Genomic DNA, 115,343 nt, shown 5'->3' on the forward strand with positions numbered 1-115,343 from the left:
CCGACAAAAACTTATGACACCATGTTAAAAGGGTTCGAAATTCAGGGCAGATTTCCCGTTTATTTTATTAAACCCCATATTATATCAACAAAAAAGAAGCAGTCTAATTCAGTTGCGAATAGGACTGCTAATTGGTGTGCTAATTTCGTTTTTGTATTTGGAATCCGAAGCCTTTATTCATTGAACCGGGCGTTTCTGCTTATTTCTTTGTAATAATGATTTCTCCATTGTGCAGTTTAGCAACTAATTCATTAGTTGCTGGTTCATCGAGGATGTAGTCCGCTAGTTGATCCTCTAGTTGTTCCTGAATAACACGTCTAAGTGGACGGGCACCAAACGCGGGATGGTAACCTAGTTCGGTTAGTTTTTCTTTTACCTCGCCCGCTATTTCAAGTGTTAGGGACTGCTCTGTCAGTAAATCTGTTAATTCGGCTAGCATAATGTCCACAATTTTAAGAAGGTGGTCTTTCTCAAGGGATTTGAATTCGATGATACTATCAAAACGATTTAGGAATTCTGGCTTGAAGAAGTTCCCGAGTGAATCAAGAATGCTAGCTTCGTTGATAGCGTTATTTTGTCCGAAACCAACTTTTATCGTTCTGTGACCGACGCCCGCGTTACTTGTCATAATGATTACAGTATCTTTAAAGCTTACTGTACGACCCTGACTATCTGTTAGGCGGCCATCTTCTAATATTTGCAGGAACATATGCTGAACGTCTGGATGTGCCTTTTCTATCTCATCCAGTAAGATAATGCTGTAAGGATTACGGCGTACTTTTTCCGTTAGTTGTCCAGCTTCATCATGACCCACATACCCTGGGGGTGAGCCAATAATTTTGGAAACACTATGTTTTTCCATATATTCACTCATATCAAGGCGAATCATTGAGTCTTTAGAGCCGAAGAGCTCCTCAGCAAGTGTTTTGGTTAATTCAGTCTTACCAACCCCTGTAGGACCGACAAATAGGAATGAACCAATTGGACGTTGCTTCGACTTAAGTCCAGCGCGGCTACGACGAATAGCCTTTGAAACCTTCTTAACGGCTTCTTCTTGACCAATTACTTTGTTTGCAAGGTTATCTGCTAAGTGCTTCATCTTCCCCTGCTCTTCTGAGTGGAGTTTTCCTACAGGAATACCTGTTTTCTTTTCAATAAGCTGTTGTATTTGTTCGATAGTGACAAGTGGGCGTGAAGTATTTACATCCGATTTTAAATCCTTTTCAAGTGCAGTCTCCTCATCGCGAAGTGTAGCTGCCTTTTCATAATCTTCTTTTGCTAATGCCGATTCTTTTTCTTTAGAAATGGCTGCCAAACGTTCTTCTAATTGTTCTTTATCTGTATACCCAGCCTCAAGGTTGAGCTTAGACCCTGCTTCATCCAGTAAATCAATTGCCTTATCTGGAAGAAAGCGATCTTGAATATAACGATGGGATAGTTGGACACAGGCAATAATGGCTTCATCCGTAAACGTAACTTTATGATAGTTTTCGTATTTGGATTGGATGCCTTTTAAGATTTCTATTGACTTCTCCAACGAAGGCTCATGAACATGGACTGGCTGAAAGCGTCTTTCTAATGCAGGGTCCTTTTCAATTTTGCGATATTCCGCTAATGTAGTGGCACCGATTACCTGAAGTTCACCACGTGCTAATGCCGGTTTTAGAATATTCCCAGCATCCATAGAACCCTCGGCAGAACCAGCTCCAACTAGCAAGTGAATTTCATCAATGAATAAAATAATATTTTTTCTCTGTTGTAGTTCTGAAATTAATTGTTTAATACGTTCCTCGAACTGTCCACGAATTCCAGTATTCGCTACAAGGGAAGCAACGTCGAGAAGGTAGACTTCTTTGTTCTTTAGCTTGTTTGGTACCTGCCTTTCGGCAATTTTTAGGGCAAAACCTTCGGCAACTGCCGTTTTTCCGACGCCTGGTTCGCCAATTAAAACAGGATTATTTTTATTCCGGCGGTTAAGGATTTCTATCACACGGTTGACCTCTTCATCCCGCCCAATGACAGGATCAATTAAACCTGCCTTTGCTGCTTGGGTAAGATTTCGGCCAAATTGATCAATGAAACCATTCCCACTACCTGATGTTTTGGTTTGCTGGGAAGAAGCCGAAAACATTGGGTTCTCAGACTTGGATTGTCCCGATAATGACTTGAAGAGTTCTGGAAGTTCCTGATTAGGGAAACCTGAGAAACCAGGAAAGCTAGAAAAGGATGGCCCGAAAGAGGCTCCAAGCTTTTTCCGTTCTTTTGTATAGCAGTCCTCGCAGAGCATCAAATGCTTCTGGCTGCCATTAAGATTCACTTTCAACTGGATTTTTGCTTGATTCTCTTGACATTTTTGACAAAGCATTTAAATTCCTCCTTAGGATTAATTTGTTTAATACTCCTCTGACTTTGACTATATTTGACCATTTCTGATTTTATTATAATCTGACCTTCTTTGACTTTCAAGATTCTTGTTTTATAAAAATTTTTCCAACGGCGATTATGCAGTCTATGAAAAAAGCTTGTCATGGTTTGTCTCTATCCTCATATATTTGAAACAAGGAGGGAGTTGTGTGAGGACAAACTGGGGAGCCGCGTTTCAGATTGCAGCCGTTTATGTAGGTACGGTGGTCGGAGCCGGTTTTGCAACAGGCAGAGAAATTGTAGAGTTCTTTTCCCGCTTCGGCTTCGTCGGATTAATTGGAATCTTAATGAGCGGATATTTACTTATATTTATGGGGTCAAAGCTTATGAGAATTGCGGCTCAGATTGGCGCAAGCTCATATGAACAATTCAATGAGTATTTATTTGGAGAAAAAATTGGTCGGATTATAAATTTCATTATGCTCTTTATGCTGCTAGGTGTTTGTGCTGTCATGCTCTCTGGGGCAGGGGCGGTTTTTCAGGAACAACTAGGAATATCAAAGAATATTGGAATCTTGATTACAATTGGTTTATCGATTTTGGTCATGATCCTAGGAATAAAAGGGTTGTTTGCGGTTAATTCATTTGTTGTACCCATGATGATTGTTTTTAGCTTTATTCTATTTTACCTTTCAGTTAAGTTGCCGGGGTTTATTGACCAAGCCCTTTTTATTCCGGCTTCCGAGGAAGGCTGGAAATCGGTAGTCGCCCCATTTACATACACGGCCTTTAATCTTTCACTCGCGCAGGCTGTTCTTGTTCCTGTCGCTGCAGAGGTAAAAGATGATCAAACGGTTAAATGGGGAGGGATTCTCGGGGGAATAGCGCTAACGCTCATTCTATTAATGGGGCATTTCACTCTAATCATGCTTCCAGGACTTGAGTCATATGAAATACCGATGGCTACCATCATGAAGAGTCTAGCTTCGGGACTTTATTGGATTTTTATTTTAGTAATTTATGGGGAAATTTTCACATCAGTAATTGGAAATATATTTGGACTTGAACGACAGATAAAAAAATATGTAAATATGCCTAGTATCATGATTGTCATCGGAATTTTTATTATTTGTTATCTCGTCAGTCAATTCGATTACAGCACACTACTCTCTTACTTATATCCTTTATTTGGTAATATCAGCTTAATATTCATCGTTCTTTTATGGATGAAGCCATTTAAACCAAATCGAGGATATAATAGTAAAAAATAAACCAAAAGGGCCGGCTACTGCCGTGCCCTTTTCTTAGAAGCTGACCAGGGCTCTATTGCTTCTTCTCTCATCGCAAAGGAAAAAGCCCAAATAATAACAAATCAAATATAATATGGGAGATGATTACAAGCCGGATACTTCGTTTCCAAGCATACAAAATGCTCCAGACGAAACCGCCGGTTAAAGCCGCTATAATGAGTACTAATTCACCAGAATGAATTTGAACGGATGCGTAAAGAATTGTAGATAATAGGATGCTTGTCCATGGATTTGTATAAGTTAATAATCTTTTTTGGACAAAGCCTCTCCAGAATATTTCCTCCCCGGGTCCGATGATTATAAAAAGAACCAAATAATGCCACGTTAACTCAGGAGAAAATAATTTGTATAACGCTGTAATCTGATTGCTCAAAGGGAGATTTAGCAGATCTATAAGTGTATTTCCAATCCAAAAAAGCCCATAAATGAATGCACCTGAGCCAATACCCCAAACCAAATGGAATCGTTTTGATGTTCGTGGTTCTGTCTCATCGAGGATAGAATAACTGATTAAAACTAGCATAGTTGCTGTGAATATATACCAAAATACCTTTTCTTGCTCAAATGTGAAAAAAATGAATAGATGCGCTAATATATAACCAAAAAGTAAGCGACGGTCAGCAATCAGTTTTCTCAAACAAGCCACTCCTTTCTACAAACAACCATTATTGTATCAGATAATGGGATTGTGAAAAAGAACAACGGTGTAGCATTAACTCAATAAAATAAGTCGATGATAAATATGTACATGGTTGATTTTGACACTGTTGATGGAGAGGAAATCAACAGCCTTGTTTAACACAACCAAAATAAAAAAGAAAAAAGAGCACAATTTTATGGCTCTCCTTGTCTTTATTGATGTAAAAATAATTTAAATATTTTGAATTATCCGAGTTCGGCAAGGGCATGAATCTCTCGCTTAATGTCCCTGTGTATTCCTCGATGCCATTCTTGGTTATTGAAGGGCGGTTTCTTTAATTACCGTATAGTTTTTATGGTTAATAACAGTTCTTTGATCTAATTCAAGATCCCTGTAGTTATCCATATAAGTTAAATCAACAATGACAGAGTTTTCGTTAACTTTCTCAACGATGCCCTGCAGTCCCTGCCTGAATTCAATCACATTCCCCACTTGTGCTTTTTTCAAAGAACCTCTCTCCTTATCTATCCATTTTTCCGCAATTCTAATAGAAATAATTGGTTTTATATCTAATTTTTTCAGTCCCAATTAATTGCGGTTTAATAATTATTACTACCATATCTAAAAATTGCCAATTATTCAATGGTTTTTTTGAAAACGCTTTATAAATTTGACAATTATATGGACAATAGTAATTTCTGTAGTATGATGATGAAATATATTTGTTTAGAGGTGATCTGATGACTAATGAAGAAGTGCATGAAATATTGAATCAGTTAAAAAGAGGGGAAGTCTCTGAATACCATGTTTCAAAGGAAGAATTCCTAACTTTCCGTCAAGTGCTTGTAAATAGAGAAGATTTTAAGCATTTTCGTGGAATTGCCCAACGTGGGGGGGAAGTGGTTTATCATTATATCGAGAACGCTCGAAGTTAACAGAAAATTTGACTAAATTTGAAAGAGATTGAAAGTTCTTGGTTGAAAACGCTTTATTATTATTTGTAGAGTTATCCTTTATAAATTAGGCTTTTTTTGTTGTTTTACTAATCATAACCGTGATATTCTGTACATGGTGATAGTGGTCGTTTTGACTGGTATTGATTGTAATTTATATAAATCTTTCAGGAAACGATTGGAAATATATATGGTGTGATTTGATTGTCGATTTGGGTAAACTACAACTAATCTTTAAAGATAGCCTGAGTTTGACTACGGGAATATGAGCATCATGTATTTCACCTATATATTTTGTAAAAGGAGTTTGATTTCTTATGGAAAAAAGCTTTAAAGTTATTGCAGAAACAGGTATTCATGCTCGCCCAGCAACACTTTTGGTACAAGCAGCAAGCAAATTTGATTGTGAAATTCATCTTCAATACAAGGAAAAGAAAGTTAATTTAAAATCCATTATGGGTGTTATGTCACTAGGGATTGGCCAAGGAGCAGAAATTACAATCATTACTGAGGGTAGTGATGAAAGTGACGCTTTAAACACAATCGAAGAAACACTAAAAAGAGAAGGGTTAGCTGAATAATGAGCTTTCTTCGTGGTATAGCTGCTTCAAACGGTATTGCTATTGCGAAGGCGTACCGCCTGGTTGAACCGGACTTTTCTTTTGAAAAAAAATCAGTCGACTCTCCAGAGACGGAAGTAGTTCGCTTTCAAGATGCCCTTAACACTGCAAAAGGTGAACTAGAGCAAATACGTGACCGTGCTGAAAAAGATTTAGGTGCAGATAAAGCAGCAATTTTTGAAGCACATTTACTTGTATTAAGTGATCCAGAACTCATTTCACCAATAGAGGATAAAATAAAGACCGAACAGGTAAATGCTGAACATGCTCTTAAGGAAACCGCGGACATGTTTATTTCGATGTTTGAATCAATGGATAATGAGTATATGAAAGAGCGGGCTGCTGACATCCGTGATGTTACCAAGCGTGTTCTAGCTCATCTACTGGCTATACAAATTCCTAACCCAAGTATGATACAGGAAGAAGTTATTATTGTTGCAGAGGATTTAACACCGTCTGATACTGCACAGTTAAACCGAAATTTCGTTTTAGGCTTCACGACTGATATCGGTGGTAGAACCTCACATTCTGCCATCATGGCACGTTCAATGGAAATTCCAGCTGTAGTTGGAACGAAGACAGCCACTGAAGAAATTACGAATGGCGACCTTGTGGTGATAGATGGATTAAAAGGCGAGGTTCATATTAATCCGACACCTGAAAGGCTCGAGGAATATAAGAAGCAACAAGAGGATTTCGCTAAACAAAAAGAAGAGTGGGCTAAGCTCGTTCATGAAAAAACAATCACAGCGGATAATCACCATGTAGAACTTGCAGCTAATATAGGGACTCCCAAGGACCTTAAAGGTGTAGTTGAAAATGGTGGAGAAGCTGTTGGCCTTTATCGTACAGAATTTCTTTATATGGACCGTGACCAGCTTCCAACTGAAGAAGAACAGTTTACGGCTTATAAAGCGGTTCTTGAAGGAATGGAAGGCAAGCCTGTTGTCGTCCGAACTCTTGATATTGGAGGAGATAAGGAACTACCTTATCTGAATCTCCCTAAAGAGATGAACCCTTTCTTAGGATTTAGAGCTATTCGTTTATGTCTCGAAGAGCAGGAAATTTTCCGCACGCAACTTCGGGCATTACTCCGAGCTAGTGTATATGGAAATTTAAAAGTCATGTTTCCGATGATTGCCACTTTGAGTGAGTTTAGAGAGGCAAAAGCCATCCTTGAAGAAGAAAAACAAAAGCTAGACAGTGAAGGCATTAAGGTTGCAGAGAAAATAGAATTAGGAATTATGGTTGAAATACCATCAACTGCAATCATTGCTGATCAATTCGCTAAAGAGGTAGATTTCTTTAGCATCGGTACCAATGACTTAATTCAATATACAATGGCTGCAGATCGAATGAATCAACAGGTTTCTTACCTATATCAGCCTTATAATCCATCGATTCTTCGCCTCGTTAAAATGGTCATAGACGCTGCTCATAGAGAAGGAAAATGGGCAGGTATGTGTGGAGAAATGGCTGGAGACGAAATTGCCATCCCGATACTTTTAGGATTGGGATTAGACGAATTCTCAATGAGCGCTTCTTCGATCCTAAAAGCACGCTCCCAAATTAGGGGCCTTACAAAAGCGGATATGGAAGACTTAGCTATGAAGGTTATTGAAATGGGTACAACTGAAGAAGTTATCGAGGCTGTTAAGTCTGTAACATCACTGTAATTAAAATGTAACATTATATTTGTTTTATTTTTATGTTTGCGGGTATAAATAAGTAAGCACTTTGGTAAAACTAAAGGTAAGCTAATCATTCTCATTTTCCCCCAGACTTGGCCGGTTGTCTCTGACAACCGGTCTTTTTTTGTTTAATATAAATTCTCTAAATTAAATGTTTTCTGATTAAGGGTGCTTTATAATTATACTAATGATGTTTAGGAGGGGGATTGCATGGATTTACAACTTACAGGGAAGACGGCGGTGGTTGCTGCATCTAGTCAGGGGTTGGGGCGAGCTATTGCCGAAGTGCTCCTACAAGAAGGGGCGAATGTAGTAATATCTGGTAGAGACGAAAGTAAACTTAAAAAAGTTGCAACCGAGCTACAAGCGTATGGCGAAGTTGCCTATAAACAAACCGATATTACGAAACCTGAAGACATTAAAGGTTTGATGAGCAGGGCTGTTGAGAAATTTGGAAGGATAGATATTTTAATCAATAATGCAGGAGGACCTCCAGCAGGTTCATTTGAAGTACTCTCTGACCAGGATTGGTTAGATTCCTTCGAATTAAACCTCTTATCCTATATCAGGTTAATTCGCGAGGCACTTCCTTTCTTAAAAGTGAATGGAGGTAAAATTATTAATATAGCTTCCTCCTCCATAAAGGAACCTATCCCGGGATTAATCTTATCAAATACGTTTAGAACAGGGATGGTTGGATTAACAAAGACTCTTTCTCAGGAGCTTGCCCCTTATAATGTGATGATTAATACGGTTGCTCCTGGCAATATAGCAACCGATAGATTGAAACATCTTAATCAGTATAATGCCGAAAAACTCGGGGTCAGCCAAGAAGAACTAGAACAAAATGCAATAAACAAAATTCCGTTAAAAAGATATGGACAACCAGAAGAGTTTGCCAAAGTAGTGGCTTTTCTGGCATCTGACGCCAACTCTTATATGACAGGGAGTTCCTTTCTTGTAGATGGTGGATTGGTAAAATCAATTTAAATTAGTAATCGCGTGGGAGGGTATGAAATGCTGACAAAAGAAAATACAATCATTGGTTTTATTGGAACTGGCGTGATGGGGAAAAGTATGGCGGGTCATTTATTGAAGGCTGGCTATCCGCTATACGTCTATACTAGGACCAAGGAGAAAGCTAAGGAATTGCTAGACCTGGGGGCGGGGTGGGCTTCCACTCCGAAAGAAATTGCTGAGAAAGCAAATGTTATTATAACTATTGTGGGGTATCCCACAGATGTCGAAGAAGTCTATCTCGGAAAGGATGGACTTGTCACGAACGGCCGTGAAAATACATATGTCATTGATATGACAACCTCGACGCCTAGCCTGGCAGAAAAAATTCACCAAGAGGCGAGTAAAAAAGGCATATCTGCTTTAGACGCTCCAGTATCAGGCGGAGATATCGGAGCACGGGAAGCCAGATTAGCCATCATGGTTGGAGGAGATGAAGCAGCTTTTAAGCAGGTTGAACCTATTTTACAGGTGATGGGATCAAATATCATCTTGCAAGGAAAAGCCGGTGCTGGACAGCATACAAAAATGTGCAATCAAATCGCAATTGCCTCTAATATGCTCGGTGTAATGGAATCAATCGTTTATGCGGAAAAGGCTGGGTTGAATCCAGAAAATGTATTAAAAACCATTACAACCGGTGCCGCTGGGAGCTGGTCTTTGTCTAATCTTGCACCAAGAGTGATTGGCGGCGATTTCGAACCAGGATTCATGATTAAACATTTTATTAAAGACATGGGGATTGCGCTTGAGGAAGCAGAGAAAATGGGATTGGACCTTCCAGGCCTGTCGTTGGCGCAATCACTGTATAAAAAATTGGCTGATGAAGGTTTAAGCGATTTGGGAACACAAGCTTTGTATAAATTATGGCAACAAGGGTAATAAAAAAATCGTTCCTTTCGGGGAACGATTTTTTTGTCGTCTAGGTAATTATAAAAGGTTATGGGGTGTGGATAATTGTACTCGTTTTTGGTATCCAGCTCCAGCGCTCCAGGCCATACGCCGCTGACCAGGGCGCTTGCGCTTTAGTTCATAGGGAAAAGATAATTATCGAAGACCCCCATATTGACTCAGATAAGCCTCTAAGCGGTTTAATCCTTCAGTGAGCATCTCCAATGAATAGGCGTATGAAAGGCGGAAATAGCCTTCTCCGAAGTCAGAAAAAGCACTACCTGGTACGACTGCAACCTTTGCTTTCTCAACTAGGTCTAGAGCAAAGTCAAAAGAAGAGGTCTCGTGGTCAGGAATTTTTACAAAAAAGTAAAAAGCACCATCTGGTTTAATCACCTCAAGCCCCATATTGGTCAACCGAGTATAAACATAATCCCTGCGCTTCACATATTCAGCTTTCATCACATCTGCATCGTTTTTTCCTGTAGTCAATGCAGCAATAGCTGCAGCCTGCGAAATAGATGTAGCACAGGTAACGTTGTATTGGTGAACTTTTAATAGATGCTTTGATATGGCCTCTGGCGCAAATAATAAACCAATTCGCCAACCTGTCATGGAATGGGACTTAGATAACCCATTAATCACTATTGTCTGTTCAGGAAGAAAACTTGCAATCGAAATATGAGGATTTTCATATGAAAGCTCACTATAAATCTCATCTGCGAGAATAAAGATATCCTTACCTCTAACAAGGTCAGCAATTTCCTCTAGTTCTTTTTGCCCGAGGCTTACCCCAGTTGGGTTTGAAGGATAGGGAAGGACAATACATCTTGTTTTTTCTGTAATGTGCTGTTCAATAAGGTCGGCTGTAAAGCGGAAATCGTTCTCTCTAATATCCACATATACTGGTTTAGCGCCACATAGTTTAATAATTGGTTCATATCCCGGGTAAACAGGCCCTGGTAAAATGACTTCCACTTCTTGTTCAAGGATGGACCTGAATACGATGTCAATGGCTTCACTTGCTCCAGTGGTAACAATAATTTCAGATTCTGGTGAATAAGATAAATGATATTTTTCTTTGTAGAAATTTGCTGCTGCTTCTCTTAACTCAATATATCCAGCGTTATGAGTATAGGTTGTCTGATTTTGGTCAATGGCAAGTTTCCCCGCTTCTTTAACGTGTTTAGGAGTGGGAAAATCAGGTTGGCCAATCGTTAGGGAAATCATCCCTTCAACACCAGCGACCAAATTGAAAAATTTTCGAATGCCTGATATTTCAATATCTTTTACTTTTTTATTGATTAAATGCTCCAAGTTCTCTAACTCCTTTATCAGTAATCGCAAAACAATGAGTCCAATTTGGATTGATTATAAACTTTTGTGCTCATTTTACCATGTGTTCCACTTGCAATGGTAAATAAAAAAACCAGGCGTGTACTAAGCCTAGTTTACTATCGTTATCATTGTTGCCCACGTTTAAAAATAGCTTTCCCCAAGTTTCTTAAAGACAGGTTTTTGGTAAGTCTTTTTCTTGTTTGCCGGCTGTGGGTGATCATCCTTTAGTCCTGTGTATGTAAGGAGGAGTTTTTTCGCCTGTGTTAGGGAAAGAGTTGACTTAGGGTTTCGAACCGAACTATTCAATTTTCCTAGGTGGGGAAGGGCCTCGAAGTCACTCTTGGTAGGCGGGATATGGAATGAATATTTCCCACAAGCCACAAGTACATCTGATTGTTGCTGACTCAATCTAGGATTTTGGGAAAAATGCAGGCCAACTTTATTCGCTTTCCCTTCTCTTAATAGTTTCATAAGCGCTTCATGCTTAAGGTGATATAAGAATTTTGGGTTTGGAGCAGTCTTTGCATGACGGTTGACAATGTAGATTGCCTGAGAGAGGTTTTCTATAGTTGGACTTAACGGGGAATACTGTTGCCTGTCGCTTTTCAATTTAAAGGCTCCTTTCTCTAAAAACAACGTTATATATATATTATACCCTTAATTATAGTAGAAAAAAACAGAAAGCTAGGAAACCAACTTGAATGTAGTGTTAAAAGTGATTGGTGAATACATTCAAGTTGGGAATTAACGCCTATCATCCCTTGTTTCTACCCCTTCGCTAGTAAGAGTAAACAAGGTTAGCTCCGGTTTCGATAAAAATCTAAAAGGCAATCTCGTGGTACCTAAGCCACGGTTCACATAAAGTGTTAACCCCTGATTATGGCCCAGTTGATAAAAACCTTCTGGATATTTTTCACCATGAGGTGGGGTAACAACTGGACCCCAAAAAGGAATCTGAATTTGCCCCCCATGGCTATGACCACTTAGTTGTAATTGGATATTGTAGTTTGAGGCCACACTGGCAAAATCTGGGGCGTGAGAAAGCAGGATAGTATAAGAATTTTCAGGAAGCCCACTAAGGGCGGATTCAATATTAGGATGACCGAGCATGGAATCATCGACACCAGCAATGTGAATGGAACTACCATTCAGTAAAGTAACCGTCCTTGCTTCATTAACAAGAAGTGTAATTCCAGCCTCTTGGATAATCCTTCGATAAATATCCGATCCGTACCCTCCATGATCATGATTCCCATAGACAGCGAACTTGCCAAATGGAGCTCGTAACTTGGTTAAAGCTTGAATAATTTGCTGGGTTTCTTTAAATTCATTGGGGTTATCCATTAAGTCCCCCGTAAAAACAATCATGTCTGGTTCTAATCCATTTATTTTTTTTATTAACTTTTGAAACTGTTCGAGATTGTATTGGAATCCAAGATGAGTGTCGCTAAATTGTACAATTTTAAAACCATTAAATTCTTGGGGGAGTAAAGGGCTCGGGAAATCATGAAGTGTGATATCAAGCATATGGGGTTCAATCTCATGTGCATAATAGTATCCCCCTGTACTGATGCCACCTAATACAAGTACTCCTCCAAACATACGCTTAATAAACGATCGCCTAGTTAGATTTTTTGGCATATCATATTACCAACCTATTTAAAATATCCCTTAATACTATCAGAAATTTCACCAAAAAAGAAGTAGTTAACTAGGTTTTATTGAATCGTTGAATGGAGAGAAGAGGAGGAAAGTGTTAAAATAATGAAAAAAGAGAGTGAAGCCTTTATTGACAGGGGTCTGTCTTAAATGGAAAATCTAGGGAGATGTATTTATGGATGCATTAGACATTCTGACCGATTTAGAGAATGTAATTCCGTTCTTTCAGCCGATTTTTAGCGCGGATGAACACCGAATTGTTGCTTATGAAATTCTCGGTAGATATCAAACAGAGGATGGTCCAATAAGTCTAGGACCTTTTTTTCAAGATAAGGAAATACCGGAGGAATATCGTCTTGAAGTTGATTTGACGGTCCTAGATAAAGCGTTTAAAAAGGCTGTCCATCTAGAAAAGGACATTCTATATTTTATTAATCGTGATGCTGAGTTACTAATCCATGATGAAGACGAAAAGCTTTTACAACTTATATTATCGTTTGGTGAACAGGGATTAACCCCAAAGCAAATAGTTCTTGAGGTTAGTGAACGGAATGCGGATGGAGAACTTGAGGATTTGGGTCATTTACTTAGTTATTATCGGACCTATGGGATGAAAATTGCGATTGATAAGATGGGAAATGACAGTAGTCACTTGGACCGGATTAGTCAGTTGGAACCTGATATCCTCAAGGTAGATCTTCAGGTTATGAAATCAACTGCTGCTGGACCAGCTTACCAAAATATTTTGTTCTCACTTTCAATGTTGGCTCGGAAGATTGGGGCGGCCCTTTTGTTTGAAAATATCGAAACGGTTTTTCAGCTTCAATTTGCATGGAGAAATGGTGGCAGGTATTACCAAGGGTTCTATCTTAAAGAGCCACAGCCGGAATTTCTAGACAGACGGATATTGAAGGAAAGACTAAAGCAAGAGTGCCATGAATTTATCTTATCGGAAAAGAAAAGGATTGAAAACTTATTTTCATTGCGTGAGGAATTTGAAATAAAAGTTCAGGAAACGCTTAGCCGTAATCGAAAGATTGAAGACTATACGCAGCTGTTAGAAATCCTTGCTAAAGAACTAGATGAGATGGCTTTTAGAATGTATATCTGTGATGAGGACGGATTCCAAAAGTCCCCTAATCTATTTAAAGCCAGAGATGAATGGATCATTCAACCAGAATATGTTGAAAAAAATTGGAGTTGGCGACCTTATTTTCTCGAGAATATTATTAAGATGAGAAATGAGAAAAAAGGGATTTTATCTGATCGGTACAATGATATTGAAACAGCGGTAGCCATTAGAACTTTCTGTCTTCCAATTAATTCTCAGGAATTTCTGTTTATTGACCTTTCATCTTCCTACTTGTTTGCGAGGGAAGGCTTATTTTAAATAAGGGTCGCCAAGCCCCTTATCGTAAGGGGCTTAACTTGAAAGAATATCACAATGTAAAGTTTTACTGTTTTTTAGTCATAAAGTGTCAAAACATGAAGGTATTTTACGAACGATTTTAGTTAAAACTACCTCGTCCTATTGATAGAATTGTAATTATTCATGGGGATCAGGGGGGACAAGAATGGACAAGCGATTAAAAATTTTTGTTTTTTGTATAATAAGCTTAATCATCGTATTGCCTCTACAAGTGAACTCAGAAAAAGGGTTGCAGATTGAAGGTACAAATGAAAACAAAATACAGGATGAAGACACAAAAGAAAAAGAAGTGCAGGATGTAGGAACGGATGAAACTGCAACTAAAAATACCGCTGCAGAAAAAAAACAACCTGAAGGTTCCATTCAAGACGAACGAGAAATGTTTGATTTCTTAAAGTCCGCCTTTACGGCTCAAGTATCTTTAAGTGAGAAAGGAAGAAGTCTAAAAGAAGTTGAGCGAATCCTTGAACCATATTTTAGTGAGTCCTTTATTCACCTTTTTATAAAAGAAAATATTTCGGTAGAAAGTGGACAGTATTTAACATACGGTTCAGACTTTGCTCCTCATTATATACCGTTTTATACTTATTCAAATAAAACTAAAATTGTAAATCATAATGGCTCGATTTTTGTGGTCGAATTTTTCCCTACCGTTACGGAAGGCCCAGTCACTTACGAGGGACATTATCAAGCAGTAGAAATGGAAAGGACGGAGAAGGGATTACAGGTAATAAAAATTTGGTATGAAAATATTCCTGAAGCGGTTTTGAATTTGAAGGATGATAGAACAAGTACATATTTTTAATTGAATAACTAGCGAAAGTAAAATAAGGGGAGATTTTCCGGTTAATTGCAGAGTGGAGCTCGTTTAGGGGGATATAAGGGGAGATTTTCCAGTTATTCAAATAAAAATCCCCCTTTTTCACGTTTTTCGAGTTAATAGCGGGAATTTCTCCCCTTATTTAAGCTAATTTCAATGATATTTGCTAAATAAGCGGAATTATTCCCTCTATTCTTGTTAAGTGGCACAGAATGCAATAGGAATAACGAAAAAAGCAGGGCAAACCAATTTGGATGTCCTGCTTTTTTGCCTTTTGCAGCTCAAAAGAGAACCCATTATTGTTCATACAGGGACTCCTCTTTGAATTTAATCTCCAATCTTAAGTGCTTTTGATAATCCCTCTAAATCAAACCCGATGATGACTTCATCATTAACAACGACAGTGGGGGTGGAGAATGCTCCATAGACTTTGGTTAGCTCATCTCTAGCCTTCTGATCTTGCGTAATGTTTTTTTCTACGTATTCTATTTGCTTATCGTTAAGAAACATTTTAACGATTTTACAGGGAGGGCAGTCGTTCTGAGTATAGATTGTTGGTTTAGACATAAGGTGGTACCTCCGTTATGAACTTTTCTTTGTTAAATAATCTATTAGTCCCATTGAGCTTACTTCAAGGTCAAGGGCCAGAATCTCAAGGATGGGGTCATCTTCTTTGATTCCTCTTTCCAGTAGGTTCGTTTTTAGCCTTTGAAATAAACGCTTTGAAGTCAGCCTCGTACGGGACTCAAAATCATCGGTTTCGTTAAATGCACTTTGCGCTTCGGTGATGAAAACAGGAAGCCAGCCTTCCACCTGTTTAAAAGTCTCAGATGGGTTTTCCGTCATCCCAAAGTGACCAAAAAAGAGTCGTTCAGCCTTTAATTCTTTATATATGTTTATAGATTGCAACATTTTATCAGGGTCAAATTGGTTTGGTGAAGTGGAAGGGATGTAAAACTCGATTCCTTTCCGTTTCAGTTGCGGATAATATATACCTGCTGTATCTCCGATGAATACCCCGGCTACACCAGGATGGTAAATACTAAAATGGTGATTGGCGTGGCCTGGCGAATCGTAAAATGTAAGTAAACAATTCTCACCAATCTCTAAAGTTTCTTGAGCACTTTTAATTATGATACGGCCTTCGTCAATAGGTAGAATCGGGTCGAATAATGAGTTGAATTTCTCACGATAAACAGCTTTTGCGCTAGCGATTAGTTTTGAAGGATCTGCAAGGTGACGTGCGCCCTTTGGATGAACGACGACCTTAGCATTTGGGCAATACTCAAGAAGTAGTCCTGCTCCTCCTGAATGATCTAAGTGAATGTGGGTGACAATTACATATTTTACTTCTTCGGGTGCGATTCCTAGATTCTTTAGTCCTTCGAGGATATATGGAATCGATGGGCTAGCGGAGGTCTCAATAAGGGTAACATCACGTTCTTTTAGGACATAAGCGCCTGTGCGCTCTTCCACACCTAAGTCATGACCATCAATTAGGTAAATGTTTTCGGTTAATCGTAATGGTTTTTTCAACAAATTTCGCCCCTTCCGTACCTTTTGCTTGTACAATGCATGTCATTATTTTATTCTGTTAATATTGGCATGTAAAGGAATAGGACTGGAATTTTCAGAATTTATTTCAGATGGATAGAATCATGTCTATGGTGAAACCTAGTTATAAATGAATTGTTTTTGCTGAAAGGAGAGGAAATGAATGTCACAGCTTCAAGGTATTATTACAAGGTTAAAAAACTTACAAGAACAAGCGGCTAATGGTGAGCCTGCCCAACGTTTTTTTGAGGTGAACGGCGAGCGCAAATGCCAGGTTACATATCATCCAAAAACGGAAACGTATGAGCTAGAGGTTTACAATGAAAAAGAGAAACCAAAGAAATATCAGTTTGATAATATTGATATGATTACAATTGAAATATTTGATCTAATTCAATAACAAAAAGGACCTCTAAGGGGTCCTTTTTTTGTGTCATTTTGTCTAAAACTCTACCTTCGATTTATAAATATCGTTAGGTTTCTCTGCATGATAAAATAATTGTATAAAAGCATGATAAGAAAAATTATGTTAAAATGTAGAGGATAGAAATCGAAGGCAGGGAGTTTTCGAGAATGTTTAGTTTGCGAAGCGGAGGACTTTTCCAAGTGTACATAAAAGATCTAATAATTCCTTCTGAAAGGGTAGCACATGTACAGGTTGGGAACAGCCTCGAACATGCATTGCTTGTTTTAACGAGGAGTGGATACACGGCCATTCCTGTACTAGACCCTCAATATCGTCTACACGGGTTGATTAGTACGCCAATTATTATGGATTCAATTTTAGGGCTAGAAAGAATAGAATTTGAATTACTCGAACAAAAAAAAGTTGAGGAGATTATGAACAAAAGGATTCCTAGAGTCAATATTGATGAGACTCTTCAAACGACCTTGAGTTACCTCGTTGACTATCCTTTTCTTTGTGTTGAAGATAAAAATGGATACTTTGAAGGGATTTTAACCAGAAGAGCTGTTCTGAAACAACTAGATGAAGCCCAATAGATCAATATGAAAACCCCCGACTATGATACGGGGGTTTCCGTTTTCAAAGGGGGATTTTTGTATGGGGAACGCTTCAAAGTCTCTCCAGCCTAAGGACCGTCGGGAGACGAAAAAAACATTAGTGTTAATTTCTGTTATGTTGGCGACCTTTATGGGAGCGATTGAGGCGACAATTGTTTCTACAGCAATGCCGGAAATTGTAGGGGACCTCGGTGGCTTCTCCATGTATAGTTGGGTATTTTCTGCCTACCTCTTGATGAATGCAGTTACAGTCCTGATTTACGGTAAGTTAGCGGACCTATTTGGAAGAAAGCCAATCCTTATCTTCGGTATTAGCATCTTCCTCATAGGCTCTATCTTATGCGGGTTGGCCACTTCGATGGAGCTGTTAATTGCCTATCGATTGATTCAGGGGTTTGGTGCAGGAGCTGTTACACCTGTTGCTACAACGATTATAGGGGATATCTACACGAAGGAAGAAAGAGCAAAAATTCAAGGCTATTTATCAAGTGTGTGGGGAATATCCGCTGTTTCGGGGCCAGCAATTGGCGGTTTACTTGTTGAGTATGTTAGCTGGAGGTATGTTTTCTGGATTAACCTTCCGCTCGGGATTCTAGCCATAATGGGCATAATGACCTTTTTACATGAAAAAATTGAAAAGAAAAAACATGAGATTGACTATAAAGGTGCCATATTATTAACGATTGCGGTTAGTTCGCTAATGATTCTTTTGGTAGAGGGCGGAGTGAACATTGCCTGGACATCTTCTTTAGCTATTGGCCTTGTACTCACTAGCCTACTTTCTTTCGGCATGTTTATTTATGTCGAGAACAAAGCGGTTGAACCAATGATGCCCTTTTCGGTTTGGAGAGAGAAGTCCATCCTTATTGCGAATCTCACATCGCTTACTACCGGGATCATCTTAATTGGAATCTCTAGTTTCTTGCCTGCTTTTGTTCAAGGTGTGATGGAAAGACCACCAATTGTTGCCGGATTTACGCTAACAGCAATGTCGATAGGGTGGCCAATTGCAAGTACGTTATCTGGAAAGCTACTCTTAACAATCGGGTTTCGCACGACTTCATTAATCGGTGGTGGGGCTTTGATTCTCGGAAGTATCCTATTTGCGACGCTTTCTCCAGAAGCCGGCCCCTTATGGGCTGCGATAGGGTCTTTTGTGATTGGAATAGGGATGGGCCTAACAACTACAGCGTTTATCGTTTCAATTCAGAGTACTGTCTCTTGGGCGCAAAGAGGCGTTGCAACTGCGAGTAATTCGTTTATGAGAAATCTTGGTAATACGATTGGAGCTGCCTTATTAGGAGGAGTGTTAAATAGCACAATAAAGGCAAATTTAACAGGGCATAGCGAGCTTGGAAATAACCTATCACTTGACTCGCTCAATATTCTTTTAAGCGAGACGGAACGTAGCCAATTGTCTCATAATATGAAGTTGCTTCTTCAAGGGACATTGACTGAATCGTTGCATACTGTGTATCTAGTTGTCCTTTTTTTTGCTGTTATAAGTATGGCGCTCGTTGCTATGTTGCCAAAAAAAGGCTAGGTTTATTTTATAGAATTAATTTATCAATAAAGTTATAAGTAAAGAAAGGGAGAGGCGTTCATGTCTTCTTTGTCAGAAGTCCATCTACTTTCAATCCTTGCTCAGGAGATGAATATGAGAAAGGCTGCCGAGCGCCTATTCGTTTCACAACCGGCCTTATCACAGCGATTGCAAACGATAGAAAAAGAGTGGGGAACAAAATTATTTATTCGATCACAAAAAGGTCTTTCCTTAACACCAGCGGGTGAGTTGGTCATTCAGTTTGCTAATGAGATGTTGGTAAAGGAAGAAAAGGTTCGCGAGACTATTTCAGCCCTAGATTCAGAGGTTTATGGGACGCTTAAAATTGCGGTAGCCTCCATTGTAGGGCAAAATTGGCTTCCGCAGGTTCTGAAAAAATTTGTTCAAAAGCATCCACAAGCCAAAATTTCCTTGGTGACAGGGTGGAGTAGTGAAATATCTAAATCGCTTTATGAAGACCAAGCACATATCGGTATTGTTAGAGGTACACCCGATTGGAAGGGTGTGAAAATGCATTTGTTTGAGGATGGTTTATATCTTGTAGATACCGTCATTTCTCGATCAGAACAAGTGCTAGAAACCGATCGGCCTTTCATACAATTTAAAAGTGATTCTAATTACTATCAAGAAATACAGGACTGGTGGATGCGTAACTATCAAACAGCTCCTAAACGGACAATTATCGTTGACCAGATTGAAACCTGTAAGCAGATGACCATTAATGGAATTGGGTACGCCATACTGCCAGAGATCACCCTAAATGGCGTTGGTGAAACCATTTTTAAAATCCCTCTACTTGATGAGTCAGGGACACCACTTAAAAGGGATACGTGGTTAATAGGATATGAATCTGCTTTTCAGCTCAAACAGGTTAAAGCCTTTATTGAAGTCATAAAGGAGAATATTGATAATTTTAAATTATAATGGTCTATTTCTTGTTTTAACTACCTTTGTTTGGTAAAGTAATTTACAGTGAAAAATACATATTGTTGGAGGGGATAACATGAAAATGATGGATGCAAATGAAATTATTTCTTTTATTCAAAATAGTAAAAAATCTACACCTGTTAAGGTTTATCTGAAAGGTGACCTAGAGGGATTAGACTTTGGGACAAGCTCTAAAACATTTATAACTGGAAATACAGGGGTAGTTTTTGGAGAATGGTCTGAAATACAAGCAGTAATTGAAGCAAATGAAGGAAAAGTTGAAGATTATGTGGTTGAAAATGATCGCAGAAATTCAGCTATTCCATTATTAGATATGAAGAATATTAAGGCACGCATCGAGCCAGGTGCAATCATCCGCGACCAAGTAGAAATTGGTGACAACGCAGTTATCATGATGGGGGCATCCATTAATATTGGGGCTGTTATCGGAGAAGGCACGATGATTGATATGAATGTAGTCCTTGGTGGTCGTGCAACTGTAGGAAAGAACTGTCATATTGGTGCAGGAACAGTTTTGGCTGGGGTAATCGAGCCACCGTCTGCGAAGCCAGTTATCGTAGAGGACGAGGTTGTTATCGGTGCAAACGCCGTTGTTCTTGAGGGAGTAACGGTCGGAAAAGGAGCGGTTGTAGCTGCAGGTGCAATCGTAATTGACGATGTTCCGCCATATACTGTTGTGGCAGGAACGCCAGCACGTGTAATCAAAGAAATTGATGAAAAGACAAAATCTAAGACTGAAATCAAGCAAGAGCTTAGACAATTATAGTACCTTTAGCAAAGCGTGGATAACCTCCGCGCTTTCTTGCTATTTTATAAGGGGGATTATAACCATGGAAACATTTATACAAGTCAGAAGGGATCTCCATAAAATCCCGGAGCTTGGCTTCCAAGAATTCAAAACACAAAAGTTTTTGCTAGATTATCTAAAGAATTTGCCTCAAAATAATCTTGAAATTAGAACCTGGAAGACAGGAATTTTTGTAAAAATCAAGGGACAAGCCCCACGTAAAACAATTGGCTATCGTGCGGATATGGACGGATTACCCATAACGGAAGAGACGGGTTATGAATTTAAATCAGAGCATGTGGGCCAAATGCATGCCTGTGGGCATGATTTTCATATGAGCATTGCTCTAGGTTTAATTACGCATTTTACCCAACACCCTGTAATAGATGACCTTGTTTTTATGTTTCAGCCTGCTGAAGAAGGTCCAGGTGGTGCGGAACCAATGCTACGTACCGATATAATGGATGAATGGAAACCTGATCTCGTTTTAGCTTTACATATTGCTCCTGAGTACCCAGTAGGTTCCGTCGCAACGAAAGAAGGTTTATTGTTTGCGAATACCTCTGAACTATATATAGACTTAAAGGGGAAAGGTGGCCATGCCGCTTATCCTCATCTAACAAATGATATGATTGTAGCTGCTTGCAGCCTCGTTACACAGCTACAAACGATTGTTGCAAGGAATGTTGACCCTCTTGATAGTGCCGTTGTAACCGTAGGGAAGATTACAGGAGGAACTGTGCAGAATATTATCGCGGAGAATGCGAGGATAGAGGGCACAATCCGGACACTTTCCCCAGAGTCTATGGCGAAAGTAAAAAAACGGCTTGAATCAATCGTTAATGGAATTGAAGTTGGCTATGAATGTAAAGCCAAAATTGATTATGGGGCGATGTACCATCAAGTGTTCAATGAACCCAATCTAACAAAGGAATTTATGCAGTTTGTTGCCAATCTAGACGGAATCAATTTAGTCGAATGTAAAGAGGCAATGACCGGTGAAGACTTTGGCTACATGTTAAAAGAAATCCCTGGGTTAATGTTTTGGCTGGGAGTCGGTTCGGAATATGGTCTACATCATTCGAAGCTGACCCCTGATGAGCGTGCAATTGAAACAGCTATATCTCTACTGACAAGATATATTGAATATAAGGGGAAGGAATAACTTTAAAATTTCTTCTTAGGATTATTTTGATGAGGTGTACAAAATGAAATTGCGTGAGCCAATTCCAGAACTATCACAAGCCAAAGAGTGGCTTAATGGTGAAGTATCGAGAGAGGACCTTGTTGGGGAAATTCCGACTCTAATTCATTTTTGGTCTATTAGCTGTCACCTATGTAAAAAAGCATTTCCACAGGTAAATGAATTCCGGGATAAGTATAAAGGTAGGCTAAATGTCATTGGAGTTCATATGCCAAGATCTGAAGAGGACCTTAACCTTGAAGAAATTAAAAGTGTAGCAGCTGATTATGATATGACTCAGCCAATTTATGTTGATGATCATGACCATCCCCTTGCGAATCGCTTTGAAAATCAATATGTACCTTCTTATTATTTATTTGATAGAGAAGGTAACCTTCGTCATTTTCAAATCGGTGGCAGTGGAATGAACATGCTTGAGAAGCGGGTAATTCGGTTATTAAATGAATTGGAGAAAACAGTGTAACCAAAAGTAGCCTGACATATAGGAAGACACGACCTACTCAATTAAGGTCGTGTTTTTTTATATATAGACGACCACCGGTAGCTATCATAAGTAACTTTTCCATGTATTTCCCCGTCCAATTAATTAAATAGAAAAGGGGTGTCTGTTAATGAGAACAAAGGGAATGTTATTTCTGATATTTACTATCTCGTGTCTGGTGCTATTTAGCTGTAGTGGGCAAGAGGAGTCAAAAGATAGCTCAGCAGGAGATGCTAACTCTGAGATGGCTTTAGATCAGGCTGTTGAAAATACAGAAGCCTCATTTGGTTTTACAGAAAATAAAACTTCTATGGATGGGGTAGGAGAAGAACTAAATCAAGATCGTACTAAACAGGGTATGGATTCTGAAACCTCTCTTCCCACCTCTGAGCGAATGGTTATTTATAATGCTGACATTCAGTTAAAGGTTAAAAACTATGAAAAAACACAGAAAGAACTTGAGCGTAAAGCAACTGCATATGGAGGGTATCTTGTTGAGTCAACTACAAATAGGTACGGTGATGAACAATTAAGTGGAATGATGGTTTTTAGGATTCCACAAGAACATTTCTCTTCCTTTATACAGAATGCGGAGAACGCAGCTGCAGAAGTAACCAACCGGCATGTAACAGGGCAGGATATTACAGAGGAATTTGTTGATTTAGAATCGAGACTTAGGTCAAAAAAAGCTGTTGAAACAAGACTTCTTAGCTTCTTAGAATCAGCAGAGAAAACAGAGGATTTATTAAAAATTTCTTCAGACTTATCCAAAGTTCAAGAGGAGATTGAGCAGTTAACTGGAAGAATGAACTATTTGCAAAACCAAACTTCCCTCTCAACAGTCACCATTACTTTAGAAGAAACGAATGTGCTTGTTCCTGATATAGATAATAAAGAATTAAATACATGGCAGAAGGTTAAAAAGCAACTAGTGGTAAATATAAATTGGCTCTTATCCGTTCTTTCAGGCACAATCGTGCTGATTGCTGGTAATTTACCTATTATTATTGTCATGGCTTTGGTGGTCGGACCAACTGTTTATGTTTTGAAAAAACGGAAAAACAGACACAGTGAGGAAAAAAAGTAATCAAGTAATGGAATTTTAATATGGAAAATCCAGTTCGTGCTTAGGGATTATGCTAAAATAGGATTGAAAAATGGCAAAGTTTTAGGGGGAGCATAATGAAAAAAGAATTCGCTGTTATCGGTCTTGGGCGGTTTGGTGGTAGCATTTGTGAAGAACTTGCGGAGATAGGGATGCCAGTGCTAGCCATTGACCATAAGGAGGACCGCGTGAATAAATTTGCTGCCATCGCTTCTCATGCTGTATGTGCAGATACAACAGAAGAAAGGGTACTAAAAGAACTAGGAATCCGGAACTTTGATCATGTCATTGTGGCGATAGGCGATGACATTCAAGCAAGCATATTGACTACCCTTATCTTAAAAGAGCTTGGTGTAAACAAAATTACTGTGAAAGCTCAAAATGATTATCACGAAAAGGTTTTGATGAAAATAGGGGCAGACGTGATCGTTCACCCCGAACGAGATATGGGCAGAAGGATTGCTCATAATATGGTCTCCAATAATGTTCTAGACTATCTAGAGCTATCAGATGAACATAGTATTGCTGAGATTGTTGCAAGTAATAAGCTCGGAGGTCATTCGATCATAGATTTGAATATAAGAGCTAAATACGGCATTAACATTGTTGCGATTAAAAGAGGCAACGACATCTTGGTATCTCCACAAGCCAATGAAATCATACAAAATGGTGATATCCTCATTATTATTGGAGCAGATGCTGATATTAATCGCTTTGAGAAAAAAGCCTTATAGAGGTAGTGGATATTAGCCAAATGAGTTCCGACATAAATATGGATCATCTATCTTGCGATTAAATAAAGGCTGTTTTCGTAAAGATTGTTGTTAAAATTGTAAAAATCTTAAAGCCAATTTTTACTACCTAAAGCCGATTTTAACGCAAGATAAGCTATTTGGTACGTGATAAGAAGTTTGCGCGCTCTTTTCTCATTATATTTAAAGGGTACTTTGTAGTGAAACAAAATTCAATCTAACCGAATTTGTATCCGAGAGCAACAAAGTTTGAGAAAAGAGCCTAATAAAAGAACCTGCTGAGTTTTCAGCAGGTTCTTTTTAAGTAGCTCGTAAATTTAAACTTCCATAATGATAGGTAAAATCATTGGACGACGCTTTGTTTTTTCGTATAGGAATGGAGCAAGGGTATCAGTAATTTCATTTTTGATTTCAGACCACTGGGTTGTCTTGCGATCCATTACCTTGTTTAAATGTTTAGAAATAAGGTTTTGAGCATCGTTAATCAAGTCTCCAGATTCCCTCATATAAACGAATCCACGAGATATTAAATCTGGACCAGCAGAGATTTTGAATTCCTTCATATTAATGCTGACAACAACCACTACGAGACCTTCCTCAGAAAGGATTCGTCTATCTCGAAGAACGATATTCCCAATATCACCAATTCCACTACCATCAATATAGACTGACCCTGATGGGATTTTCCCTGCAACCTGTGCTTCGCTATCACTTAAAGCAAGAACATCTCCGTTATCCATGATGAAGCAATTTTCCTCTGGAACGCCACAATCAACAGCGAGTTTCGCATGGACCTTTTGCATTCTGTATTCACCGTGAATTGGCATGAAAAACTTTGGCTTAATGAGCCTTAGCATGAGCTTTTGTTCTTCTTGTCCTCCGTGACCGGAAGTATGAATGTCGCTTAGTTTTCCGTGGATAACTTCTGCCCCAGCACGAGAAAGCATGTTTATCGTTCTGTTGACGCTAAGTGTATTTCCAGGAATTGGCGAAGAAGAGAATACTACTGTATCGCCAGGGATAATTTGAATTTGTCGATGAGTACCGTTTGCAATTCTTGACAAAGCAGCCATTGGCTCACCTTGACTACCAGTACAAAGAATCGTTACCTGGTTAGCTGGCAGTCGGTTAATCTGCTGCGGCTCAATAAAGGTATCCTTAGGGGCGCGAATATAGCCTAGGTCCTGTCCAATAGAAATTGCTGATTCCATGCTTCGTCCAAAAACTGCGATTTTCCGTCCATTTGCTACGGCAGCTTCTGTTACCTGTTGTAGACGGTGAATGTTTGAAGCGAAGGTAGCGAAGATAACTCGTCCTTCAACTTTCCGGAAAATATCATGGATGCTATCGCCAACCCGTCTTTCTGACATGGTGAAATCGGGAACTTCTGCGTTTGTACTATCAGAAAGAAGACATAAAACCCCTTCTTTACCAATCTCGGCCATTTTTGTTAAATTTGCTGGTTCTCCGACAGGGGTAAAGTCAAACTTAAAATCTCCAGTATGTACCACTTGTCCTGGAGGGGTCTTGACAACGATACCATAAGAATCAGGAATACTATGAGTCGTTCTAAAGAAGGTTACAGATGTCTTACGGAATTTAATAATGTCATCTTCTTTAATCTCGTGAAGCTTCGTTTGGCGTAATAACCCATGCTCTTCTAACTTATTCCGTAACAGACCGAGAGCAAGCTTACCACCATAAATAGGAACATTTATTTGTTTTAATAGATAGGGGATTCCGCCAATATGGTCTTCGTGTCCGTGAGTTACAAAGAGCCCTTTAATTTTATCCTCATTTTTCACGAGATAGGCATAGTCAGGGATAACATAATCTATACCAAGTAGTTCATCTTCAGGGAATTTTATACCGGCATCAATTAGGATAATTTCGTCTTGAAACTGGACGGCATACGTGTTCTTCCCTATTTCGCCCAGTCCTCCCAGGGCGAAAACAGCTGTTTGATCATTTTTAACAAATTTCATAAATTACTCAATCTCCAATACTTCAAAATATTCTTTCTGGCGCTCATATTCAAGATACTGCCCCTCGACCATATGGATACGTTCAATATTAAAAGGGCGATCAGAAAGTTTGGTACGCACGTCTCTCTCGGAATTTGCCTCTAAATATAATGTTTGAGTATTTTCTCTAACAGGCACTTCCGTAGTTTTCTCTTGGTAATATACTTTAAAAATCATTAAACTCTCTCTCCTTAATCAACATAACTTTTTTTATTATATAAAAAATTTGCATTTTTTTCATTGTTTTCATGAACGAATAAAGGTGTAAGTATATAAAATACCGTTTTTTTCCGCTTTTACCAATGTACAATAAGCAAGGAGCCCTTCGCAAGTTTGAAGGGCCCAAAATTTAAGCGATTGTTTTTTTTCGAAGCATATCTTTCCACTGTCTTAAAAGCTTACGTCTTAGCTTCTTTAACATTGTGGATCATCTCCTTACCTCTATTTTACTCTATACTTGTCCAAAGGGAAAGCAGGCAGGAAAACTTTATCGCAGATTATCGGGCAATAATACCCCCACTGATGGAAGTTTCGATTTATCCCAGATTCCTGATAACCCCTTTTATATATTAGTATTATGTGTAAAGTTTCCAGATTTCTTCGTGGATAAATATGGGATTTCTTTAATTAGTAAATTGACATGAATATAGGAAAACGCTTAGTGTTAAGTCGTAGAAACATCTCTGCGTTTTAGAGGTGAAGATTAATGTATACGAGGGGTTAATTATGAGTAAAATTATTTTTTTTGATATTGATGGTACCTTATTAGATCATGATAAGAAACTGCCTGAATCCACAAAGTTAGCCATTAAAAATCTTCAAGACAAGGGAACGTATGTAGCGATTGCAACTGGACGCGCACCATTTATGTTCAAAAGCCTAAGAGAAGAATTAGGGATTAATACATTTGTTAGTTTTAATGGACAGTATGTTGTGTTTGAGGATGAAGTTATCTATCAAAATCCATTAGCTACGAATGAACTTGAAAGGCTTCTTGATTTTAGTGAGAAAAATGGGCACCCACTTGTCTTCATGAATAACCAAACCATGAAAGCGTCTGTACGACATCATGAACATATTGAAACAAGTTTGGGAAGCCTGTCATTTCCTCATCCTGAAGAAGATAAAGAGTTTTTTAAAAAACACCCTGTTTTTCAGACGCTTATATTTTGTGATGAAAATCAGGAGAAACACTACGTAGGGAATTATCCAGGATTTAAATTTGTTAGATGGCATCCTGTTTCAGCAGACATATTACCTGCAAACGGTTCTAAAGCCGTAGGGATACAGAAATTAATTAATATACTAGGATTTAATCTAGCGGATGTTTACGCATTTGGTGATGGTCTAAACGACATGGAGATGATTAAAACGGTGGGTACTGGTGTAGTGATGGGAAATGCCCCAGATGTTTTAAAACAGAATGCTGACTACATTACTGCCGATGTTGGAGAAGAGGGTATTTGGAAGGGGTTAAAGCATTTAGCACTTATTTAAACAAAACAACTTTGAGCCCCAACGAGTTTTAGTTAAGGCTCAAGAGTCGTTTTTCCTTTTTAATTAGAAATTGGACTCGCATCCTGAATTTCTGCAAATGGATCTTCTTTATTAATGTGGTCATAGAACATGATTCCGTTCAAATGGTCAATTTCATGTTGGAAGACAATGGCAGGTAGCCCTTTTAGGCGGAGCTTTACCTCATCGCCATCCACACTAGTGGCTTTAACCGTAATTCTTGCATATCTTGGGACAAACCCGGGAATTTGTTCGTCGACAGACAAACAGCCCTCTCCGGAAGGAAGGTAGGAGCGCTCGATGGAATGGCTAATAATTTTAGGATTAAAGAGCGCATAGCTATAAAGTTTTCCTTTGTCATCATGAACGTGAACCGCAATCATTCTTTTAGAGACATTGATTTGAGGGGCAGCAAGACCTATACCAGGTCGAAGCCCGAATTTTTCAGCGATTTCGGGGTTTTGGCTGTTTTTAACGAATTCTAACATTTTATTAAGAATTGCTTTATCTTCATCCGAAGCGGGCAGGGGAACCTCATCAGCTGGCTTGCGCAGTGAAGGGTGTCCGTCACGAACGATGTCATCCATTGTTAACATCTTCAGGGTCACCTCTAATTTCATTTTTAATTCTTTCTAAACATAGTCTATCAAAAGTATGTAGAAAAGTTAATTACAAACATGCTTTCATCGTCTTCAAAGATATCATTCAGAAAAGGAAGATGCCATTGCATCTTCCTTTCCTAAACAAAACTTTCGCATTTCTATTGTCTAACTGCGGCTCCTAGGGACTCGAGACATAAGCCACGCCCTGTAAGAAGGTAAAGAACACCTTCTTTCAGTGCGCGCCTTATGCTTGTCGTCCCTGTGCAGTCGCCTCCGCTTTTCTATTGTCCAGCTGCGGCGCCCTAGCGGCTAGTGTCCTTCACTCTCCGCCCTACGATAAGTCAACATCGAATCGCTAACGCTCTTCGTGTTTCCTTTTATCTCAGTTGGAGAGCTCCAGGCCATACGCCGCTGAACAGGGCGCCTCCGCTCTTCTTATTTCCAACAAGCGCAGCCTACGATGATTAGTAGGATAAACAGCACTACGATAAGTGCAAATCCACCACCATACCCATAGCCACCTTGAACAGGGTATCCGCATCCATATCCAAACATACAGGAAACCTCCTTTTAATCCCCTTTTGCCTAGGGAAGGTTACTATAATCTATGAAGGAAAGCAGTTTTTGTATAGGCGCAGGCCCATTTAAAAAAATGAAAACGAACTACTTTTGAATGTTATGAATAAATAGACCTAGGAGACATTGTAAAACATAGGAGAAATCGCTATAGTGAAATAGAAAGAAGTAAGGAGGTTATATTTTGTTAAGCTTACGAAATTCCCCCCTGGTTTTCATATTTTTCTTTGGGACTTTGGTGCTTTCAGGTTGTATGAATAGGCAAACACCTGCTGAAGATATGTTCGGTATATTAGAAGAGGTGGTACAAATCGAAAAAACCTTTGAAGCCCAACAGGAACCATTGGTTGAATTAGAGAAAAAAGAAAAGGAAATATATCAATCGATTATTGAATTGAACATGCAGGAATATGATGAAGTGGTTCGATTAGCGGATGAAGCTATTACAATTACTGAGAAGAGAAAAGAGCATATCGACAAAGAACGTGAGAGTATGCAAGAATCTAGTGCAGCATTTGAGGCAGTTCCAGACATTATTAATGAAATAGATGAATTAGAATTAAAAGAGCAGGCGACGGAGTTATATAATCTAATGCAAAATCGGTATAAAATACACGAAGAACTATACAACGCTTATTCTGATGGACTTGTAAATGACATCGAATTATATAATTTATTTAAAGACGAAGAACTTACTATTGATCAGTTAGGCGAACAAATTAAAATAGTGAATGCTGCCTATGAAAAGGTGATTGATTCAAACAACAAGTTCAATGAGGTAACAGAACAATATAATCAAAAAAAGTTAATGTTTTATGAAGCAGCAGGGTTGGAAATCCAAAATTAAGGAACGAATAAGTGATTGCCAAGCTATAGATTTGGTCATAATTAGAAACCGATTCCTTATGAGGAGTCGGTTTTTTATTTTTTCGGAAAAGTATCTAGAGCCGAACCTTCATGAACTAAAGGAATGTTATGGTACAGCATTTTTGTTTTTATAGTACAGATGGTGAAAAGTTTATTAACACCTTGATAGTAAAAAAAGTTTAGATAATGCTAAACATAGTATTTGACGTATTCTTTTTATCTGTTGTAAACTGGCTATTGTAAGAGTTGATTGTATCAATCGAGGGAAGTAAATTATTAATACAGTTTTGTGGTATAGTTTATAAAAAAAATTGTTTTTAGAACTGATGCTATGGGGAAACTACATAAAGGTGGTAATGATTGTTAAGTTGCGCAGCAGGGTTCTGTTCGCCCCAATCAACAGCCGTTTATTTATTGAACTCGAATAAAATGTATTTTTCAACTCCAAAAGGGAAGTTTCACCTGCTTTTGGGTACTCTATTATGGATAATAATTAAATTGTGTATAAGAAAGGAAGAGGTGACGATAGATGGCATCGAAAACAAAAACTACTTCACTTGATTCTGTTGCGAATCTAGAGAAAATTGAAGACCAGTTTGAGACACTGCAAGTTCTGAATGAAGAAGGAGAAGTAGTAAACGAAGCGGCTATGCCGGATATTTCGGATGAACAACTTCAAGAATTAATGAAGAGAATGGTGTATACAAGAATTTTAGATCAACGTTCCATTTCCTTGAACCGTCAAGGGCGTTTAGGTTTCTATGCTCCTACTGCTGGACAAGAGGCTTCGCAATTGGCTACTCAGTTTGCCTTGGAGAAAGAAGATTTCATTCTGCCAGGATACCGTGATGTTCCACAAATCATTTGGCATGGTCTACCATTATCCCAAGCTTTCCTATGGTCTAGAGGTCACTTTGAAGGAATGAATATTCCTGAAGGTGTAAATGTGCTTCACCCGCAAATCATTATTGGTGCTCAGTACGTACAAACTGCTGGGGTTGCGCTGGGAATGAAGAAGCGTGGTGCGAAATCAGTTGCGATTACTTATACAGGTGATGGCGGTACATCTCAAGGTGATTTCTATGAGGGAATCAATTTTGCAGGTGCCTATAAAGCTCCAGCCATTTTTGTTGTGCAAAACAATCAGTTTGCAATTTCTACACCTGTAGAAAAACAAACTGCTGCCAAAACTTTGGCTCAAAAGGCTGTTGCGGCAGGTATCCCAGGGATTCAAGTTGATGGTATGGATCCATTAGCGGTTTATGCTGCAACTCGTCAAGCTCGTGAACGCGCTATCAATGGCGAAGGACCGACACTTATTGAGACATTAACGTACCGTTATGGCCCACATACAATGGCTGGCGACGACCCAACTCGTTATCGTACTGCAGACCTTGATAATGAATGGGAAAAGAAAGATCCACTTGTTCGTTTCCGCAAGTTCCTTGAGAAGAAAGGAATTTGGAGCGAGGAACAAGAAACTGAGGTAATCGAAAAGGCTAAAGAAGATATTAAGGAAGCAATTAAAAAGGCTGATGCAGCACCTAAGCAAAAGGTTACTGATTTAATGTCTATTATGTATGAAGAAGAGATGCCACAAAACTTAAAAGAACAATATGAAATGTATAAAGCAAAGGAGTCGAAGTAAGCCATGGCGCAAATGACAATGATTCAAGCAATTACTGATGCACTGCGCACAGAATTGGGAAATGATCCGAATGTATTAATATTCGGTGAAGATGTGGGCGTAAATGGCGGCGTATTCCGTGCAACTGAAGGCCTTCAAAAAGAATTCGGTGAAGATCGCGTCTTTGATACACCGCTTGCAGAATCTGGTATTGGTGGGTTGGCTGTCGGACTAGCTTTACAAGGGTTCCGTCCAGTTCCTGAAATCCAATTTTTCGGTTTTGTGTTTGAAGTGTTTGATTCCATTGCCGGGCAATTAGCACGTATGCGTTATCGTTCTGGTGGCAGATATACTTCTCCTGTAACCATTCGTTCACCATTCGGTGGAGGGGTACATACTCCTGATATGCACGCGGATAGTTTAGAAGGTCTTATGGCTCAAACACCTGGAGTTAAGGTTGTCATTCCATCGACTCCATATGATGCAAAAGGACTTCTCATTTCATCCATTCGTGATAATGATACAGTTGTTTTCCTTGAGCATATGAAACTATATCGTTCATTCCGTCAAGAAGTTCCTGAAGGGGAATATACGATTCCACTTGGAAAAGCGGACGTTAAGCGTGAAGGAACGGATTTAACAATTGTCACTTATGGTGCAATGGTACACGAATCATTAAAAGCTGCAGAAGAGCTTGAAAAAGAAGGTTATTCTGCTGAGGTAATTGACTTACGTACTGTAAGTCCACTTGATATGGAAACAATTATTGCTTCTGTTGAAAAAACGGGACGTGCAATTGTAGTACAAGAAGCCCAAAAACAAGCTGGAGTTGCAGCAAACGTTGTTGCTGAAATTCATGATCGTGCAATTTTAACATTGGAAGCACCTGTATTGCGTGTGGCTGCACCTGATACTGTCTTTCCATTCCCACAAGCTGAAACAGTTTGGCTCCCAAATTACAAAGATGTTATTGAGACAGCAAAAAAGGTTCTTACTTTTTAATTAATAAGAGCGAGCAAAGTATAAATTACAACTTAGAACGATCTAGTGTCTGTGCCATGAAATAAGGTTGGCGGACCGAAATATGAAATAGATTTTGGTCCGCCAACACCTAGACTATATGGTAACTTACGCTTTAACTAATAGGAGGGTGATATCAGTGTCATTCCAATTTAAAATGCCAGATATTGGTGAAGGTATTCATGAAGGAGAAATCGTCAAGTGGTTTGTAAAAGCCGGTGACAAAGTTCAGGAAGATGACGTACTTTGTGAAGTTCAAAATGATAAAGCAGTTGTAGAAATTCCTTCCCCTGTTGCAGGAACTGTTGAAGAAATTCTTGTTGAAGAGGGTACAGTTGCTACAGTAGGACAAACCTTGATTTCCTTTGATGCACCAGGATATGAGGACTTGAAATTCAAGGGAGATGACGAAGACGCTCCTGCTGAAGAAGCAAAAGCAGAAGCTCCAACTCAGGCAAATACTGAACAGCCAAAAGTACCAACAGGCGGAGCAACAACAGGTGCAAAAGCTGATGTAGAGGTAGATCCAAACCGTCGAGTAATCGCGATGCCATCTGTACGTAAATATGCTCGTGATAATGGGGTGGATATTCGTCAAGTGGCAGGATCAGGTAAAAACGGCCGCGTACTAAAAGAAGATATTGATCAATTCAAAAATGGTGGTGCACCAGCAGCTACAGAATCACCAGCTGCTGCACAAGAAACAAATGCACCGGCTGCAGAAGAAAAGGCGGCTACACCACAACCAATTCCACAAGGGCAGTACCCAGAGACTCGTGAAAAAATGAGTGGAATCCGTAAGGCAATTGCCAAAGCAATGGTTAATTCTAAACATACAGCGCCACACGTAACCTTAATGGATGAAATTGATGTGACAAAACTAGTGGCACATCGCAAAAAATTCAAAGAAGTGGCTGCACAAAAAGGAATTAAGCTTACATTCCTTCCGTATGTGGTAAAAGCTTTAACAAGTGCATTACGTGAGTACCCTGCATTGAACACTTCTCTAGATGATGCAACAAGTGAAATTGTTCATAAGCACTATTATAATATTGGAATTGCAGCGGATACTGAAAAAGGTTTGCTTGTACCAGTGGTAAAAGATGCGGATAGAAAATCTGTCTTTACAATTTCTGATGAAATCAATCAGTTGGCAGTGAAAGCTCGTGATGGTAAACTAGCTCCAGACGAAATGAAAGGTGCATCATGCACAATTAGTAACATTGGTTCTGCAGGTGGACAATGGTTCACTCCAGTCATTAACCACCCAGAAGTAGCTATTCTTGGTATTGGTCGTATTGCTGAAAAGCCAATTGTTCGCGATGGTGAAATTGTTGCAGCTCCTGTCCTAGCGCTATCACTAAGTTTTGATCACCGCATGATTGATGGGGCAACAGCACAGAACGCAATGAATCATATTAAACGCTTGTTGAACGATCCAGAATTATTGCTAATGGAGGCGTAAAAAATGGTAGTTGGAGATTTTCCGATTGAAACAGATACTATAGTTATTGGTGCAGGACCTGGTGGATACGTGGCAGCTATTCGTGCTGCTCAGTTGGGTCAAAAAGTAACAATCGTTGAAAGAGGTACAGTTGGTGGAGTTTGTCTAAATGTCGGCTGTATACCTTCTAAAGCACTCATTTCAGCGGGGCATCGTTTTGAGAATGCTAAGCATTCTGAGGAAATGGGTGTCATTGCTGAAAATGTTACTCTTGACTTTTCAAAAGTTCAAAAGTTCAAAGAGAGTGTTGTTAATAAGTTAACAGGCGGAGTTGAAGGCTTGTTAAAAGGAAATAAGGTAGATATCGTTAAGGGAGAAGCATTTTTCGTGGATGCTAACACCCTACGCGTAATGGATGATAACTCGTCTCAATCTTATACGTTTAAGAATGCAATCATTGCAACGGGTTCTACTCCATTAGAAATTCCTGCATTTAAATATTCTAAGCGAATCCTTGATTCTACCGGAGCTCTAAACCTAACTGAGCTTCCAAAGAGTATTGTGGTAATTGGCGGTGGATATATCGGTACTGAACTTGGGGGCGCATATGCTAGCTTTGGTACTAAGGTAACCATTCTTGAAGGAACAGACGAGATTCTTAATGGCTTTGAGAAGCAAATGTCATCCCTTGTTAAGCGGAAGCTTAAGAAGAAAGGTGCGGAAGTCATCACAAATGCACTTGCGAAGAATGTCGATGAAAGAGAAGATGGCGTAACCGTTAATTATGAGGTTAAAGGCGAAGCGAAGAGCATTGATGCCGATTATGTATTTGTCATGATTGGACGTAAGCCTAATACTGAAGAAATGGGTCTTGAGCAAGTAGGTATCGAGATTGGTGAGCGCGGAGTTATCAAAGTAGATAAGCAATGCAGAACCAATATCAGCAATATCTATGCTATTGGTGATATCGTTCCTGGACCTCCACTTGCACATAAGGCTTCTTATGAAGGCAAAATTGCTGCAGAAGCAATTGCTGGACATGCTTCAGAAATCGATTATCTTGGAATTCCTGCTGTTGTATTCTCTGATCCAGAATTGGCTTCAGTTGGATATACAGAGGCATTGGCTAAAGAAGAAGGCATTGATATCGTTGCTGCTAAGTTCCCATTTGCTGCTAATGGACGTGCTCTTTCCTTGAATGAATCTGATGGATTTATGAAACTTATTACAAGGAAAGAAGATGGCCTTATCATTGGTGCTCAAATTGCTGGTTCTGGAGCATCTGATATGATTGCTGAATTAGGTTTAGCGATTGAAACAGGGATGACAGCTGAAGATTTAGCAATGACCATTCACGCACATCCAACATTGGGTGAAATCACTATGGAAACTGCCGAAGTTGCCTTGGGGAACCCAATTCATATTATTAAGTAACTTCTTCAATAAGAAACCCTTCCCCTTAATGGGGAAGGGCTTTTTTTTTTTTTTTTTTTTTTTTAGTGCGCCCAGCATGGGTCCAGTCTATAGGATGCAAGTCCCGAACTGTGAAGGCAGAAGTAGCAGTAGCTTAACGCAAGGGTGTCCGTGGTGACGCGGAATCTGAAGGAAGCGAGCGGCAAACCTCCGGTCTGAGGAACACGAACTTCATATAAGGCTAGGTATCATTGGATGAGTTTGCTAAACAAAACAAAGTCCTTTCTGCCGAAGGTGATACAGAGTAAATGGAGCAGATAGATGGAGGGAAAGACTGTACTCTTACCTGGGGAGGTCTGGCTGGAAAGCCGAGCACACTCGGTAAACTACTCTGAGAAGAGTAGCTGAGCAGTCAGAAGTCAGCAGAGGTCATAGTACTTGACTAGCTATAGATAGTTAAGGAAGGACTGAACATTTAGGAAGAATATACACTAGGCGTTCACTGGTTATGATGATACAGACAATCCATTAATGGACTTACTTGAAGGAGGACGTGGTGAATTCCACTGGGGACTTTAAGAGGGTGGAATAAGCAGTGGCACAATCAGAACGTATATTCACGAGAAAGGATTGTATCGGAATGATGGAACGACTACTGTCGCGGGAAAATCTACTTTCGGCATTAAAACGAGTCGAAAAGAATAAGGGTAGCCACGGTGTAGATGAAATGCCTGTAAAATCCCTACGAGCGCATCTTCTACAAAACTGGCAAGAAATCCGAAATTCAATAGAGACTGGAACTTATGAGCCTATGCCAGTCAGACGTGTCGAAATCCCGAAACCGAATGGCGGCATACGTTTATTAGGAATTCCTACCGTGACAGATCGTTTGATTCAACAAGCGATAGCCCAAATATTAACCCCAATCTATGACCCATCCTTTTCCGAAAATAGCTACGGGTTCAGACCTAGAAGAAGAGCACATGACGCTGTTAGGAAAGCAAGGACATATATAGAAGAGGGCTATAGATGGGTAATAGATATGGATTTAGAAAAGTTCTTCGACAAAGTAAATCACGATATGCTTATGGGACTCTTGGCGAAAAGAGTTAAAGATAAGACGCTTCTAAAGTTAATTAGAAAATACTTAGAATCGGGAATTATGATAAACGGAGTGGAGATTATCAGTGAAGAAGGAGTTCCTCAAGGTGGACCACTTAGTCCACTATTGTCCAATATTATGCTAGATGAACTCGACAAGGAACTAGAGAGAAGGGGACATAAATTTGTCCGTTACGCAGATGACTGTAATATCTACGTTAAAACCAAGAAAGCAGGTTTACGTGTTAAAAGCTCTATAACTGCCTTCATTGAGAAGAAACTCAAGCTAAAAGTGAATGAGGGGAAAAGTGCAGTAGAACGACCGTGGAAACGAAAGTTTCTTGGATTTAGCTTCACATCACACCGGAATCCTAAAATCCGTATCGCAAAAGAGAGTATAAAGAGAGCTAAAAATAAAATAAAAGAACTGACATCAAGGTCGAAATCCATCTCAATAGAATTACGCATTGAGAAATTAAATGAATACCTTGTAGGTTGGTGCGGATATTTTGCGTTGGCCGATACGCCAACTCCCTTTAAACAACTAGATGAAACAATTCGAAGAAGACTTCGGATGTGCCTGTGGAAACAATGGAAACTACCTAAAACCAAAGTAAAAAGGCTCATTTCTTTAGGAGTTCCAAAAGAAAAAGCCTTTGAATGGGGAAATTCACGTAAGAAATACTGGCGCATTTCTAATAGTCCTATTTTTAAACACAACGCTTAATTTAGAATTTTGGCGAAAACATAAGCTGAAAAGTCTAGTAAATAGATACAATTACTTACGTCATACCTAAGTGAACCGCCGTATACCGAACGGTACGTACGGTGGTGTGAGAGGTCGGGGGTTAGTCACCCCCTCCTACTCGATTATTACGGTTTAATCGGAAGTAGCAGCGATATCCCTTGAAAGAAATTTGGTGATTGGTGCGATAATCTCGTCTTTTGAAACTCTGCCATGAATCTTCACGACTACTTTATCTTGATAAAAAACAACTAAAGCTGGATGCTTTTCTACTTCTAAGAGCTTGTCATATTTACTGGCTTTATTCCCTGACAAAACCATCATATTGTCAAACTCCTCTGGAAATTCCCGCTTCAATTCAATGATTGCATCATAGTAGGCCGCTTCATTATTGTAGTTAGCATCATCAGAAAAGAAAATAATTTGTTTTGCATCATACTCCAGTCCTAGTTCCTCGTATTTGCTCATACTGCTGCAGGAAGATGTAAATAATAGGAAGGTAGCTGTTAAAATCATTGACAGGCCTTTCATCTTCTTCCCTCACTTTACGAGATTTCTGTATCATTATTGTTCGCTGAATTTGAATACCGTTCCACGCTAATAACGTCATTTTATCACAGGGTTTTCCGAAAATTCGCTCTGTCATTTAAATGTTACATAAATGAAAAATATCCTGAATTTCCTAACATATACTGTTAACTAAAGAGTATAAACTATGGTAGCTGCTGGAATGGTGGTGCAGACAATATGAAAGTTTACTTAGTCTTATTACTGCAATGGGTAATTTGGAGTGCTTATTCTTTTACGGAATGGTTATCTAAGCATGATCACCCTTTATATAATGGAATGATGTTTATGATATTTCTATATCTCGCAGTCAAGAGTGGGAACTATTTTATAAAATCAACCTCAAAAACCTTATTTACAACCTTAGTGAGTTTGAGTATATATGTATCTTTTTATCTCATGATGGCTCTATTTTAATTTTAATGTTAAAAGAGAATAAAAAATGACCTCACTATGAGGCCATTTGTTTTCATTTTCTTGGGTAGTAATACATGATTCGCCCATTGAATAGGTGAAGTTCTCCTTTGAGTTTTTTACCAAGAAATTTACAGAACTCATTTGCTTTTCCTTTGTCTCCGTGTGTTGCGCTATCTGGCAGTGTTACTTGTATGTACATTTGTTCACGTTGACTTCCATCATCGTCAACCAATGTCTCGCGATCAATCCCTAAAGCAATTGCATTGTATCGATCATGATCCGACTTTAAGTAAAACCAGATGCCCTCACCATCTGCTGATTCCTTTATTTCATAAGGGAAAGCGGAGTATTCATAGTCCCAATCTAATTGGGTGCCTGTTTTCGCTGTTATTTCTTTATAGTAGGAAAACAAAGATTTAATCTCGTCAGTAGTGATTGTTTGTTGAATTGATGACGGGACTAGTTTAATATATGCGTTTTCAGCCATGGTCCAACCCCCTAATATTCTTACCTATCATTATAATGATAGCATCTGGGAAAATAAGCGACAACAGATTGTAACAATTTAAAAGGGGAGTGACCTTGAATAATTGATTTTTTTAGTTTATAATTTTCTTAAGATTCAAATAAAGGAGGAGATGATTTATGGGATTGTTCGAAAAATTATATGACGAACATGAAAAAGTACAAGTGAGATTTACAGGATTCACTACAGAAGATACGCGTTATGATTTTGGAGTCATCTATACGAATATGTTCTTCGGCAAACCGCTAATTGTCTGTATGCAAACAGGACGATCAGCCCTCCTCGACCCAGCTGACCTTGATAATATTGAGTATCTGCAGAACGCATTCCACATTAAGGAAACCAAACAAGCAGCAGATTTGGCTGAGTTTTTTCAGTCAGAACTTCCCATTATGCCGTTCCAAACACAATATGAGTAATGAGAAAACCAGGTCCCTATTGGAGGCCTGGTTTTTTATGAGTCATAAAGATGTAAACTCTCATGATTTTTGTCCAATTTTGAAGAAAAAAACATCAATGTGTTATACAAATTAGGCTTGAAATTTTAATAGTGTTATATTATTATTGATTTAGATACTTTATAAGCGCTTTCAACTAATAATATTAATGTGGGAAAAGGGGTTTGAAATGATGGGAACAATCGTATGTCAAACTTGCAACTCAACAATCGAACATTTTGAGGATGAAAAAGTTACGGTTCTTTATTCGAACAATTGTAACTGCCACCAAAAAGATTATAACCAAGAAAAGTAATCATATAAAATGGGTATGCGGAGTCGTCCGCATACCCTCTTTTTTTGGCTCCGATTGAGTCTATAAGAGTTCTAAGAATCAACCAATTACCTAATAGCTTTATGTTCCTTTATAACACGTATCATTTTTAGACTATCATCCTCTGGTCCTTGAACTGGGAGTCCAGCCTCTACATTCATTTGAATATAACGAAGGTTTTCTGCAGTAATAATTTCACCTGGGATAAAAATTGGAATCCCTGGAGGATAGACCATAACAAATTCTGCAATAATTCTACCCTCTGATTCAGAAAATGGAATTACTTCCGTTTCAGAGTAAAAGGCATCCCTAGGCGTTAAAGCAAGCAAGGGAATATCTGGTAGCATGACCTGTGCATGTATTCTCTCTGCACGTTCATGAAACTCGTCTGAGAGCTCTTGTAGAGCTTTAACAAGCAAATCGCCTTCTGCCTGTGTATCCCCAGGTGTAATAAGGCATAGAAGGTTATATAAATCTGAAAGTTCAACTTCAATATTATATTTTTCACGAAGCCATTTTTCTACATCATAACCTGTTATTCCGAGGTCCTTAATGGAAATAATGAGCTTTGTTGGATCATAGTTGTAAGTTGCCTTTGTCCCCAAAATCTCTTCTCCAACACAGTAAAGATGGTCAATCTTATTGATGCGTTCCCTTAGAGAATTAGCAAGACTAATGGTTCTGTCGATTAAATCCCTTCCCTCCGTTACTAGTCTTCTTCTTGCTACATCGAGAGACGCAAGAAGGAGATAGGAGGTAGAAGTTGTTGTAAGCATCGAAATGATGGACTGAACGCGCTTGTAGGAAACAAGTCCGTCCCTTACATTTAGGATTGAACTTTGAGTCATTGAACCACCAAGCTTGTGAACACTTGTCGCCGCCAAATCTGCTCCTGCCTGCATCGCAGATAGCGGAAGTTCATCATGAAAATGAATGTGAACGCCATGTGCCTCATCCACCAGTACGGGAACATCATAGGAATGGGCAACTTCAACAATCTTCTTAAGGTCTGCAGCTACTCCAAAGTAGGTCGGATTGATGACGAGCACCCCTTTGGCATCAGGGTGTTGCTCTAATGCCTTTTCCACCGAATCAGTGGTAATTCCGTGGGAAATCCCTAGTTTTGAGTCTATTTCCGGGTGGATAAAAATGGGTACTGCCCCTGAAAAGACAATGGCAGACATAACTGATTTATGGACATTTCTTGGGACAATAATTTTATCCCCAGGTCCACAAACTGTCATAATCATCGTCATAATGGCTCCACTTGTCCCTTGGACAGAGAAGAAGGTATGATCAGCACCAAAAGCTTTTGCCGCCAAATCTTGAGCTTCTTTAATGATTCCTTTAGGGGAATGTAAATCATCAAGTGGACCAATGTTTATTAAATCGATTGACAAAGCATTGTCCCCAATAAATTCTCTGAATTCTGGGTCCATCCCAGTTCCTTTTTTGTGTCCGGGTATATGGAATTGAACTGGGTTCTTTTTGGCATGCTGGATTAATGCACTAAATAATGGTGTTTCATTCTGAGACAACAATAGCGGGTACACCTCTTTACTTCATATTACTTTACGTATTTTTACCAAAAACAAATGAATTATAGCATTATTCATATCCTTTGCATAGAAAAGAAAATCGACTATTTGACTTAAATGACTTCCTTCTTATATATTCCCCTGTTTTTGATGAATAAAAAGGAAAGTTTACATGAAAAGAGAATATTTATTCGAGAGGGGAGATGGGAAAATGAAATGGGAAACAAAAATCACAAAATTACTAGGCATTAAATACCCGATTGTTCAGGGGGGCTTAGCATATCTTGCTTATTCAGATCTGGCTGCAGCGGTTTCTAATGCCGGAGGGCTTGGGCAAATTACCGCTATGTCACTAGATAGTCCAGATGCGTTGAGAAAGGAAATTAAACGGGTAAAGGAACTAACAACTCAACCATATGGGGTGAATTTCGCGATTGGTCAACATGGAAGACCGTATTCTGAATTCCTTGATGTAGCCATCGAGGAAAAGGTACCTGTTATTACAATGACAGGAGGGAACCCTGCTCCAATTTTTAATCAGCTACAGGGAGTGGATGTGAAAAAATTAGTGTTGGTGGCTGCGAAAAGACAAGCCCAAAAAGCGGAAGAGCTAGGTGCTGATGCCGTAATGGTTGTCGGACAGGAAGGGGGTGGCCACCTTGGGAAAAATGATACGGGAACAATGGTGCTGATTCCTAGTGTTGTCGACGCTGTTAACATACCTGTTATTGCATCGGGTGGAATAGGGGATGGGCGTGGATTAATGGCAGCTCTTAGCCTTGGAGCAGAAGGAATAGAGATGGGGACACGTTTTATTGCTACCAAGGAATGTATTCATGCAAACCATACATATAAACAACGGCTTGTTAAGGGAACCGAAAATGATACGGTGATTATCAAACGTTCGATTGGGGCTCCCGCTCGGGCCATTGCAAATGAGTGGACCACAAAAATTTTAGAATTAGAAGAGAAATATGGGGATTATGAATCTTTAAAAGACTACATTAGTGGAGAAGCAAATAAAGAATACATTTATAAAGGAATTGAAGAAAAAGGATTTGCGTGGGCCGGGCAAGTAATGGGTCTCATTAATGATGTTCCGACAGTTAAGGATTTAATGGATAGGATTATTCTAGAAGGTGAAGGGATAAGAACTAAGTGGGCTGTGAGGTAAAAAGTTTCATTTGCACCTGTAGGTCTCTATGTGTACAATCAAAAAATATAGACTATTAAAAGCAGGTGTTCATTAAATGGAATATCAATATCCTATTGATCATACTTGGACAACGGATGAAATTATCGACGTCATTCATTTCTTTCAATATGTGGAGAATGCATATGAAAAAGGGGTAAGTCGGGAAATACTAATGGATTCCTACCGTCGATTTAAGGAGATAGTTCCGAGTAAGTCTGAGGAGAAAAAACTTTTTAATCAATTTGAAGAGGAAAGTGGATATTCGTCCTATCATACTGTGAAAAAAGCAAAAGAGGCGTCCGCCGGAGAGAAAGTAAAGATTAAATAGAAAGCGAAGCACCCTGTAGCGCGCGTCGGGATTAGATTTCTTTACTATACCTGATAAAAAAACGGCCATCGGCCGTTTTTTTTTTTCGCTTCCCATATTTAACGTTTAGGTTAGTTTATATAGGGGTATCAAAGTTTTAAACACTGACTCTATTTTATCCACTAATTCCTGTGGGCTCATTTGTACTGCAGTTTCCCGAGGAATATTATATCCGCATAGGATTTCTGCTTTTTTAACTGTTTGCAGACGGTTAAACATCGTTTGAAGGTCGGGTTTAGATAGTCCACTATGCTTTACCACATCGGGCTTTGTATGGTCTGTAGACCAAACAAATTCTTTTGGAGTTTCAGAAAGGAGATTTTCAGCATTTCTTTCTAGTACTTTTCCGAACTCTTCTTTATTTGGTGCTTCATAAATTAGCGCAAACCAAATGAATAAATGGGTTTCCCAAAGCCCGATCTGAAAATGGGGCATCATCTTATAACCGCGGGGATTGGCGGCATAGGCAACCCAAGTATCCTTTGGAGGGTTTTTTGTTCTACGTGCATGTTTTGCAACATGGTAAAACATTTCATCACCGGTTAGACTTGATAGCTCTGGAGTAAAGTGTTTTCCGAGATCCTCTAGCTTTGGTCGGATATGTTGTTTAAGTGCCTCCATACGATCGTCTAATCCTTCTATTGTAAAAACATTAAAGTCTTCGTTGGTAAAACCTGAAAATGACATCTCCATTACCTCCTGTACCTTTGTAAGTATTGTAACAAACAAGAAGAAAATGTTGAAGTACGAGGTATTTGCTTCTAGGTGTTAGCACATATTTGTTGCAACGTCCATTGTTTTTTCATAGAATATAAAAAATGCAAATATTTCGAAAATAACCCAAGGAGTGTATAAAATTGAAACAATTAATGGATTTTATGGAGGGAAAGCCAGGAGAAAAGCAAAGAAAAGCTGTTTTGAGATTAGAAATGGATTATGAATTAGCCACTCTTTTTGAAGCGATGGGAGAATCAAACAAAACAAAGATAAATGAATGTAAAAAGAAGCTTGAAAGAATTCGGAAAGAGCTTCTAGCATTAAAGGCTCTCTAACCCGAGGTAGAAGTGATGAAGGAACACAGAATGTTAAATGGTAAAACAAAAAATAGGGGAAAATAAAACGAACTCCTAGAATAAAAAGGAGTTCGTTTTTTGCATTTATCTGTAAATAAGTGGTTAATGTAGAGTAGAAATACTTGAAGCTGTTAAACAATTCCTATAAGCTAAATTTAACCTTACTGAACTGATATTAAAATTGAAAAAATAGGGGGAAGAATGATGGCGAATATGCATGAGATTGATACATATGCAAAGCAATGGATTAAAGAAGCTGGGGAACGAATTCGCGCTTCCTTTCCTAATACTTTGAACATCAAGACAAAATCGAATCCAAATGACCTAGTAACCAATATTGATCAAGAAACAGAACAATATTTTATTGAAAAAATAAAAGCAACCTATCCAGAGCATAAAATTCTTGGAGAAGAAGGATATGGAGATGAACTAACTCAGCTATCCGGAGTTGTTTGGATTATTGATCCAATTGATGGTACCATGAATTTTATTCACCAACAGCGAAATTTTGCAATCTCAATTGGTATTTATGAAGAGGGTGTCGGGAAGATAGGGCTCATTTATGATGTTGTTCTGGATGAACTTTATCATGTTTTTAAGGGACAAGGTGTGTTTGTGAATGGTGAAGAGTTGCAACCCTTGGATTCAAGGGCTGTTTCAGAATCCATCATCGCACTAAATGCTACTTGGGTAACGGAGAATCGTCGCCTTCCACCTGAATTACTCTCCCCTCTTGTCAAGGAAGCTCGCGGTACAAGGTCGTATGGTTCAGCCGCTTTAGAAATGGTGTATTTAGCCTCAGGTAGAATAGACGCCTATATAACCCCTAGGCTTGCTCCTTGGGACTTTGCTGCTGGCATTATTATGGTTGAAGAATTAGGGGGTGTAGCTACAGATTTAAGAGGGGAGACTCTTGATTTACTAAACCAGAGTTCAGTGTTCGTTGCTAGACCAGGTTTGCACAACGAAATTATGCACAGGTATTTAAAGGATGGGAGATGGTAGGAGAGGGGGAAGGCCGTTACGGCCTTCTATAGTTCTCCGCTCTCGCGAAGCTTCTTCTTTATTTTAAACCCAAAGCCCATTGTTAAGATTGTAGCAGCTATAGAAACCACAGCCCCTAAAAGACTTTCCTCGCCGATTGCAACTCCAAGCCCCATGATACATACTGCAGCAACAATTGCTAAAAATAATAGTGGCCATTTAATATTCCCCATTTGATTTTTTGCACCTCCTGCATTATATTTTTCGAAAACATACGGTTTCACCTATAGTTATGTTATAATAACTCAGTTATAAAAAAATGATAACATATTTAAGATAAAGGCGGTTGACTTTTTTGAAATTAAGAGAAGATATACGAAATATAGCAATTATTGCGCACGTTGATCATGGAAAAACGACACTAGTGGATGAGCTTCTAAGACAAGCTGGGACATTCAGAGCGAATGAAAATGTTGAAGAGCGGGCAATGGACTCCAATGACATTGAAAGAGAACGTGGAATTACAATCCTTGCTAAAAACACAGGGATTAAATATAAAGATTCAAGAATCAACATCCTTGACACTCCAGGACATGCGGATTTTGGAGGGGAAGTTGAGCGAATCATGAAAATGGTTGATGGTGTGCTACTAGTGGTAGATGCTTATGAAGGTTGCATGCCACAAACACGCTTTGTTTTGAAAAAGGCCCTTGAACAACACATAACACCAATTGTGGTAGTCAATAAAATTGACCGGGACTTTGCTCGTCCAGAAGAAGTGGTTGATGAGGTTCTTGACTTATTTATCGAATTGGGTGCGGATGAAAATCAATTAGAATTTCCAGTTGTTTATGCTTCAGCCATCAATGGAACAGCTAGCTTAACTCCAGAAAAGCAGGATGAAAACATGGAAGTTCTGTATGAATCAATTATTGAGCATATTCCTGCACCAGTAGATAACCGTGAAGAGCCGTTACAATTCCAGGTTGCTTTACTTGATTATAATGACTATGTTGGTCGTATCGGGATTGGTCGTGTGTTCCGTGGTACAATGAAAGTTGGACAGCAAGTTGCCTTAATGAAACTAGATGGTAGTATTAAACAATTCAGGGTAACGAAGATGTTTGGTTTCTTTGGTTTAAAACGCGAGGAAATCCAAGAAGCAAAGGCTGGCGATTTAATTGCCGTGTCAGGCATGGAAGATATTAATGTTGGTGAAACAGTTTGTCCTGTAGAACATCAGGATGCCCTTCCAGTTCTACGTATTGATGAACCAACACTTCAGATGACGTTCCTAGTTAATAATAGCCCATTTGCAGGTAGAGAAGGAAAGTACCTTACTTCAAGAAAAATTGAAGAAAGACTTCGTGCACAATTGCAAACGGATGTTAGTCTTCGTGTCGATAATACTGATTCTCCTGATGCCTGGATTGTTTCTGGACGTGGGGAACTGCATCTATCTATTCTAATTGAGAACATGCGTCGTGAGGGTTACGAGCTTCAAGTTTCAAAACCTGAGGTTATCGTAAAAGAAATTGATGGTGTACGTTGTGAACCGGTAGAGCGTGTTCAAATTGATGTTCCTGAGGAAAATACAGGGGCAGTTATGGAGTCAATCGGCGCAAGAAAAGGCGAAATGATTGATATGATCAACAGTGGTACAGGTCAGGTTCGCTTAATATTCAATGTTCCGGCTCGTGGGTTAATTGGATATACGACTGAATTCTTAACACTCACTCGTGGCTTTGGGATCATCAATCATACATTTGATAGCTATCAACCAATGGCTACTGGTCAAGTTGGTGGTAGAAGACAAGGTGTCCTTGTATCGATGGAATCTGGAAAAGCAACCACTTATGGTATTATGGGAGTGGAAGACCGCGGAACAATCTTTGTTGAACCAGGTACGGAAATTTACGAAGGAATGATTGTTGGTGAGCACACACGTGAAAATGATATCACCGTAAACATCACGAAGGTAAAACATGCGACCAATATTCGTTCTGCTAATAAGGATCAAACGAATGTAATTAAAAAACCAAGGATTATGTCTTTGGAAGAATCGCTTGAATATCTAAATGATGATGAATATTGTGAAGTGACACCGGAATCGATTCGCTTGCGTAAAAAAATTCTTGATAAGAGTGAGCGGGAACGGGTTGCAAAGAAAAAGAAATACGCAGAATTATAAGAGTCATTTCATGGAAGGGAAGGTCTCCCTTCCTCTCCATGAAAAGTTTTTTATAAGAGAATAAGTAGGGGGAAGTAGAATGGGTGGTATAGATGTTAGCCAGAGGTTGACCTTTTTTGCTGCACTTTTCAAAGTGGATGAAAATCCAGACTCGGGTATGTGGATGCTCTACTTGACTATTCTTCTATTAAGTATAGCCGTCTATAAAATGGGCTTTGCTAAGAAGCTACCAATTGGAAAGTCAATCCTAATCTATTTGTTTCTAGGTTTTGGTTGCACATTTTTGAGCTTTCTAGGTATCTTTCTTCCAATAGCAGAGGGTCTTGTCGTAGCGGCGTTAATTTTAATTATTTATAAAATTCGTCGGCACTATCACCAAAAAGAAGAAATGGATGTTAGCTGAGGTGAAGGATGATGATGTCATTACAAGACAAGCTTTATAACTGGCTAACCATTAAGGTAGTTGTAGATGCCAGACCTGAGGATACAGCGGCTAGGGATACAATGAACATGTTTGAACAGCTTCTTGCAAATGAAAATGGGATTCAAAGCCCAGAAGTAACGATGGATGAAGATATGTATTATGTTGAAGTGGATACTAATGAAAAACAGAAAACATACCGATTTCCGCGGGAATTAATTGAAGTGATGCTTGATCAAATTAGTAATGAACCTGAGAAGTATGTAAATTACCCTGATAAATAGACAGGACAAATAGACTGCAGCATACTAGCGTGGTTCTACGTGCAATGTTTGATTATCTGTTCTATCGCAACTAGGAAAGGCCGCCTCTTCAGGCGGCCTTTCGGCTTTTAATACTAACGCTTCAAGCACAAACGTCTCTCTCGAGTTAGTTGTTTCTTCCTACCACTCATCATTCTCGACTGGGGATTTGTAGAGACGAAAGTGCCCAGTATCAATTCGTTTCTTTGTATTTTCAGCAATACGTATATGACAGTCATTGCACATATAAGTGTGAATTGGGCGATTTCTAAGTTGTTTTGCCTGGAGGGTTTCATCATTAATGGATTCAATTTTGTCACAGATTACACATTTAACTCTCATGTTCACACCTCAAATTTTCTTTCGTATGATTCTTTGTGTATAGTATATCATGGATTGGATTTGAAGTTATATGTTCATACATAGTAAGATGAATGATAGTGTAAGGAGGGTGCTTTTATGGCAAACGAAGTCGAACCACATTTAATTAAAGAATTGTTCGAAGAATTACAAACTGAGCGTTTTGTTACGATTGCTACAATAGACCATGAAACAGGTGGGCCAAATGTCAGTGCAATATCATGGTTGTTAGCGAAAGATGAAAAAACAATTCTATTTGCTGCTGATAGTCGTTCACGGATAATCGAAAATATTAAAGGGAATCGCTTGGTTGTTATTACTCTGGTTGCGAATGAGTCTACTTACTCCATTCAGGGAAGAGCAGAAGTAAAGTTCGATGGTATAGATGGTGTTCCTTTAAAATTATCACTTGTTAAAATGGACATTGATGAAGTAAGGGATGTCATGTTTTATGGTTCCAAGATTGTTACAGAGCCGATGTATGATAAAATTTATGATCAGGCTGCAGCTACGAGATTAGATAAACAAGTAATGGATGCCATTAAAAAAGCTTAGTCAGCGACTAAGCTTTTTTATTAATTTTCTCTATTTTCCCTGTTCTCTTTATGATAATTAGACTGACGATTCTGGGTTTTATCGAGCTGTTTTTCTTCCTTATCAGTTAATTTCTCGTTATCACTTTCAGTAGGCTCTGGATCTTTAGGCTGTGGTTCCAGGTTATCAGCAGGGACCTCAGGGATAATCCTTCCAGTAATATCAGCAAGTTCGTTCATAATACCTTGGATAGGATGTCCATTACGAAAGTCCTCTACAACTTCTTTTAGCCTTGCATTCAGGTCAGGATCTGCAACCACCATTGCGTTAGCACCATGTGGGTCATCCTTCATACTTTCTGAAACTGCATACTTAATGGACCCAACCTCAGAACGCTCTAAATCTTCATTAACGTCAATCCCCACAACGGCAAAATCGCCAATTACTAGAGCAGTGGCTTCATCTACCTCAGGTATCCGTTCGGCCAATTCTGCAAGGTGGTTTGATCTGTTTTCACTTTCTCTACGATTAACTTGTTCATTTGTACTGTTTTGTACTTTGACCCTATCGTCTTGTTCATCTTGTGAAGCATTGTTCCCTGCCGCACAGCCTGAAATCACAAATAGTAAACAAAATAAAGTTATGACCTTTTTCATTTGTTAGTACACCCCCGAAAATTCATTCTGTCAAAAATTTGATGGATAAGAACCTGCGCGAAAATCAAAAGTTAGGTTAAAACGGTTATCTGTTGGTTTCTGTAAAACCCCTTCAAATGCTAGAAGTTGATGGTTTTTTAGGCCAGGCTCCTAGGAAATTTACGGGCAGCAAGTTTTCTGTCTTGGAGGTTCAAAGTCATCTGGTGTATGGTTACTGCCCGAAAATCAACAATAAAAAAAATGTTGCTTACATGGTATTGTGTAAAATAAATTCTATCTTTATACAAGAAAACATATATTTTACCAAAGTCTCTGCTGATGGTGATTTGGCGGCGCCAGAAAAACAAGAAGGTGGGAGGCAAGATTTTGACAAAAATATATGTACTTGATACAAATGTCCTGCTACAGGATCCCTATTCCATTTTTTCTTTCCAAGATAACGAGGTAGTTATTCCTGCCGTAGTGCTAGAAGAAGTTGATTCAAAAAAACGTTATATGGACGAGATTGGGCGAAATGCTAGGCAGGTATCTAGAATTATTGATGGACTTAGAGAAACAGGTAAGCTGCACGAAAAAATCCCTCTTGATAACGGCGGATCAGTTAGAATTGAATTAAACCATCGCTCCTTCCATCAGCTTCAGGAGGTTTTTGTTGAAAAAACAAATGATAATCGAATCCTGGCTGTTGCAAAAAATTTGTCCTTAGAAGAGCAAACGAAAGAGGTTGGCCGTCCAGTAATTTTGGTAAGTAAAGATGCACTTGTCAGGGTAAAGGCAGATGCAATAGGACTCGCCTCGGAGGATTTTCTGAGTGATCGAGTGATAGAAGTGAATGACTTGTACACCGGGTTTGAAGAAATCTACGTTGCAGCAGAGTTATTAAATCGGTTTTATGTAAAAGGGGAACTAGAGCTAGCGGAAATTGGTGGTCAAAAATTATACCCAAATCAATTTGTTATTCTCAAAGACAGTCTAGGTAGTTCTTCTTCTGCTATTGGAATGGTGGACAAGAGAAAATTACTTGTCAAAAAGTTGGTATTTGACCATGAAGGGAAACAAATATGGGGCATTAGAGCGAGGAATGTTCAGCAAATTATGGCTTTAGAGCTATTGTTACGAGATGACATCCCGCTAGTCACACTCACAGGAAGAGCTGGAACAGGAAAAACATTACTAACCCTAGCAACAGGGCTTTTTCAAACAGAAGATTTAGGTGAATATAAAAAACTTGTAGTCGCACGTCCTATTGTGCCAGTTGGCAAGGATTTAGGTTTTCTACCTGGGGAAAAACAGGAAAAGCTTCGTCCGTGGATGCAACCTATTTTCGATAATCTTGAATTTTTGTTCAATACGAAAAAACCAGGGGAACTTGATGCCATATTAGCAGGGATGGGTTCCATCGAGGTTGAAGCTCTGACGTATATAAGAGGTCGGAGTATTCCAGATCAGTTCATCATCATCGATGAAGCTCAAAATTTAACCAAGCATGAAGTAAAGACGATTTTAACACGAGTCGGTGAGCGAAGTAAGATTGTTTTAATGGGAGACCCAGATCAAATCGACCATCCGTATCTTGATGCTTATAATAATGGCCTTACATACGTGGTCGAAAAATTTAAAGACCAACAAATTGCTGGCCACGTTAAGTTAGTAAAAGGAGAAAGGTCTGCGCTAGCTCAATTAGCGGCAGACATTCTAAAGTAAAAACAGGCGATTTTCGCCTGTTTTTTAATGTTTAGGAAATTATAAAAGATTATGGGTGTGGATAAATTGTACTCGTTTTTGGTATCCAGCTCCAGTGCCCTAGCGGCTAGTGTCCTTCGCTCTCCGAGTAAAAAACGGATTTTGGATTTTTACCGCCGCAACGATTGCGTCAAGCACGAATGCGCCTCCGGCTCTTCGTGTTGTCTAGCTGCAGCGGCTAACTCCTCGGGTCATAAGCCACCCCGGAATTGAAGGCAAAGAGCGCCTTCTATTCCGGGGTGGCTTATGCAAGTCGGAGTTGAACAAGCCGCCTCCGCTTTTCATTTTCCTTTATCTCAGTTGGAGCGCTCCAGGCCATACGCCGCTGAACAGGACGCTTCCGCTTTTGTTCTTGAAAAATAATGAACGGTCTGGAGTTATTTAATAATAAATTGTTTTATCCCTTTTAGTGGGTTTTCATGATTCGAACCATCCCCGTAATAAACATGGACAGGACCACCATCGGTTAGTTGTTTCCCGTGTTTAGAAAAGCCAAGGATTAATTTAAATGCCTCATTAAGTGGTAACTCTGTCTCACCTTCATTGTGTTCAATAACAAGTGACTTTGCACCTTCTTGGGGCTCTGCATTAAGAATGAAGGGCTCAAGAGGAATCCCGAAAGTTCCTTCCATCATTTTTTGCTTTTCGTACTTTCGTTCAGTTTTAAGGGTTGGTGGAAACACAGCACCTTCCATGATCTCTCTATCCCAATGTTTAGATATAGACTTGGTATATTCCTCAAGCTCATCTGCTTTTTCTTTTTTCTCTAGGAAATATGTATCTAAATCCACTTTTCGGTCGTCAAAAATCCAGACACTAGGATCCAGGGTGATTTGATAGTTTACTTTACCAGTGATATGAATGATTAATTCCAAGCCATTTCCCCCTATAAAAAATTATTCCTCACAAGTATATCTTTAATCTCTTTAAATGTCATATCCTTACTTTGGGATTTAGGGAATAAATATTCTGAATCCTTATTATTCTTGCATTTTCGCATGCTAAAGAGTAAAATTTATAGATAGATTGGTTAATGCTCGGAAACGGGGGGATCAATGTTGGCGTCTGAAATGATTATTAATCATCAAGAAAAAGCCCATGCCTTATTGAAGGCTGACGCTGATAAGATATTAAAGCTGATTAAAGTGCAAATGGATAACCTAACCATGCCTCAATGTCCTCTCTATGAAGAAGTTTTGGACACGCAAATGTTTGGGTTATCAAGGGAGATAGATTTTGCAGTTAGACTCGGCTTAATAGAGGAAGCGGAAGGGAAAACAATCCTCGGTGAGCTTGAGAAAGAGTTATCTGCTCTTCATGAAGCTTCTACGAGAAAATAAGATAGCTAAAAACTCAAACAGTTCTAGAGAATTGTTTGAGTTTTTTTTAAACTTTCCTTCCCATTGGCAGGATATTCATGGGGATATTTAGAATACATATTACAACATAGAAGATGGGGAAGAGATAATGGTAAAAAAAATTATGAAGTCCTATGATTATTCTTTGATCATAGTTGTTGCCCTCTTGTCTATTTTTGGACTAGTGATGGTTTATAGTGCGAGCCTTGTGACGCGCTATGAAGTTCCGAGTGATTTCTTCTTTGATAAACAAAAAATAAACTTATTTGTAGCTGCTGTGTTTTTCATCGTTACAGCACTGATTCCTTACAAAATAATGAAAAGTACCAAATTTCTATTGCCAATGGTTTTGATGTCTCTTTTTGGTCTTGTAGGATTGTTTTTAGTTGGAAAGGTAGCAAATAACGCACAAAGTTGGATTGAGTTGGGGGTACGAAGCATTCAACCAGCAGAATTTGCAAAACTTGGTGTCATTATCTATTTATCTGCCGTTTATGCCAAAAAACAATCGTATATTAATGAGTTTGATAAAGGGGTCGCTCCTCCATTAGTTTATTTAGCGCTAGTTGTGATTCTGGTTGCCGTGCAGCCCGATTTTGGAACGGCGGGTATTATCTTTTTGATTGCATCAACCATCATTTTGTCATCAGGCATGAGTCTCAAGAATATCATGAAACTCGTCATTATTGCTTCTTGCCTTATTGCACCTGTATCGCTCATTATGAAAGATGAGATTTTTTCAGAAGTAAGGGTTAATCGACTTACTTCATACAGCAATCCCTTTGCCGATGAATTAAATACAGGGTATCAACTGGCGAATTCCTATTATGCAATCGGTTCTGGTGGATTAACAGGGTTAGGGCTTGGACAAAGTGTTCAAAAGCTTGGCTATTTACCAGAAGCACATACAGATTTTATCATTGCGATTATTTCAGAAGAGCTGGGAATATTCGGTGTTGGGTTTGTCTTGTTGTGTTTAGGGTATATAGTCTTGAGAGGGATATTTATTGGTTTAAAGTGTAAGGATCCTTTTGGAAGTTTATTAGCGATTGGGATATCGAGCATGGTCGGGATACAGGCTTTTATAAACCTTGGTGGTGCAACAGGGGTGATACCACTAACAGGTGTGCCTCTTCCATTTATTAGCTATGGCGGCTCGTCGCTTTTGCAAATGGCGATATCAATGGGGATTCTCGTAAATGTATCAATGTTCGTTCAATTTGAAGAAAAGTATAAATCTAAAAAAGCGGAAAAACCAACCGTGGTGCCAACTAATGCGCCGGGGCAGAAATTCCATTTAAAATCATAAAAGAAAAGCTGCAGTCTTAGGACTGCAGCTTTTTACATGTAATTTAATTTGAGAATGGTTGAGCTTGAGCAAAAGCCTAGTCAGCATCCATTACTACTACGTGCATTTTGGTTATTGCACTGGTGGAATATATTTACGTGAATCAGAATCTACTGTTTTTTGGTTCGTAAGAGCATGTGCATTTTTCTTGTTACGAGAGACAAGCAAGATAAGATAACTTAGAACTCCGAATAAACAAGAGATAAAAAAGGCGTGTGCCAGAGCTACATAGAGATTTAATCTAGAAAAGATTACCACTGCTCCTGATATTACTTGAAAGGATACAAGAACAAAGGAAGTAATCCAAGACCAGTAAACAACTGGCTGATGCTTATGATGGCGGATGGCAATGAAGGTTGCATAAGCGATCCAGATAAAAATTAACCCTGCTGCTGCCCTGTGCCCCATTTGGACCCATTGATATAAATTGTCTGGTAGGCTAGGTGCAGAGTTTACGCAAAGTGGCCAGTCGGGACATACTAAACTAGCATTGGTATGCCTTACAAGCGCTCCCGTGTAGACAACAATAAAGCTGTAGATGGTTATCCCGATGATGTGAAAACTCATTCGATTATCAATGATTACCTTTTCTGCATTGAATTTTTTATCAACTTCAAAGATCAATAGCGTTAAAAGGAATACAGCAGCAAATGAGATTAAGGATATTCCAAAATGCACAGCAAGGACAAAGTCGTTTTGGCCCCAAACTACAGCTGCTGCTCCAATAAGGCCTTGAAGAAGAATGAAGAAGAAAGATAAAAAGGCTAAAAACTTAGTCTCACGTATATGTCCAATGACCTTCCAAGACCAAATGGCAAGAACCAATACCATGATTCCGAGTGCACCTGATACTAAACGGTGCGCCAATTCAATTACTAACTCTGGGGTAATGTCTGTGGGGACCAGCTCCCCATTACATAATGGCCATGATCGGCCGCAGCCCATTCCAGAATCCGTTTTTGTTACAAGTGCACCACCTAGTAAAACGAAAAGCATACCAATTGTCGTTAAGACTGCCAACCATTTTAAAGAGCGTTTCAATACATTCACCTGCTTGTTTTAAATATTCAAATTTGTCATCATATAATTATTAGGCGAGTATAATAATGAGGAATCATTATACTGTTAATTCAAATCTATCATAGCTGATTTTTAAATAAAAAGATAGAAAGCCACACTATGCCCCTAAATGATACTACACAAACTAACCTTATTATTCAATATGAAAATAAAACTGCCTAAATCTGGGCAAAAAGATTGCTTCGTCTGCAAGTATTTGTTAGTAATAGAGATGAAGTTATGAACACGAAAATTTCTAAAGAATAACAATACTCTGTATTGCTTAACAATTTAAATGGTTTGAGGTTAAATGCGCATAAACCTTTTTGAAATCACTGGATAAAAAGGAAAACCCTGTAAAATAGAGTGTTTTCCTTACGCTTTTCTCAAATCAATTGATTTTGTTCAAAAAAAGTACACAAAAAAAGTGCAAAGTGTGATTTAATATACACAAAGAGACTTTACTTTCCTACACAAACATTTAACACCCTTTTTACGGTGGAAATAGTATAAACTACACCTTGAGAAAACATAACTTTTCTGGATTAATTTTACCAATTCGATTAAAATAAGAATTTAATGAAGAAGGAGGAGAAGGAATGTCGAGTCCAAAAGCTTACAATGGGGCTGTCATGGATGGAAACCAGCAACCTCTTAACGCTGGGGTGGGAGAGACATCAGTAGTTAAAGATTTTCTTGCTCTGATTAAAGTTGGCATCGTTAACTCAAATGCAATTACGACATTTACAGGACTGTGGCTTGCTCTACATTTCAGTGGGATGCGTTTTTTGGGGAACCTAGATATTGTTTTTTTAGCATTGATAGGTTCATCATTAATTATTGCAGGTTCATGTAGTCTAAATAATTACATAGACCGGGATATCGATCCCTTAATGGAAAGGACGAAAGGAAGACCGACTGTTACCGGGAAAATACAGCCTGTAAAAGTGGCTTTTCTAGGTTTCTTGTTTATTGGGATTGGTTCAGTTCTATTATTTATGACCACGATAACAGCCGGAATTATTGGCTTAATCGGGGTTTTCAGTTATGTAGTTCTTTATAGTATGTGGTCCAAGCGTCTATACGTGTCTAACACGATTGTTGGGAGTATCTCAGGTGCTGTTCCACCATTAATTGGTTGGGCTGCTGTTGATGCTAATCTTAGCATGATGGCATGGGTATTATTTTTAATTATGTTTATCTGGCAACCTCCGCACTTTTATGCACTCGCAATGAGAAGAGCTGAGGAATATCGTGCTGCTAGTATACCGATGCTGCCTGTAGTCAAAGGGTTCGCGAGAACCAAAAAGTCCATCATTCTATGGATTACAGCTCTCCTACCACTTCCGTTTCTTTTGTTGGAGTTAGGACTACCATTTCTTATATTGGCTTCCGCCCTGAATATTGGTTGGTTGTTCCTTGGTTTCTATGCTCGGAAATTTAAAGATGATATTAAATGGGCAAAGCTGATGTTTGTCTACTCATTACAATACCTGACGATTTTATTCGTTGCTATGGTAATTGTCACACTAATTTAAGAATATTTAAGTCTTATTAAGAGACTAATCACACATTGCTGGGACATTTTCTCCGCCTCGGGACGGGGAGAATTTATCCATATATTATTTTTAGAATCATTTAATGAATTTCTTATGAAAGAGGGGTTTAAAAAGCTATGAAAAGGCTTGGGAAATGGCGTTTGCTACCTTTGTTTGCGGTCATAGCACTACTAGCCGGGTGCGGTGAACCTTTTCTGTCCGCACTACAGCCGGCAGGAGAAGTTGCGCAGATGCAATTTGATCTAATGGTGTTAAGTACTGCAATAATGGTAGGGGTAATTGCAATTGTAGCGGTAATTTTTATTGTTGTAATGGTACGTTTTCGTCGCAAAAGTGATGATGAAATCCCTAAACAGGTTGAGGGAAGTCACACATTAGAGATTCTTTGGACAGTTATACCAATCTTATTACTATTAGTTTTGGCTGTTCCAACTGTTTCGGCAACATTCAAACTTGCTGATGTATCTCCAATGGAGGAAAAGAACGAAGAAGGAAAAACGGATGCACTTGTAGTAAATGTGCGTGCTAATCTTTATTGGTGGGAATTTGAGTATCCTAATGAGGAAATTCTAACAAGCCAAGATTTAGTGGTGCCAACTGGTGAAAAGGTTTACTTTAACCTGATAGCTTCTGATGTAAAGCACTCATTCTGGATTCCTCCTGTTGGTGGGAAAATGGATACCAACACTGAAAATGTTAACAAGTTCTGGCTTGAGTTTGACCCAACTAAGTCTGATGAAGCTGGTGGGATATTCTATGGTAAATGTGCTGAACTTTGTGGTCCTTCTCATGCGTTGATGGACTTTAAGGTAAAAGCTCTTCCACGCGCGGAATTTGACCAATGGGTAGCAGATATGCAATCCGTAACTGAACCAGTTCAGGCTGAAACTGCAGAGGCACAAGCAGGGCAAGAAATTTTCAACAACAGCTGTATCGGTTGTCATGCTGTAACACCAGCAAATACAACTCCCGAACAAGCTCGTATGGGTCCTAACCTTACTGACTTTGGTAATCGTACACTTGTTGCGGGGATCCTGGAACATAACGAAGAAAACATTAAAAATTGGCTGAAAGATCCTGAAAGTTATAAGCCAGGGAACAAGATGACTGGCAAATATAACTTGTCTGATGAGGAAATTGATGCTGTTACTGATTACTTAATGGGCTTAAAAGTCCAAGAATAACAGGGGATGAAATGGAGGTAAAACTGTGAGTACCTATGCTCAGAAAAAAGGGGTAGGCGCTGTTTTATGGGACTATCTAACCACTGTTGACCATAAGAAAATCGCTATCCTCTATTTGATAGCTGGTGGATTTTTCTTTGTCCTCGGTGGATTGGAAGCAATGGTTATCCGAATCCAGTTAGCTATACCAGACAATAACTTTGTAAGTGCAGGTTTTTATAATGAAATCCTAACGATGCATGGAACAACAATGATATTCCTTGCAGCCATGCCACTTTTATTTGCTTTTATGAATGCTGTTGTGCCATTACAAATTGGTGCAAGGGACGTAGCTTTTCCATTCCTAAACTCATTAGGATTTTGGTTGTTCTTCTTTGGTGGAGTTTTCCTAAACCTTTCTTGGTTTTTAGGTGGGGCTCCTGATGCAGGATGGACTTCTTATGCATCATTGTCACTAGCTTCAGAGGGACATGGAATTGATTTTTACGTTTTAGGTTTACAGATTTCTGGTGCAGGTACATTAATTGCCGGGATTAACTTCCTAGTGACAATCATTAATATGCGTGCCCCAGGGATGACATATATGAGGATGCCACTTTTCACTTGGACGACTTTCGTTGCATCCGCATTGATTCTTTTTGCTTTCCCACCCCTTACAATCGGATTGTTCTTCATGATGTTTGACCGTATGTTCGGAGCAAATTTCTTCGATCATACAATGGGTGGAAATACAGTCATCTGGGAACACCTATTCTGGATTTTTGGTCACCCAGAAGTTTATATTTTAATCTTACCAGCTTTCGGAATATTCTCTGATATCATTTCAACATTCTCAAGGAAGCGATTGTTCGGGTATTCGTCAATGGTATTTGCGACTGTACTGATTGGTTTCCTTGGGTTCATGGTGTGGGCTCACCATATGTTTACAACTGGTTTAGGTCCAATTGCTAACGCGATTTTTGCAGTTGCAACAATGGCGATTGCGGTTCCAACAGGTATCAAGATATTTAACTGGCTTCTAACCATGTGGGGTGGAAGTATCAAGTTTACAACTCCAATGATGTACGCAGTTGCGTTTGTACCGTCATTCGTTGCGGGTGGAGTCACTGGTGTTATGCTTGCTGCAGCGGCAGCAGATTATCAGTATCATGATACTTACTTTGTTGTTGCTCATTTCCACTACGTTATCATTGGTGGTGTTGTACTAGCGATTTTGGCTGCAACCCATTTCTATTGGCCGAAAATGTTTGGAACTATGTTAAATGAGTTCTTAGGGAAGATTACTTTCTGGTTATTCTTAATCGGCTTCCATTTAACATTCTTTATTCAGCATTTCCTTGGTCTAATGGGGATGCCACGTCGTATCTTTACTTTCCTGCCAAATCAGGGACTAGAAGTAGGGAACTTTGTTTCCACAGTCGGTGCATTTTTCATGGCTGTCGCGGTCATTGTCTTATTGATCAATGTCATCATAACAAGTGTGAAGAATGAGAGAGTTGGAAATGACCCATGGGGAGATGGACGTACTCTTGAGTGGGCAGTTGCGTCACCACCGCCATTCTATAACTTTAAGCAGCTTCCATTAACACGTGGATTAGATCCTTACTGGATTGAAAAAATGGAAGGGAAGAAAGAAATGACTCCTGCAGAGCCACTTGGAGACATTCATATGCCTAATGGCTCTTTCATTCCATTTATGATATCACTTGGATTATTCATTGCTGCATTTGGAGCGATGTACCGTGTTGATTATGCTTGGGGACTTCCAGTCTTAATCGGTGGAATGCTAGTAACATTCCTTTCTATGTTCGTCCGTTCTATCAAGGATGATCATGGCTTCCATATTCATAAAGAAGACTTGACTGACGACGATGATAAGGGGGTTAAGGCATAATGCACGCTGAAGAAAAAATGACCAATGAAACCTGGCCGGCGTCGCCTGAGAAAGCAACCCTTGAAGCGAAAAATAAATTTTTAGGGTTCTGGCTCTTTTTAGGAGGAGAGACGGTGTTGTTCGCCACTCTCTTCGCAACCTACCTTGCTCTTAAGGATAAGGTGCCTACTGCAGAGCACGCACTTGCCAAAGATTTGTTTGAAATGCCTTTAGTTTTTCTTATGACAATGATACTTTTAACGAGTTCGTTAACAAGCGTTTATGCAATGTATCATATGAAGAACTTTGAATTTAAGAAAATGCAGTTATGGATGGGAATCACGGTACTATTGGGCTTAGCATTCCTATTGTTAGAAATTTATGAGTTCAATCATTATGTGCATGAATTCCATCATAGTTTTACAAGTAGTGCATTTGGATCTGCATTCTATACGCTTGTAGGCTTTCATGGAGCCCACGTTGCCTTTGGTTTATTTTGGATTGTTACTTTAATGGTCCGCAATGCAAAACGTGGTTTGAGCTTATACAATGCGCCGAAATTTTATGTCGCTAGTCTGTACTGGCACTTTATCGATGTTGTTTGGGTATTTATCTTTACAGTCGTATACTTAATGGGAATGGTGGGATAAACTGATGGCAAATCAACAAACTACTTCAGGTAACCCAAGAGTTGACCTTGACTATCGACGCAAAAAAAGTGCAGAGGAAATGAGATACCAGGTTATTACCTTTTCTCTAATGATCTTTCTGACATTAATCGCTTTTGCTGCAGTTGGATTTGGTGATCTATCAAGCTGGTTCATCGTTCCATTCATCCTGCTCTTGGCATGTGTTCAAGTAATTTTTCAATTGTATTATTTTATGCATATGAGTCATAAGGGACATGAAGCTCCACAACTATTCCTATACTCTGGAGTACTTGTCGGTTTCGTAACGGTTCTGGCCTTCATGACAATCATTTGGTGGTAAAAAAATGAGAGAAAAACTGGTCCGTAAGGCCGGTTTTTTTCTTTGTTTAATTTTGGATTTTTTATTCAGCACTGTTCGATTGCGGTTCCTTCGTTAGAAAAGGTATAATGAATAAAAGCTTTTCTATTAATTTTGAGGTGATTTTAAATGTTTTCTCTTGATTTGTTTGGGTTTAGAGCAAACTGGAGTCCTTATTACTTTGTTAGTCTTATGATTGTTTTAGCTGTTTATTATCTGCTTGTCTTTAAATACTACCCTCGTTTTAAAGAGAGCGAGCGGGTCACAAGTAAACAGGCTATCTTCTTTACAACGGGAATCATTTTGTTATATGCGGTAAAAGGATCACCCCTAGACCTGTTAGGACATATTACGTTCTACGCTCATATGATTCAAATGGCTAGCTTATACCTCGTTATCCCTCCTTTGCTCATTTTGGGGGTGCCTAACTGGATATGGAGAGGAATCATCAACAATCCTATAATTAAGCCAGTCTTTTCGTTTATGACAAAGCCTCTTATTGCACTCGTGCTGTTTAATGGTATTTTTTCTTTTTATCATATCCCGTTAATATTCGATGTGATTAAAACGGATATGTGGTTGCATGCAGGATACACATCAATTATGTTTCTGTTTGCGATTGTCATGTGGTGGCCATTGTTAAATGTCCTGCCTGAACAACAATCACTTTCTGGGTTGAAAAAGATTGGCTATATTTTTGCCGACGGGATTCTGTTAACTCCGGCATGTGCGTTAATTATTTTTGCGGATGCTCCTATGTACGCTACTTTTTCGGACCCAAATGCTTGGGCACAAGCTCTTGCTCTATGTGTACCAGGTTCAACGTTATCGATGCTAAATCTAAGTGGGCCAGAAATGTTTAGCTCGCTCACCTTACTCGAAGATCAGCGCCTTGGCGGAGTTGTGATGAAGATCATTCAAGAAATTGTCTATGGAGTTGTTCTTGCCTATACTTTCTTTAGCTGGTACAACAGTGAAAGGGAAAAGGAAAACGAGGAATTGGCACTATACCGCCAGCAGCATCCACAACCATCAAAGTAGTAGATTAGTAAAAAAATTATTAGAAAAAGAGAGAGGAAAATAAGTATGGGGAACCTTCCAATTCTTCCAACCATCAGTACAACGTTTATTGTGTTAAGTGCACTCACTGTCGCAATAGGCTGGTGGCAAATTAAGCAGCGAGAGATCGAGAAACACAGAAAAACAATGACACTTGCTGGGATTTTTGCGGTTATTTTCTTTATTATTTACGCCTCTAGGACAGTGTTTGTAGGCAATACTTCATTTGGAGGCCCAGATGATATAAAAATCTATTACACAGTGTTCTTAATCTTCCATATTACTCTTGCTACCTTGGGAGCTATTTTAGGCATTACTTCCCTTTGGACGGGGTATAAACAACGTCTTGCTTTTCACCGGAAGTTAGGCCCAGTGACGAGTGTTGTATGGTTCTTTACAGGAATTACGGGTGTTGCGGTTTATTTACTTTTATATGTTTTTTATCATGGAGGAGAGACAACCTCTCTTATTAAGGCAATACTGGGTGGATAAATAGAATAGTTCCATTAAATGCTGCCAATTTGGTAGCATTTTTTTGTAAAAAAAGAACCGGACAATAAGTCCGGTTTTATATTTTAAAGTTCAATTTTATTATTCCAGCTTCTCTAGCTGTGTTAAAGGCAATGATTACTAATGGTCCAATAATAAATCCAGCCATCCCTATCAATTTTAAACCAAGGTACATCGCAATCAATGTTGCCAGAGGGGACAGACCAATATGGGTTCCCATCACCTTTGGTTCCACAGTTCTCCGGATAATTAAGAGAACCGCAGCCAATATGGCCAACTTGGTACCGATCACTATATCTCCAGCTAAAAGATGAAATATAGCCCACGGGCCAAGAATCGCAATAGATCCAATGATTGGAATAAAGTCAATAATCCATATAACCAGTGACATGAATAAAGCAATTTCAGGGACAATCAGTAAAAGACCTAAAAGAGATACTACAAAGATGATGACACTCACAAGGAATTGGGCTTTAAAAAAGCCAGTCGTCACATTGGTAAGACGTGATGCCATGAAATTGACTTTCTCTGCAGTTCTTTCTGACAGAAAGCTATAAAAGCCATTCCTAAGTCTTGGTAAGTCAAGAAGAAATAGGAATAAGGCGATTAAATACACCAAAAAGCTAACAAGAAAATTTGGGATATTGGTTAGCAAAGCTTTTAAATTATTGATATTGATAAAAGCAAGTAAGTCATCTCTTGCATTGAGGAGAAATTCCTCACCACGGTCGTTTATCTCATGTACTAATTCATCGGGGAAGTCCTTGGCTGCCTCAACAAATCGATCTTGAGCATCGAACCAAACATTCGTAATATCATTGATGTATCTCGGTGCGTTTTCGACAATATTTATTGCCTCGGTAATAACTTTGGTTGTAATAAAATATCCAGATAAACCAATCATGATTAAAAAGGCAATAAAAATGATGATAACAGCAAATTTGCGACCGATATTTGTTCTTCTCTTAATAAAACGTACCAGTGGTTCAAGAATGACAGCTGTAATTAACGCACTAATCAAGGGAACAGAAACAGGGAGTATAATGTAGAAAAGTAATGCTGTTAGGATAATAGCGATTACTATTGTTATATTCCTTTTTGTTATAAATCTAGTCAATTGAGACCCCTTTCTAAACGATTGAATATCTTATAGGGTAATTTTTATGAGTACCTTTATTATAGTATTTTTTAAATATAATCGCCAAGGAACTTTTCAGTTAGTCCAACATTACTCTAAATTTGAAAAGAAAGACGCATCACTGCGCCTTTCTTTTAGATGATTATAGAGCAAATATCTCTATGTCTTCTTTTAAGTCTTTAAGGACCTTTTCACACTGACTTACAAGTGATTTAGGGAAGTGTTCATTCTCCCCATACTCCACTCCGTGTGGGTAATAATGTTTTCCAAGAAGTGGCGCCATTAGTTGAATGACAGCTTTATGAGCACCAACATCTCCTTCCACTGCATACCCTTGAATGCGAAGATAATATGTACCTTCTTTTAAATCAAACTTACGGTCAAAAGTGACACGTTCATAATCCCATTGCCCATGGCGCTCAAGTCCATAATCAGGCATTACTTCATCTAACCTGTTTAGATCGGCTTTTAAATTTTCCAATCCGGTCTTTTCAAAAATCATCCTCATCCCTCCTAAAACACATAGAAGCAAAATGCTACATAATGGTAAACCCATCTCTTTATCAATAATAGTAAAAATAATCAAAAGTTGCAATGTATTAAGTGAGCATAAATCTTTTTTTAACAGGAGAATCTAAAGGAAGTAGAAATATTATAAAATGGAGATGATTGATATGGGTAAAATTCGTGAGATTATGACTACGGATGTGGAAACTTGCTCCTTGCTTGATAATGTATACGAAGTTGCAGTGAAAATGAAAGAGTATAATGTAGGAGCAATCCCAATTGTGGATGGTGAAAAATTAGTGGGGATGATTACAGATCGAGATATCGTTCTTCGAGGAATTGCAGAAAAGAAGCCGCCATCCTCAAAGGTAGAAGTAGTTATGAGCGAGCACCTAGTGACTATTACTCCTGATACGACTACTGATGAAGCAGCAAGGGTAATGGCAGAGCATCAAATCCGCCGATTACCTATTGTTGAAGGTGATAAGCTAGTGGGAATCGTTGCTCTCGGTGATTTTGCAATCAATCCCAAAATGGATAATCAGGCTGAGGTTGCACTTTCTGAAATCTCCGAACATGATGAAAACCAGCTACAGTAAATACAAAAGGTGCCTCTGGGCACCTTTTTAAATTTTCATTCATTTGTAGGCAATAAATGATAGAATAATGAGGATATTATTTCATTATATTTAAAAATTTACGTCTATATAGGAAGGGGAGTTATATTGCGCCCGAGTATCAGTATTTTACTATTGACTTCAATCATCATTTATATAGGATACCACTTCATGTTTAATGACTCAGCGCTCGAAAGCAATCAAACATCTAAGAGCATTAGTGATAACAATGCTGTACATAAAGACACAGAAGCATCATTAGCAATGGTATCAGATGGAAGCCTAGGTACTTTAATTGGAAAGGATGTTCAATCCTTACTATCTGAGCTCGGTTCACCTAGAAGAAAAGATTTATCAGCCTACGGATACACGTGGTATATCTATAACTATGATATCAATCACTATGTCCAGGTAGGGGTTTTAAATGATAAGGTAGTTACGGTTTATGCTATTGGAAATGAAGCGAATGTTACTCCTTTTAAGATTGGTCAGTCCTTTGATGAGTTAGTTGTCAATCATTCTATAGAGTCTAGTATTCCCCTAAATGAGGCAGATGGATCGTACCAATTTGAGCTCTCTAGTGAAGATTTGTCAACAAGGCCTTTAGTTAAGAGCGGTAATATTTATGCCCAGTTGTATATTGATCGAATGACAGGATTGCTTTCAAGTGTTCGTTTCCTAGATGGACAAACTCTAGTTAGACACCAACCATATGAAATGCATTATCGAGGAGAATTGGCGCAAGTCGGAGAACCAAAACAGGATGATTGGGAGAGAATTGAAACTGGTGTAAAGCTCCAAATCCTAGATATTACGAATGTTATTAGGTATAGACATAAACAAGGGATTTTAAAGTGGGAGGAAAATGCTGCATTGGTAGCTTATGGGCATAGCAAAGAGATGCACGAAGCTAATTATTTTTCACATACATCAGCAAGATATGGTAATCTTTCTGATCGGTTAAATGCTGCAAATGTTCCGTTCCAACTTGCAGGTGAAAACATTGCTGCACATTATGTTGATGGACCAGCTGTTGTGGAAGGGTGGTTAAATAGTCAAGGCCACCGGGAATCGCTGCTAAGTGGGGAATTCACTCATTTAGGGGTAGGTGTCTATCAAAAATACTACACACAGAACTTTATAAAGAATTGATGGAAGGAAAGCGAATGGAAAACCATTCGCTATTTTTTTATGATAAAAAAAGTCCCGGTTGCATGAGCAATTTTTTTACCGTCATCCCTTTGCACTTCAGCTTCCATAACCATTGTCTTAGATCCCTGATGAACAATCTTAGCCTTACAGGCTATCTGGCTGCCGATACCTGGTGCAAGGTAATGGATGTTTAGTTGGTTCGTGACAGCTGTTTGTCCTTCAGGAAGCACTCTATTGACCATCGTCCCCATTGCTGTATCTAGGATAGTTGCAGTGATTCCCCCATGGAGAATATCAAGATTATTGTTTACCAGGGATGAGAGTTGCAGTGTAAGTTCGAATGTATCCACTTCATGATTTTGCTTCATTTGTAAAATATGTCCGATATAAGTTCCGTTCTCACTTTCTAATTTTTCCTTGACACCAGTTAGGATGCTCTCGATGATTTTTTTATCGTTCTCATCTGCTAATTGTAAGCAATCCTCTAAAAGTTGATTTAACTTTTGATTTTCCATCTGAATAACCTCTTTCTTGTCTGTACTTTTGTACAATCACATTCAACATTTTATCTTAGTTTAACAGGCAGGTAAAACTCATATAGAAGAAAAAAGGTTCTGGAATCACATTTTTTACAGGAACACATAAATTATGGTAGGCAAGTGTAACAAGGTGAGGTGACGAACATGACCAATAAAGGAAAAACGATACATCCATCTATTCAGCAATTTAAGATGTTTGTCAAAGAGAATCCAGGGCTTATTAAGGAAGTAAGAAATGGAAACGCGACATGGCAAGAGCTCTATGAGGAATGGTATTTGCTTGGAGAAGATGATTCTAGGTGGGAATCTTACCGTGAAGGGAATCAGGTAAGTCGAAAGCAAGAAGACTCTGAAGAAAAGGAAAAAAGCGGAGAGTGGATGTCGAAAATTATAAACACAGTTAAAAACATGGACCAAGAGCAACTCCAAGGCCAGATTGGAAACATTAGTCAAGCGATTGCGGCAATACAAGGGGTGCTATCGCAGTTTCAAGGAAGCCAGCAGCCTTCTAACCCTTCATCCAATCGAGATGCTCCTCAAAGCCCATTTTCTTTTAGAAAAGATTAAAGGAGTCAAAAATGAGAAAAGATGTACTTGAACGTATCCAAAAGCAAAAGGATTTGCATGAATTTATCCGAATACATCCAAATTGGTATCGGAAACTGGCAAGAGACCCTAGAGAGCTCTATACCATGGAAATTACAGCTTTACATTTTTATGAAAAGACAATACCACATCATGTACAAAAGTTTACAAATAGTGTTCAAATGGCTTCAATGATGATGCATATGTTTGCCAATATGAACGCACAATCTTAAGCTTCTTTCCTGCTAAAGAAGCTTATTTTCTTTGTCTTAGTATCTGGGAATGATGAAAAGAAGTAAATCTTTCGAGAAATAGCACTTGTATTTGCGTGAATAGAACTAGGAATTACGTGATAGAAAATTGGTTTGCGAATAGAGCAGGTAAATATGCGAATAGAAGTGAGTTTTACGTGAATAGGGTTAGAGTTTGCGTGAATAGAACCACAAATTACGTGAATAGAACCTTAATTCTCGTAAATAAAAAAGTGCTTCGTAATTCTGAGTGGTTTCCCTTTTAATTGAAACCTTCGCTTTTCATATTCTTTCATGTTAAAATATGAAGCGGAGGTGGGCGAATTATGCTTGCTACAGTAGAAAGAATTGAACTTTTGGAAAAAGCGGAAGAGCTTGTTCAAATGGTCCTAGATTCGGATATAGCTGAGAACTATCGGCAATGTTTATATAGAGTGAAATCAAGTAAGGATACACAAGCAAAGGTGAAAGCTTTTGTTAAGATGAAAGAACGCTATGAAGAGGTTCAGAGATTCGGTAGATATCATCCCGATTACAAAGAGGTGATGGGCCAAATTCGTGTCCTAAAAAGAGAAGTGGATTTGGATGATGCTGTGGCCGAATTTAAGAAAGCTGAAAATGATTTACAAGGCTTATTAGATGAAATTAGTGTTCTTATCGGTCGTGCTGTGTCTGAAAGTGTAAAGGTTCCTACGGGAAATCCATTTTTTGATACAGGCTCCTCCTGCGGGGGGGGCTGCGGTAGCGGTGGAAGTTGTGGTTGTTCTTGAGTATGGATTTTTCCATACTCTTTTTTTTGGGGTCATTGCATTCTTCTGAGAGTGATTGTAAAAACTAGGTGCTGTATGCTAAACTATGGAAAAGCAGTGTTCTGAAGGGGAAAGAATATGATAGGTCAAAGACAAGGAATTATCGTTTGGCTTTATTCATTAAAACAAGCCAAGATGTTAAGAAGATTTGGAAATGTCCATTATGTGTCGAGAAAGCTTAAGTATGTTGTTTTATACTGTGATCAAGAGGACACGGATGCACTTATACAGAAAATTAGTGCATACTCCTTTGTTAAAAAGGTGGAGCCATCCTATAAGCCCTACTTAAAAGTACAGTTTGAAAACAAAGCTCCAGACAAAGCAAAAGAATATGACTATAAAATGGGAATCTAATGAAGCGCTAGCGTTCGTCCAATAGACGAAGAGCTTGCGCTTTTTTGCTAATATTCAAGACAAAATGCTGTTTTTGTAAAGATTGTTGTTAAAATTGTAAAAATCTTAAAGCCGATTTTTACTACCTAAGGCCGATTTTAACGCAAGATAAGCGATTTTGTACGTTATAGTAAGTTTGCAAGCTCTTTTCTCATGGTTAATAACTATTTGCAGCGAACAAAGCTTAATCGATTCTATTTTGTATCCCAAAAGCAACAAAGTTTGAGAAAAGAGCCAAAAAAAAGAAACCCTGCATCATCTGCAGGGTCCTTCTATATCCCACTATTGGGATAGAAGGCAAAGGGAGAGGAGAAACCGGAGGAAGAACTTATGGGGAAACGTAAGTCTTCTCCGCGGTTGGCAACAACATCCTAAAATTGATGTTGTTACTTTCATTATTTCCATAAAGGACCAGCTTATACACTTTTTGATTATATTTTTTTACATGTGGTAGGATAAGGTAGAATTGATTTAAGGAATGAAGGGGTTTAAAAGATGAGGGTTGTATCAGGCGTCTTAAAAGGGCGGGGACTAAAAGCGGTCCCGGGAAACTCTACAAGACCAACTACGGATAAGGTAAAAGAAGCGATATTCAATATGATTGGACCATACTTTAATGGTGGAATCGGATTGGACTTGTTTGCAGGTAGTGGTGGTCTCGGAATAGAAGGACTAAGTCGAGGACTAGAAAAGGCTATCTTCGTCGACCTAGACCGTAAGGCTATACAGACAATAAAAGAGAATTTACGTGACTGCGATTTAGAGGAACAGGCAGAGGTATATCGAAACGAGGCATCTAGAGCACTTAAGGCTGTGAGTAAAAGGGAGATTTGCTTTGATTATATTTTCCTGGATCCCCCTTATAAAAAACAACAGTTAATTAAGTTGATGGAAATGATGGATAGTGCGAACCTACTGAGTGACAGTGGGGTAATCGTTTGCGAACATGGGTCAGAAACACAACTCCCAACAAAAATTGGTAGATTTGAGCAAATTAGGCATGAAGAATATGGTATTATTGGAGTTACAGTATTTACATATAAAAAGCACAATGAGGGGGAAATTTAAATGGCTAGCATTGCTGTCGTCCCAGGGAGTTTTGACCCAATAACATACGGGCACTTGGATATTATAACAAGAGCAGCTAAGGTATTTGATGAGATTTATATTTCTGTTCTAAATAATTCTTCTAAGCGCCCATTATTTACAGTGGAAGAGAGAATGGAACTCATTAAACAAGTGACTAAAGACATCCCAAATGTGAAAGTAGATACTTTCCATGGTCTTTTAGTCGAGTATGCTGCAAGTGTTAATGCAAATGCAATTGTCCGGGGATTAAGGGCAGTTTCTGATTTTGAATACGAGATGCAGATTACTTCAATGAACCGCTTACTAGATAAAGGGATTGAGACATTTTTCATCATGACAAACAATCAATATTCTTTCCTTAGCTCTAGCATTGTGAAAGAGGTTGCTCAATACCATGGAGAAATTTCTGAATTAGTTCCAATTGAGGTTGAAAAAGCGCTAAATAGCAAATTTCCAAAATAAGCAAAAGCGAGCCATCATGGCTCGCTTTTATTTGGTTGGCATCCTTTTATAATAAATAATAACGTAAAGAGCTAGGAAGCCAATAGTAATCAGTGGACCAACCTGGGCCATTGATGAATGGAAGTCAGCTAGCTTTGTTCCTTCTTCATAAATTCGGTTCATAACAGGCATTGCGTTTGATGGTTGTTCATTTTGTAGGAGTCGGAGATAGATAGGTTCCCATAATAACAATGCATAAATCCCCGCTGTAAAACCGTGTAGTATCCTTGCAAGAAAGAAAGGCTGGAACCGGATGTCGGTCTGTGAAAGTAGGCTTGCTACTTGAGCTTGAATACTAAACCCACTGAATCCAAGGAAGAAGCTTGTAATAATGGCCTGTTGAAGCAAGGTTACTTCCTGAACCTGACTGGCCATCTGACTGCCCATTGTTATTTCAAAAAGCCCAGAAATAGTAGCCATACTCAACGATTTGTCTAGGCCGATTAAACTTAAAAGATACTCAATAAATCCAGCTAGAAACGCAGTAGCACCTAAAAGAAATAGCAATTTATTGATGACGGAAAAGATAATGATAAAGCCACCTATCATTAATAGCGTTTGAATCGACGACATAACGGCATCACCAAGTAGTTGCCCAACTGGACGATCATCCTTGATTCGACTATTATGTAGGGCTGCGAATGCATCGCCAATGGTGATGCGTTTTTTCTTATCCTGTTTTTTAGGTGTTTCGCTTTTTCCGTAAAACCTCATTACTAAGCCGACTGTTATAAGCCCCAGATAGTGAGCGATGGCTATTAGTACACCTAGTTGCGCATTATGGAAGAATCCAACTGCTACTGCTCCAAAAATAAAAATAGGACTGGAGGCATTGGTAAAAGAAACGAGTCTTTCTGCTTCAATTTTAGTAATTTGTCCCTCTTGCCGGAGCCGCGCTGTCAACTTGGCACCTGATGGGGTACCAGACGCCATACTCATTGCCCAAACAAAGCCACCGACCCCTGGTACTCGGAATAGGGGGCGCATAAGCGGTTCTAGGAGAACCCCGATAAATTTAACCACCCCAAAGCCAATCAGTAGTTCCGACACAACGAAAAAAGGCAACAACGATGGAAATACAATTTCCCACCACATATTTAATCCTCTTATTGAAGCGTCCAATGATTCCTGCGGAAAAATAATCATTGAGACGGCCATACCCGTAACGGAGCTAGCTAGTACCCCCGTTTTAATTTTTGACTTTAGCACGTAAATCCTCCCTCCGCAGGTCTACTGCTGTAAAACCTAACTAAACAGTGATAAAATAGGAATATTCATCAAATGGTAAAGCAATTATTAAGCTTGGCATTAAGTGTTGTTCTGTTGAAGTAAGATAAACCATATATAAACAATAAAGCTGTTTAAACCACGAAATACCTTGTCCTCATATAAAATCAATATGCTAACGACTATGTAAATTAGACCAAAAGTTTATCGCAGATTAACGGGCAGTGAAACCCGAATTCAAGACTTAGAGGAATCGAGAAGGAAAAGTGGGCGGTTAACTGCCCGTAAATGCCCGATTGGTTCAACTAACCATCAGTGGGGGATGGAGCCCCCACTGATGGAAGTTTCACTTTATCGTGTTATCTCTTCACTTCATGATTCAACGGCTGAAGGAAAGAGTAGGGAGGCACTAAATAAGTTCAAGGTTAATTGAATAAAGGAGGAAATCGTTTGCGGCGTCCAAAAGTAGGTTTAGCTCTAGGGTCTGGAGGAGCTCGAGGGTTTGCCCACCTTGGAGTCATTAAAGTATTGAAGGATGAAGGAATCCCGATTGATATGATAGCTGGAAGTAGTATGGGGGCGATGGTGGGCTGTTTTTATGGAGCAGGACTGGATATTGATCGACTCTACAAGCTCTCAAAGGCATTTAAGCGGAAGTATTATCTTGATTTTACAGTACCCAAAATGGGGTTCATCGCTGGGAAAAGGGTAAAGGAATTAATTCGGATTTTTACCCATGGAAAAGAAATACAAGAATTAGATATTCCCATCGCAGTAGTAGCGACTGATTTAGTGTCAGGGGAGAAGGTCGTTTTTAAAGAGGGACCCATTGCGGAGTCAGTCAGAGCGAGTATTGCAATCCCGGGAATTTTTACCCCAGAGAAATTAAATGGTCGGCTCTTAATTGACGGTGGTGTTGTAGACCGAATTCCTGTCTCAGTGGTAAAAGAAATGAACGCAGATATTGTGATTGCAGTGGATGTTTCGCATGTAAATACTAATTCGGAAATCAACTCTATATTTGACGTTATCATGCAAAGTATTGATATTATGCAAATGGAACTTGTGACAAATCGAGAGGTTGCCTCTGATATTATGTTGAGGCCTAGGGTTGAAAACTATAGTTCAAGAGCATTTACGAATATAGACGAGATTATTGCGATTGGTGAGGAAGAAGCAAGAAATCATATCGTAAAAATTAAGCAAGTTATTGAACAATGGAAGGAGCCTCAATCACCATGAAAAAATTAGGATCTTTTCGTCTAACTCTTTTAATCGCAATTCTCCTCTTTGCAAGTTCTTTTTATTATTTGCCTTATTATGTATCTAAACCTGGAATGGCTAAAGAGCTGGAGCCAATCATCGAGGTAGATGGCGGGTATGAGGAAGAAGGGAGCTTTATGCTCACAACGATTAGAATGGGAAGGGCGAATATTTATTCTTATTTACTGGCTCATTTAAGTGATTATCAAGAAATCCACCCCGTTGAAGAAATCAGGGGAGAAAACGAGACCGATGAAGAATACACGATGAGACAGCTTCATATGATGGATAGTTCAAAAACCAATGCGATTGAGGTTGCATATAGGAGCGCGGGATATCCAATTGATTATGATTATAAAGGGGTTTATGTTCTACAAGTGATTCCAGGGATGCCTGCTGAGGGGAAGTTGACCCCTGGAGATCGGATTATTGAAATTGATGGGCAAAGATTTAATTCCTCGGCGGAGTTTATCGAATATGTAGGTGAAAAACAAGCAGGAGATGAAGTAACCTTAACGGTCGATAAAAAAGAGAAAGAAAGCAAAGTCGTTCTGGGGATTAAACAGTTTGATAAGCTGAGCGAAAGAGTAGGAATTGGTATTTCTCTTGTTGATGACAAAGAAATAATAGTTTCGCCTAAGGTGGATGTGGAGACAGATGAAATTGGTGGGCCATCAGCTGGACTAATGTTTTCACTTGAAATTTACAATCAGTTAATTGAAACAGACTTGACAAAAGGGTATGAAATTGCCGGAACAGGGACTATTTCTTCTGACGGAACGGTTGGTAGAATTGGTGGGATAGAAAAGAAAGTGGTGGCTGCGGATAAGGCAGGCGCAGATTTCTTTTTAGCTCCAAATGAAGAGGGAGCTGAAGATTCAAACTATCAAGCAGCTGTTCGAACAGCTGAGGATATTGATACAAGTATGAGGATTATTCCAATTGATACGTTTGAAGATGCAGTTGACTATTTAGAAAACTTAACCCCCAAAACAAGCTGAGGAGCTTGTTTTGAGGGTTAATGTTTTTTATGAGGGTCCTTTACCTAAAGTTGAATCGGAGGCTGTTTAAAATCAAGGGATAATAAACGTTCTTGCTCATTTTTCCCTTTTAACCCTAGAGCATACAGCCTTGAAGCACGAATATCGAGGTCAAGCAGTTGTTTATTGGCCGACAGTTTTGACACAAGTGGAAGGTGAAGGTTCTTTTTCTCTTTCCGCAAATATTCCCGACCATTCGCACTCATCCCAAGTAACCTTAAATATTCAGGGTGCTTTTTATTTGCCGTTTCAGCTTTTTTTACATTCATTAAAATATGCAGGCAAACGCGTTGTAACCTTGTCCATGTGTATCGCTTTGTTTTAATTTGTTCCATAAAATCATGAAAAGAATCTGCTTGAAGTGCGGCATGTTGCAGTCTATTTTCGAGACCTTCCTCGACTTCGTGAATCCCTCTCAATTCTTCTGGACTGCTAAGAAGAAGCTTATATTTTAATAGGTGCCAATAATCTTCCCATGAATGAAATTGTCGATATTCCTTTTTATATTTATGGAGTAAATCATAGGTAGTATGTGGTAGATACGAGTGTATTCCTTCAATGGAGCCATTCTCAGAAAAAAGAGATTTTCTAATACTGGTTGCGCTGGCAATGGAAGATGAAGCAAAATGCTCATCGTGATAATTTGCATTTTTTCTAATTATGGTTAACGGTTTAATGGCAAAATTTTGTTGTTGAATAGCCGCAACATATTGCAGGCCAAGGATATTATTTGGTTTTGATAAATCAAGTAAATGTCTACCAGGTGAAAGAGCTTCAAAGCTTAAAGATAATGCTTTAGGATAGCTTACACCTTGGCTACTATATTCCTTAATTTTGTCTTGAAATTCATCATTTTTTTCACTAAGAAAATGAAGAGTTTCTGTAAAGGTATGTATATCACCGGCTTCACTACCAAAACATAAGGAGTGACAATTAGCTGCTGCTAGGAGTGAAACTGCACCAGTTGCAAAGATATCTGCATTTTGGGTTGCAAAGAAGTAGGGAAGTTCAAAAACGATATCAGCCCCACCGTATAAAGCCATTTCTGTTCTTGCCCATTTAGATACTAGTGCTGGTTCCCCTCTCTGGAGAAAGTTACCACTCATTACGGCAATAACAATGTCAGCTCCAGTTTGTTTTTTTGTTTGATCAAGATGAAACTTGTGACCATTATGAAATGGGTTATATTCAACGATTACCCCGACTGCTTTCATTTTTCCACCTTTTAATCTCACGGGAAGTCCCGAATTGTTTTTTGTTCCTTAAAGGAACTTAATGTACTATACTAAACTGAAACCCCGTACAAAGGGTTTAAATTCATGTAACACCGTCTACATTATACTGTAAAGAAAAAATATTGACAAATAGGTAAGCGAAAGCTATAATTACCTTTGTTGCCTTGGGGTGATTCTATGAAATGGACAATGAGTCAGTTACAAAAATATCGAAACAAGGATTTTACGGTTGACGAATATGTCAGGGTGGATGAGATCAAAGAAGTTGAGAAATCCATTCGTCAAGTGTCTCCGATGCATATAAAGGGCCGGGTTGACATCAGTGCAACGAAAGTGACCTTTCATATTCGTATTGAGGGTTATCTTATCCTTCCTTGTTCTCGTACATTGGTTGATGTCAAATATCCAGTAAATGTCGAAACAACTGAAACCTTCCTACTTGATACTCCTGAGTATGAAACAGAGGAGGAAATGCATCAAGTACAGGGTGATGTGATCGACCTGATGCCTGTTATAAGGGAAATCCTCTTGCTAGAGGTTCCAATGCAGGTTTTTTGTGAGGACGACCAAAGCAAGGATGGAGCTCCTCAGTCAGGTAAGGACTGGGAAGTTATTCAAGATGAAGTAAAGCAACAAAAGGTAGATCCTAGACTTGCTGGCCTCGCGAAATTTTTTGAACAAGATGATTCAGGTGAAAATTAAATCATCTAAAAAATATGAAGCCCAGTTCTGACTGGCCTCATAAGGTGAGACTTCCAATGTGGGGTTTTACTAAAACTACCTTTAACTCTCTTTAAGGAGGTGGGAAGAATGGCTGTACCATTTAGAAGAACGTCTAAAACTGCGAAGAGAAAACGCCGTACTCATTTCAAATTGCAAGTTCCAGGCATGGTTGCATGCCCTAACTGCGGTGAAATGAAACTAGCTCACCGTGTTTGTAAAGAATGCGGAACATACAAAGGGAAAGAAGTCGTAAACGACTAATATTACTTTCTTAAAAAAAGCACAGGACTAGCTCCTGTGCTTTTTTTGCGTGTTTTAAGGTAGATATATTGTTAAGATATTATAGAATAGTTGGAATATTACTGTAATCAAGGGGATGGGTGAAGAAATGGAGTCATACCTTATATCAAAAGACGCAAACGGTATATTATTTTATACCATCAACAGACCTGAAAAGAGAAATGCTGTAAATGATGAGATAATGGACGGGCTTGAGGTAGCAATTTCAATGGCTAAAGCTGAGGAAATTAAAGCGCTTGTTATTACTGGAGCTGGTGACAGGGCGTTTTGCTCTGGTGGGGATTTATCTGTATTTCATTTGTTAAAGACGAAAGAAGATGCCTATCCAATGCTTTCTAAAATGGCGAAAATTATAAGTGAATTGCTCTTATTGCCAAAACCAACGGTGGCTCTAATGAATGGGGTTGCGATTGGTGGAGGGTGTGAGATAGCAACTGCTTGTGATTTTCGTCTAGGAAGAAAGGAGATGAAAGCAGGCTTTGTTCAAGGTAACTTAGCAATCACTACTGGATGGGGCGGAGGATCGATTTTATGTGAAAAGTTTCCAGCTTCTACGGCCTTAAAAATGCTTACGGATGGTACGATGTTATCAGCTGATGAGCTCTTAAATATCGGGTTTTTAGACCACATTTTTGAGGGGGACCCTTATACCAATTGTACTGCATTTCTTGGTAAATTAATTGAAAAGGAAGTAGGAGTTTTATCAGCCTACGTAGCAATCTTACGTAGGAAATGGTCAGATGCCTCTATCTTGGAAAGAATTGAACAGGAGGCAATAAATTGTGCAACCCTTTGGGGGAAGGAAATACATCATCAAAAAGTGGAGGAATTTTTAAGGAAATAGTAACAGATAAAAAGTAAAAGGCATATTCTATCTTTCCTAGTAGATGCATATGAATGAATAAAAAACTAGGAGGGATATTTAAATGCCTATAACACGCCAAGATGCTTGGACCGATGATGAAGATCTGATGCTTGCGGAAACGGTGCTTCGACATATAAGAGAAGGTGGAACACAGCTTAAGGCTTTCGAAGAAGTTGGGAAAAAACTTTCCAGAACAGGTGCAGCTTGTGGCTTCCGGTGGAACTCATTTGTACGCAAACAATATCAATCCGGGATTGAACTGGCAAAAAAGCAACGGAAGGAATTAAAAAAGCAGTCCAAGAAAGTAGAAGATGAACCAGCCATAGAAAAGGCGGTTGAAGATGCTGCAGACCTTAATGAGGTGGGGACCATCACCATCGATGTCGTAAAAAGCTTTCTAGATGACTTACAAGAAAAGGTAGAAAAGACTAGCATCCAGAAGGAAAATATTTCCAAGTGTGATAAACGAGTAAAAGAACTTGAGAAGAAAGTCTTTCAGTTGTCTGCTGAGAATGAAAAGCTCAAGGAAGAGTTAAAAACCATAGAAGGCGATCACCGTGCTCTGGTTGATATTATGGATCGGGCCAGAAAAATGGTGGGAAACAAGGAAAACTAAGGGAGTTAGGTAGATGAAAACATGAGAGGAATAGAGGGAAAAAGCGCCTATGGAAATCCTCCATAGGCGCTACATATTAATTTGAATCGTGTACTTGCTCGGTTACACCATCTGGAAACCAGACAAACGGATTCTCTCCTCGATCCCGTTCAACCTCATAAGTAGCCGGGGAAAACCCCATTGTTGTCCAGAAATCAGAAGAATTGATTCTTCCGTTTGTTTTAATTGGAAGTCCCTGGGATTTTGCGAACTCAACAAGTGCTCTTCCGTATCCTTTTTGTTGGTAATCAGGTAATACTTCGAGTTTCCATAGCTCTAAGTAATTTTGAGGAGGGTTAAAATATCGGTCAAATTTGGCATCAATTTGATAGAGGCTCATCCTAGCAACAAGCCTATCACCAAAGTATATCCCATAAAATGGAGATTCACTATCGTTCTCAATCATATTTGCTTCAAGATCTTCTAACATCGACAACTCCTGTCGCCCATACTGCTTAAACCTTTTAAATTCTTCAAGAGTTTTATAGTTGATTTTAAGTTTTTCTACTTTGTGTGTCACCGTCAATCCCCCTATATTACTGCTCTTCTCTGTTGGATGTGTAGTACACCCATAATAATAGCAGCCTTTTAGTATATATTTTTATTATATTATAAATAGAGGAAAAGTTCTGCACTTATTAATTAGAAAGCGCCTTCCAATATTTTCACACAAAAATCTTTTCATTTCCCCTCCTTCTTTAAACCGCTGTTAATCCTCCGAAACTATCTCTAGTTCTCAAGTGTGATGTGTTCTTCAATTTGATGTCCACAAACAAGAAAAAAGGAAATTGGCTACGCTTCGAGAAAAGATATAAGACCGATCTTTACGCTAGATGGAAAGATATATATTTTATAAGGGTGTGTAATGTATGAAACAAGTCCAGCTATTCTTAGCTTTTTTTCGAGTTGGACTATTAGGGTATGGAGGGGGACCGTCCTCGATTCCACTTGTTCACAAAGAGGTGGTCAAGAACTACAAATGGATGAATGAAGATGAATTTGCAGATGTGCTAGCACTTGGAAATGCGCTACCGGGCCCAATTGCTACCAAGATGGCTGGATAAATAGGGTATCGTGTAGCGGGGCTATTAGGCACGATTACAGCTGTACTAGCGACGATTATCCCAACTATTTTTTTAATGATTGTATTATTGACATCATTATCTTCTTTTAAAAACCTCCCCTGGGTTTCGGGGATGACGAAGGCAGTAGTTCCGGTTGTGGGGGTCATGCTTGCGACATTAACATGGGAATTTTTAAAAAAATCAAAGGATACACTGGGAATCTTCTACTCTAGTTTGCTTGTCGTTGCTAGTCTATTTTTATTAGAGTTCTTCAAATTTCACCCAGCGGTTCTAATTGCAATATTGCTTCTATTTGCTTTGTTTAAGAAAGATAAAGAGGTTAACCATGAACAAAATGTAGATAAAGGGGTGGGACTATGATTTATTGGCAAATTTTCTTAGCCCTCTTTATTCCAGGGATTGTTGGTTATGGAGGTGGCCCTGCGTCAATCCCCCTTGTAGAGAATGAGGTTGTAGATCGGTATGGTTGGCTTTCAATTGCAGAATTTAGTGAGGTCTTAGCAATGGGTAATGCATTGCCAGGACCAATTGCGACCAAGATGGCTGGGTATATAGGATTCCAACAAGGAGGAATCCTAGGTGCTGCAATTGGGATTTTTGCAACAGTCGCCCCCTCACTTATTCTTATGATTGTTCTTTTGAGTGTTATTTATCGTCATAAAAATTCTCCAAAAGTTAAAAGAATGACAAACTATATACGGCCAACGATTGGGGTCCTCTTAGGTGTAATGACCTTTAGCTTTTTTTCGACTGCCTATGAGGGAATTGGCATTGTTCAGACTCTAATTTTGACGGTAGCTAGTTTCATTTTGCTTGAAAAATGGAAGGTCCATCCTGCTTTTGTGATTGTCGGAGCATTAGCGTATGGTGCGATGTTCTTAGCATAACGAATACTTTCTAAAATAAATCACGGGGTATGTTTCAGAACCCTTTTAAATTCGGCTCCTTGTTGAAAAAATCCCAAAGGTAAACAGGTATCTGGTAAAATATATCTAAAGACTAAAATAGGGGTAAAATGATGAAAATTGGGATTATTGGAGCAGGGTCAATTGGTTTATTATTTTCATATTATTTAAGTGAAAAAAATCAGGTAACCATTTATACGCGTTCGAAAAGGCAGGCTGAACTCATTAATTTAAATGGGGTCTGTTTAATGGTTGACGGTACAACAAAAACAGTTTGGGTGGAAGCTATTCCATTTGAACTTTGGACAGGTTCAGAAGAGCTGACGATTATAACCGTAAAGCAGTATCACCTTCCAACGATTCTACCTGTACTAAATGATCGGATTAAAGGTTGGGGTAGTTTGTTGTTCCTGCAAAATGGGATGGGACATCTTAAGTGGCTTTCAGAACTCAATGCTCAAAGAATCTATCTTGGATCTGTTGAGCATGGGGCCGCAAGGGTTAATGAGTATACAGTTTCCCATAATGGTTATGGAATAACGAAATCTGCTGCCTATCGTGGCAATGAGGACTATTTAGAGTGGTTGGTCAGCTCAACTCCAGCAAATTTTCCGATTATCCTAGAGGGTGATTATCTACCGATTTTGCAAAAAAAGCTGATTGTCAATTGTATTATCAATCCACTAACAGCTACCTTTCAGGTCCCAAATGGCACACTTGTAAGTAATCCCTATTTTTATCAAATTGTTATAAGCTTTTTCGAAGAAATTGTACAGATTCTTAACATACATAATCGGGAGGAACAATTTGCAAATGTGATCTCTGTTTGTAAAAAAACCTCTGCTAATCATTCATCCATGTTAAAGGATATAGTGGCAGGTAGGGAGACGGAAATCGATGCCATTTTAGGATTTGTCCTAGAAGAGGCAAAACGGAAACAGATGCAAGCTCCGTTAACCCGAAACTATTACAATCTGATTAAAGGGAAAGAATATAAAGAGGAGGATTTCAGGTGACGGGTTTCCTTTCTGTTGCTGCGGCTACACTTGTGACATTGCCTTTAGTTGGTTACCTTCTGATGTTTATTTTCAGCAAACAACTTACTAAAAATCATAAGCGCTCTGTACAAAGAGCTATAGATTTCAGCACTTTATTATTAATTATTTCGAATCATTTTTTGATAGTTGTTATTTGGGGCAAATCATATCTGTGGCTTATCCTCCTTATTTTAATTATCTTAGCCATTATTTTTGTTCTTTATCATTGGAAGGTTCGACAGGAAATTGAATACACTCGAGTTTTTAAAGGTTATTGGCGAATGAACTTTTTACTCTTTTTCTTCTCCTATGTTGTCTTGATTATTTATGGAATAGTCCAACGGGTTTCTGGAGTTGTAGCTATATTGTAATTTGTACATAATCGTTGCTTCTCTTAATCAAAGTCTTTTTCTTTTCGAAACTAACAATGCTATACTACAAAGAGTGAAAATTGTTACGAGAAAGGAAGACTTTTACATGGAGATTTTGAATCTCTCGCTCCCGGCAGCTAACCGATTTGCTACAGGTTATCTTGATGGTGATGCAGAAATCCAGAGCTTCTTTCATTATAATTATCAGATGGATTCGGATTATAAAACCCGTTTAGAGGAATTATCAGCTAGGAAATTCTTTAGACAAGAAATCGCTCAACATATTGAACATTTCATGTCCCGTTTTCCTTCTTCAAATCAGGTAATGAAAAATATTGAAAAGCTAAAGCTCGAACATAGTGTAGCCGTAATAGGCGGACAGCAAGCAGGTCTGCTCACCGGTCCTCTCTATTCTGTTCATAAAGTGATTTCCATCATTAAGCTGGCTGAACAAAAGGAACAGGAGCTGGGTGTACCAGTAGTCCCTGTGTTTTGGATTGCAGGGGAGGATCATGATTATCAAGAGGTCAACCATGTTTATACATTAAGAAATGATAAGCTGGAAAAGGCCATTTATCCCGAAAAAAACCTTCAAAAGTGTATGCTTTCGGATACCACGTTAAATCGGGACACTTGTTTAACTTGGATTGATGAGATTATCGAGTCATTTGGTGAAACACATTACACCAATACTCTTCGGGAATTTACTAAAAAGGCTTTAGACGTATCAGAAACCTTTGTCGATTTTTTTGCGATGATTATTATGGAAATGTTTAAAGATCATGGGTTGCTCATTCTTGATTCGGGGGATAAGGAACTTCGTCGGTATGAGAGTGAATTTTTTATTCAGCAAATAAATCATCACACGGAAATCACGACAAGTGTTAAGACCCAGCAGCAAATCATTTCCAAAGCTGGTTTCAAGCCAGCGATTGACATCGGTGACGATGCTGTGAACTTGTTTTACACAGCCCCAACTACTAATGAACGGGTTCTACTTCAATATGATGGCACCAATGGTCTTTTCTATGGTAAAAATGGGGAAATATCCTTAACTAAGGATGAATTACTCACGATTGCAACAGAATTTCCTCAGAGACTCAGCAACAATGTCGTAACTAGACCATTAATGCAGGAATGGCTGTTCCCAACAATAGCTTTTATAGGGGGACCTGGAGAAATAGCTTATTGGGCGGAACTGAAGCATGTGTTTGAACAGTTTAATGTGAAAATGCCACCTCTAGTACCTAGACTTAATATTACTTTCTTGGACCGCTCAATTGAAACGGATTTAGATGAATTAAACCTAAACCTCCAGGATGTATTAGAACACGGAACAAATCAACATGAATTGAAGTTTATTGATTCGATGAAAGACCGCGAACTTGAAGAGTTGCTGGAAGGGGCTAAAAATCAGTTAAAAGCTCAATATGAACTGATTCGTTCGAAGTCAGCACATGTTGACAAGGCTTTGCTCCCGTTAGTAGAAAAGAACGAAAAAATTCTTTTAAAGCAGATTGAATTTATGGAGAAAAAGGTTTATGAATCAGTCTGTCGAAAACATGATGATGTTTTGAAGAAATTCACTAGAGTGGAAAATGCTCTTAGACCAAATGGTTCACCACAAGAAAGAGTATGGAATCCCTTCTATTATTTAAATCAGTATGGAATTGACTTTTTCTCTGCTGTTTTGACATTATCCTTTAAATTTGACGGTACCCATAAGGTTATTAAAGTTTAGACTCCTATTTGGAGTCTTTTTTTTGTTGAAAAACCAATGGATTTGTAGATGAAAACTCCTTTGATTATATGGCTATTTTGCAGGAATAAAGATAGTGGGAACGAATATTTAAAAATAGGTGGAGGAAAGTGGGGGATTGTGGTACATTTGTTTTAGAAAGTGGGGTTAATGGGTATGTTCATGGGCGAATACCATCATAACATTGATATCAAAGGTCGCCTAATCGTTCCCGCTAAATTGCGAGAAGGTCTAGGTGAAATGTTCATCATTACTCGTGGACTAGATCAATGTTTGTTTGGTTATCCCGTCTCTGAATGGGCTGTGATTGAGGACAAGCTCAAAGGCCTCCCACTAACCAAAAAAGATGCACGTGCATTCACCCGATTTTTCTTTTCAGGTGCTACCGAGAGTGAGATTGACAAACAAGGAAGAATCAATATACCATCTACGCTTCTTCAATATGCCAAGCTGGAAAAGGAATGTGTCATTTTAGGTGTTTCCAATCGGATTGAAATATGGAGCAAAGCCATTTGGGAAGAATATTTCGCACAATCAGAGGAATCTTTTGCTGAAATTGCGGAAAATATGATTGGGTTCGATATTTAAAGGTAATATTATTCTGATAAATAATAATATCACCTGTCGATTGGAAAGGGGAAAGACATGTTTAAACATACAACAGTTTTACTTGAAGAAGCAGTATCAGGACTGAATATTAAGCCGGATGGGATTTATGTGGATTGTACTCTCGGGGGTGCTGGGCATAGCGAGTTGATTTTATCGAGGCTTTCTGAAAATGGAAAGCTATACGCATTTGATCAGGATGAAACAGCGATTCAAAATGCCCGAGAAAAGTTGGCGAGATTTGGTGATGTGTTAACCATCATCAAAAGCAATTTCCTTCATTTAAAAAAAGAATTAGAACAACGGGGAGTTTATGAGGTTGATGGGGTGCTTTATGATCTGGGTGTTTCTTCTCCGCAGCTAGATAATCCCGAACGTGGATTTAGTTATCATCACGATGCCCCTCTAGATATGAGAATGGATCAGGATGCTGAAATTTCAGCCTATGAAGTAGTGAACAAATGGACGTATGAGCAGTTAGTTAAAATCTTCTTTCGTTATGGAGAAGAGAAATTTTCGAAACAAATTGCAAGGAAAATTGAAGCTGCACGGGCGGTTCAGCCGATTAATACAACTGGTGAACTTGTGGAACTAATCAAGGAAGCGATTCCTGCTCCGGCCAGAAGAACGGGTGGACACCCTGCCAAGAGAATCTTTCAAGCAATTAGAATTGCAGTTAATGACGAGCTCCAAGTTTTTGAAGATTCCTTAGAACAAGCCATGGATATGCTGGGAAAAGGTGGACGGATTAGCGTGATTACGTTCCACTCATTAGAAGACAGAATCTGTAAGGTGACAATGAAAAAAGCTAGTGAGATCCCCCCATTGCCACCGGGTTTGCCAATTATTCCAGAGGAATTTAAGCCGTCGGTTAAACTAATTACCAGGAAACCAATTCTCCCTTCTGAGGAAGAGCTCGAAGCAAATAATCGGGCACGTTCTGCGAAGCTAAGAATTGCTGAAAAGTTGTAACCCACGAGACAGTACGACAGAACAAAACATTAAACAGGAGGAAATAGGATGAGCAATCTTGCTAAAAAAATACAGCAGGAAGAACAGCAGCATTCGTATCAGCAAACATCAATTGCACCGAAACCGGTCGCACCGAGAAAATTCAACTGGCTGTCCCCTGGAGAAAGAATATTAATTTTTTCATTTGGTGTTTTGTTCTGTATTGGAGCGGCCTTTATCATTTCTAAACAAGCTGATATTTACCAGGTGAATAAAGAAATTCAGCTTGTAGAAAGCTCGATTCAAGACCAGCATAAGGTAAATAGCGATTTAGAAATGCAAATTAGTGAGTTGAGCCGCTATGAACGGATTAAGGAACAGGCTGAAAAACTCGGCTTAAGCCTAAATGAGAACAATGTTAAGGTTGTGCAGGGACAATGAACAGGAAACAGCCAAATATGAATGTAGGAGCAGCTGGATTGTTTTTCATATTCAGCCTGCTCTTTTTTATCTTAATTTATCGATTTTTATCCATTCAAATCACAGGTGAGGTGGACGGCCAGGTCCTTGCGGCTAAAGCTCAACAAAAGTATTCAAATGAGACAGTGATTGAGGCAGTTAGAGGGACAATCTTCGACCGAAATAATGAAGTTGTTGCAGAAGATGCGAGCGCCTACACATTAGTGGCTATTCTCGATGAAAGTATGACGACGAATCCAAAAGAACCAAAGCATGTTGTTGATCCAGAAAAAACAGCGAAGGTTCTTGCTAAATATATTAATATGGATGAGTCAGAGATACTTCAACGCTTAACGAAAGATGGACCGTTTCAGATCGAATTTGGTGTCGCGGGCAGGGACATCTCTCATCAAGTTAAAAGTGAATTAGAAAAGGAAAAACTACCGGGCATTATTTTTACTAAAGGTTCTAAGCGGTTTTATCCAAATGGTGTATTCTCCTCTCACTTAATTGGCTTTGTTGAGAAAAAGGAAAACGATGCCGGGCGAACAGAAACGAGCGGGAAGCTGGGGATAGAGCAAAGTTATAATGAGGTTCTGACAGGAAAAAATGGGTCTTTGAAGGTTAAAAGTGATCTTTGGGGTTTCTTGTTACCAGATGCAGAAAAGGATATTACACCTGCAGAGAACGGCGATAATATTTACTTAACGATTGATAAAAAAATTCAGACGTTTCTTGAAGATGCGATGAACCGGGTCGATGAGGAATATAAACCAGAAAAAATCATCGCGGTTGTAGCGGACCCAAAAACGGGTGATATTCTAGCAATGGGCCAAAGGCCGACATTCCACCCGCAAACAAGAGAAGGAATCGATAAAAGCTGGCATAATGAAATTATTGAAACAACTATTGAGCCGGGGTCAACCATGAAGACCTTTACTTTGGCTGCTGCAGTAGAGGAAAATGTTTTTAACCCAAATGAAACTTTTCAGTCTGGTTCTTATCGAGTTACACCAAAATCCGTTCCTATTCGTGACCATAACTACGGTAGGGGGTGGGGTGAGATATCGTATCTTGAAGGAATTCAACGCTCGTCCAATGTCGCTGTTGCAAAATTAGTAAACGAAAAAATGGGTGTAGACACATTTAGAAACTACTTAACGGCATTTGGCTTTGATAAACCAACAGGAATTGAACTTCCTAACGAAGTATCAGGAAAGATTCAGTATGAATGGCCCATTGAAAAAGTGACCACGTCATTTGGGCAAGGGACGACCATGACTCCGTTGCAATTAGTTCAGGCCGCTACAGCCGTTGCGAATAACGGGAAAATGATGAAACCTAGAATTATTGATAAAATTGTTGATTCCAACACTGGAGAAGTAATTGAACAAATTGAACCTGAAATTGCAGGGACACCTATTTCTCCTGAAACCGCTAAACAGGTAAGAGAAATCCTCGAAACTACCGTTACAAATGAAGAGCATGGTACCGGGGGAAATTATCGAATCGAAGGGTATAATGTTGCTGGAAAAACAGGCACCGCACAGATTCCTGGGGATGATGGAAGATATTTAACAGGGCGTGAAAACTTCCTATTCTCCTTCTTAGGAATGGCTCCAACAGAGGATCCGGAATTAATTGTTTTTGTGGCTGTTCAACAGCCACAAATTGATGAAAGTACAAATGGCTCCGTTCCTGTTTCGATGATTTTTAATCCGGTTATGAAAAGTAGTTTGCAATATTTAAATATCCAACCTGCTTCCCAAGGGAAAATTACTTCAAATGAGGTTCCTAATGTCTCTGGGAAGGGGATTGACGAAGCGAAAAAACTACTTCAAGAAACAGGCTTAAAGCCAGTGGTAGTTGGTAATGGTGAAAAAATAGTTAGTCAATTACCAGAGGCGGGCGTGAACACACTTGAAGGAGAACGGATTTTGTTAAGAACATCTGGGGATGAAATCATTGTTCCGGATATGATGAATTGGTCGTTTAGAGATACAATGAAATTCGCTAAAATTGCAGAGTTAAACTTAAACAAGGCTGGAAATGGCTTTGTAACAAAACAAAGTATAAAACCTGGGACGTCTGTAAGTAGCGGCGAGTATTTAATTGTAGAGCTTACCACTCCGCTTCAGGAAGTAGAGGCTGAAGAAGCGGCTAAGGATAGTGACAATAGTGAGGGTGAAAGTGAAACGGTAGACGATAGTTCAAGCGCTGAAAATAATGAAACAGAGGAAGTCGTATACGACTAACCTCTGTTTTTTTGTTTGGGAACGTTTCTTTAAGTTTGGGAAGCTATGGGGGTGTTTCAATGTTGAGCATAGTAGTGATAAGGGTTCGAGTATGGGAACGGAAAGAGCATTTCACTGCCCATAGTAGTGGTGATGGTTCAAGTATAGGAATTGTAAGTGAATTTCACTGCCTATAGTGGTGATGATGGTTCAAGTATGGGAACGGAAAGAGCATTTCATTGCCCATAGTAGTGGTGATGGTTCAAGTATGGGAACAGTAAGTGAATTTCACTGCCCATAGTGATGATACTTGTTCAAGTATGGGAATCAAAAGTGAATTTCAATAGACTTCACCCATCTCCTACGATAAATCAACATCGAATCGAATGGTTACACTCCTTGTGTTGTCCAGCTTCAGCTACTAGGGCTCGTCTTATGCCTGTCGGAGCTGATCGAGCCGCTTCGGCTTTTGTGGTTATATTGGTTTTCGTACAAGCATATATTTGAACAAGCAGTATACCTAGGATGTGGCTTACATGGCGTAAGTGCTGTTGGGGGGTATTTGAAGGAGGATGTTCGTTATATGCGTGTATCTAATGTGACGGTTAGGAAGAGACTAGCCTTTACTCTTGTTGTAGGAATTCTCGTTTTTTTAATTATTGATATTAGGCTTGGGTATGTGCAGTTTTTTATGGGGGATTGGCTAACGGATAAAGCGAAAAGTTCTTGGAGTCGAAATATTCCTTTTGAACCGAAGCGGGGAGAAATTGTTGATCGGAACGGTGTAGCTTTGGCAACGAATATTAGTGCGCCCACGGTTTGGGTTGTTCCGAGGCAAATTGAAAATCCGGACGAGACTGCCAAAAAGCTTGCGCCTGTCTTAAACATAAAGACAGAAAAGGTTTATCAATACATTACAAAAGGAGAGTCTATCGTAAGAATCAATGAGGCAAGAAAAATCTCACATGAAAAAGCGAAGGAAGTAAGGGCACTAAATTTGAAAGGGATCTATATTGGCGAAGATTCCAAGCGGCATTACCCTTTTGGCGATTATTTATCACATGTTCTTGGTTTTGCGGGAATTGACAATCAAGGATTAATGGGACTTGAATTATATTATGATGAGGAACTAAAGGGCGAGCAGGGCTCAGTCCAATTTTACGCAAATGCAAAAGGGCAGAGAATGGAAGATATGGCGGATGATTATGAACCGCCAAAAGACGGTCTTGACCTGAAGCTGACAATCGATAGTAAAGTACAAACAATTATGGAAAGAGAATTAGATATTGCCGAGGCGAAATATAATCCTGATGGAATCATCGCAATCGCCATGAATCCAAATAACGGAGAGATCCTTGGGATGTCGAGTAGACCTAATTTTGATCCTGCTAATTTCCAAACTGTTTCCCCGGATGTGTATAACCGGAACTTACCAATATGGAGTACGTATGAACCAGGTTCAACCTTTAAAATTATTACCTTAGCAGCTGCACTAGAAGAAGGAAAAGTGGATTTGGATAAGGACAATTTTCATGACCCAGGGCATATTGAAGTGGCGGGAACGAGAATTCATTGTTGGAAATCAGGTGGACATGGTAGCCAAACCTTTCTTGAAGTGGTTCAGAACTCTTGTAACCCAGGATTTGTTGAACTTGGAGAGAGACTAGGAAAGGAAACGTTATTCAAATATGTTCACGGGTTTGGATTTGGACAAAAAACAGGAATTGACTTGCAAGGCGAGTCAGCGGGAATTCTATTTAATATAGATAGAGTAGGACCACTAGAGCAAGCAACGACTGCGTTTGGTCAGGGTGTTTCGGTTACACCAATCCAACAGGTAGCTGCTGTTTCTGCAGCGGTGAATGGTGGGACACTGTATACTCCGTATATTGCGAAGGAGCTAGTTAACCCCGCGACAGGAGAAATTGTCATGCAAAAGTCGCCGGAAGCAAAAAGAAAAGTCATTTCAGAAGAAACCTCGAAAGAAATTAGACGTGCACTTGAGACTGTTGTTGCACAAGGCTCTGGAAAAGGTGCTTTCGTCGAATCTTATCGTGTTGGTGGAAAGACGGGAACAGCGCAAAAGGCTCAAGGTGGAAGGTATTTAGAAAACAATCATATTGTTTCGTTTATTGGGTTTGCCCCCGCGGATGATCCGCAATTAGTTATCTATGTTGCAGTGGATAACCCAAAAGGTACCGTCCAATTTGGTGGTGTTGTCGCAGCTCCAATCGTGGGGAACATAATGGAAAGTAGTTTGCATGCCTTGGAGGTTGAACCGAGAAAGGAACAAGTTGAAAAAGAACTTACATGGTTGGATACCCCAATGATTGAAGTTCCAGACCTGGTTGGTTTATCTAAAAAAGAAATTCGAGAGATGTTTGTAAATTTAAAAATTGATACTAGTGGTGAAGGAGATAAAGTGGTTAAACAATCACCATCTGCAGGTGTTAAAGTGAAAGAAGGCTCAACGATAAGGATTTATATGGGAGAGGGGTAAATTCTCCCCAATAAAAAAACATACTAACTAAGAAAATATAAAATCAACGGGCGGCGAATATATTCATTTTTCGCGGCCTCTTTTTTTTCCAGAAGTACATATAATGAGATGATAGCTAAATTCAACCTAATCATGTAAAATAAAGTGATGCTTCCATCAGTGGTGGAAGAGGAAAGAATGGTCCATATGAGCAGTTTCCCTCGGTAATGTTAAGGGAGAGAACTGCCCGTATGTGGTGAAAATTGCATGTTGTTTGAGAGGATTTGATAGTATGAAACTACATAAGCTACTGGATTCATTGGGGACATTCGGTAACTATACTGAGGAAAACCCTGAAATTACTTCCATTGAAAATGATAATAGGAAAGTAATACAAGGAAGCTTATTTATTTGCGTTAAAGGGTATACCGTGGATGGTCATGACTTTGCGAAATCTGCAGTTGATAAAGGTGCAGTAGCTGTCCTGGCAGAGAGAGACTTAGACCTAACTGTCCCCGTCATTGTTGTGAAAAACACATCAAGGTCAATGGCTATTCTAGCGGATGCTTTTTATGAACAACCGAGTCATAAGCTTCACATGATTGGGATTACGGGAACGAATGGCAAGACAACAACCAGTCATTTAATAGATACTATTTTTGCTGATGCAGGTCAGAAAACCGGCTTAATTGGCACGATGTATACAAAGATTGGGGACCAAACATTCGAGGTCAAAAATACAACACCCGAAAGTTTAACATTACAAAAAACACTAAGAAAAATGGTTGATGAAAAAGTGGAGACCACGGTGATGGAGGTTTCTTCGCATGCCCTTGTCCATGGGAGGGTCCATGGAACTGATTATGACGTTGCCGTGTTTACAAACTTAACTCAGGATCATCTTGATTATCATAAAACAATGGAAGAGTATAAAAAGGCAAAAGGGCTCTTGTTTTCTCAATTAGGTAACAGTTTTAACCACCAAAAACCCAAGTACGCGGTGCTTAATGCAGATGATCCTACGAGTGTGGAGTACGAACGAAGTACGGCTGCGATTTCATTTACATATGGAATTGATAACGATGCAGACCTTCAAGCGAAAAATATACAAATGTCCGCAAGTGGAACTTCGTTTGACCTGGTAAGCCCTTTCGGAGTTCATAAGGTGAATATCCAACTAATTGGGAAGTTTAGTGTGTACAATGTTCTTGCTGCAATTGGTACAGCGCTTGTTTCAGGCCTACCGCTAGCTGCAATTATCTCATCAGTGGAAAAGGTAAAAGGAGTTTCAGGCCGATTCGAACCCGTTGATGCAGGTCAAGACTTTTCGGTTATAGTAGACTATGCGCATACGCCTGATAGTCTTGAAAATGTATTAAATACTGTTCGGCAATTTGCCCAAAAACGTATTTTTGTCGTTGTTGGCTGTGGTGGCGATCGTGACCGTACAAAACGCCCTCTGATGGCAAAAATAGCTTGTGAAAATGCGACAGATGCTATCTTCACCTCAGATAACCCCCGGAGTGAAGACCCTGAACAAATCCTTCGAGATATGGAGGAGGGTGTCAGTGAGGAAAACTACACCAAAATTACTGACCGAGAAGAAGCAATCCGCTATGCGGTCCGGCAGGCAAACGATGGGGATGTTATTTTAATTGCAGGAAAAGGACATGAGACGTATCAGAAAATCGGAGATAAAGTTTTTGATTTTGATGATAGAGAAATTGCATTTAGTGCAATAAAGCAGAGAAAGGAACAATAGAATAAAGTGATGGACAATAAAATGATACAAGACACACTATATACAACTTTTCGTTTTCTAAGTAAGAATGGTTTCAAGGGGCTAGACACCTTACCATGTTTGATGAATAGGACTGCTATTATCAGCAACCCAGAAGGAAGGGGGGAATAATATGCTGGAGCAGGTCATTTTATTTACAATTTTATTGAGCTTTTTAATCACAGTTATCCTTTCTCCAGTGTTTATTCCGTTCTTAAGAAGATTAAAATTCGGTCAGAGCATCCGTGAGGAAGGACCAAAGTCTCATCAAAAAAAGACAGGTACGCCTACGATGGGTGGATTGATGATTCTATTGTCTATCGTCGTGACAACGATTGTCATGACTCAGAAGTTTTCAAGTCTGACTGTAGAAACTTTTCTTTTGTTATTTGTGACACTCGGATTTGGCTTGTTGGGATTTTTGGATGATTTTATTAAAGTTGTCATGAAGCGTAATCTTGGATTAACATCTAAACAAAAACTGCTAGGGCAAATAGTTGTTTCGGTCATTTTTTATGTGGTTTTTCAGCAGAGTGATTTTTCAACAATCATCTCTATTCCGCTCACAGATATCTCGTTTGATCTTGGATGGGGATACGTATTACTTGTCATTTTTTGGATGGTCGGTTTTTCAAATGCTGTCAATCTGACGGATGGCTTAGATGGTCTCGTTTCGGGTACTGCCGCAATTGCTTTTGGTGCATTTGCTGTTCTTGCGTGGAATCAGTCCCTATTCGAAGTCTCCATCTTTTCAGTTGCTGTTGTGGGAGCGGTTCTAGGATTTCTAGTCTTTAATGCTCACCCAGCTAAAGTATTCATGGGCGATACAGGTTCCTTAGCACTTGGAGGAGCAATTGCTACAATTGCGATTTTAACAAAGTTAGAGTTTTTATTAATTATTATTGGTGGGGTATTTGTCGTCGAGACTCTTTCGGTCATTCTTCAAGTCATTTCCTTTAAAACGACAGGGAAACGAATTTTTAGGATGAGTCCGCTACATCACCATTATGAGCTTCTTGGTTGGTCCGAATGGCGTGTTGTCGTCACGTTTTGGACTGTGGGTCTTCTATTCGCCATTATTGGTATATATATTGAGGTGTGGATATAAGTGAAGCAGGTTGATCTTTATAAACATAAGAAAATACTCGTTCTGGGGCTGGCGAAAAGCGGTGTCAGTGCGGCTGCTCTGTTACATAAGCTTGGAGCATTTGTGACAGTTAACGATAGTAAACCATTATCAGAAAACCCTGAGGCTCAAAAACTGCTAGAGCAGGGGATTAAGGTTGTTTGCGGTAGCCACCCTGTGGAACTTATGGAGGAAGGGTTTGAATTAGTTGTCAAGAACCCAGGCATCCCATATCAGAACCCTATGATTTTGAAGGCTATAGAGAAGCGAATTCCTGTTATTACAGAAGTGGAACTTGCGTATCAAATTTCCGAAGCACCGTTTATCGGGATTACAGGTACAAATGGAAAAACGACAACGACTACATTGATATTTGAGATGTTAAGAGAAGGAGGGAGAAATCCACTGATTGCTGGGAATATCGGGACGGTAGCTTCCGGTGTGGCCCAGGAGGCAAGCCAGGATGATAATATTGTTATTGAATTATCTTCCTTTCAGCTAATGGGGATTTCTTCTTTTCGTCCTAAAATTGCTATCATCACAAATTTATATAATGCCCATCTCGACTACCATGGTACACTCGAGGAATATCATCTAGCAAAGGCCAGGATTACAGAAAATCAGCAAGAAGATGATTATTTTATCTGTAATGCAGACCAAGAAGAAGTGATGGATATCGCCCGAAACTCTAAAGCGAATATTATCCCATTTTCTACAAAAAACATCCTTAAAAAGGGGGTCTTTGTGGATGATGGGTGGGTGTTTTTCAATCAGGAAAAAATCATTTCCCAGAGGGATATCGCTCTCCCAGGGGAGCATAATTTAGAAAATATTTTATCTGCTGTGGCTGCTGCAAAATTGGCAGGTGCCGAAAACGAAGCAATTATTCATGTTTTAAAGACATTTACCGGCGTACGCCATCGTCTGCAATTCGTTGATGAGATATCAGAACGCAAATTTTATAATGACTCAAAAGCCACAAATATTTTAGCGACTCAAAAGGCGCTTTCCGCGTTTGATGCCCCCATCATTTTACTGGCTGGCGGGCTTGATAGAGGGAATAGCTTCGATGAGCTCATTCCGTCGCTTAAAGGGATTAAAGTGCTTATTACCTTTGGACAAACAGCCGGAAAGATTGAGGAAGCAGGAAAGCAGGCAGGGATAAAAACAATCATTCGCGTCGATAATGTTGAAAAAGCCGTTCCTGAAGCTTTCAATTTATCTGATGCCGGAGACGTCATTTTGCTTTCCCCTGCATGTGCAAGTTGGGACCAATATAAAACTTTTGAGGTCAGGGGAGACATGTTCATCGAAGCCGTGCATAAGCTTAAGTAGGGCTTGTCTTTGATCTCACTCGATTACCCGCTTTGTGCTGGATAGATTGGCAAGCATCGTACAGGCCCGAATCTAATCAGCCGAGGTGTTTTAAGTTGCCAACGAAAAAAACAACCCCTGACTTTATTTTGCTAATTGTTACTTTTTCGCTACTCGCTGTGGGGATGACGATGGTCTACAGCGCTAGTGCAATTTGGGCAGAGTATAAATTCGATGATTCTTTCTTTTTTGCTAAGAGACAGATGTTATTTGCTGTCGTCGGAATCATAGCGATGTTCTTTATTATGAATGTTGATTATTGGACATGGAGAACGTGGGCGAAAGTCATTCTCATTGTCTGTTTTGTCCTTCTAGTCCTTGTTTTAATACCAGGGATTGGGAATGTGCGGAATGGTTCTAGAAGTTGGATAGGAGTAGGCGCCTTTTCTGTCCAGCCATCAGAGTTTATGAAATTGGCGATGATTGCGTTTCTTGCAAAGTTCTTATCTGAGAAACAAAAGCAAATAACGTCGTTCAAGTCAGGTTTGCTACCATCCTTAGGTCTTGTTTTTACAGCTTTTGCTCTCATTATGCTACAGCCTGATTTAGGTACCGGGACCGTAATGGTAGGGACCTGTGTCGTCATGATTTTCATCTCTGGAGCGAGGGTCATGCATTTTGTTTACTTAGGTCTTCTTGGGGCCGCTGGATTTGTCGGATTAATTGCCTCAGCACCTTATCGTATGGATCGTATTACCTCCTTCTTAGACCCTTGGAAAGACCCGCTTGGCACTGGGTTTCAAATGATTCAATCTCTTTATGCAATAGGTCCAGGTGGATTATTTGGGTTAGGATTAGGGGAGAGTAGACAAAAATTCTTTTACTTACCTGAGCCGCAGACAGACTTTATTTTTGCCATTATCGCCGAGGAGCTAGGGTTTATCGGAGGTTCCTTTGTCTTGCTTCTGTTTTCCCTCTTGCTTTGGAGAGGGGTAAGAATTGCCTTAGGAGCGCCCGATTTATACGGGAGTTTGCTCGCCACGGGGATTATTGCTATGATTGCCATCCAAGTGATGATCAATATTGGAGTTGTTACTGGGTTGATGCCAGTCACTGGGATTACGTTACCGTTTCTTAGTTATGGTGGTTCCTCTCTGACCTTGATGTTGATGGCAGTAGGCGTCCTATTAAATATAAGCAGATATTCGAGATATTAATATAACCCTGTTGTACAGGGTTCTTTTTGTTCAATCTAGGGTATTTTTTCTTTGATTTTTCATATTATTTTTAGAATGCACATACGCTTTATATGGTGTTAATCTTTCGTAAAGAAATGTTTTGACCGTGTAAAGTGAACACTAGACGTATGTTACAATTCAATAACAATCTTTTTAAAATCAATTTAGGAGTTTAGAATGTAGTAGAATAGGATATAGCCTGAGAAGCTTTGCATTCCTTAGCAAAATTTCCTGGTTTGTTCCTTGTATCTAATTGCTCTTCAATGAGGTGAGAAAATGAAAATAGTAGTAAGCGGTGGGGGAACCGGAGGACATATTTATCCGGCACTAGCTTTAATCAGAGAGATAAAAAAGAAAGATCCAAACGCTGAATTTCTATATATAGGAACGGAAAAGGGCCTGGAAAGCACGATTGTCCCAAGGGAGAATATCCCTTTTAAATCGATACATATCACAGGCTTTAGACGGAAGCTAAGTTTTGAAAATATCAAAACGGTTCTTAGGTTCCTAAAGGGAGTTTCGGATAGTAAAAAGATTCTAGAAGAATTTAATGCAGACGTTGTGATTGGCACGGGGGGATATGTTTGTGGCCCGGTTGTCTATGCAGCGGCAAAATTAGGAATTCCGACCATTATTCATGAACAAAATAGTATTCCCGGGTTAACAAACAAGTTTTTAAGTAGATATGTTGATCGGATTGGGATTTGTTTCGAGGATGCAAGGCAGTATTTCCCAGCTGAAAAGGTCGTGATGACCGGCAACCCGCGAGCTTCTGAAGTGTTAGGTCAAGACGGGAATAAGGGAAGACTTTCAGTTGGATTAAAAGACAACCAACCTGCTGTCTTAATTTTTGGAGGCAGTAGAGGAGCAAAGCCTTTAAATGAAGCTGTTTTAAAAAGTCTGACAGAAATGGGAAGTAAACCGTATCAGGTTTTATATATAACTGGGGATGTACATTATGAAGAGGTTAAGAAAGAAGTAGAGTTAATTGGTAATCCGGAGAATGTCATCATAAAGCCATTTATCCACAATATGCCTGAAGTTCTAGCAGGGATTGATTTAACTGTGGCACGTGCAGGCGCAACTACACTTGCTGAATTGACCTCACTTGGGATTCCTAGTATCCTAATTCCAAGTCCGTATGTGACTGATAATCACCAGGAAAAAAATGCACTGGCTTTAAGCACGCATCATGCTGCAGAGCTATTACTTGAAAGGGATTTAACCGGACCTAAACTTATTGAAAAGATTGATGGAATCTTGACAAATAGCGAAAAGTTAGCGGAAATGAAATCCGCTTCGAGAAGATTAGGCATACAAGACGCTGCGAACCGCATGCATCAGCTTATTAAAGAACTTGTTAAGTAGCCCAGTGACTATTTCATGCATAGTATAGATAAATGGATTTTGCTGAAAGGAAGATTTTTGAATGAAGGAATTGGCGAAACAGCTTCAAGAGATGAAGATTGGCATCGTAAAAGAGAATGAGCCATTAGCATGTCATACAACGATTAAGATTGGTGGACCAGCAGATTTATTTATTGAGCCTTCAACAATTGAAAATCTTGAGAAAGCCATGAAAGTGGTTCGTGAAGCTGGTGTTAAATGGACAGCAATTGGTCGTGGATCTAACCTACTTGTATCGGATAAAGGCATAGAAGGGGTTGTCATCAAGCTAGGGTCGGGTCTTGACCATGTTGAAGTGGCTGACACAAGAGTAACGGTTGGAGCTGGGGCTTCCATTGTAGCTTTAGCGATGACATTAAGTCGAAAAGGCCTTACTGGCTTAGAGTTTGCCAGTGGAATTCCAGGTTCTGTAGGTGGAGCCGTTTATATGAACGCAGGTGCCCACGGATCAGATATCTCGAGGATACTAGAACAAGCTCACATCCTATTTGAGGATGGCACAATGGAATGGTTGTCAGCGGAACAAATGAAGTTTTCCTATAGAACTTCTGTGTTACAAAAGGAAAGGCCTGGTATTGTCTTGGAGGCAGTATTTAATCTTCAAGAGGGTGATATTGAGGATATTAAATCGGTCATTAAGAAAAATAAAGACTACCGGAAGGATACTCAGCCATGGAGCTCTCCATGTGCAGGGAGTATTTTTAGAAACCCGTTACCTAATTATGCTGGTCAGTTAGTAGAAAAGGCGGGTTTGAAAGGATATTCGATTGGTGGCGCGCAAATTTCTGAAATGCATGGGAATTTCATCGTAAACACTGGGAATGCAACTGCTGGCGATGTTTTGGCGTTGATTGATTATGTTAAAGCAAAGATATGGGACTTGTATAGTGTTAGGATGGAAACAGAGGTAGAAATCATAGGTAAAATTTAAACCAAAAACCTCTGTAATTGGAAAAAATGTGGTATAATAATTCATCAGATTATGTAGAGAAATTGTGGACTTGAGCGATTAACGGCATGATTTTCGTGCCGTTGTTTTAACTTTATCCCTTATACGAGCATTCTGATTGTATAAGCTGCTGCAAACCAAAGTTTTGATATGGCCGTAAAAGAGGTGATTGGGGATGGATAAGGGAAAGATAGTGTCAATTGAGGATCGGATTCCAAAATTGAAACATCAAAGAAGAAAGAAAGCGAATAGACGTTTGATATTGATGCTTTTTCTCTTCTTTACGTTAATTCTATGTATTATATATTTCCAATCACCACTTAGTAAGGTTCATAACATCATTATCAATGGGACCGAATCCGTTGCAATTGATGAGGTGAAGAAAAAGAGTGGGATTACAAAAGGAACAAATATATGGAAAATTAATCGGAATGATACAGAAGCATTGATTGAGGACCTACCTGAAGTTGAGTCTGCTGAAGTTTCCATCCAATTTCCTAATACAGTTACTATTAATTTAAAAGAGTTTGAGAAGCTAGCCTATCTATCACATGGAAGGGATTTTATCCCTGTCCTAAGTAATGGAGAAATACTTCAGAATGGATTGACACAAGAAATACCGGTAAATGCTCCAATCTTGATCTCATTTAAAGAAGGGGAAGTGTTGAATGAGATGATTTCTTCGTTAAAGCTTCTACCAGAAGAGATTCTTACCACGATTTCTGAAATCCATCACAATCCTTCTGATACCGATTCCTATCGAATTCTCCTTTACATGAATAACGGATTTGAAGTGAATGCTACATTGAGAAACTTTACTGAGAAAATGGTTCATTACCCATCGATAATAAGCCAGCTTGACCCGTTACAAAAAGGGGTTATTGATATAGAAGTTGGTTCTTATTTTAAAGCGTATAAAGCAGAGGAAGCTGAAGAGGTTGAACTTGAAAAAGAAAGTGAAGACTAACCGTGTTGTCATATCCATTGTATGTCTTGTTTTAGGATTTATGATTGCTTATTCGTATCGGGTTACCCAAGGTGCTAAAAGTAAACAGCCGTTTACCGATAGTCAGTGGGAGCAAAGTATAAGTCTTCGTAACGAGTTGAATGATCAAAAAGAAAAAAATCGAGAATTGCAAAACGAATTGAACAGTAAGCATGAACAGGTGCGAGAATATGAGGCTGAATTGGCGAACGAAGCTCAGGTTTATTTTAACTTAGCCGAGGATGCTGAAAGATACAGAATGTTCCTTGGTAAAGTAAAGGTAAAAGGGAAAGGGGTAAAGGTAACTCTCTCAGATGGTGAGTACAATCCTAATGATCCTAACATCAATAACTATCTCGTGCATGAGCATCATGTGTTTAAGGTCATCAACGAGTTATATATTTCTGGGGCGTCTGCAATTGCGATTAATGGACAGAGATTAACCTATAATTCATATATTCTTTGTGACGGACCTGTCATTACAGTCGATGGCTATCAATATCCCGCTCCTTTTGAGATTACCGCAATTGGTGAACCTGATGTGCTTTCTTCTGCTCTCAATATTACCGGAGGAATAAAGGATCAGCTGGTAAATGACCAAATTATCTTCTCCCTACAGGAACAAAATGAAATTATCATGGAGCCAATTGTTGGAAGAAAGTAAGGCAGTTTGCAATTAAGACATTTGTGAATAGTATAAGAAGGTGAGTATGGTGAGCACCCAAAAGAATTTTTATTTCTCTGTTACGGCTTCAATCATCGGGTTCATGGTTGCCATCCAGTTTCAGACAGTAAGTGAGCCTGTCAACCGAGATACTCGTGATACTTGGGAACTTCGTAACGATTTAATGGGTGAAAAAGAACTCCAATCAGACTTACTGCAAGAAATTCGGATGATTGAGGACAAGCTTAAAAAATATGAAAGTGAACGAGAAACGAGCAAAGGGGAGCTTTTAAAAGAAACGTTAGAAGAGCTTAAACTTGAGGCGGGGATGACGGAGGTTACGGGGCCAGGCATCATTCTTACACTTCAACCCGTTATGAACGAATTAGGCCGTGAAGTTTCAATGGGTTACGTTTCGCCAAGTTTACTTCAGCGACTTATAAATGAATTGAATATGTATGGAGCCCTTCATATTTCGATTGATGGTCAAAGGGTGATCAATACAACGGTCATTCGTGATATAGGAACTGTAACAAAAATTGATGGTCACTCACTAAATAATCTCCCTTTTAAGATTAAAGTGATTACCAAAGACTTTGAGCAAGCTGAGAAGTTGTTTAAGAGAATAGAAATCTCAGATATTGTAGATGATTTCTTTGTCGACAATTTACAGGTGATTTTAACACAACCAAAAGAGGAGATTGAAATACCTGGATATCAGGATACAATCAGAATTAGATACATGGAGCCTGTTGAATAGGTGTAGGGGAGACTGATAAGAATGTGGCTTCCGTTAATGGGGCTTGTCATCGGAGTCATTATTGGTCTTTTGACCGATATAAGGATACCGCCAGAATACTCAAATTATCTTTCTATTGCAATTCTTGCAGCATTAGATACACTCTTTGGAGGAATTCGGGCACAATTACAAAATATCTACGACGAAAAAGTATTTGTGTCAGGTTTCTTTTTTAATATTTTACTGGCTGCAAGTTTAGCTTTTCTAGGTGTTCATCTTGGTGTAGACTTGTACTTAGCGGCAGTTTTTGCATTTGGTGTAAGGCTGTTTCAAAATATCGCCGTAATTAGAAGGATTCTCTTGACAAAATGGACTTCAAATGGTGAAAAGTAGAAAAAAAAATGATATTTTAAAAGGGAATCAACTAATTTTGACGAATAGGATAATGTAATTAAACAGGAATAATAAAGCTTGTTGTTCGAATATAAAGGAGGTGCCAGAGAATGAACAGCAATGATATATATGTCAGTCTTGACATCGGTACATCCAGTGTAAAGGTGATTATTGGAGAAATGGCCAATGACTCTTTGAATATAATCGGTGTAGGCAACGTTAAATCAGAGGGCCTTAGAAAGGGTTCAATCGTTGATATAGATGAAACCGTTCATTCTATTAAACAAGCAGTAGAACAGGCTGAAAGAATGATAGGGATGGATATTCGCCAGGTGATTGTTGGCGTTACTGGCAACCATGTCACACTTCAGCCATGCCACGGAGTTGTAGCCGTCTCTAGTCCTAATAGAGAAATTGCAAATGAAGATGTAGCAAGAGTAATGGATGCTGCTCAAGTAGTTTCCATTCCACCAGAGCGTGAAATAATTGATGTCATCCCAAGACAATTTATTGTTGATGGGTTGGACGAGATCAGTGACCCGCGTGGAATGATTGGTGTCCGACTTGAAATGGAAGGGACAATCATTACTGGCTCAAAAACGATTTTACATAATACTCTCCGCTGTGTGGAACGTGCTGGCCTCGAAGTGTTAGACATCGTACTCCAACCTTTGGCGGCTGGAGCGTTTGCACTCTCAAAAGATGAGAAGAATATGGGTGTAGTCCTTATCGATATTGGTGGTGGTTCGACAACACTTGGTTGGTTCGTAGAGGGACAATTGGCAGGTACTGCTGTTATACCAGTAGGTGGAGAACATGTCACAAAGGATTTATCAGTAGGTTTAAGAACTTCCACAGAAGATGCCGAAAAAATTAAGGTGAAACATGGACATGCCTTTTATGACCATGCTTCTGAGGATGAAGTATTTACTGTCGGTATTATTGGGAGCGACCAACAACAGCAGTTTAACCAGTTAGAGGTTGCGGATATCATTGAAGCTCGTATTGAAGAAATATTTGAACTAGTTCAAAATGAACTTAGAAAAATGAATGTCCGAGACTTGCCAGGTGGATTCGTTCTTACTGGTGGCATGGCAAATATGCAGGGTGTTCTGGAGCTTGCCCAAGATATGTTTCAAAGTCGAGTAAGACTAGCTGTACCGGACTATATCGGGGTACGTGAACCACAGTTCACAACTGCTGTAGGTCTGATTAAATTCGCCTATAAAAACGCTAAACTGCAAGGTAGACAAGTTGAGGCTACTGTTGCTGAACAGGAATATAAGGAAAATCGAATTCAAAAACAGCCGCATCCAAAAACCAAGCCGGAAAAAAAACCGGAAGAAAAAGGACCATCAAGAGTAAAGAAATTTCTCGGCTACTTTTTTGAGTAAACTATGCTAACCGGAATCTCGACGATTTAGGAGGATTTGTCATGTTGGAGTTTGATACAAATTTAGATTCACTTGCAACGATAAAAGTTATCGGTGTTGGTGGCGGCGGAAATAATGCAGTTAACCGGATGATTGAACATGGCGTACAAGGTGTTGAATTCATTGCAGTTAATACAGATGCACAGGCCTTAAATCTTTCAAAGGCTGAAATTAAGATGCAAATTGGTGGTAAGTTAACCCGTGGACTAGGTGCAGGTGCAAATCCTGAAGTCGGGAAAAAAGCTGCAGAAGAAAGCAAAGAACAGATTGAAGAGGCACTAAAAGGTGCGGATATGGTATTCGTTACCGCGGGTATGGGTGGCGGTACAGGTACCGGTGCAGCTCCAGTTATCGCTCAGATTGCCAGAGATTTAGGGGCGTTAACGGTTGGGGTTGTGACAAGACCGTTTACGTTCGAGGGACGGAAACGTGCAACTCAAGCGGCTGGTGGAATTGGTTCCATGAAGGAAGCAGTGGATACGTTAATTGTGATTCCAAACGACAGATTGCTTGAGATTGTCGATAAAAGTACCCCGATGCTCGAAGCATTCCGTGAGGCGGATAATGTATTGCGTCAAGGTGTTCAAGGTATCTCAGATTTGATTGCTGTTCCTGGTCTAATCAACCTTGACTTTGCCGATGTAAAAACGATTATGTCCAATAAAGGATCCGCTCTAATGGGTATCGGTGTTGCAGCGGGAGAAAACCGTGCTGCTGAGGCCGCTAAAAAAGCGATTTCTTCTCCGTTACTTGAGACATCGATTGATGGAGCACAAGGTGTTCTAATGAACATTACAGGGGGATCAAACCTTAGCCTTTATGAGGTTCAAGAGGCTGCTGATATTGTTGCTACAGCATCCGATCAGGAAGTAAATATGATTTTCGGTTCCGTAATTAATGATAACTTGAAAGACGAAATCATCGTAACAGTTATCGCGACAGGATTCAATGACATCCCAGCACAACAACCAAAACAAACTAGACCAGTTTTCGGTGGTCAAACGAAACCGAATTCTGCTGGTCATGTGAAGCGTGAACCGAAAAGGGAAGAACCTCAACAGGAACAACAGCAAAGACCTAACCCTGCTCAACAACAAGTGGAGGATACTTTAGATATTCCAACCTTCCTTCGCAATCGAAATCGCAGAAGATAGTTCTTCTATCTATCAAAGCACAGCAAATTTTGCTGTGCTTTTTTTGTGTTTTTTAAGTTGATAATGTGACAAAATCCGAATGGATAAGTGAAAATTTCTGAAGTTTTGATTACAGAAAGTGACACACTTCAATCATGGATGTACGTTATACTTTGTCGTAAGCATAAAGTAGATAGTGAGGCGATTGTGAAACGATAGAGTAATGTGATATCCAAGTTGCTTTTTAGTTAGGCATTTATCATGGAAAGTATGGGTGTTCTGGGAGGGTAGGGTTTTGACTGTCTATCTCGATGTGATTTGGGCCTTGAATTTGTGTTTTGATGCCCTTCTCCTTTATTTAACTGCTCTCATATTGAAGAGAAGGGTGAATCTCTGGAGGGTGTTTCTAGGTGGCTTAATGGGATCACTATTAATATTACTCATGCTAACTCCGTTTGAGTATACTGGACATCCAGTAGTCAAACTTGCTTTTTCAATCATGATGGTTCTGATTGTTTTCGGATTTAAAAAGCTTCGTTCTTTTCTAAAATGTCTTATGACATTTTATATGATGACCTTTTTAATCGGTGGGGCCATAATTGGGACCCATTATTTTATCCAGTTTGATTTCAATTTATCTACTTCTGTAGCCTTAGCAAGTATCAAGGGGTTCGGAGACCCAATAAGTTGGTTATTTGTTCTCTTGGGCTTTCCGCTGGCTTGGCATTTTTCTAAAACCAATTTAGAAGGAATTGAAATGGCTAAAATTCAGTATGATCAGATTGTTGATGTATTTGTGGAGTTTAATGGAGTAGATATTCGGCTTAAAGGGCTAGTTGATAGTGGGAATCAATTATATGATCCTATTTCGCGAAAGCCTGTCATGATTGTATCGATAGAGTCCTTGCCAGCTGAATTTCCGGAAGAGATTAAAAGGGTGGCTGAGAACCCTGATTTAATTTTGACTGGGGAAGTAAATATGCCTGCTGAGTTTGAAAGTAGGATGAAGATTATCCCCTGCAAGGTTGTTGGCCAAGAGCATCAGCTGATTATTGCGCTTAAGCCGGAGTTACTTAAAATTCAGAGCGAGAAAGATACGTTTATTGTGGATAAGGCGCTCATTAGTTTTACGGCCCAAAAGCTATCCTCTGATGACAACTTTGATTGTATTGTTCACCCGAAAATGCTTACGGGAGCAGCAACTCAGGAAACAGGTGTAATGGTAAGTTAATAATACTATACTCAAAAAAACAAAAATTAGAAGGAGGACAATTCATGAAAAGTTTAAGGCTGCGCTTATCCTATTACTGGTATAAGTTCTTACACAAACTAGGGCTAAAAACAGATGAAGTTTATTATATCGGCGGTAGTGAAGCTCTGCCTCCTCCTTTGAATAAAGATGAAGAAGAACTGTTATTAAAAAAATTACCTAATGGAGATAAAGTGGCAAGGTCAATTCTGATCGAAAGAAATTTAAGACTCGTCGTTTACATTGCAAGGAAGTTTGAAAACACGGGCATTAACATTGAGGATTTAATTTCCATTGGAACGATTGGTCTCATTAAGGCTGTAAATACGTTCAATCCTGAAAAAAAGATTAAACTCGCTACATACGCTTCCCGCTGTATCGAGAATGAAATTCTAATGTACCTACGCAGAAACAATAAAATTCGTTCCGAAGTTTCCTTTGATGAACCTTTGAATATCGATTGGGATGGAAATGAATTGCTCCTATCTGATGTTCTTGGAACGGATGATGATATTATCACGAAGGATCTGGAATCCAATGTGGATAAAAAGCTATTGATTAAGGCATTAGAGCAGTTATCGGACCGCGAGAAACAAATCATGGAACTTCGTTTTGGGCTTGGAAGTGGTGAGGAGAAGACTCAGAAAGATGTTGCCGATATGTTAGGAATTTCCCAGTCCTATATTTCTAGACTAGAAAAAAGAATTATTAAAAGGCTACGAAAAGAATTTAATAAGATGGTGTAAAAATTTTTTAGTGCCTAAATCCATGACTGCAAAGGTTTTCAGGGGATATTTTCCTTTTTAGGGAAAGTTAGTCCAACTGTCATGTGCATATTTTTCCTTCCTGCGGAGATACTGAATTTTGTACAGCAGCTCCTGTAAGGAGGGAAAAAGATTGACTCGAAACAAAGTAGAAATTTGCGGTGTGGATACTTCAAAGTTGCCAGTTTTGAAAAATGAAGAAATGCGTGAACTTTTCAAACAGATGCAAAATGGTGATTTAACAGCAAGGGAGAAGCTTGTAAATGGAAACCTACGGCTAGTGTTGAGTGTCATACAGCGCTTTAACAACCGTGGAGAATTTGTAGACGATCTATTCCAGGTGGGCTGTATTGGACTTATGAAATCAATAGATAATTTTGATTTAGGCCAAAATGTTAAGTTTTCAACTTATGCTGTTCCAATGATTATCGGGGAAATTAGGAGATATCTACGTGATAATAACCCAATTCGAGTTTCACGCTCACTCCGAGATATCGCCTATAAAGCACTACAGGTTAGAGAAAAGCTTATGAGTGAAAGGTTAAGAGAGCCTACAGCTGAGGAAATTTCCAAAGTACTTGATGTCCCTCATGAGGAAATTGTCTTTGCTTTGGATGCCATTCAAGACCCTGTATCATTATTTGAGCCCATCTATAATGACGGAGGCGACCCAATCTATGTCATGGACCAGCTAAGTGATGAGCGGAACAAGGATATAAATTGGATTGAAGAAATTGCCCTTAAAGAAGGGATGCGTCGTTTGAATGAACGTGAAAAATTGATTTTGAGAAAACGATTTTTCCAAGGGAAAACGCAGATGGAAGTTGCTGAGGAGATTGGAATATCTCAGGCACAGGTTTCAAGGCTCGAAAAAGCTGCTATTAAACAAATGAATAAAAATATCCAAAACTAACAAACTGTTTTCGATATGGGAAAAAGGCTGCCATTTTAGGCGGCTTTTTATTTTATATTAAGGAAAGCTAGCATGAATGACCTCCTTGCTTTCATATATTTTAATAAGAGAGGGCAGGGAGGAATCAGGATGTTAAAGGTTTCAGAGTTCCAAATAAAAGATGTTGTGAATGTCTCAGATGGGAAACGGCTAGGAAATATAGATGATATTGAAATCAACCTTGATACTGGTAAAATTGAATCAGTTATCATTGGGGGCGTAGGGAGGGTACTCGGTTTTTTTGGGAAAGATGAAGAGGTTATAATACCGTGGCAAAATATTTTAAAAATTGGCGAAGATGTTATTCTTGTACGATATAAAGGTTATGGTGAAACAAAAGAAGGAGAAGAAGTAACAGAATAACCGTATTGTTTCAAGCTAACGTACTACTTATGCTAAACTATTAGTAAAACTCCATCAGAGGGGGGAATCCCTTCTTGGTGGTTGTTTATAGTGAGGGGAAAAATGGAACCATTCAAAATAACAGGCCCAAAATATTTTGCCATTGAATCATGGATGAACGACAATTCTGGATTATTGGCGGGTTTCTCTACGAAAAATGGTGGTGTTAGTCAAGGAGATTTCTCAGGACTAAACTTTGGCTTCCATGTCGGAGATGATTCATTATCTGTTCTGAAAAATCGTGAATTGCTATCACAAGAAATAGCGTTTCCACTAGAGTGTTGGATTGGCGCGGAACAAACCCATGAAGTCAGAGTGCAAAAGGTAACAAAAGCAGATAGGGGTAAAGGCTCTGATCGGTATGAAACATCATTTCTAAGAACAGACGGTTTCTTTACAGATGATAGAGGGGTAATGCTAACCCTTTGCTTTGCCGATTGTGTTCCAATCTATTTTATCGACAAGGAAAAAGGTTTTATAGGTGTGGTCCATGCAGGCTGGAAAGGAAGCGTTGGTGGGATTGCAAAAGAAATGGTGTCTGTTTTTGTCCAAAACGGTAGTCATCTATCGGCAATTTCTGTGATAATTGGTCCCTCTATATGCAAAAAATGTTATATTGTAGATGAGCGAGTTATCAAATTAGTTGAAAAAGGACTAGAAGGTGTCGAAAAAAAACCATATAATCAAATTAACACTGTTCAATATTCACTTGACTTGAAGGAACTTAATAAACAAATTCTTTTAAAAGCTGGTGTACAGCAAGTGAATATTTCCGTAACATCCTATTGTACTAGCTGTGATAGTGATTATTTCTATTCGCATCGTGGGGACCAAGGGAAAACAGGTCGGATGCTTGCTTTTATTGGATGGAAGGAGGAGCTTCATTCCTAAATGAGAGTTATAGAAAACCTTAAACATATTCGCTCTAACATAGAAGATGCCTGTAAACGCTCAGGTCGGAGCCCAGAAGAGGTAACCATTATTGCCGTTACTAAATATGTAAGTGTAGAAAGAGCCCAAGAAGCAGTGGATGCAGGTATTCTCCATTTGGGAGAAAATCGTGATGAAGGACTCTTGAATAAGTGGGATCATTTAGGAGACAAGCCTACCTGGCACTATATTGGATCCATGCAAACACGTAAAGTGAAAAATGTAATTGATAAAATTCATTATCTTCATTCATTGGACAGGTTATCTTTGGCAAAAGAAGTAGATAAACGGGCAAATCATAAGGTAAAATGCTTTGTACAGGTCAATGTTTCAGGGGAAGAATCGAAACATGGTATGGAGCCTGAAACAGTGCTTGATTTTATTAAGGAATTACAGCAGTTTGAACATATTCAGGTAGAAGGCCTAATGACGATGGCCCCTTATACAGATGATGAGGCCGAGCTACGTAGATGTTTTCGGAAATTGAGAACACTGCAACAGGAAGTTCAACAATTACACCTAGATTATGCACCTTGCCGTGAACTTTCAATGGGAATGTCCAATGATTATCAAATTGCAATTGAAGAAGGGGCTACTATAGTAAGGATTGGCACCGCATTAGTAGGTGAAGAATCGGAGGTGTAGTGATGAGTCTAAAGTCAAAATTCAAGAACTATTTCTTTCTTGAAGATGAATATGACTATAAAGAAGAGGACATGATTGAAGAAAACCAGGAACAGGGTAAACAACAACAACAAGTGAAACAGCCGACTCAGAAACAAAATGTCGTTAGTCTTCAGAGTGTACAAAAGTCGTCCAAAGTGATCTTATTGGAGCCAAGGGTATATGCAGAGGCACAGGATATTGCAGACCATTTAAAAAACAGGCGTGCCGTTGTGGTGAATCTTCAGCGTATTGAACAAGATCAAGCTAGACGAATTGTTGACTTTCTAAGTGGCACTGTTTATGCAATTGGTGGAGATATTCAAAAAATAGGAGCGAATATAATTTTGTGTACACCGGACAATGTAGAAGTATCAGGGAATATATCTGAGCTTTTGCATGAACGGGATTTACAAGAATCGAGGTGGTAGGGTTTAATGGATTTTCTACTAGGGATTATTCTTCAATTACTCTCCCTATATCAATGGGCGTTAATTATTTATATCTTTATGTCATGGTTTCCGAATGCACGAGAATCGGCAATTGGCCAATTTCTATCCCGTATTTGTGAACCGTATTTAGAACCTTTTCGGAAGTTTATTCCACCGCTTGGCATGATTGATATCTCGCCAATCGTTGCTTTTTTAGTATTAAATTTTGCAAGAAGTGGACTTATCCAGCTTTTTGGATGGTTCTAATTCAAGGGTCTCTTGTAGACCCTTTTTGTTTTAAAAAGGAGAAATTTCGATGAATATCTATCAACATTTTCGTCCTGAAGAACGGGATTTCATTGACCAAGTGATTGGCTGGCGTGAATATGTGGAGCAGACATACGCCCCAAAATTAACGGATTTTCTCGATCCTCGAGAACAACAGATTGTTAAAACGATTATTGGAGCAAGAGAGGTAAAATGCTCTCTTTTCGGTGGAGCAGAAACGACGGAACGTCAAAGAGCTTTGATTTACCCAGATTATTTTGAAGCCAGTCAGGAAGAGTTTCAAATCAGCTTGTTTGAGCTAGAATATGCGAAAAAATTTGTTACGATTGAACATCGTCAGGTTCTTGGTAGTCTCATGGGGTTAGGATTAAAACGCGGGAAATTCGGTGACATATTGTTAAAAGAAGATCAGGTTCAGTTTTTTGCTGCTGCAGAAGTTTCCGATTACGTTCGGCTTCAACTCGAAAGTGTAGGGAGAGCAGGTATCACTCTTAAGGAGGTAGCATTAGAGAATGCCATACAACCAGAAGTAAATTGGCGTGAGGTTTCTACTACAGCTTCCTCTTTACGCCTCGATACCCTTATGTCAGCGATATACAATATCTCGAGGCAAAAATCTCAAATTTATATTCAACAGGGTGTAGTGAAAGTCAATTGGACGGCAATTGAAAACCCAGCGTTTGAATGTGGCGAAGGAGATGTCATTTCTGTTCGTGGATTAGGGCGGACGAAGATTGTGACAATTGAAGGAAAAACAAAAAAAGATAAATGGCGGATTATTGCCGGCAAACAAAAATAAGGATATAGTAGAAATTAGCAGGAATTTTTGTTATCCTGTCGAATTATCCTCTATACATACTAGTTTATATACAAAATAGGAGGTGGCGTCATGCCTTTAACGCCGTTAGATATACACAATAAAGAGTTTAGCAAAGGTTTCCGAGGTTATGATGAGGATGAAGTCAATGAATTCCTCGATCAAGTGATAAAAGATTATGAAATGATTATTCGTGAGAAAAAAGAGCTTGAAGAAAAGCTTGGCGATATGAATTCACGTCTTGGCCACTTCACAACAATTGAGGAAACTTTGAATAAGTCGATTGTTATTGCTCAAGAAGCCGGCGAAGAAGTTAAGCGAAATGCCCAAAAGGAAGCGAAATTAATTATTAAGGAAGCAGAAAAAAATGCCGATCGTATAATTAATGAATCGCTGTCTAAGGCACGTAAGATTGCACTTGAAATTGAAGAACTAAAAAAGCAATCCAAAGTATTTAGAAACCGCTTTAAAATGTTAATTGAAGCACAGCTAGATATGCTTAGTAATGACGATTGGGATCATTTGCTCGAATACGAGCTTGATTCGACAGAACTAAAGTCCGCGGTTAAGGAAGAAGAAGATTCACTAGCTTGACGCTCTTGGTTTAGTTATATATAATTTCTTAAAAGTACATTTCATGATCGAAACAATGACAGGGACAGTACGAGTTCTTCATTACTCAATATCCAGCGAATCAGGGATGGTGGAAGCCTGATATGAGGGAGAATTCGGAAAATCACCCGATAGTTCCAAGCTGAACGTTCCTAGTGAGCTATTAAGTGTAGGCGAATCATTCACGTTAAGAATGCTAAAGCGGACAGTCTGTGTATTCAGGATGTCTAATAGGGTGGTACCGCGGGAAAACCTTCTCGTCCCTTCTAGGGATGAGAAGGTTTTTTTGTCATTTTTAGGAAAATGGAAAATAGTAGGAGGAAGAAAGATGGATTTTAAAGACACACTGTTGATGCCGAAGACTGAGTTTCCAATGCGTGGGAACTTACCGAAGCGTGAGCCAGATTTACAAGCAAAATGGGAAGAAATGAACATTTATGAAATGGTGCAGAAACGGACAGAAGGACGCCCACATTTTATTTTGCATGATGGACCTCCATACGCAAATGGGGATATCCACATCGGTCATGCCTTAAATAAAATTTTAAAGGACATGATTGTACGCTATAAGTCAATGAGTGGTTTTTCATCTCCATATGTACCAGGTTGGGATACGCATGGACTTCCGATTGAGCAGGCACTCACAAACAAGGGTGTGAAAAGAAAAGAAATGACTGTAGCCGAGTTCCGTAAGCTTTGTGAAAAATATGCTTACGAACAGATTGACAGTCAACGTACTCAATTCAAAAGACTCGGTGTCCGCGGTGATTGGGAAAATCCATATATTACGTTAAAACCGGCTTATGAAGCACAGCAAATCAAGGTATTTGGTGAGATGGCGAAAAAAGGCTATATCTACAAAGGCTTGAAGCCGGTATACTGGTCTCCATCTAGTGAATCAGCTTTAGCTGAAGCAGAAATTGAGTATAAAGATAAAAAGTCACCATCCATTTATGTTGGCTTCAAGGTGAAAACTGGAAATAATGTCTTGACGGAAGATGTTGAGATTGTCATCTGGACAACAACTCCATGGACCATCCCAGCGAACCTAGGAATTTCTGTTCACCCTGAATTAACCTATGTTGTAGTAGCTGTTGGCGACAAGAAATATTTAGTTGCGGAAGCGTTACTAGAAACAGTTACTCAAGAAATTGGTTGGGAAAATCCTTCTGTTGTTCAAAAGGTTCAAGGGAAAGAGTTGGAGAAGGTGGTTGCAGAGCATCCGCTTTATGGTAGAGATTCTCTTGTTATGCTAGGTGAGCATGTTACAACAGATGCTGGTACTGGTTGTGTACACACGGCTCCTGGGCACGGGGAAGATGACTTCTTAGTTGGGCAAAAATATGGTCTTGATGTTTTAAGCCCGGTGGATGATAAAGGCTGCATGACAGCAGAGGCTGAAGGTTTCGAAGGGTTATTTTATGATGAAGCCAACAAGCCAATCACAGAAAAGCTTCAGGAAGCTGGAAAATTACTAAAGCTTTCTTTCATGACACACTCCTACCCACATGACTGGAGAACGAAAAAACCAGTTATTTTTAGAGCTACAGCTCAATGGTTTGCGTCAATTAAAGATTTCCGTGGGGACCTCCTGCAGGCGATCAATGATACAAAATTTGTTCCTGCCTGGGGTGAAACAAGACTTTACAACATGGTTCGCGACCGTGGGGACTGGTGTATTTCTAGACAACGTGCATGGGGCGTACCAATTCCAGTGTTTTATGCGGAAAATGGCGAACCAATTATCACCGATGAAACAATCAACCATATTTCTGACCTGTTTAGAGAACAAGGTTCAAATATCTGGTTTGAGAAGGATGCAAAGGACTTGTTGCCTGCAGGGTTTACACATCCAGGAAGTCCTAATGGTGGGTTTACAAAAGAAACAGATATCATGGATGTATGGTTTGATTCTGGTTCTTCTCATCAAGCCGTTCTTCTTGAGCGTGATGATTTAGAACGACCTGCAGACCTTTATCTTGAAGGTTCTGACCAATATCGTGGTTGGTTTAACTCTTCCTTATCTACTGGAGTAGCAGTAACAGGAAAAGCTCCGTATAAAGGCATTTTGAGCCACGGATTCGTACTTGATGGGGACGGAAGAAAAATGAGTAAATCACTAGGAAATGTCGTTGTTCCAGCGAAAGTGATGAATCAGCTTGGAGCAGATATTCTTCGTCTCTGGGTTGCTTCTGTGGACTATCAAGCTGATGTTCGCGTATCAGATCCAATCTTAAAACAGGTTGCGGAAGTTTACCGGAAAATCCGTAATACGTTTAGATTCTTACTAGGTAACCTTGCTGATTTTAATCCAGAAACAGATGCGGTAGCATTTGAGGATTTGCGTGAAGTTGATCAGTTTATGCTGGTAAAATTGAATAAGTTAATCAAGCACACTCATCATTCATATGAAAATTATGAATTTGCTGGTGTATACCACGCTGTAAATAATTTCTGCACGCTTGATTTAAGTTCGTTCTATCTTGATTTTGCTAAAGATATTCTTTATATTGAATCAACAAATCATCCAGACCGACGTGCGATTCAAACTGTACTCCATGAAAGTCTCTTGACTCTTGTAAAACTAGTTGCGCCAATTCTTCCACATACAGCAGATGAAGTTTGGTCGTTCATTCCGGCTGTATCTGAAGAAAGTGTTCAATTAACAGATTTACCTGAAGCCAAAGAAATTCATAATGCTGATCAGTTGGAAACAAAGTGGAATGCTTTCTTAAAACTTCGCGATGAAGTTCTTAAAGCCCTAGAGGAAGCAAGAAACGAAAAAGTAATTGGTAAATCACTTACAGCTAAAGTGACTCTTTATGTGAATAGCAAGACACAAGAGCTCCTACATTCTATTGAAGAGGATCTAGCTCAGCTATTCATCGTCTCTGATTTTGAGGTTGCAGGTGGTTATAATGATGCACCAGAAAAATCCATCAAGCTTGAGCAAGCTGCCATTGTGGTTACAAAGGCAGAAGGTGAAACATGTGAACGCTGCTGGGTTGTCACACCAGAAGTTGGCAAAGTAGAGGAATATCCTACTGTATGCCCAAGATGTGCCAGTGTTGTAAAAGAACATTATGGAAATAACTAAAGAAAAGAAAAGTGTCCCAAATAGGGGCACTTTTTTATCGTTAAAAATGTGCCAAACAGCACAAAGGAATTCAGAAAAACGGTCTGTAGGGCTCAATGTGACCAAACATCAAAGGAAATCAGGGGAACGGTCACATTGGATGGTTCAATGTGACCAAACATCAAAGGAAATCAGGGGAACGGTCACATTGGAGGGCTCAATGTGACCAAACATCAAAGGAAATCAGGGAAACGGTCACATTGGAGGGCTCAATGTGACCAAACAGCAAAGGAAGACAGAGAAACGGTCACATTGGATGGTTCATTGTGACCAAACAGCAAAGGAAATCAAGGGAACGGTCACATTGGATGGTTCAATGTGACCAAACAGCAAGGAAATCAGAGAAACGGTAACATTGGATGTTTCAGGTGCTTCTGCTTAATTTTATTGGGAAAAATAGTCTGTCACAGATAAACGGTTAAGGCTTACTATAATAACAAGAGTATCTACGGTTTATCACGTCGGAAAAGAGGTGGAAAGCGAATTTTTTTATTCATACAGAGAACCTTCATTTTATAAAATTTTCCTTCTCCGACAATTCTTGTTCTGCTTGTCAAAAGTTTATCCGAGTCAATGGATTAGAACGGGTAATAATAGCTTGTAAACAGGAACGGAGGCAGTGATATATATGAAGCGATATCATTTTATCTATGAAGAGCTCCGTCACACCAAGGAGGAACTGCTGAATCGTTTACAAAACGCAGATAAAAACAGCCAAATCCTTCTCTATATCAAAGCGGAGCTTGATGATGTGGAACGAGCGTTAGCGAAGATGGAAGCTGGAGATTTTGGACGATGTGAAATGTCAGGTGAGTTACTGCCTGATGGACTAATTGGAATGGTTCCGACAGCAAGGACTGAAGAAGATATTAAAATGATGGAGGCTTACCTCCGAAAACCGCTCTATTCATAGTATCAATAAAAGTATCACTGTAGTTTTTACGTGCGTTGTGCTAAAATGCAAAAGTAATCCATATTTAAGTTGGAGGTTACTTTTGTGTTTTATTACATAATCGCTTTATTGATCATATTATTGGACCAGCTGACAAAGTGGATGGTTGTGCATTATATGAAGCTGGGTGAAAGTATCCAAGTAATCGAAAATTTACTGTACATTACATCTCATCGCAATCGTGGGGCTGCTTGGGGGATATTGCAAGGACAAATGTGGTTTTTCTATATCATTACAGTCATTGTGATGATTGGCCTTGTCTATTATCTCGAAAAAGAAGCCAAATACAACAAATTATTTGGAATTTCAATAGCCCTTATGCTGGGTGGGGCAATGGGAAACTTTATCGACCGTGTCTTCCGGAAAGAAGTGGTTGATTTTGTGAACACGTATATTTTCACATACGATTTCCCTATCTTCAATGTCGCTGACTCTGCTCTTGTTATCGGCGTTGGATTGATTATGCTTCATATGTTAAGGGAAGAGAGAGAGGCGAAAAAGAACCAAGATGGAAAAACTGGAAAAAGTCATTGAGGAAAGTCTAGTAGGAGACCGGATCGATAAAGCTGTGTCGACGATGGATGCAGAATGGTCACGTAGTCAGGTTCAGCAATGGATAAAGGATGGCTTAGTGGTCGTAAATGGAAAGCCGGTAAAACCGAATTATAAATGTAGTTTGAACGATGTGATTGGAATCGAGATTCCGGACCTGGAAGAACTGAATGTGATCCCCGAAGAAATGGATCTCGATATTTATTATGAAGATGCTGATGTTTTAGTCGTGAATAAACCAAAGGGAATGGTTGTTCATCCTGCGCCAGGGCATCTTACAGGTACCCTTGTAAATGGTTTAATGGCTCATTGTAAGGATTTATCTGGGATTAATGGTGTGTTAAGACCTGGAATTGTTCATCGGATTGACATGGACACATCAGGGCTATTAATGGTTGCGAAAAATGACCTAGCTCACGAAAGCCTTGTGAATCAGCTTGTGGCTAAAACGGTGACGCGTAAGTATCGGGCAATTGTTCATGGTGTTATTCCACATGATTATGGCACCATTGAAGCACCTCTAGGAAGAGATCAAAAGGACAGGCAAAGTATGGCTGTCGTTGATAACGGCAAGCATGCGGTTACTCATTTTAATGTTCTGGAACGGTTTAAAGATTTTTCATTTGTTGAATGTAAGCTTGAAACTGGGAGAACTCATCAAATCCGTGTCCATATGAAATATATTGGATATCCGCTTGTAGGGGATCCGAAATATGGTCCAAGGAAGACCCTTGATTTAGGGGGACAGGCTCTTCACGCTGGAATCTTAGGGTTTGAGCATCCACGGACTGGCCAATACCTGGAATTTGAAGCGCCACTACCAGATTATTTCGAGAATCTACTAGATGATTTAAGAAATAATCGTTGACAATTCGAGGAGCATCTAATAAGATTAGCTTAGTTGAATAAGACCTTTAAGACAGTCCCGTGAGGCTGAGAAGGAACGGAACGTAAGTTGGGTAGCACCCGCTTGCACTTTTAAACGCATTCGTTTATCCTCTCACCTTAGGTGAGAGGATTTTTTGTTTTTGACCGTTCTAAAAAAGGATGGAAAGGGTGTAGGAATTTGTCACAAAAAGCAGTAGTACTAGATGAACAAGCAATTCGCAGAGCCTTAACAAGGATTGCACACGAGATTATCGAGAAAAATAAAGGGATTGAAGGCTGTATATTAGTGGGGATCCGTACTAGAGGAATTTATTTAGCAGAACGCCTTGCTGAGCGAATTCAACAAATAGAAGGGAAAGAAATTGCAGTAGGTGAGCTAGACATTACCCTTTATCGTGATGACTTGACGAAGAAAACAGACGATCAAGAACCATTAGTAAAGGGCTCCGATATTCCTTACGTCATTACGAATCAAAAAGTAATTTTGGTAGATGACGTTCTCTACACAGGTAGAACGGTTAGGGCAGCACTAGATGCATTAGTAGACATTGGCAGACCTTCTTCGGTGCAGTTAGCCGTCTTAGTAGACAGAGGGCATCGCGAACTGCCAGTAAGAGCGGATTATGTTGGGAAAAACATCCCAACTTCAAGCTCAGAAAAGATTGTTGTAGAATTAACAGAAGTAGATGAAAACGACAGAGTCAGTATTCATGAAAAATAATGATACCTTTTAAGAAAAGTCCAGAGAGGCTTGTAAGGGGATAAAGTAAAATAAACCATTTTACAATTTCCTTAAACCCTCTTTGTGTAAACTAAAGAGGGTCTTTTACTACACCAGGGAGATGTGAAACCAATGACGAGACCAGTTTTAGATATTTTAGATAAACCAACGATTCCACAATGGATCACCTTAAGCTTTCAGCATATGTTCGCTATGTTTGGGGCAACGATATTAGTACCGAAATTAGTCGGATTAAGTCCCGCAATTGCGCTTTTAACAAGCGGAATTGCCACCATCATCTTCCTCTTCATTACTCAATTTAAAGTGCCAGCATATCTAGGTTCATCCTTTGCCTTTATCGCA

121 protein-coding genes, 2 pseudogenes and 1 other annotated feature (1 of these 124 cut by a window edge) are annotated in these 115,343 nt (G+C 39.2%); of the genes and pseudogenes, 96 read left to right on the forward strand and 27 right to left on the reverse strand.

The genetic code is table 11. The features are described 5' to 3' along the window. Nucleotides 1–199: 199 nt before the first annotated feature. Nucleotides 200–2,365, reverse strand: coding sequence for an AAA family ATPase (locus LG336_RS04235; protein ID WP_404331314.1), 2,166 nt, complete (start codon nt 2,363–2,365; stop codon nt 200–202). 208 nt (nt 2,366–2,573) lie between these two features. Between LG336_RS04235 and LG336_RS04240 the strand changes: the two genes are divergently transcribed. Further along, entirely contained in the window at nt 2,574–3,635 is a 1,062-nt protein-coding gene (locus LG336_RS04240) for a GerAB/ArcD/ProY family transporter (protein ID WP_404331315.1), read from the forward strand. Between the two features lie 67 nt (nt 3,636–3,702). Here LG336_RS04240 and LG336_RS04245 read toward each other — a convergent pair whose 3' ends face one another. Together LG336_RS04245 and LG336_RS04250 are read right to left on the reverse strand one after the other, a co-directional pair. After that, nucleotides 3,703–4,311, reverse strand: coding sequence for a lysostaphin resistance A-like protein (locus tag LG336_RS04245; RefSeq protein ID WP_404331316.1), 609 nt, complete (start codon nt 4,309–4,311; stop codon nt 3,703–3,705). Between the two features lie 318 nt (nt 4,312–4,629). Further along, on the reverse strand, nt 4,630–4,821 hold the full coding sequence (locus LG336_RS04250; RefSeq protein WP_404331317.1) for a YkvS family protein: 192 nt from the start codon (nt 4,819–4,821) through the stop codon (nt 4,630–4,632). A 233-nt stretch (nt 4,822–5,054) separates the two neighbouring features. On the opposite strand from LG336_RS04250, the gene LG336_RS04255 reads away from it, so the two are divergent. From LG336_RS04255 to LG336_RS04275, 5 genes are all read left to right on the forward strand, one after another. Next, entirely contained in the window at nt 5,055–5,249 is a 195-nt protein-coding gene (locus LG336_RS04255; protein ID WP_404331318.1) for a hypothetical protein, read from the forward strand. Nucleotides 5,250–5,584: 335 nt separating this feature from the next. After that, nucleotides 5,585–5,848, forward strand: coding sequence for a phosphocarrier protein HPr (locus LG336_RS04260; RefSeq protein WP_404331319.1), 264 nt, complete (start codon nt 5,585–5,587; stop codon nt 5,846–5,848). Then, nucleotides 5,848–7,563: a phosphoenolpyruvate--protein phosphotransferase gene (gene ptsP / locus LG336_RS04265; RefSeq protein ID WP_404331320.1), complete on the forward strand. Its 1,716-nt coding sequence runs from the start codon at nt 5,848–5,850 to the stop codon at nt 7,561–7,563. The genes LG336_RS04260 and ptsP overlap by 1 nt, the downstream gene beginning before the upstream one ends. A 225-nt stretch (nt 7,564–7,788) precedes the next feature. Then, nucleotides 7,789–8,568 (forward strand): SDR family oxidoreductase, encoded by a 780-nt coding sequence (locus LG336_RS04270; RefSeq protein ID WP_404331321.1) that lies wholly within the window; start codon nt 7,789–7,791, stop codon nt 8,566–8,568. Between the two features lie 27 nt (nt 8,569–8,595). Continuing rightward, on the forward strand, nt 8,596–9,477 hold the full coding sequence (locus LG336_RS04275; RefSeq protein ID WP_404331322.1) for an NAD(P)-dependent oxidoreductase: 882 nt from the start codon (nt 8,596–8,598) through the stop codon (nt 9,475–9,477). A 165-nt stretch (nt 9,478–9,642) separates the two neighbouring features. Here LG336_RS04275 and LG336_RS04280 read toward each other — a convergent pair whose 3' ends face one another. The 3 genes from LG336_RS04280 to LG336_RS04290 all read right to left on the reverse strand — a co-directional run bounded on the left by LG336_RS04280 (nt 9,643) and on the right by LG336_RS04290 (nt 12,465). Next, nucleotides 9,643–10,803: an aminotransferase A gene (locus LG336_RS04280; protein ID WP_404331323.1), complete on the reverse strand. Its 1,161-nt coding sequence runs from the start codon at nt 10,801–10,803 to the stop codon at nt 9,643–9,645. A 162-nt stretch (nt 10,804–10,965) separates the two neighbouring features. After that, nucleotides 10,966–11,433, reverse strand: a complete 468-nt coding sequence (locus LG336_RS04285; RefSeq protein ID WP_404331324.1) for a YkyB family protein — start codon at nt 11,431–11,433, stop codon at nt 10,966–10,968. Between the two features lie 135 nt (nt 11,434–11,568). After that, complete coding sequence (locus LG336_RS04290; RefSeq protein ID WP_404331325.1) at nt 11,569–12,465, reverse strand: metallophosphoesterase; 897 nt, start codon at nt 12,463–12,465, stop codon at nt 11,569–11,571. Nucleotides 12,466–12,658: 193 nt separating this feature from the next. On the opposite strand from LG336_RS04290, the gene LG336_RS04295 reads away from it, so the two are divergent. Together LG336_RS04295 and LG336_RS04300 are read left to right on the forward strand one after the other, a co-directional pair. Next, complete coding sequence (locus LG336_RS04295; RefSeq protein WP_404331326.1) at nt 12,659–13,873, forward strand: EAL-associated domain-containing protein; 1,215 nt, start codon at nt 12,659–12,661, stop codon at nt 13,871–13,873. Between the two features lie 184 nt (nt 13,874–14,057). Continuing rightward, nucleotides 14,058–14,717 carry a DUF3993 domain-containing protein gene (locus tag LG336_RS04300; RefSeq protein ID WP_404331327.1) on the forward strand — a complete coding sequence of 220 codons (660 nt, stop codon included), beginning with the start codon at nt 14,058–14,060 and terminating at the stop codon, nt 14,715–14,717. Nucleotides 14,718–15,059: 342 nt separating this feature from the next. On the opposite strand, the gene LG336_RS04305 is transcribed toward LG336_RS04300, so the two are convergent. After that, complete coding sequence (locus LG336_RS04305) at nt 15,060–15,299, reverse strand: glutaredoxin family protein (RefSeq protein ID WP_404331328.1); 240 nt, start codon at nt 15,297–15,299, stop codon at nt 15,060–15,062. Between the two features lie 15 nt (nt 15,300–15,314). Next, nucleotides 15,315–16,268: an MBL fold metallo-hydrolase gene (locus LG336_RS04310; RefSeq protein ID WP_404331329.1), complete on the reverse strand. Its 954-nt coding sequence runs from the start codon at nt 16,266–16,268 to the stop codon at nt 15,315–15,317. Nucleotides 16,269–16,449: 181 nt separating this feature from the next. On the opposite strand from LG336_RS04310, the gene LG336_RS04315 reads away from it, so the two are divergent. The 9 genes from LG336_RS04315 to LG336_RS04355 all read left to right on the forward strand — a co-directional run bounded on the left by LG336_RS04315 (nt 16,450) and on the right by LG336_RS04355 (nt 24,132). Further along, on the forward strand, nt 16,450–16,686 hold the full coding sequence (locus tag LG336_RS04315; RefSeq protein ID WP_090747719.1) for a YkuJ family protein: 237 nt from the start codon (nt 16,450–16,452) through the stop codon (nt 16,684–16,686). Nucleotides 16,687–16,859: 173 nt separating this feature from the next. After that, a complete protein-coding gene (gene cbpB, locus LG336_RS04320; RefSeq protein WP_404331330.1) occupies nt 16,860–17,288 on the forward strand; it encodes a cyclic-di-AMP-binding protein CbpB in 429 nt (142 codons plus the stop codon). Nucleotides 17,289–17,349: 61 nt separating this feature from the next. Next, the gene (locus LG336_RS04325) at nt 17,350–18,852 is read left to right on the forward strand and encodes an MDR family MFS transporter (protein ID WP_404331331.1); all 1,503 of its coding nucleotides are present in this window, start codon (nt 17,350–17,352) and stop codon (nt 18,850–18,852) included. Between the two features lie 60 nt (nt 18,853–18,912). After that, nucleotides 18,913–19,797, forward strand: a complete 885-nt coding sequence (locus LG336_RS04330) for a LysR family transcriptional regulator (protein ID WP_404331332.1) — start codon at nt 18,913–18,915, stop codon at nt 19,795–19,797. A gap of 79 nt (nt 19,798–19,876) precedes the next feature. Continuing rightward, nucleotides 19,877–20,587: a 2,3,4,5-tetrahydropyridine-2,6-dicarboxylate N-acetyltransferase gene (gene dapD / locus LG336_RS04335; protein ID WP_404331333.1), complete on the forward strand. Its 711-nt coding sequence runs from the start codon at nt 19,877–19,879 to the stop codon at nt 20,585–20,587. 64 nt (nt 20,588–20,651) lie between these two features. Beyond that, nucleotides 20,652–21,773: an N-acetyldiaminopimelate deacetylase gene (locus tag LG336_RS04340; protein ID WP_404331334.1), complete on the forward strand. Its 1,122-nt coding sequence runs from the start codon at nt 20,652–20,654 to the stop codon at nt 21,771–21,773. A gap of 43 nt (nt 21,774–21,816) precedes the next feature. Further along, entirely contained in the window at nt 21,817–22,275 is a 459-nt protein-coding gene (locus LG336_RS04345; protein ID WP_404331335.1) for a TlpA family protein disulfide reductase, read from the forward strand. A 148-nt stretch (nt 22,276–22,423) separates the two neighbouring features. Continuing rightward, nucleotides 22,424–23,380 carry a DUF4349 domain-containing protein gene (locus LG336_RS04350; RefSeq protein WP_404331336.1) on the forward strand — a complete coding sequence of 319 codons (957 nt, stop codon included), beginning with the start codon at nt 22,424–22,426 and terminating at the stop codon, nt 23,378–23,380. Between the two features lie 95 nt (nt 23,381–23,475). Next, nucleotides 23,476–24,132: a potassium channel family protein gene (locus tag LG336_RS04355; RefSeq protein WP_404331337.1), complete on the forward strand. Its 657-nt coding sequence runs from the start codon at nt 23,476–23,478 to the stop codon at nt 24,130–24,132. Nucleotides 24,133–24,467: 335 nt separating this feature from the next. Here LG336_RS04355 and rnjA read toward each other — a convergent pair whose 3' ends face one another. Both rnjA and LG336_RS04365 read right to left on the reverse strand, forming a co-directional pair. Beyond that, complete coding sequence (rnjA, locus tag LG336_RS04360) at nt 24,468–26,135, reverse strand: ribonuclease J1 (protein WP_404331338.1); 1,668 nt, start codon at nt 26,133–26,135, stop codon at nt 24,468–24,470. 3 nt (nt 26,136–26,138) lie between these two features. Further along, nucleotides 26,139–26,351 carry a DNA-dependent RNA polymerase subunit epsilon gene (locus tag LG336_RS04365; protein ID WP_404331339.1) on the reverse strand — a complete coding sequence of 71 codons (213 nt, stop codon included), beginning with the start codon at nt 26,349–26,351 and terminating at the stop codon, nt 26,139–26,141. Between the two features lie 546 nt (nt 26,352–26,897). Between LG336_RS04365 and LG336_RS04370 the strand changes: the two genes are divergently transcribed. Next, nucleotides 26,898–27,671 (forward strand): Cof-type HAD-IIB family hydrolase, encoded by a 774-nt coding sequence (locus LG336_RS04370; RefSeq protein WP_404333092.1) that lies wholly within the window; start codon nt 26,898–26,900, stop codon nt 27,669–27,671. 59 nt (nt 27,672–27,730) lie between these two features. Here the strand turns inward: LG336_RS04370 and def are convergent, their stop codons facing one another. Beyond that, on the reverse strand, nt 27,731–28,285 hold the full coding sequence (def, locus tag LG336_RS04375; RefSeq protein WP_404331340.1) for a peptide deformylase: 555 nt from the start codon (nt 28,283–28,285) through the stop codon (nt 27,731–27,733). Nucleotides 28,286–28,726: 441 nt separating this feature from the next. Further along, nucleotides 28,727–28,846 (reverse strand): YjcZ family sporulation protein, encoded by a 120-nt coding sequence (locus tag LG336_RS04380; protein ID WP_404331341.1) that lies wholly within the window; start codon nt 28,844–28,846, stop codon nt 28,727–28,729. Between the two features lie 274 nt (nt 28,847–29,120). On the opposite strand from LG336_RS04380, the gene LG336_RS04385 reads away from it, so the two are divergent. From LG336_RS04385 to ltrA, 6 genes and pseudogenes are all read left to right on the forward strand, one after another. Next, nucleotides 29,121–29,714, forward strand: coding sequence for a YkyA family protein (locus LG336_RS04385; RefSeq protein ID WP_404331342.1), 594 nt, complete (start codon nt 29,121–29,123; stop codon nt 29,712–29,714). A 549-nt stretch (nt 29,715–30,263) separates the two neighbouring features. Continuing rightward, entirely contained in the window at nt 30,264–31,382 is a 1,119-nt protein-coding gene (gene pdhA / locus LG336_RS04390) for a pyruvate dehydrogenase (acetyl-transferring) E1 component subunit alpha (RefSeq protein WP_404331343.1), read from the forward strand. A gap of 3 nt (nt 31,383–31,385) precedes the next feature. Next, a complete protein-coding gene (locus tag LG336_RS04395) occupies nt 31,386–32,363 on the forward strand; it encodes an alpha-ketoacid dehydrogenase subunit beta (protein WP_404331344.1) in 978 nt (325 codons plus the stop codon). Between the two features lie 157 nt (nt 32,364–32,520). After that, nucleotides 32,521–33,846, forward strand: a complete 1,326-nt coding sequence (locus tag LG336_RS04400) for a dihydrolipoamide acetyltransferase family protein (protein WP_404331345.1) — start codon at nt 32,521–32,523, stop codon at nt 33,844–33,846. A gap of 3 nt (nt 33,847–33,849) precedes the next feature. Continuing rightward, nucleotides 33,850–35,259, forward strand: a complete 1,410-nt coding sequence (lpdA, locus tag LG336_RS04405; protein ID WP_404331346.1) for a dihydrolipoyl dehydrogenase — start codon at nt 33,850–33,852, stop codon at nt 35,257–35,259. A 619-nt stretch (nt 35,260–35,878) separates the two neighbouring features. Beyond that, nucleotides 35,879–37,136 (forward strand): annotated as a pseudogene (gene ltrA / locus LG336_RS04410) (group II intron reverse transcriptase/maturase). Nucleotides 37,137–37,219: 83 nt separating this feature from the next. Here the strand turns inward: ltrA and LG336_RS04415 are convergent. Both LG336_RS04415 and LG336_RS04420 read right to left on the reverse strand, forming a co-directional pair. Next, on the reverse strand, nt 37,220–37,615 hold the full coding sequence (locus tag LG336_RS04415) for a small peptidoglycan-associated lipoprotein (RefSeq protein WP_404331347.1): 396 nt from the start codon (nt 37,613–37,615) through the stop codon (nt 37,220–37,222). Between the two features lie 505 nt (nt 37,616–38,120). After that, complete coding sequence (locus tag LG336_RS04420; RefSeq protein ID WP_404331348.1) at nt 38,121–38,555, reverse strand: DUF1885 family protein; 435 nt, start codon at nt 38,553–38,555, stop codon at nt 38,121–38,123. A gap of 158 nt (nt 38,556–38,713) precedes the next feature. Between LG336_RS04420 and LG336_RS04425 the strand changes: the two genes are divergently transcribed. Next, on the forward strand, nt 38,714–39,013 hold the full coding sequence (locus LG336_RS04425; RefSeq protein WP_404331349.1) for a DUF3055 domain-containing protein: 300 nt from the start codon (nt 38,714–38,716) through the stop codon (nt 39,011–39,013). Between the two features lie 211 nt (nt 39,014–39,224). Further along, entirely contained in the window at nt 39,225–39,347 is a 123-nt protein-coding gene (locus tag LG336_RS04430) for a GapA-binding peptide SR1P (RefSeq protein ID WP_404333093.1), read from the forward strand. A gap of 86 nt (nt 39,348–39,433) precedes the next feature. Here LG336_RS04430 and LG336_RS04435 read toward each other — a convergent pair whose 3' ends face one another. Further along, nucleotides 39,434–40,903 (reverse strand): aminotransferase class I/II-fold pyridoxal phosphate-dependent enzyme, encoded by a 1,470-nt coding sequence (locus LG336_RS04435; protein WP_404333094.1) that lies wholly within the window; start codon nt 40,901–40,903, stop codon nt 39,434–39,436. A gap of 211 nt (nt 40,904–41,114) precedes the next feature. Here LG336_RS04435 and LG336_RS04440 point away from each other — a divergent pair, with 211 nt between their 5' ends. Next, the gene (locus LG336_RS04440) at nt 41,115–42,077 is read left to right on the forward strand and encodes an NAD(P)H-dependent flavin oxidoreductase (protein ID WP_404331351.1); all 963 of its coding nucleotides are present in this window, start codon (nt 41,115–41,117) and stop codon (nt 42,075–42,077) included. A 76-nt stretch (nt 42,078–42,153) separates the two neighbouring features. After that, nucleotides 42,154–42,426, forward strand: a complete 273-nt coding sequence (locus LG336_RS04445) for a UPF0223 family protein (protein WP_404331352.1) — start codon at nt 42,154–42,156, stop codon at nt 42,424–42,426. A gap of 105 nt (nt 42,427–42,531) precedes the next feature. Here the strand turns inward: LG336_RS04445 and LG336_RS04450 are convergent, their stop codons facing one another. After that, nucleotides 42,532–43,152, reverse strand: a complete 621-nt coding sequence (locus tag LG336_RS04450) for a YktB family protein (RefSeq protein ID WP_404331353.1) — start codon at nt 43,150–43,152, stop codon at nt 42,532–42,534. Between the two features lie 170 nt (nt 43,153–43,322). Here LG336_RS04450 and LG336_RS04455 point away from each other — a divergent pair, with 170 nt between their 5' ends. Both LG336_RS04455 and LG336_RS04460 read left to right on the forward strand, forming a co-directional pair. Further along, a complete protein-coding gene (locus LG336_RS04455) occupies nt 43,323–43,517 on the forward strand; it encodes a hypothetical protein (RefSeq protein ID WP_404331354.1) in 195 nt (64 codons plus the stop codon). A gap of 222 nt (nt 43,518–43,739) precedes the next feature. Further along, nucleotides 43,740–44,543 carry an inositol monophosphatase family protein gene (locus tag LG336_RS04460; RefSeq protein ID WP_404331355.1) on the forward strand — a complete coding sequence of 268 codons (804 nt, stop codon included), beginning with the start codon at nt 43,740–43,742 and terminating at the stop codon, nt 44,541–44,543. Nucleotides 44,544–44,569: 26 nt separating this feature from the next. Here the strand turns inward: LG336_RS04460 and LG336_RS04465 are convergent, their stop codons facing one another. Continuing rightward, nucleotides 44,570–44,755, reverse strand: a complete 186-nt coding sequence (locus LG336_RS04465) for a YlaF family protein (protein ID WP_404331356.1) — start codon at nt 44,753–44,755, stop codon at nt 44,570–44,572. Nucleotides 44,756–44,877: 122 nt separating this feature from the next. Here LG336_RS04465 and typA point away from each other — a divergent pair, with 122 nt between their 5' ends. The 3 genes from typA (at nt 44,878) to LG336_RS04480 (ending at nt 47,418) form a co-directional block, all read left to right on the forward strand. Beyond that, the gene (gene typA, locus LG336_RS04470; protein WP_404331357.1) at nt 44,878–46,713 is read left to right on the forward strand and encodes a translational GTPase TypA; all 1,836 of its coding nucleotides are present in this window, start codon (nt 44,878–44,880) and stop codon (nt 46,711–46,713) included. A gap of 79 nt (nt 46,714–46,792) precedes the next feature. Then, nucleotides 46,793–47,116 (forward strand): YlaH-like family protein, encoded by a 324-nt coding sequence (locus LG336_RS04475; protein ID WP_404331358.1) that lies wholly within the window; start codon nt 46,793–46,795, stop codon nt 47,114–47,116. A 14-nt stretch (nt 47,117–47,130) separates the two neighbouring features. Beyond that, nucleotides 47,131–47,418, forward strand: coding sequence for a hypothetical protein (locus LG336_RS04480; protein ID WP_404333095.1), 288 nt, complete (start codon nt 47,131–47,133; stop codon nt 47,416–47,418). Between the two features lie 159 nt (nt 47,419–47,577). Here LG336_RS04480 and LG336_RS04485 read toward each other — a convergent pair whose 3' ends face one another. Continuing rightward, the gene (locus LG336_RS04485) at nt 47,578–47,778 is read right to left on the reverse strand and encodes a YlaI family protein (RefSeq protein ID WP_404331359.1); all 201 of its coding nucleotides are present in this window, start codon (nt 47,776–47,778) and stop codon (nt 47,578–47,580) included. 117 nt (nt 47,779–47,895) lie between these two features. Here LG336_RS04485 and LG336_RS04490 point away from each other — a divergent pair, with 117 nt between their 5' ends. Continuing rightward, nucleotides 47,896–48,351 (forward strand): pyridoxamine 5'-phosphate oxidase family protein, encoded by a 456-nt coding sequence (locus LG336_RS04490; RefSeq protein WP_404331360.1) that lies wholly within the window; start codon nt 47,896–47,898, stop codon nt 48,349–48,351. A gap of 20 nt (nt 48,352–48,371) precedes the next feature. Here LG336_RS04490 and LG336_RS04495 read toward each other — a convergent pair whose 3' ends face one another. Continuing rightward, nucleotides 48,372–48,986, reverse strand: coding sequence for a YhcN/YlaJ family sporulation lipoprotein (locus LG336_RS04495; protein WP_404331361.1), 615 nt, complete (start codon nt 48,984–48,986; stop codon nt 48,372–48,374). Nucleotides 48,987–49,304: 318 nt separating this feature from the next. Here LG336_RS04495 and LG336_RS04500 point away from each other — a divergent pair, with 318 nt between their 5' ends. Further along, nucleotides 49,305–50,690 (forward strand): PhoH family protein, encoded by a 1,386-nt coding sequence (locus LG336_RS04500; RefSeq protein ID WP_404331362.1) that lies wholly within the window; start codon nt 49,305–49,307, stop codon nt 50,688–50,690. Between the two features lie 416 nt (nt 50,691–51,106). On the opposite strand, the gene LG336_RS04505 is transcribed toward LG336_RS04500, so the two are convergent. Continuing rightward, nucleotides 51,107–51,604 (reverse strand): peptidyl-prolyl cis-trans isomerase, encoded by a 498-nt coding sequence (locus LG336_RS04505; protein ID WP_404331363.1) that lies wholly within the window; start codon nt 51,602–51,604, stop codon nt 51,107–51,109. 183 nt (nt 51,605–51,787) lie between these two features. Here LG336_RS04505 and LG336_RS04510 point away from each other — a divergent pair, with 183 nt between their 5' ends. Together LG336_RS04510 and LG336_RS04515 are read left to right on the forward strand one after the other, a co-directional pair. Then, nucleotides 51,788–52,069 (forward strand): YlaN family protein, encoded by a 282-nt coding sequence (locus LG336_RS04510; RefSeq protein ID WP_404333096.1) that lies wholly within the window; start codon nt 51,788–51,790, stop codon nt 52,067–52,069. A 127-nt stretch (nt 52,070–52,196) separates the two neighbouring features. Further along, nucleotides 52,197–53,396 carry an FtsW/RodA/SpoVE family cell cycle protein gene (locus LG336_RS04515; RefSeq protein WP_404331364.1) on the forward strand — a complete coding sequence of 400 codons (1,200 nt, stop codon included), beginning with the start codon at nt 52,197–52,199 and terminating at the stop codon, nt 53,394–53,396. Between the two features lie 111 nt (nt 53,397–53,507). Here the strand turns inward: LG336_RS04515 and LG336_RS04520 are convergent, their stop codons facing one another. Then, the gene (locus LG336_RS04520) at nt 53,508–54,476 is read right to left on the reverse strand and encodes a heme A synthase (RefSeq protein ID WP_404331365.1); all 969 of its coding nucleotides are present in this window, start codon (nt 54,474–54,476) and stop codon (nt 53,508–53,510) included. 617 nt (nt 54,477–55,093) lie between these two features. On the opposite strand from LG336_RS04520, the gene cyoE reads away from it, so the two are divergent. From cyoE to LG336_RS04555, 7 genes are all read left to right on the forward strand, one after another. Next, the gene (gene cyoE / locus LG336_RS04525; protein WP_404331366.1) at nt 55,094–56,032 is read left to right on the forward strand and encodes a heme o synthase; all 939 of its coding nucleotides are present in this window, start codon (nt 55,094–55,096) and stop codon (nt 56,030–56,032) included. Between the two features lie 137 nt (nt 56,033–56,169). Further along, nucleotides 56,170–57,237 (forward strand): cytochrome c oxidase subunit II, encoded by a 1,068-nt coding sequence (gene coxB / locus LG336_RS04530; protein ID WP_404331367.1) that lies wholly within the window; start codon nt 56,170–56,172, stop codon nt 57,235–57,237. 25 nt (nt 57,238–57,262) lie between these two features. Continuing rightward, nucleotides 57,263–59,131, forward strand: a complete 1,869-nt coding sequence (gene ctaD / locus LG336_RS04535) for a cytochrome c oxidase subunit I (RefSeq protein WP_404331368.1) — start codon at nt 57,263–57,265, stop codon at nt 59,129–59,131. After that, nucleotides 59,131–59,760, forward strand: coding sequence for a cytochrome (ubi)quinol oxidase subunit III (locus LG336_RS04540; RefSeq protein ID WP_404331369.1), 630 nt, complete (start codon nt 59,131–59,133; stop codon nt 59,758–59,760). Before ctaD ends, LG336_RS04540 begins: the two co-directional genes overlap by 1 nt. A 4-nt stretch (nt 59,761–59,764) precedes the next feature. Continuing rightward, complete coding sequence (ctaF, locus tag LG336_RS04545; RefSeq protein ID WP_404331370.1) at nt 59,765–60,100, forward strand: cytochrome c oxidase subunit IVB; 336 nt, start codon at nt 59,765–59,767, stop codon at nt 60,098–60,100. Between the two features lie 147 nt (nt 60,101–60,247). Then, complete coding sequence (gene ctaG, locus LG336_RS04550; RefSeq protein WP_404331371.1) at nt 60,248–61,159, forward strand: cytochrome c oxidase assembly factor CtaG; 912 nt, start codon at nt 60,248–60,250, stop codon at nt 61,157–61,159. Between the two features lie 45 nt (nt 61,160–61,204). Continuing rightward, nucleotides 61,205–61,669 (forward strand): DUF420 domain-containing protein, encoded by a 465-nt coding sequence (locus LG336_RS04555; RefSeq protein WP_404331372.1) that lies wholly within the window; start codon nt 61,205–61,207, stop codon nt 61,667–61,669. A 76-nt stretch (nt 61,670–61,745) separates the two neighbouring features. Here the strand turns inward: LG336_RS04555 and ytvI are convergent, their stop codons facing one another. Together ytvI and LG336_RS04565 are read right to left on the reverse strand one after the other, a co-directional pair. Beyond that, nucleotides 61,746–62,804, reverse strand: coding sequence for a sporulation integral membrane protein YtvI (ytvI, locus tag LG336_RS04560; RefSeq protein WP_404331373.1), 1,059 nt, complete (start codon nt 62,802–62,804; stop codon nt 61,746–61,748). A gap of 163 nt (nt 62,805–62,967) precedes the next feature. Continuing rightward, on the reverse strand, nt 62,968–63,327 hold the full coding sequence (locus LG336_RS04565) for a YugN family protein (RefSeq protein ID WP_404331374.1): 360 nt from the start codon (nt 63,325–63,327) through the stop codon (nt 62,968–62,970). A 172-nt stretch (nt 63,328–63,499) separates the two neighbouring features. On the opposite strand from LG336_RS04565, the gene LG336_RS04570 reads away from it, so the two are divergent. Both LG336_RS04570 and LG336_RS04575 read left to right on the forward strand, forming a co-directional pair. Continuing rightward, nucleotides 63,500–63,931: a CBS domain-containing protein gene (locus tag LG336_RS04570; protein ID WP_404331376.1), complete on the forward strand. Its 432-nt coding sequence runs from the start codon at nt 63,500–63,502 to the stop codon at nt 63,929–63,931. A gap of 189 nt (nt 63,932–64,120) precedes the next feature. Continuing rightward, nucleotides 64,121–65,101, forward strand: a complete 981-nt coding sequence (locus tag LG336_RS04575; protein ID WP_404331377.1) for a CAP domain-containing protein — start codon at nt 64,121–64,123, stop codon at nt 65,099–65,101. Nucleotides 65,102–65,130: 29 nt separating this feature from the next. On the opposite strand, the gene LG336_RS04580 is transcribed toward LG336_RS04575, so the two are convergent. Beyond that, nucleotides 65,131–65,616, reverse strand: coding sequence for a PaaI family thioesterase (locus LG336_RS04580; protein ID WP_404331379.1), 486 nt, complete (start codon nt 65,614–65,616; stop codon nt 65,131–65,133). Nucleotides 65,617–65,784: 168 nt separating this feature from the next. Here LG336_RS04580 and LG336_RS04585 point away from each other — a divergent pair, with 168 nt between their 5' ends. From LG336_RS04585 to coaD, 6 genes are all read left to right on the forward strand, one after another. After that, nucleotides 65,785–66,207, forward strand: a complete 423-nt coding sequence (locus LG336_RS04585; protein ID WP_404331381.1) for a YlbD family protein — start codon at nt 65,785–65,787, stop codon at nt 66,205–66,207. Between the two features lie 11 nt (nt 66,208–66,218). Then, the gene (locus LG336_RS04590) at nt 66,219–66,458 is read left to right on the forward strand and encodes a YlbE-like family protein (protein WP_404331383.1); all 240 of its coding nucleotides are present in this window, start codon (nt 66,219–66,221) and stop codon (nt 66,456–66,458) included. A 344-nt stretch (nt 66,459–66,802) separates the two neighbouring features. Continuing rightward, nucleotides 66,803–67,246: a YlbF family regulator gene (locus tag LG336_RS04595; RefSeq protein WP_404331384.1), complete on the forward strand. Its 444-nt coding sequence runs from the start codon at nt 66,803–66,805 to the stop codon at nt 67,244–67,246. 117 nt (nt 67,247–67,363) lie between these two features. After that, on the forward strand, nt 67,364–67,639 hold the full coding sequence (locus LG336_RS04600) for a YlbG family protein (protein ID WP_404331385.1): 276 nt from the start codon (nt 67,364–67,366) through the stop codon (nt 67,637–67,639). Nucleotides 67,640–68,173: 534 nt separating this feature from the next. Beyond that, the gene (gene rsmD, locus LG336_RS04605) at nt 68,174–68,746 is read left to right on the forward strand and encodes a 16S rRNA (guanine(966)-N(2))-methyltransferase RsmD (protein ID WP_404331386.1); all 573 of its coding nucleotides are present in this window, start codon (nt 68,174–68,176) and stop codon (nt 68,744–68,746) included. Further along, complete coding sequence (gene coaD, locus LG336_RS04610; RefSeq protein WP_404331388.1) at nt 68,747–69,229, forward strand: pantetheine-phosphate adenylyltransferase; 483 nt, start codon at nt 68,747–68,749, stop codon at nt 69,227–69,229. A 27-nt stretch (nt 69,230–69,256) separates the two neighbouring features. On the opposite strand, the gene ylbJ is transcribed toward coaD, so the two are convergent. Continuing rightward, the gene (gene ylbJ, locus LG336_RS04615) at nt 69,257–70,477 is read right to left on the reverse strand and encodes a sporulation integral membrane protein YlbJ (RefSeq protein WP_404331390.1); all 1,221 of its coding nucleotides are present in this window, start codon (nt 70,475–70,477) and stop codon (nt 69,257–69,259) included. Between the two features lie 468 nt (nt 70,478–70,945). On the opposite strand from ylbJ, the gene LG336_RS04620 reads away from it, so the two are divergent. Further along, a complete protein-coding gene (locus LG336_RS04620) occupies nt 70,946–71,737 on the forward strand; it encodes a patatin-like phospholipase family protein (protein ID WP_404331392.1) in 792 nt (263 codons plus the stop codon). Beyond that, nucleotides 71,734–72,759 carry a SepM family pheromone-processing serine protease gene (locus LG336_RS04625; protein ID WP_404331394.1) on the forward strand — a complete coding sequence of 342 codons (1,026 nt, stop codon included), beginning with the start codon at nt 71,734–71,736 and terminating at the stop codon, nt 72,757–72,759. Before LG336_RS04620 ends, LG336_RS04625 begins: the two co-directional genes overlap by 4 nt. Before the next feature lie 44 nt (nt 72,760–72,803). Here LG336_RS04625 and LG336_RS04630 read toward each other — a convergent pair whose 3' ends face one another. Continuing rightward, nucleotides 72,804–74,012: a nucleotidyltransferase gene (locus LG336_RS04630; RefSeq protein ID WP_404331395.1), complete on the reverse strand. Its 1,209-nt coding sequence runs from the start codon at nt 74,010–74,012 to the stop codon at nt 72,804–72,806. Between the two features lie 198 nt (nt 74,013–74,210). Between LG336_RS04630 and LG336_RS04635 the strand changes: the two genes are divergently transcribed. The 4 genes from LG336_RS04635 (at nt 74,211) to LG336_RS04650 (ending at nt 76,537) form a co-directional block, all read left to right on the forward strand. Continuing rightward, complete coding sequence (locus LG336_RS04635; protein WP_404331397.1) at nt 74,211–74,735, forward strand: YceD family protein; 525 nt, start codon at nt 74,211–74,213, stop codon at nt 74,733–74,735. A 108-nt stretch (nt 74,736–74,843) separates the two neighbouring features. Continuing rightward, complete coding sequence (gene rpmF / locus LG336_RS04640; RefSeq protein ID WP_046522242.1) at nt 74,844–75,017, forward strand: 50S ribosomal protein L32; 174 nt, start codon at nt 74,844–74,846, stop codon at nt 75,015–75,017. 127 nt (nt 75,018–75,144) lie between these two features. Beyond that, a complete protein-coding gene (locus LG336_RS04645) occupies nt 75,145–75,900 on the forward strand; it encodes an enoyl-CoA hydratase/isomerase family protein (protein WP_404331399.1) in 756 nt (251 codons plus the stop codon). Between the two features lie 82 nt (nt 75,901–75,982). After that, entirely contained in the window at nt 75,983–76,537 is a 555-nt protein-coding gene (locus LG336_RS04650) for an RsfA family transcriptional regulator (protein ID WP_404331401.1), read from the forward strand. Nucleotides 76,538–76,613: 76 nt separating this feature from the next. On the opposite strand, the gene LG336_RS04655 is transcribed toward LG336_RS04650, so the two are convergent. Beyond that, nucleotides 76,614–77,096, reverse strand: a complete 483-nt coding sequence (locus LG336_RS04655; RefSeq protein WP_404331403.1) for an N-acetyltransferase — start codon at nt 77,094–77,096, stop codon at nt 76,614–76,616. Between the two features lie 349 nt (nt 77,097–77,445). Here LG336_RS04655 and LG336_RS04660 point away from each other — a divergent pair. The 38 genes and pseudogenes from LG336_RS04660 to LG336_RS04845 form a co-directional block, all read left to right on the forward strand. Further along, nucleotides 77,446–78,021: pseudogene (locus tag LG336_RS04660) on the forward strand (chromate transporter). Next, nucleotides 78,018–78,548: a chromate transporter gene (locus tag LG336_RS04665; protein ID WP_404331404.1), complete on the forward strand. Its 531-nt coding sequence runs from the start codon at nt 78,018–78,020 to the stop codon at nt 78,546–78,548. Before LG336_RS04660 ends, LG336_RS04665 begins: the two are co-directional and overlap by 4 nt. Nucleotides 78,549–78,676: 128 nt before the next feature. Beyond that, nucleotides 78,677–79,582 (forward strand): 2-dehydropantoate 2-reductase, encoded by a 906-nt coding sequence (locus LG336_RS04670; RefSeq protein WP_404331406.1) that lies wholly within the window; start codon nt 78,677–78,679, stop codon nt 79,580–79,582. Then, nucleotides 79,579–79,974 carry a DUF3397 domain-containing protein gene (locus tag LG336_RS04675; RefSeq protein WP_404331407.1) on the forward strand — a complete coding sequence of 132 codons (396 nt, stop codon included), beginning with the start codon at nt 79,579–79,581 and terminating at the stop codon, nt 79,972–79,974. Before LG336_RS04670 ends, LG336_RS04675 begins: the two co-directional genes overlap by 4 nt. A gap of 106 nt (nt 79,975–80,080) precedes the next feature. Beyond that, a complete protein-coding gene (bshC, locus tag LG336_RS04680; protein WP_404331409.1) occupies nt 80,081–81,715 on the forward strand; it encodes a bacillithiol biosynthesis cysteine-adding enzyme BshC in 1,635 nt (544 codons plus the stop codon). 174 nt (nt 81,716–81,889) lie between these two features. Continuing rightward, a complete protein-coding gene (gene mraZ, locus LG336_RS04685; protein ID WP_404333097.1) occupies nt 81,890–82,321 on the forward strand; it encodes a division/cell wall cluster transcriptional repressor MraZ in 432 nt (143 codons plus the stop codon). A gap of 57 nt (nt 82,322–82,378) precedes the next feature. Continuing rightward, nucleotides 82,379–83,311: a 16S rRNA (cytosine(1402)-N(4))-methyltransferase RsmH gene (rsmH, locus tag LG336_RS04690; protein ID WP_404331410.1), complete on the forward strand. Its 933-nt coding sequence runs from the start codon at nt 82,379–82,381 to the stop codon at nt 83,309–83,311. A 48-nt stretch (nt 83,312–83,359) separates the two neighbouring features. Further along, a complete protein-coding gene (gene ftsL, locus LG336_RS04695) occupies nt 83,360–83,731 on the forward strand; it encodes a cell division protein FtsL (protein WP_404331411.1) in 372 nt (123 codons plus the stop codon). Then, nucleotides 83,728–86,004: a penicillin-binding protein gene (locus tag LG336_RS04700; protein WP_404331413.1), complete on the forward strand. Its 2,277-nt coding sequence runs from the start codon at nt 83,728–83,730 to the stop codon at nt 86,002–86,004. The genes ftsL and LG336_RS04700 overlap by 4 nt, the downstream gene beginning before the upstream one ends. A 562-nt stretch (nt 86,005–86,566) precedes the next feature. Continuing rightward, nucleotides 86,567–88,483 carry a stage V sporulation protein D gene (locus LG336_RS04705; RefSeq protein WP_404331415.1) on the forward strand — a complete coding sequence of 639 codons (1,917 nt, stop codon included), beginning with the start codon at nt 86,567–86,569 and terminating at the stop codon, nt 88,481–88,483. Between the two features lie 271 nt (nt 88,484–88,754). Further along, nucleotides 88,755–90,224 carry a UDP-N-acetylmuramoyl-L-alanyl-D-glutamate--2,6-diaminopimelate ligase gene (locus LG336_RS04710; protein ID WP_404331416.1) on the forward strand — a complete coding sequence of 490 codons (1,470 nt, stop codon included), beginning with the start codon at nt 88,755–88,757 and terminating at the stop codon, nt 90,222–90,224. 151 nt (nt 90,225–90,375) lie between these two features. Then, entirely contained in the window at nt 90,376–91,350 is a 975-nt protein-coding gene (mraY, locus tag LG336_RS04715; RefSeq protein WP_404331417.1) for a phospho-N-acetylmuramoyl-pentapeptide-transferase, read from the forward strand. Beyond that, nucleotides 91,351–92,703 carry a UDP-N-acetylmuramoyl-L-alanine--D-glutamate ligase gene (gene murD / locus LG336_RS04720; protein WP_404331418.1) on the forward strand — a complete coding sequence of 451 codons (1,353 nt, stop codon included), beginning with the start codon at nt 91,351–91,353 and terminating at the stop codon, nt 92,701–92,703. It abuts the gene before it with no gap. A gap of 95 nt (nt 92,704–92,798) precedes the next feature. Continuing rightward, entirely contained in the window at nt 92,799–93,899 is a 1,101-nt protein-coding gene (gene spoVE / locus LG336_RS04725; protein ID WP_404331419.1) for a stage V sporulation protein E, read from the forward strand. A gap of 297 nt (nt 93,900–94,196) precedes the next feature. Continuing rightward, a complete protein-coding gene (murG, locus tag LG336_RS04730; protein ID WP_404331420.1) occupies nt 94,197–95,288 on the forward strand; it encodes an undecaprenyldiphospho-muramoylpentapeptide beta-N-acetylglucosaminyltransferase in 1,092 nt (363 codons plus the stop codon). A gap of 61 nt (nt 95,289–95,349) precedes the next feature. Beyond that, the gene (gene murB / locus LG336_RS04735) at nt 95,350–96,258 is read left to right on the forward strand and encodes a UDP-N-acetylmuramate dehydrogenase (RefSeq protein WP_404331421.1); all 909 of its coding nucleotides are present in this window, start codon (nt 95,350–95,352) and stop codon (nt 96,256–96,258) included. 193 nt (nt 96,259–96,451) lie between these two features. Next, a complete protein-coding gene (locus LG336_RS04740) occupies nt 96,452–97,243 on the forward strand; it encodes a cell division protein FtsQ/DivIB (RefSeq protein ID WP_404331422.1) in 792 nt (263 codons plus the stop codon). Continuing rightward, nucleotides 97,221–97,925, forward strand: coding sequence for a DUF881 domain-containing protein (locus LG336_RS04745; protein WP_404331423.1), 705 nt, complete (start codon nt 97,221–97,223; stop codon nt 97,923–97,925). The genes LG336_RS04740 and LG336_RS04745 overlap by 23 nt, the downstream gene beginning before the upstream one ends. A 46-nt stretch (nt 97,926–97,971) precedes the next feature. After that, entirely contained in the window at nt 97,972–98,685 is a 714-nt protein-coding gene (locus tag LG336_RS04750) for a DUF881 domain-containing protein (protein WP_404331424.1), read from the forward strand. Between the two features lie 21 nt (nt 98,686–98,706). After that, a complete protein-coding gene (locus tag LG336_RS04755) occupies nt 98,707–99,057 on the forward strand; it encodes a small basic family protein (RefSeq protein ID WP_221873886.1) in 351 nt (116 codons plus the stop codon). Between the two features lie 110 nt (nt 99,058–99,167). Next, nucleotides 99,168–100,451: a cell division protein FtsA gene (ftsA, locus tag LG336_RS04760; protein WP_404331425.1), complete on the forward strand. Its 1,284-nt coding sequence runs from the start codon at nt 99,168–99,170 to the stop codon at nt 100,449–100,451. A gap of 41 nt (nt 100,452–100,492) precedes the next feature. Continuing rightward, a complete protein-coding gene (gene ftsZ, locus LG336_RS04765) occupies nt 100,493–101,644 on the forward strand; it encodes a cell division protein FtsZ (protein ID WP_404331426.1) in 1,152 nt (383 codons plus the stop codon). A 274-nt stretch (nt 101,645–101,918) separates the two neighbouring features. Continuing rightward, nucleotides 101,919–102,854 carry a sigma-E processing peptidase SpoIIGA gene (gene spoIIGA, locus LG336_RS04770; RefSeq protein ID WP_404331427.1) on the forward strand — a complete coding sequence of 312 codons (936 nt, stop codon included), beginning with the start codon at nt 101,919–101,921 and terminating at the stop codon, nt 102,852–102,854. Between the two features lie 44 nt (nt 102,855–102,898). After that, nucleotides 102,899–103,618 (forward strand): RNA polymerase sporulation sigma factor SigE, encoded by a 720-nt coding sequence (gene sigE, locus LG336_RS04775; protein ID WP_404331428.1) that lies wholly within the window; start codon nt 102,899–102,901, stop codon nt 103,616–103,618. 151 nt (nt 103,619–103,769) lie between these two features. Further along, nucleotides 103,770–104,549 (forward strand): RNA polymerase sporulation sigma factor SigG, encoded by a 780-nt coding sequence (gene sigG / locus LG336_RS04780; protein WP_404331429.1) that lies wholly within the window; start codon nt 103,770–103,772, stop codon nt 104,547–104,549. A 129-nt stretch (nt 104,550–104,678) separates the two neighbouring features. Next, nucleotides 104,679–104,951, forward strand: coding sequence for a YlmC/YmxH family sporulation protein (locus tag LG336_RS04785; RefSeq protein WP_404331430.1), 273 nt, complete (start codon nt 104,679–104,681; stop codon nt 104,949–104,951). A 102-nt stretch (nt 104,952–105,053) separates the two neighbouring features. Continuing rightward, nucleotides 105,054–105,881, forward strand: a complete 828-nt coding sequence (gene pgeF, locus LG336_RS04790; protein WP_404331431.1) for a peptidoglycan editing factor PgeF — start codon at nt 105,054–105,056, stop codon at nt 105,879–105,881. Further along, the gene (locus LG336_RS04795) at nt 105,882–106,565 is read left to right on the forward strand and encodes a YggS family pyridoxal phosphate-dependent enzyme (protein WP_404331432.1); all 684 of its coding nucleotides are present in this window, start codon (nt 105,882–105,884) and stop codon (nt 106,563–106,565) included. Between the two features lie 2 nt (nt 106,566–106,567). Further along, entirely contained in the window at nt 106,568–107,014 is a 447-nt protein-coding gene (locus LG336_RS04800; RefSeq protein ID WP_404331433.1) for a cell division protein SepF, read from the forward strand. Between the two features lie 6 nt (nt 107,015–107,020). After that, on the forward strand, nt 107,021–107,281 hold the full coding sequence (locus tag LG336_RS04805; protein ID WP_404331434.1) for a YggT family protein: 261 nt from the start codon (nt 107,021–107,023) through the stop codon (nt 107,279–107,281). 49 nt (nt 107,282–107,330) lie between these two features. After that, the gene (locus LG336_RS04810; protein WP_404331435.1) at nt 107,331–108,101 is read left to right on the forward strand and encodes an RNA-binding protein; all 771 of its coding nucleotides are present in this window, start codon (nt 107,331–107,333) and stop codon (nt 108,099–108,101) included. Nucleotides 108,102–108,191: 90 nt separating this feature from the next. Then, nucleotides 108,192–108,713: a DivIVA domain-containing protein gene (locus LG336_RS04815; RefSeq protein WP_404331436.1), complete on the forward strand. Its 522-nt coding sequence runs from the start codon at nt 108,192–108,194 to the stop codon at nt 108,711–108,713. Nucleotides 108,714–108,759: 46 nt separating this feature from the next. Continuing rightward, nucleotides 108,760–108,999 (forward strand) — a binding site (T-box leader). Nucleotides 109,000–109,059: 60 nt separating this feature from the next. Further along, a complete protein-coding gene (gene ileS / locus LG336_RS04820) occupies nt 109,060–111,828 on the forward strand; it encodes an isoleucine--tRNA ligase (protein ID WP_404331437.1) in 2,769 nt (922 codons plus the stop codon). Nucleotides 111,829–112,495: 667 nt separating this feature from the next. Further along, entirely contained in the window at nt 112,496–112,780 is a 285-nt protein-coding gene (locus tag LG336_RS04825) for a hypothetical protein (protein WP_404331438.1), read from the forward strand. Nucleotides 112,781–112,864: 84 nt separating this feature from the next. Beyond that, nucleotides 112,865–113,353 carry a signal peptidase II gene (gene lspA / locus LG336_RS04830; protein WP_404331439.1) on the forward strand — a complete coding sequence of 163 codons (489 nt, stop codon included), beginning with the start codon at nt 112,865–112,867 and terminating at the stop codon, nt 113,351–113,353. Beyond that, complete coding sequence (locus tag LG336_RS04835) at nt 113,328–114,239, forward strand: RluA family pseudouridine synthase (protein ID WP_404331440.1); 912 nt, start codon at nt 113,328–113,330, stop codon at nt 114,237–114,239. The genes lspA and LG336_RS04835 overlap by 26 nt, the downstream gene beginning before the upstream one ends. A 198-nt stretch (nt 114,240–114,437) precedes the next feature. Next, complete coding sequence (gene pyrR / locus LG336_RS04840; protein ID WP_404331441.1) at nt 114,438–114,980, forward strand: bifunctional pyr operon transcriptional regulator/uracil phosphoribosyltransferase PyrR; 543 nt, start codon at nt 114,438–114,440, stop codon at nt 114,978–114,980. 132 nt (nt 114,981–115,112) lie between these two features. Beyond that, nucleotides 115,113–115,343, forward strand: the start of a protein-coding gene (locus LG336_RS04845) for a solute carrier family 23 protein (RefSeq protein WP_404331442.1). The gene runs 1,050 nt beyond the window's last position; the window shows 231 of its 1,281 coding nt (coding positions 1–231); it begins with the start codon at nt 115,113–115,115; the stop codon falls past the right edge of the window.

The organism is Mesobacillus maritimus (genome assembly GCF_044803185.1).
Lineage (GTDB): Bacteria > Bacillota > Bacilli > Bacillales > Cytobacillaceae > Mesobacillus_B > Mesobacillus_B maritimus_B.

Coding starts and splice junctions, on each gene's coding strand:
- LG336_RS04755 (WP_221873886.1), top strand. CDS start 98,707: ATGTGGCTTCCGTTAATGGGGCTTGTCATCGGAGTCATTATTGGTCTT.
- LG336_RS04465 (WP_404331356.1), bottom strand. CDS start 44,755: ATGGGGAATATTAAATGGCCACTATTATTTTTAGCAATTGTTGCTGCA.
- ileS (WP_404331437.1), top strand. CDS start 109,060: ATGGATTTTAAAGACACACTGTTGATGCCGAAGACTGAGTTTCCAATG.
- LG336_RS04295 (WP_404331326.1), top strand. CDS start 12,659: ATGGATGCATTAGACATTCTGACCGATTTAGAGAATGTAATTCCGTTC.
- pdhA (WP_404331343.1), top strand. CDS start 30,264: ATGGCATCGAAAACAAAAACTACTTCACTTGATTCTGTTGCGAATCTA.
- LG336_RS04835 (WP_404331440.1), top strand. CDS start 113,328: ATGGAAAAACTGGAAAAAGTCATTGAGGAAAGTCTAGTAGGAGACCGG.
- bshC (WP_404331409.1), top strand. CDS start 80,081: ATGGAGATTTTGAATCTCTCGCTCCCGGCAGCTAACCGATTTGCTACA.
- ftsL (WP_404331411.1), top strand. CDS start 83,360: ATGAGCAATCTTGCTAAAAAAATACAGCAGGAAGAACAGCAGCATTCG.
- LG336_RS04750 (WP_404331424.1), top strand. CDS start 97,972: ATGGTGAGCACCCAAAAGAATTTTTATTTCTCTGTTACGGCTTCAATC.
- LG336_RS04805 (WP_404331434.1), top strand. CDS start 107,021: ATGGATTTTCTACTAGGGATTATTCTTCAATTACTCTCCCTATATCAA.
- LG336_RS04350 (WP_404331336.1), top strand. CDS start 22,424: ATGAGAACAAAGGGAATGTTATTTCTGATATTTACTATCTCGTGTCTG.
- LG336_RS04815 (WP_404331436.1), top strand. CDS start 108,192: ATGCCTTTAACGCCGTTAGATATACACAATAAAGAGTTTAGCAAAGGT.
- rnjA (WP_404331338.1), bottom strand. CDS start 26,135: ATGAAATTTGTTAAAAATGATCAAACAGCTGTTTTCGCCCTGGGAGGA.
- def (WP_404331340.1), bottom strand. CDS start 28,285: ATGTTAACAATGGATGACATCGTTCGTGACGGACACCCTTCACTGCGC.
- LG336_RS04700 (WP_404331413.1), top strand. CDS start 83,728: ATGAACAGGAAACAGCCAAATATGAATGTAGGAGCAGCTGGATTGTTT.
- LG336_RS04515 (WP_404331364.1), top strand. CDS start 52,197: ATGGTAAAAAAAATTATGAAGTCCTATGATTATTCTTTGATCATAGTT.
- LG336_RS04450 (WP_404331353.1), bottom strand. CDS start 43,152: ATGTCATTTTCAGGTTTTACCAACGAAGACTTTAATGTTTTTACAATA.
- LG336_RS04440 (WP_404331351.1), top strand. CDS start 41,115: ATGAAATGGGAAACAAAAATCACAAAATTACTAGGCATTAAATACCCG.
- LG336_RS04575 (WP_404331377.1), top strand. CDS start 64,121: ATGTTTAATGACTCAGCGCTCGAAAGCAATCAAACATCTAAGAGCATT.
- LG336_RS04345 (WP_404331335.1), top strand. CDS start 21,817: ATGAAATTGCGTGAGCCAATTCCAGAACTATCACAAGCCAAAGAGTGG.
- LG336_RS04585 (WP_404331381.1), top strand. CDS start 65,785: ATGACCAATAAAGGAAAAACGATACATCCATCTATTCAGCAATTTAAG.
- LG336_RS04380 (WP_404331341.1), bottom strand. CDS start 28,846: ATGTTTGGATATGGATGCGGATACCCTGTTCAAGGTGGCTATGGGTAT.
- LG336_RS04740 (WP_404331422.1), top strand. CDS start 96,452: ATGGATAAGGGAAAGATAGTGTCAATTGAGGATCGGATTCCAAAATTG.
- LG336_RS04260 (WP_404331319.1), top strand. CDS start 5,585: ATGGAAAAAAGCTTTAAAGTTATTGCAGAAACAGGTATTCATGCTCGC.
- LG336_RS04485 (WP_404331359.1), bottom strand. CDS start 47,778: ATGAGAGTTAAATGTGTAATCTGTGACAAAATTGAATCCATTAATGAT.
- LG336_RS04275 (WP_404331322.1), top strand. CDS start 8,596: ATGCTGACAAAAGAAAATACAATCATTGGTTTTATTGGAACTGGCGTG.
- murB (WP_404331421.1), top strand. CDS start 95,350: ATGAAGGAATTGGCGAAACAGCTTCAAGAGATGAAGATTGGCATCGTA.
- LG336_RS04650 (WP_404331401.1), top strand. CDS start 75,983: ATGCCTATAACACGCCAAGATGCTTGGACCGATGATGAAGATCTGATG.
- LG336_RS04800 (WP_404331433.1), top strand. CDS start 106,568: ATGAGTCTAAAGTCAAAATTCAAGAACTATTTCTTTCTTGAAGATGAA.
- LG336_RS04580 (WP_404331379.1), bottom strand. CDS start 65,616: ATGGAAAATCAAAAGTTAAATCAACTTTTAGAGGATTGCTTACAATTA.
- rsmH (WP_404331410.1), top strand. CDS start 82,379: ATGTTTAAACATACAACAGTTTTACTTGAAGAAGCAGTATCAGGACTG.
- LG336_RS04330 (WP_404331332.1), top strand. CDS start 18,913: ATGTCTTCTTTGTCAGAAGTCCATCTACTTTCAATCCTTGCTCAGGAG.
- cyoE (WP_404331366.1), top strand. CDS start 55,094: ATGTCGAGTCCAAAAGCTTACAATGGGGCTGTCATGGATGGAAACCAG.
- coaD (WP_404331388.1), top strand. CDS start 68,747: ATGGCTAGCATTGCTGTCGTCCCAGGGAGTTTTGACCCAATAACATAC.
- LG336_RS04300 (WP_404331327.1), top strand. CDS start 14,058: ATGGACAAGCGATTAAAAATTTTTGTTTTTTGTATAATAAGCTTAATC.
- LG336_RS04810 (WP_404331435.1), top strand. CDS start 107,331: ATGAATATCTATCAACATTTTCGTCCTGAAGAACGGGATTTCATTGAC.
- coxB (WP_404331367.1), top strand. CDS start 56,170: ATGAAAAGGCTTGGGAAATGGCGTTTGCTACCTTTGTTTGCGGTCATA.
- mraZ (WP_404333097.1), top strand. CDS start 81,890: ATGTTCATGGGCGAATACCATCATAACATTGATATCAAAGGTCGCCTA.
- LG336_RS04365 (WP_404331339.1), bottom strand. CDS start 26,351: ATGATTTTTAAAGTATATTACCAAGAGAAAACTACGGAAGTGCCTGTT.
- LG336_RS04420 (WP_404331348.1), bottom strand. CDS start 38,555: ATGGCTGAAAACGCATATATTAAACTAGTCCCGTCATCAATTCAACAA.
- LG336_RS04625 (WP_404331394.1), top strand. CDS start 71,734: ATGAAAAAATTAGGATCTTTTCGTCTAACTCTTTTAATCGCAATTCTC.
- ftsZ (WP_404331426.1), top strand. CDS start 100,493: ATGTTGGAGTTTGATACAAATTTAGATTCACTTGCAACGATAAAAGTT.
- LG336_RS04235 (WP_404331314.1), bottom strand. CDS start 2,365: ATGCTTTGTCAAAAATGTCAAGAGAATCAAGCAAAAATCCAGTTGAAA.
- LG336_RS04425 (WP_404331349.1), top strand. CDS start 38,714: ATGGGATTGTTCGAAAAATTATATGACGAACATGAAAAAGTACAAGTG.
- lpdA (WP_404331346.1), top strand. CDS start 33,850: ATGGTAGTTGGAGATTTTCCGATTGAAACAGATACTATAGTTATTGGT.
- mraY (WP_404331417.1), top strand. CDS start 90,376: ATGCTGGAGCAGGTCATTTTATTTACAATTTTATTGAGCTTTTTAATC.
- ptsP (WP_404331320.1), top strand. CDS start 5,848: ATGAGCTTTCTTCGTGGTATAGCTGCTTCAAACGGTATTGCTATTGCG.
- LG336_RS04475 (WP_404331358.1), top strand. CDS start 46,793: ATGGGTGGTATAGATGTTAGCCAGAGGTTGACCTTTTTTGCTGCACTT.
- LG336_RS04710 (WP_404331416.1), top strand. CDS start 88,755: ATGAAACTACATAAGCTACTGGATTCATTGGGGACATTCGGTAACTAT.
- LG336_RS04565 (WP_404331374.1), bottom strand. CDS start 63,327: ATGATTTTTGAAAAGACCGGATTGGAAAATTTAAAAGCCGATCTAAAC.
- rpmF (WP_046522242.1), top strand. CDS start 74,844: ATGGCTGTACCATTTAGAAGAACGTCTAAAACTGCGAAGAGAAAACGC.
- LG336_RS04570 (WP_404331376.1), top strand. CDS start 63,500: ATGGGTAAAATTCGTGAGATTATGACTACGGATGTGGAAACTTGCTCC.
- LG336_RS04305 (WP_404331328.1), bottom strand. CDS start 15,299: ATGTCTAAACCAACAATCTATACTCAGAACGACTGCCCTCCCTGTAAA.
- LG336_RS04415 (WP_404331347.1), bottom strand. CDS start 37,615: ATGAAAGGCCTGTCAATGATTTTAACAGCTACCTTCCTATTATTTACA.
- LG336_RS04290 (WP_404331325.1), bottom strand. CDS start 12,465: ATGCCAAAAAATCTAACTAGGCGATCGTTTATTAAGCGTATGTTTGGA.
- LG336_RS04460 (WP_404331355.1), top strand. CDS start 43,740: ATGATGGCGAATATGCATGAGATTGATACATATGCAAAGCAATGGATT.
- LG336_RS04670 (WP_404331406.1), top strand. CDS start 78,677: ATGATGAAAATTGGGATTATTGGAGCAGGGTCAATTGGTTTATTATTT.
- LG336_RS04270 (WP_404331321.1), top strand. CDS start 7,789: ATGGATTTACAACTTACAGGGAAGACGGCGGTGGTTGCTGCATCTAGT.
- LG336_RS04340 (WP_404331334.1), top strand. CDS start 20,652: ATGGAAACATTTATACAAGTCAGAAGGGATCTCCATAAAATCCCGGAG.
- pgeF (WP_404331431.1), top strand. CDS start 105,054: ATGGAACCATTCAAAATAACAGGCCCAAAATATTTTGCCATTGAATCA.
- LG336_RS04315 (WP_090747719.1), top strand. CDS start 16,450: ATGTCACAGCTTCAAGGTATTATTACAAGGTTAAAAAACTTACAAGAA.
- LG336_RS04500 (WP_404331362.1), top strand. CDS start 49,305: ATGGTGATTTGGCGGCGCCAGAAAAACAAGAAGGTGGGAGGCAAGATT.
- LG336_RS04325 (WP_404331331.1), top strand. CDS start 17,350: ATGGGGAACGCTTCAAAGTCTCTCCAGCCTAAGGACCGTCGGGAGACG.
- ctaF (WP_404331370.1), top strand. CDS start 59,765: ATGGCAAATCAACAAACTACTTCAGGTAACCCAAGAGTTGACCTTGAC.
- ctaG (WP_404331371.1), top strand. CDS start 60,248: ATGTTTTCTCTTGATTTGTTTGGGTTTAGAGCAAACTGGAGTCCTTAT.
- LG336_RS04540 (WP_404331369.1), top strand. CDS start 59,131: ATGCACGCTGAAGAAAAAATGACCAATGAAACCTGGCCGGCGTCGCCT.
- LG336_RS04705 (WP_404331415.1), top strand. CDS start 86,567: ATGCGTGTATCTAATGTGACGGTTAGGAAGAGACTAGCCTTTACTCTT.
- LG336_RS04590 (WP_404331383.1), top strand. CDS start 66,219: ATGAGAAAAGATGTACTTGAACGTATCCAAAAGCAAAAGGATTTGCAT.
- LG336_RS04555 (WP_404331372.1), top strand. CDS start 61,205: ATGGGGAACCTTCCAATTCTTCCAACCATCAGTACAACGTTTATTGTG.
- LG336_RS04395 (WP_404331344.1), top strand. CDS start 31,386: ATGGCGCAAATGACAATGATTCAAGCAATTACTGATGCACTGCGCACA.
- LG336_RS04255 (WP_404331318.1), top strand. CDS start 5,055: ATGACTAATGAAGAAGTGCATGAAATATTGAATCAGTTAAAAAGAGGG.
- LG336_RS04785 (WP_404331430.1), top strand. CDS start 104,679: ATGTTAAAGGTTTCAGAGTTCCAAATAAAAGATGTTGTGAATGTCTCA.
- LG336_RS04795 (WP_404331432.1), top strand. CDS start 105,882: ATGAGAGTTATAGAAAACCTTAAACATATTCGCTCTAACATAGAAGAT.
- LG336_RS04445 (WP_404331352.1), top strand. CDS start 42,154: ATGGAATATCAATATCCTATTGATCATACTTGGACAACGGATGAAATT.
- LG336_RS04480 (WP_404333095.1), top strand. CDS start 47,131: ATGTCATTACAAGACAAGCTTTATAACTGGCTAACCATTAAGGTAGTT.
- cbpB (WP_404331330.1), top strand. CDS start 16,860: ATGTTTAGTTTGCGAAGCGGAGGACTTTTCCAAGTGTACATAAAAGAT.
- ftsA (WP_404331425.1), top strand. CDS start 99,168: ATGAACAGCAATGATATATATGTCAGTCTTGACATCGGTACATCCAGT.
- LG336_RS04430 (WP_404333093.1), top strand. CDS start 39,225: ATGGGAACAATCGTATGTCAAACTTGCAACTCAACAATCGAACATTTT.
- rsmD (WP_404331386.1), top strand. CDS start 68,174: ATGAGGGTTGTATCAGGCGTCTTAAAAGGGCGGGGACTAAAAGCGGTC.
- LG336_RS04385 (WP_404331342.1), top strand. CDS start 29,121: ATGAATAGGCAAACACCTGCTGAAGATATGTTCGGTATATTAGAAGAG.
- dapD (WP_404331333.1), top strand. CDS start 19,877: ATGAAAATGATGGATGCAAATGAAATTATTTCTTTTATTCAAAATAGT.
- sigE (WP_404331428.1), top strand. CDS start 102,899: ATGAAAAGTTTAAGGCTGCGCTTATCCTATTACTGGTATAAGTTCTTA.
- LG336_RS04635 (WP_404331397.1), top strand. CDS start 74,211: ATGAAATGGACAATGAGTCAGTTACAAAAATATCGAAACAAGGATTTT.
- LG336_RS04665 (WP_404331404.1), top strand. CDS start 78,018: ATGATTTATTGGCAAATTTTCTTAGCCCTCTTTATTCCAGGGATTGTT.
- LG336_RS04490 (WP_404331360.1), top strand. CDS start 47,896: ATGGCAAACGAAGTCGAACCACATTTAATTAAAGAATTGTTCGAAGAA.
- murG (WP_404331420.1), top strand. CDS start 94,197: ATGAAAATAGTAGTAAGCGGTGGGGGAACCGGAGGACATATTTATCCG.
- LG336_RS04825 (WP_404331438.1), top strand. CDS start 112,496: ATGAAGCGATATCATTTTATCTATGAAGAGCTCCGTCACACCAAGGAG.
- LG336_RS04630 (WP_404331395.1), bottom strand. CDS start 74,012: ATGAAAGCAGTCGGGGTAATCGTTGAATATAACCCATTTCATAATGGT.
- LG336_RS04595 (WP_404331384.1), top strand. CDS start 66,803: ATGCTTGCTACAGTAGAAAGAATTGAACTTTTGGAAAAAGCGGAAGAG.
- LG336_RS04645 (WP_404331399.1), top strand. CDS start 75,145: ATGGAGTCATACCTTATATCAAAAGACGCAAACGGTATATTATTTTAT.
- LG336_RS04355 (WP_404331337.1), top strand. CDS start 23,476: ATGAAAAAAGAATTCGCTGTTATCGGTCTTGGGCGGTTTGGTGGTAGC.
- LG336_RS04495 (WP_404331361.1), bottom strand. CDS start 48,986: ATGAAAAAGGTCATAACTTTATTTTGTTTACTATTTGTGATTTCAGGC.
- LG336_RS04600 (WP_404331385.1), top strand. CDS start 67,364: ATGATAGGTCAAAGACAAGGAATTATCGTTTGGCTTTATTCATTAAAA.